105 protein-coding genes (1 of these 105 only partly in view) are annotated in these 114,115 nt (G+C 59.1%); 70 read left to right on the top strand and 35 right to left on the bottom strand.

The genetic code is table 11. The features are described 5' to 3' along the window. Positions 1-329 precede the first annotated feature (329 nt). Both clpA and clpS read right to left on the bottom strand, forming a co-directional pair. Positions 330-2,600 carry an ATP-dependent Clp protease ATP-binding subunit ClpA gene (gene clpA, locus CUN63_RS01665; RefSeq protein ID WP_129436903.1) on the bottom strand — a complete coding sequence of 757 codons (2,271 nt, stop codon included), beginning with the start codon at positions 2,598-2,600 and terminating at the stop codon, positions 330-332. 30 nt (positions 2,601-2,630) lie between these two features. Further along, positions 2,631-2,993, bottom strand: coding sequence for an ATP-dependent Clp protease adapter ClpS (gene clpS, locus CUN63_RS01670; protein WP_046032480.1), 363 nt, complete (start codon positions 2,991-2,993; stop codon positions 2,631-2,633). A gap of 225 nt (positions 2,994-3,218) precedes the next feature. Between clpS and CUN63_RS01675 the strand changes: the two genes are divergently transcribed. Then, positions 3,219-3,497, top strand: a complete 279-nt coding sequence (locus CUN63_RS01675; RefSeq protein ID WP_129436904.1) for a cold shock domain-containing protein — start codon at positions 3,219-3,221, stop codon at positions 3,495-3,497. Between the two features lie 61 nt (positions 3,498-3,558). Here CUN63_RS01675 and icd read toward each other — a convergent pair whose 3' ends face one another. Then, a complete protein-coding gene (gene icd, locus CUN63_RS01680) occupies positions 3,559-4,815 on the bottom strand; it encodes an NADP-dependent isocitrate dehydrogenase (RefSeq protein ID WP_010458895.1) in 1,257 nt (418 codons plus the stop codon). Between the two features lie 496 nt (positions 4,816-5,311). Between icd and CUN63_RS01690 the strand changes: the two genes are divergently transcribed. The 26 genes from CUN63_RS01690 to CUN63_RS01810 all read left to right on the top strand — a co-directional run bounded on the left by CUN63_RS01690 (position 5,312) and on the right by CUN63_RS01810 (position 35,295). Continuing rightward, positions 5,312-7,537: an NADP-dependent isocitrate dehydrogenase gene (locus CUN63_RS01690; RefSeq protein WP_129436906.1), complete on the top strand. Its 2,226-nt coding sequence runs from the start codon at positions 5,312-5,314 to the stop codon at positions 7,535-7,537. Positions 7,538-7,752: 215 nt separating this feature from the next. Further along, positions 7,753-8,199, top strand: coding sequence for an NUDIX hydrolase (locus CUN63_RS01695; protein ID WP_129436907.1), 447 nt, complete (start codon positions 7,753-7,755; stop codon positions 8,197-8,199). Positions 8,200-8,258: 59 nt separating this feature from the next. Then, complete coding sequence (mnmA, locus tag CUN63_RS01700; protein WP_046047458.1) at positions 8,259-9,404, top strand: tRNA 2-thiouridine(34) synthase MnmA; 1,146 nt, start codon at positions 8,259-8,261, stop codon at positions 9,402-9,404. Next, complete coding sequence (gene hflD / locus CUN63_RS01705) at positions 9,401-10,024, top strand: high frequency lysogenization protein HflD (RefSeq protein WP_033057057.1); 624 nt, start codon at positions 9,401-9,403, stop codon at positions 10,022-10,024. Before mnmA ends, hflD begins: the two co-directional genes overlap by 4 nt. A 126-nt stretch (positions 10,025-10,150) precedes the next feature. Next, positions 10,151-11,521 carry an adenylosuccinate lyase gene (purB, locus tag CUN63_RS01710; RefSeq protein ID WP_129436908.1) on the top strand — a complete coding sequence of 457 codons (1,371 nt, stop codon included), beginning with the start codon at positions 10,151-10,153 and terminating at the stop codon, positions 11,519-11,521. An 86-nt stretch (positions 11,522-11,607) separates the two neighbouring features. Beyond that, positions 11,608-12,777, top strand: a complete 1,170-nt coding sequence (locus CUN63_RS01715; RefSeq protein ID WP_129436909.1) for a cupin domain-containing protein — start codon at positions 11,608-11,610, stop codon at positions 12,775-12,777. Next, entirely contained in the window at positions 12,770-13,195 is a 426-nt protein-coding gene (locus CUN63_RS01720; protein WP_017339601.1) for a GNAT family N-acetyltransferase, read from the top strand. The genes CUN63_RS01715 and CUN63_RS01720 overlap by 8 nt, the downstream gene beginning before the upstream one ends. A gap of 243 nt (positions 13,196-13,438) precedes the next feature. After that, entirely contained in the window at positions 13,439-14,200 is a 762-nt protein-coding gene (locus tag CUN63_RS01725; protein WP_129436910.1) for a secretin N-terminal domain-containing protein, read from the top strand. 498 nt (positions 14,201-14,698) lie between these two features. Continuing rightward, entirely contained in the window at positions 14,699-16,024 is a 1,326-nt protein-coding gene (aceA, locus tag CUN63_RS01730) for an isocitrate lyase (RefSeq protein ID WP_065872064.1), read from the top strand. Positions 16,025-16,662: 638 nt separating this feature from the next. Further along, positions 16,663-17,076, top strand: a complete 414-nt coding sequence (locus tag CUN63_RS01735; RefSeq protein ID WP_003223812.1) for an NADH-quinone oxidoreductase subunit A — start codon at positions 16,663-16,665, stop codon at positions 17,074-17,076. A gap of 10 nt (positions 17,077-17,086) precedes the next feature. Further along, positions 17,087-17,761 carry an NADH-quinone oxidoreductase subunit B family protein gene (locus tag CUN63_RS01740; protein ID WP_008146035.1) on the top strand — a complete coding sequence of 225 codons (675 nt, stop codon included), beginning with the start codon at positions 17,087-17,089 and terminating at the stop codon, positions 17,759-17,761. Positions 17,762-17,833: 72 nt separating this feature from the next. Beyond that, the gene (nuoC, locus tag CUN63_RS01745) at positions 17,834-19,618 is read left to right on the top strand and encodes an NADH-quinone oxidoreductase subunit C/D (protein ID WP_008146037.1); all 1,785 of its coding nucleotides are present in this window, start codon (positions 17,834-17,836) and stop codon (positions 19,616-19,618) included. A gap of 2 nt (positions 19,619-19,620) precedes the next feature. Next, positions 19,621-20,118 carry an NADH-quinone oxidoreductase subunit NuoE gene (nuoE, locus tag CUN63_RS01750; RefSeq protein WP_008146039.1) on the top strand — a complete coding sequence of 166 codons (498 nt, stop codon included), beginning with the start codon at positions 19,621-19,623 and terminating at the stop codon, positions 20,116-20,118. Beyond that, positions 20,115-21,470 carry an NADH-quinone oxidoreductase subunit NuoF gene (gene nuoF, locus CUN63_RS01755; protein WP_008146041.1) on the top strand — a complete coding sequence of 452 codons (1,356 nt, stop codon included), beginning with the start codon at positions 20,115-20,117 and terminating at the stop codon, positions 21,468-21,470. Before nuoE ends, nuoF begins: the two co-directional genes overlap by 4 nt. A 137-nt stretch (positions 21,471-21,607) precedes the next feature. Continuing rightward, positions 21,608-24,322, top strand: a complete 2,715-nt coding sequence (nuoG, locus tag CUN63_RS01760) for an NADH-quinone oxidoreductase subunit NuoG (protein WP_129436911.1) — start codon at positions 21,608-21,610, stop codon at positions 24,320-24,322. Then, the gene (nuoH, locus tag CUN63_RS01765; protein ID WP_008146046.1) at positions 24,319-25,326 is read left to right on the top strand and encodes an NADH-quinone oxidoreductase subunit NuoH; all 1,008 of its coding nucleotides are present in this window, start codon (positions 24,319-24,321) and stop codon (positions 25,324-25,326) included. Before nuoG ends, nuoH begins: the two co-directional genes overlap by 4 nt. 12 nt (positions 25,327-25,338) lie before the next feature. Continuing rightward, positions 25,339-25,884, top strand: a complete 546-nt coding sequence (nuoI, locus tag CUN63_RS01770) for an NADH-quinone oxidoreductase subunit NuoI (RefSeq protein ID WP_019648466.1) — start codon at positions 25,339-25,341, stop codon at positions 25,882-25,884. A 9-nt stretch (positions 25,885-25,893) separates the two neighbouring features. Further along, the gene (gene nuoJ / locus CUN63_RS01775) at positions 25,894-26,397 is read left to right on the top strand and encodes an NADH-quinone oxidoreductase subunit J (protein WP_129436912.1); all 504 of its coding nucleotides are present in this window, start codon (positions 25,894-25,896) and stop codon (positions 26,395-26,397) included. Positions 26,398-26,399: 2 nt separating this feature from the next. Continuing rightward, positions 26,400-26,708, top strand: a complete 309-nt coding sequence (gene nuoK / locus CUN63_RS01780) for an NADH-quinone oxidoreductase subunit NuoK (RefSeq protein ID WP_007946416.1) — start codon at positions 26,400-26,402, stop codon at positions 26,706-26,708. Further along, positions 26,705-28,558, top strand: coding sequence for an NADH-quinone oxidoreductase subunit L (gene nuoL, locus CUN63_RS01785; protein WP_129436913.1), 1,854 nt, complete (start codon positions 26,705-26,707; stop codon positions 28,556-28,558). Before nuoK ends, nuoL begins: the two co-directional genes overlap by 4 nt. A 39-nt stretch (positions 28,559-28,597) precedes the next feature. Beyond that, entirely contained in the window at positions 28,598-30,130 is a 1,533-nt protein-coding gene (gene nuoM / locus CUN63_RS01790; protein ID WP_129436914.1) for an NADH-quinone oxidoreductase subunit M, read from the top strand. Positions 30,131-30,137: 7 nt separating this feature from the next. After that, positions 30,138-31,601 carry an NADH-quinone oxidoreductase subunit NuoN gene (gene nuoN / locus CUN63_RS01795; RefSeq protein ID WP_033057078.1) on the top strand — a complete coding sequence of 488 codons (1,464 nt, stop codon included), beginning with the start codon at positions 30,138-30,140 and terminating at the stop codon, positions 31,599-31,601. 461 nt (positions 31,602-32,062) lie between these two features. Then, positions 32,063-32,191, top strand: a complete 129-nt coding sequence (locus CUN63_RS32015; RefSeq protein ID WP_256657653.1) for a hypothetical protein — start codon at positions 32,063-32,065, stop codon at positions 32,189-32,191. Between the two features lie 46 nt (positions 32,192-32,237). Next, positions 32,238-33,473, top strand: a complete 1,236-nt coding sequence (locus tag CUN63_RS01800; RefSeq protein WP_129436915.1) for a YcaO-like family protein — start codon at positions 32,238-32,240, stop codon at positions 33,471-33,473. Then, a complete protein-coding gene (locus CUN63_RS01805) occupies positions 33,470-34,429 on the top strand; it encodes a trans-aconitate 2-methyltransferase (RefSeq protein WP_129436916.1) in 960 nt (319 codons plus the stop codon). The genes CUN63_RS01800 and CUN63_RS01805 overlap by 4 nt, the downstream gene beginning before the upstream one ends. Continuing rightward, on the top strand, positions 34,429-35,295 hold the full coding sequence (locus tag CUN63_RS01810) for an alpha/beta fold hydrolase (RefSeq protein WP_129436917.1): 867 nt from the start codon (positions 34,429-34,431) through the stop codon (positions 35,293-35,295). Before CUN63_RS01805 ends, CUN63_RS01810 begins: the two co-directional genes overlap by 1 nt. Positions 35,296-35,347: 52 nt before the next feature. Here the strand turns inward: CUN63_RS01810 and CUN63_RS01815 are convergent, their stop codons facing one another. Genes CUN63_RS01815 through CUN63_RS01840 form a run of 6 tightly spaced genes read right to left on the bottom strand, consistent with a single transcriptional unit; the run spans position 35,348 to position 41,284 of the window. Beyond that, positions 35,348-37,090 (bottom strand): ABC transporter substrate-binding protein, encoded by a 1,743-nt coding sequence (locus CUN63_RS01815; RefSeq protein ID WP_129436918.1) that lies wholly within the window; start codon positions 37,088-37,090, stop codon positions 35,348-35,350. Between the two features lie 47 nt (positions 37,091-37,137). Then, complete coding sequence (locus CUN63_RS01820; protein WP_008146061.1) at positions 37,138-37,410, bottom strand: DUF2160 domain-containing protein; 273 nt, start codon at positions 37,408-37,410, stop codon at positions 37,138-37,140. A gap of 10 nt (positions 37,411-37,420) precedes the next feature. Beyond that, on the bottom strand, positions 37,421-38,221 hold the full coding sequence (locus CUN63_RS01825; RefSeq protein WP_129436919.1) for a carbohydrate ABC transporter permease: 801 nt from the start codon (positions 38,219-38,221) through the stop codon (positions 37,421-37,423). Positions 38,222-38,229: 8 nt separating this feature from the next. Beyond that, positions 38,230-39,096, bottom strand: coding sequence for a carbohydrate ABC transporter permease (locus CUN63_RS01830; protein WP_129436920.1), 867 nt, complete (start codon positions 39,094-39,096; stop codon positions 38,230-38,232). A gap of 2 nt (positions 39,097-39,098) precedes the next feature. Continuing rightward, entirely contained in the window at positions 39,099-40,190 is a 1,092-nt protein-coding gene (locus CUN63_RS01835) for an ABC transporter ATP-binding protein (RefSeq protein ID WP_129436921.1), read from the bottom strand. Continuing rightward, the gene (locus tag CUN63_RS01840; RefSeq protein WP_129436922.1) at positions 40,190-41,284 is read right to left on the bottom strand and encodes an ABC transporter ATP-binding protein; all 1,095 of its coding nucleotides are present in this window, start codon (positions 41,282-41,284) and stop codon (positions 40,190-40,192) included. The genes CUN63_RS01835 and CUN63_RS01840 overlap by 1 nt, the downstream gene beginning before the upstream one ends. 389 nt (positions 41,285-41,673) lie before the next feature. On the opposite strand from CUN63_RS01840, the gene CUN63_RS01845 reads away from it, so the two are divergent. Then, positions 41,674-43,506 carry a sigma-54-dependent Fis family transcriptional regulator gene (locus tag CUN63_RS01845; protein WP_129436923.1) on the top strand — a complete coding sequence of 611 codons (1,833 nt, stop codon included), beginning with the start codon at positions 41,674-41,676 and terminating at the stop codon, positions 43,504-43,506. Between the two features lie 211 nt (positions 43,507-43,717). Here CUN63_RS01845 and cysS read toward each other — a convergent pair whose 3' ends face one another. Both cysS and CUN63_RS01855 read right to left on the bottom strand, forming a co-directional pair. Next, positions 43,718-45,100 (bottom strand): cysteine--tRNA ligase, encoded by a 1,383-nt coding sequence (cysS, locus tag CUN63_RS01850; RefSeq protein WP_129436924.1) that lies wholly within the window; start codon positions 45,098-45,100, stop codon positions 43,718-43,720. A 15-nt stretch (positions 45,101-45,115) separates the two neighbouring features. Continuing rightward, the gene (locus CUN63_RS01855; RefSeq protein WP_129436925.1) at positions 45,116-46,813 is read right to left on the bottom strand and encodes a glutamine--tRNA ligase/YqeY domain fusion protein; all 1,698 of its coding nucleotides are present in this window, start codon (positions 46,811-46,813) and stop codon (positions 45,116-45,118) included. 260 nt (positions 46,814-47,073) lie between these two features. On the opposite strand from CUN63_RS01855, the gene CUN63_RS01860 reads away from it, so the two are divergent. Together CUN63_RS01860 and lpxH are read left to right on the top strand one after the other, a co-directional pair. Next, on the top strand, positions 47,074-47,577 hold the full coding sequence (locus CUN63_RS01860; RefSeq protein ID WP_033057103.1) for a peptidylprolyl isomerase: 504 nt from the start codon (positions 47,074-47,076) through the stop codon (positions 47,575-47,577). Further along, entirely contained in the window at positions 47,574-48,302 is a 729-nt protein-coding gene (gene lpxH / locus CUN63_RS01865; RefSeq protein ID WP_129436926.1) for a UDP-2,3-diacylglucosamine diphosphatase, read from the top strand. Before CUN63_RS01860 ends, lpxH begins: the two co-directional genes overlap by 4 nt. 127 nt (positions 48,303-48,429) lie before the next feature. Here the strand turns inward: lpxH and CUN63_RS01870 are convergent, their stop codons facing one another. The 7 genes from CUN63_RS01870 to CUN63_RS01900 form a co-directional block, all read right to left on the bottom strand. Beyond that, positions 48,430-49,959, bottom strand: a complete 1,530-nt coding sequence (locus CUN63_RS01870) for a DHA2 family efflux MFS transporter permease subunit (RefSeq protein WP_129436927.1) — start codon at positions 49,957-49,959, stop codon at positions 48,430-48,432. Positions 49,960-50,123: 164 nt separating this feature from the next. Continuing rightward, entirely contained in the window at positions 50,124-51,326 is a 1,203-nt protein-coding gene (locus CUN63_RS01875; RefSeq protein ID WP_129436928.1) for an efflux RND transporter periplasmic adaptor subunit, read from the bottom strand. A gap of 15 nt (positions 51,327-51,341) precedes the next feature. Then, entirely contained in the window at positions 51,342-52,811 is a 1,470-nt protein-coding gene (locus CUN63_RS01880) for an efflux transporter outer membrane subunit (protein WP_129436929.1), read from the bottom strand. Beyond that, the gene (locus tag CUN63_RS01885) at positions 52,808-53,281 is read right to left on the bottom strand and encodes a MarR family winged helix-turn-helix transcriptional regulator (RefSeq protein WP_046047482.1); all 474 of its coding nucleotides are present in this window, start codon (positions 53,279-53,281) and stop codon (positions 52,808-52,810) included. The genes CUN63_RS01880 and CUN63_RS01885 overlap by 4 nt, the downstream gene beginning before the upstream one ends. A 244-nt stretch (positions 53,282-53,525) precedes the next feature. Further along, the gene (locus CUN63_RS01890; protein WP_129436930.1) at positions 53,526-57,200 is read right to left on the bottom strand and encodes a translocation/assembly module TamB domain-containing protein; all 3,675 of its coding nucleotides are present in this window, start codon (positions 57,198-57,200) and stop codon (positions 53,526-53,528) included. Beyond that, positions 57,197-58,924: an autotransporter assembly complex family protein gene (locus CUN63_RS01895; protein ID WP_129436931.1), complete on the bottom strand. Its 1,728-nt coding sequence runs from the start codon at positions 58,922-58,924 to the stop codon at positions 57,197-57,199. The genes CUN63_RS01890 and CUN63_RS01895 overlap by 4 nt, the downstream gene beginning before the upstream one ends. A 65-nt stretch (positions 58,925-58,989) precedes the next feature. Continuing rightward, a complete protein-coding gene (locus tag CUN63_RS01900; RefSeq protein ID WP_046047485.1) occupies positions 58,990-59,640 on the bottom strand; it encodes an N-acetyltransferase in 651 nt (216 codons plus the stop codon). A gap of 324 nt (positions 59,641-59,964) precedes the next feature. Between CUN63_RS01900 and xthA the strand changes: the two genes are divergently transcribed. After that, entirely contained in the window at positions 59,965-60,777 is an 813-nt protein-coding gene (xthA, locus tag CUN63_RS01905; protein ID WP_129436932.1) for an exodeoxyribonuclease III, read from the top strand. A gap of 152 nt (positions 60,778-60,929) precedes the next feature. Then, positions 60,930-62,270, top strand: a complete 1,341-nt coding sequence (locus CUN63_RS01910; protein WP_129436933.1) for a substrate-binding domain-containing protein — start codon at positions 60,930-60,932, stop codon at positions 62,268-62,270. 171 nt (positions 62,271-62,441) lie between these two features. Here the strand turns inward: CUN63_RS01910 and CUN63_RS01920 are convergent, their stop codons facing one another. Beyond that, a complete protein-coding gene (locus CUN63_RS01920; RefSeq protein ID WP_129436934.1) occupies positions 62,442-62,960 on the bottom strand; it encodes an ankyrin repeat domain-containing protein in 519 nt (172 codons plus the stop codon). Positions 62,961-63,071: 111 nt separating this feature from the next. Then, the gene (locus tag CUN63_RS01925) at positions 63,072-64,910 is read right to left on the bottom strand and encodes a long-chain-acyl-CoA synthetase (RefSeq protein WP_129436935.1); all 1,839 of its coding nucleotides are present in this window, start codon (positions 64,908-64,910) and stop codon (positions 63,072-63,074) included. Between the two features lie 344 nt (positions 64,911-65,254). Between CUN63_RS01925 and CUN63_RS01930 the strand changes: the two genes are divergently transcribed. Further along, positions 65,255-65,533, top strand: coding sequence for a DUF3509 domain-containing protein (locus tag CUN63_RS01930; RefSeq protein ID WP_008146103.1), 279 nt, complete (start codon positions 65,255-65,257; stop codon positions 65,531-65,533). 189 nt (positions 65,534-65,722) lie between these two features. Here CUN63_RS01930 and mtnC read toward each other — a convergent pair whose 3' ends face one another. The 5 genes from mtnC to aroC are packed head-to-tail and all read right to left on the bottom strand — an operon-like array spanning position 65,723 to position 69,900. Next, complete coding sequence (gene mtnC, locus CUN63_RS01935) at positions 65,723-66,406, bottom strand: acireductone synthase (RefSeq protein WP_129436936.1); 684 nt, start codon at positions 66,404-66,406, stop codon at positions 65,723-65,725. 4 nt (positions 66,407-66,410) lie between these two features. Next, entirely contained in the window at positions 66,411-66,956 is a 546-nt protein-coding gene (locus CUN63_RS01940; RefSeq protein ID WP_129436937.1) for an acireductone dioxygenase, read from the bottom strand. Positions 66,957-66,990: 34 nt separating this feature from the next. Continuing rightward, complete coding sequence (locus CUN63_RS01945) at positions 66,991-67,632, bottom strand: methylthioribulose 1-phosphate dehydratase (RefSeq protein ID WP_129436938.1); 642 nt, start codon at positions 67,630-67,632, stop codon at positions 66,991-66,993. Further along, a complete protein-coding gene (locus CUN63_RS01950; protein ID WP_129436939.1) occupies positions 67,629-68,774 on the bottom strand; it encodes an MFS transporter in 1,146 nt (381 codons plus the stop codon). The genes CUN63_RS01945 and CUN63_RS01950 overlap by 4 nt, the downstream gene beginning before the upstream one ends. Before the next feature lie 34 nt (positions 68,775-68,808). Then, positions 68,809-69,900, bottom strand: coding sequence for a chorismate synthase (aroC, locus tag CUN63_RS01955; RefSeq protein ID WP_129436940.1), 1,092 nt, complete (start codon positions 69,898-69,900; stop codon positions 68,809-68,811). An 83-nt stretch (positions 69,901-69,983) separates the two neighbouring features. Between aroC and CUN63_RS01960 the strand changes: the two genes are divergently transcribed. Then, the gene (locus tag CUN63_RS01960; protein WP_129436941.1) at positions 69,984-70,982 is read left to right on the top strand and encodes an alpha/beta hydrolase; all 999 of its coding nucleotides are present in this window, start codon (positions 69,984-69,986) and stop codon (positions 70,980-70,982) included. A 367-nt stretch (positions 70,983-71,349) separates the two neighbouring features. Further along, positions 71,350-72,141, top strand: coding sequence for a hypothetical protein (locus CUN63_RS01965; protein WP_129436942.1), 792 nt, complete (start codon positions 71,350-71,352; stop codon positions 72,139-72,141). A gap of 104 nt (positions 72,142-72,245) precedes the next feature. On the opposite strand, the gene prmB is transcribed toward CUN63_RS01965, so the two are convergent. Further along, the gene (gene prmB, locus CUN63_RS01970) at positions 72,246-73,154 is read right to left on the bottom strand and encodes a 50S ribosomal protein L3 N(5)-glutamine methyltransferase (protein WP_129436943.1); all 909 of its coding nucleotides are present in this window, start codon (positions 73,152-73,154) and stop codon (positions 72,246-72,248) included. A gap of 238 nt (positions 73,155-73,392) precedes the next feature. Here prmB and CUN63_RS01975 point away from each other — a divergent pair, with 238 nt between their 5' ends. From CUN63_RS01975 to CUN63_RS02015, 8 genes are all read left to right on the top strand, one after another. Further along, positions 73,393-73,983 carry a cysteine hydrolase family protein gene (locus CUN63_RS01975; protein ID WP_129436944.1) on the top strand — a complete coding sequence of 197 codons (591 nt, stop codon included), beginning with the start codon at positions 73,393-73,395 and terminating at the stop codon, positions 73,981-73,983. A 131-nt stretch (positions 73,984-74,114) separates the two neighbouring features. Further along, on the top strand, positions 74,115-74,435 hold the full coding sequence (locus CUN63_RS01980; protein WP_129436945.1) for a hypothetical protein: 321 nt from the start codon (positions 74,115-74,117) through the stop codon (positions 74,433-74,435). A 75-nt stretch (positions 74,436-74,510) separates the two neighbouring features. Next, complete coding sequence (locus CUN63_RS01985; protein WP_129436946.1) at positions 74,511-75,068, top strand: Smr/MutS family protein; 558 nt, start codon at positions 74,511-74,513, stop codon at positions 75,066-75,068. 69 nt (positions 75,069-75,137) lie between these two features. Beyond that, positions 75,138-75,872 carry a helix-turn-helix transcriptional regulator gene (locus tag CUN63_RS01990; RefSeq protein ID WP_129436947.1) on the top strand — a complete coding sequence of 245 codons (735 nt, stop codon included), beginning with the start codon at positions 75,138-75,140 and terminating at the stop codon, positions 75,870-75,872. A gap of 1,075 nt (positions 75,873-76,947) precedes the next feature. Then, positions 76,948-77,622, top strand: a complete 675-nt coding sequence (locus CUN63_RS02000; protein ID WP_129436948.1) for a polysaccharide lyase family 7 protein — start codon at positions 76,948-76,950, stop codon at positions 77,620-77,622. 79 nt (positions 77,623-77,701) lie between these two features. After that, on the top strand, positions 77,702-77,959 hold the full coding sequence (locus CUN63_RS02005; protein ID WP_371927112.1) for a hypothetical protein: 258 nt from the start codon (positions 77,702-77,704) through the stop codon (positions 77,957-77,959). Positions 77,960-77,981: 22 nt separating this feature from the next. Then, the gene (folE, locus tag CUN63_RS02010) at positions 77,982-78,527 is read left to right on the top strand and encodes a GTP cyclohydrolase I FolE (RefSeq protein ID WP_010456659.1); all 546 of its coding nucleotides are present in this window, start codon (positions 77,982-77,984) and stop codon (positions 78,525-78,527) included. Between the two features lie 101 nt (positions 78,528-78,628). Further along, complete coding sequence (locus tag CUN63_RS02015) at positions 78,629-79,000, top strand: glutathione S-transferase N-terminal domain-containing protein (protein WP_129436949.1); 372 nt, start codon at positions 78,629-78,631, stop codon at positions 78,998-79,000. A gap of 267 nt (positions 79,001-79,267) precedes the next feature. Here CUN63_RS02015 and CUN63_RS02020 read toward each other — a convergent pair whose 3' ends face one another. Next, positions 79,268-80,434: a PLP-dependent aminotransferase family protein gene (locus tag CUN63_RS02020; protein ID WP_129436950.1), complete on the bottom strand. Its 1,167-nt coding sequence runs from the start codon at positions 80,432-80,434 to the stop codon at positions 79,268-79,270. A gap of 81 nt (positions 80,435-80,515) precedes the next feature. Between CUN63_RS02020 and CUN63_RS02025 the strand changes: the two genes are divergently transcribed. The 3 genes from CUN63_RS02025 (at position 80,516) to CUN63_RS02040 (ending at position 83,320) form a co-directional block, all read left to right on the top strand. Continuing rightward, positions 80,516-80,962, top strand: a complete 447-nt coding sequence (locus CUN63_RS02025; RefSeq protein ID WP_129436951.1) for a MarR family winged helix-turn-helix transcriptional regulator — start codon at positions 80,516-80,518, stop codon at positions 80,960-80,962. A gap of 316 nt (positions 80,963-81,278) precedes the next feature. Then, positions 81,279-82,628: an NCS2 family permease gene (locus CUN63_RS02035; RefSeq protein WP_129436953.1), complete on the top strand. Its 1,350-nt coding sequence runs from the start codon at positions 81,279-81,281 to the stop codon at positions 82,626-82,628. 65 nt (positions 82,629-82,693) lie between these two features. Further along, entirely contained in the window at positions 82,694-83,320 is a 627-nt protein-coding gene (locus CUN63_RS02040) for a LysE family translocator (protein WP_129436954.1), read from the top strand. A gap of 179 nt (positions 83,321-83,499) precedes the next feature. Here CUN63_RS02040 and uraH read toward each other — a convergent pair whose 3' ends face one another. Beyond that, positions 83,500-83,853 (bottom strand): hydroxyisourate hydrolase, encoded by a 354-nt coding sequence (gene uraH, locus CUN63_RS02045; protein WP_010456673.1) that lies wholly within the window; start codon positions 83,851-83,853, stop codon positions 83,500-83,502. 433 nt (positions 83,854-84,286) lie between these two features. On the opposite strand from uraH, the gene puuE reads away from it, so the two are divergent. From puuE to CUN63_RS02085, 8 genes are all read left to right on the top strand, one after another. After that, complete coding sequence (puuE, locus tag CUN63_RS02050) at positions 84,287-85,213, top strand: allantoinase PuuE (RefSeq protein WP_129436955.1); 927 nt, start codon at positions 84,287-84,289, stop codon at positions 85,211-85,213. Continuing rightward, entirely contained in the window at positions 85,210-85,725 is a 516-nt protein-coding gene (gene uraD / locus CUN63_RS02055) for a 2-oxo-4-hydroxy-4-carboxy-5-ureidoimidazoline decarboxylase (protein WP_129436956.1), read from the top strand. The genes puuE and uraD overlap by 4 nt, the downstream gene beginning before the upstream one ends. Before the next feature lie 101 nt (positions 85,726-85,826). Continuing rightward, complete coding sequence (gene alc / locus CUN63_RS02060) at positions 85,827-86,822, top strand: allantoicase (protein WP_046027113.1); 996 nt, start codon at positions 85,827-85,829, stop codon at positions 86,820-86,822. Between the two features lie 121 nt (positions 86,823-86,943). Next, positions 86,944-87,447, top strand: a complete 504-nt coding sequence (locus CUN63_RS02065; protein WP_010456681.1) for an ureidoglycolate lyase — start codon at positions 86,944-86,946, stop codon at positions 87,445-87,447. 50 nt (positions 87,448-87,497) lie between these two features. Further along, complete coding sequence (locus CUN63_RS02070; RefSeq protein ID WP_129436957.1) at positions 87,498-88,799, top strand: urate hydroxylase PuuD; 1,302 nt, start codon at positions 87,498-87,500, stop codon at positions 88,797-88,799. A gap of 113 nt (positions 88,800-88,912) precedes the next feature. After that, complete coding sequence (locus CUN63_RS02075) at positions 88,913-90,271, top strand: nucleobase:cation symporter-2 family protein (RefSeq protein WP_129436958.1); 1,359 nt, start codon at positions 88,913-88,915, stop codon at positions 90,269-90,271. Positions 90,272-90,428: 157 nt separating this feature from the next. Next, the gene (locus CUN63_RS02080) at positions 90,429-91,214 is read left to right on the top strand and encodes an outer membrane protein OmpK (protein WP_129436959.1); all 786 of its coding nucleotides are present in this window, start codon (positions 90,429-90,431) and stop codon (positions 91,212-91,214) included. A 375-nt stretch (positions 91,215-91,589) separates the two neighbouring features. Further along, positions 91,590-92,375, top strand: a complete 786-nt coding sequence (locus CUN63_RS02085; protein WP_129436960.1) for an outer membrane protein OmpK — start codon at positions 91,590-91,592, stop codon at positions 92,373-92,375. A 133-nt stretch (positions 92,376-92,508) separates the two neighbouring features. Here CUN63_RS02085 and CUN63_RS02090 read toward each other — a convergent pair whose 3' ends face one another. Further along, positions 92,509-93,681 (bottom strand): patatin-like phospholipase family protein, encoded by a 1,173-nt coding sequence (locus CUN63_RS02090; RefSeq protein WP_129436961.1) that lies wholly within the window; start codon positions 93,679-93,681, stop codon positions 92,509-92,511. A 34-nt stretch (positions 93,682-93,715) separates the two neighbouring features. After that, positions 93,716-94,648, bottom strand: a complete 933-nt coding sequence (locus tag CUN63_RS02095; RefSeq protein WP_129436962.1) for a lipid A biosynthesis lauroyl acyltransferase — start codon at positions 94,646-94,648, stop codon at positions 93,716-93,718. A 118-nt stretch (positions 94,649-94,766) separates the two neighbouring features. On the opposite strand from CUN63_RS02095, the gene minC reads away from it, so the two are divergent. The 8 genes from minC (at position 94,767) to CUN63_RS02130 (ending at position 102,531) form a co-directional block, all read left to right on the top strand. Beyond that, complete coding sequence (gene minC / locus CUN63_RS02100) at positions 94,767-95,504, top strand: septum site-determining protein MinC (protein ID WP_123366484.1); 738 nt, start codon at positions 94,767-94,769, stop codon at positions 95,502-95,504. 201 nt (positions 95,505-95,705) lie between these two features. Next, on the top strand, positions 95,706-96,518 hold the full coding sequence (minD, locus tag CUN63_RS02105) for a septum site-determining protein MinD (RefSeq protein ID WP_129436963.1): 813 nt from the start codon (positions 95,706-95,708) through the stop codon (positions 96,516-96,518). After that, positions 96,518-96,772 (top strand): cell division topological specificity factor MinE, encoded by a 255-nt coding sequence (gene minE, locus CUN63_RS02110; protein ID WP_007898843.1) that lies wholly within the window; start codon positions 96,518-96,520, stop codon positions 96,770-96,772. Before minD ends, minE begins: the two co-directional genes overlap by 1 nt. Before the next feature lie 179 nt (positions 96,773-96,951). Further along, on the top strand, positions 96,952-97,587 hold the full coding sequence (locus CUN63_RS02115; protein WP_046047515.1) for an RluA family pseudouridine synthase: 636 nt from the start codon (positions 96,952-96,954) through the stop codon (positions 97,585-97,587). A 149-nt stretch (positions 97,588-97,736) separates the two neighbouring features. Then, positions 97,737-98,579 (top strand): hypothetical protein, encoded by an 843-nt coding sequence (locus tag CUN63_RS02120; protein WP_129436964.1) that lies wholly within the window; start codon positions 97,737-97,739, stop codon positions 98,577-98,579. Between the two features lie 106 nt (positions 98,580-98,685). Then, positions 98,686-99,975: a M18 family aminopeptidase gene (locus CUN63_RS02125; protein ID WP_046047516.1), complete on the top strand. Its 1,290-nt coding sequence runs from the start codon at positions 98,686-98,688 to the stop codon at positions 99,973-99,975. A 148-nt stretch (positions 99,976-100,123) separates the two neighbouring features. Beyond that, entirely contained in the window at positions 100,124-100,300 is a 177-nt protein-coding gene (locus CUN63_RS31630) for a hypothetical protein (RefSeq protein WP_165353224.1), read from the top strand. Between the two features lie 77 nt (positions 100,301-100,377). Continuing rightward, entirely contained in the window at positions 100,378-102,531 is a 2,154-nt protein-coding gene (locus CUN63_RS02130; protein ID WP_129436965.1) for a mechanosensitive ion channel family protein, read from the top strand. A 258-nt stretch (positions 102,532-102,789) separates the two neighbouring features. Here CUN63_RS02130 and CUN63_RS02135 read toward each other — a convergent pair whose 3' ends face one another. Beyond that, positions 102,790-104,463 (bottom strand): DEAD/DEAH box helicase, encoded by a 1,674-nt coding sequence (locus tag CUN63_RS02135; protein ID WP_129436966.1) that lies wholly within the window; start codon positions 104,461-104,463, stop codon positions 102,790-102,792. 110 nt (positions 104,464-104,573) lie between these two features. On the opposite strand from CUN63_RS02135, the gene CUN63_RS32020 reads away from it, so the two are divergent. Together CUN63_RS32020 and CUN63_RS02145 are read left to right on the top strand one after the other, a co-directional pair. Next, positions 104,574-104,807, top strand: coding sequence for a hypothetical protein (locus tag CUN63_RS32020; protein ID WP_256657654.1), 234 nt, complete (start codon positions 104,574-104,576; stop codon positions 104,805-104,807). Between the two features lie 78 nt (positions 104,808-104,885). After that, positions 104,886-105,677, top strand: coding sequence for a crotonase/enoyl-CoA hydratase family protein (locus tag CUN63_RS02145; RefSeq protein WP_129436967.1), 792 nt, complete (start codon positions 104,886-104,888; stop codon positions 105,675-105,677). A 110-nt stretch (positions 105,678-105,787) separates the two neighbouring features. Here the strand turns inward: CUN63_RS02145 and CUN63_RS02150 are convergent, their stop codons facing one another. After that, positions 105,788-106,543 carry a spermidine synthase gene (locus CUN63_RS02150; protein WP_046053999.1) on the bottom strand — a complete coding sequence of 252 codons (756 nt, stop codon included), beginning with the start codon at positions 106,541-106,543 and terminating at the stop codon, positions 105,788-105,790. A 149-nt stretch (positions 106,544-106,692) separates the two neighbouring features. Between CUN63_RS02150 and CUN63_RS02155 the strand changes: the two genes are divergently transcribed. Then, positions 106,693-108,039 carry a class II 3-deoxy-7-phosphoheptulonate synthase gene (locus tag CUN63_RS02155; protein WP_129436968.1) on the top strand — a complete coding sequence of 449 codons (1,347 nt, stop codon included), beginning with the start codon at positions 106,693-106,695 and terminating at the stop codon, positions 108,037-108,039. A gap of 123 nt (positions 108,040-108,162) precedes the next feature. On the opposite strand, the gene CUN63_RS02160 is transcribed toward CUN63_RS02155, so the two are convergent. Together CUN63_RS02160 and CUN63_RS02165 are read right to left on the bottom strand one after the other, a co-directional pair. Beyond that, positions 108,163-109,392, bottom strand: coding sequence for a winged helix-turn-helix domain-containing protein (locus CUN63_RS02160; protein WP_129436969.1), 1,230 nt, complete (start codon positions 109,390-109,392; stop codon positions 108,163-108,165). A gap of 64 nt (positions 109,393-109,456) precedes the next feature. Beyond that, positions 109,457-109,672 (bottom strand): DUF1127 domain-containing protein, encoded by a 216-nt coding sequence (locus CUN63_RS02165; RefSeq protein WP_129436970.1) that lies wholly within the window; start codon positions 109,670-109,672, stop codon positions 109,457-109,459. A gap of 95 nt (positions 109,673-109,767) precedes the next feature. On the opposite strand from CUN63_RS02165, the gene CUN63_RS02170 reads away from it, so the two are divergent. Continuing rightward, positions 109,768-110,622: a LysR substrate-binding domain-containing protein gene (locus CUN63_RS02170; protein WP_129436971.1), complete on the top strand. Its 855-nt coding sequence runs from the start codon at positions 109,768-109,770 to the stop codon at positions 110,620-110,622. On the opposite strand, the gene CUN63_RS02175 is transcribed toward CUN63_RS02170, so the two are convergent. After that, positions 110,612-111,361, bottom strand: coding sequence for a sulfite exporter TauE/SafE family protein (locus tag CUN63_RS02175; RefSeq protein WP_129436972.1), 750 nt, complete (start codon positions 111,359-111,361; stop codon positions 110,612-110,614). The two genes, CUN63_RS02170 and CUN63_RS02175, sit on opposite strands and share 11 nt — an antisense overlap. A 112-nt stretch (positions 111,362-111,473) precedes the next feature. On the opposite strand from CUN63_RS02175, the gene CUN63_RS02180 reads away from it, so the two are divergent. The 4 genes from CUN63_RS02180 to CUN63_RS02195 form a co-directional block, all read left to right on the top strand. Continuing rightward, positions 111,474-112,430, top strand: coding sequence for a LysR family transcriptional regulator (locus CUN63_RS02180; RefSeq protein ID WP_129436973.1), 957 nt, complete (start codon positions 111,474-111,476; stop codon positions 112,428-112,430). A gap of 69 nt (positions 112,431-112,499) precedes the next feature. Beyond that, a complete protein-coding gene (locus CUN63_RS02185; protein WP_129436974.1) occupies positions 112,500-112,961 on the top strand; it encodes a MarR family winged helix-turn-helix transcriptional regulator in 462 nt (153 codons plus the stop codon). A 277-nt stretch (positions 112,962-113,238) separates the two neighbouring features. Beyond that, the gene (locus CUN63_RS02190) at positions 113,239-113,658 is read left to right on the top strand and encodes an organic hydroperoxide resistance protein (RefSeq protein WP_129436975.1); all 420 of its coding nucleotides are present in this window, start codon (positions 113,239-113,241) and stop codon (positions 113,656-113,658) included. A 34-nt stretch (positions 113,659-113,692) separates the two neighbouring features. After that, positions 113,693-114,115, top strand: partial view of an alpha/beta hydrolase gene (locus CUN63_RS02195; RefSeq protein WP_129436976.1) — the start only. It continues 591 nt past the right edge of the window; 423 of the gene's 1,014 nt are visible here — the first part of the coding sequence; it begins with the start codon at positions 113,693-113,695; the stop codon falls past the right edge of the window.

The raw sequence follows: 114,115 nt of genomic DNA on the forward strand, positions 1-114,115 counted from the left end.
CCTGCTTATGCCTGTCGGATCTACGTCGCAGCGTCCCGTGCAAGTATTGGGCTTTAGGGAAACACGCCCCTTTACCCCGCTGCGCCGCCTCTATCCGCTTGCTGTTCGTCAAGCCAGCATTTTGCCTCGGGCTTCCTTCAGATTCGCGGTCACCCGCGACACCCTTGCCTCTGGCTAACACTTCCCCTTGCCGGGTGTGTAGAGGACTTTCACCTCCAAGTCACCAGCGAGGCCACCACAGCCAAGCTGGTTGCGCTTGCGCGCAACGCGCCATGCCTGGCGCACGCATAAAAAAAGGCGCCCGAAGGCGCCTTTTCGCTTTACAGCCGTCAGGCCATTTCAGCTGTGGTCTCGAAGTCGAAGGTCAGCTCGCCGTCCTTGAGATCGATGTGAACCACACCGCCATGGTCGGCCAGTTCGCCAAAGAGTATCTCTTCCGCCAGCGGACGCTTGATCTTGTCCTGAATCAAACGCGCCATTGGTCGAGCGCCCATTGCCGTGTCGTAGCCACCCGCTGCAAGCCAGCTGCGCGCCGCGTCCGTCACTTCCAGCTGCACGCGCTTGTCTTCCAGCTGCGCCTGAAGCTCGGTAAGGAACTTGTCCACCACGCTTTTGATGACCTCATGGCTGAGGCGACCAAACTGGATAATGGTGTCCAGACGGTTGCGGAACTCTGGCGTGAAGCTCTTCTTGATCACTTCCATCGCATCGGACGAGTGGTCCTGATGGGTGAAACCGATCGAAGCGCGAGCGGCCGTTTCGGCACCGGCGTTGGTCGTCATGATGACGATCACGTTTCGGAAATCCGCTTTGCGCCCGTTGTTATCGGTGAGCGTACCGTGGTCCATGACCTGCAGCAGCAGGTTAAAGACTTCCGGATGTGCCTTCTCGATTTCATCGAGCAACAGCACGCAGTGAGGTTGCTTGGTGATGGCTTCGGTCAACAGACCGCCCTGATCAAACCCGACATAGCCCGGAGGCGCACCGATCAGACGCGATACGGTGTGGCGCTCCATGTACTCGGACATGTCGAAGCGAACCAGTTCGATACCCAACGCTTTGGCCAGCTGACGCGCCGCTTCGGTTTTACCGACACCGGTAGGCCCTGCGAACAGGAACGAACCGACGGGTTTGTCAGGCGACTTGAGGCCGGCACGGGACAGTTTGATCGCGGTCGAAAGCGAGTCGATCGCGGCATCCTGGCCAAACACTGTCAGTTTCAGGTCACGCTCAAGGTTACGCAGCAGCTCTCTGTCGGAGCTGTTGACGTGCTTAGGTGGAATCCGCGCGATTTTCGCGACGATGTCCTCGACCTGAGGCACCTCGATGCGTTTCACGCGCTTCTCGATCGGCTGCAGACGCTGGTAGGCGCCCGCCTCGTCAATGACGTCGATGGCCTTGTCCGGCATGTGCCGGTCATTGATGTAGCGCGAGGCCAGCTCAGCCGCTGCACGCAGGGCTTCATCGCTGTACTCAATGCCGTGGTGCGTTTCAAAACGCCCTTTCAGGCCGCGCAGGATACTGATGGTGTCTTCTACCGAAGGCTCCGACACGTCGACCTTCTGGAAGCGCCGGGCCAAAGCACGGTCCTTCTCGAAGATCCCGCGGAATTCCTGGAACGTGGTCGAGCCGATGCAACGGATATCACCCGACGACAGCAGCGGCTTGAGCAGATTCGAGGCATCCATGACCCCACCGGACGCAGCACCCGCACCAATGATGGTGTGGATTTCGTCGATGAACAGGATCGCCTGCGGACGTTTTTTCAGCTCATTGAGCAACGCCTTGAAGCGCTTCTCGAAATCGCCGCGGTATTTGGTCCCGGCCAGCAAGGCCCCCAGATCGAGGGAATACACCACGCTGTTGGCCAGCAAGTCCGGCACCTGGTTGTCGACAATGCGTTTGGCCAGTCCTTCGGCAATCGCGGTTTTACCCACGCCTGCCTCGCCCACCAGCAACGGATTGTTTTTGCGACGACGCGCCAGGATCTGCGCAACGCGCTCGACTTCCAGCTCACGGCCTACCAATGGATCGATACGACCCTGGCGCGCGAGTTCGTTGAGGTTGCTGGCATAAGCATCCAGAGGATTGCCTGAAGAAGAAGACTCACCGCCCTCGTCGTCCTGCATATCTTGTTCACCTTCAGAGTGATCGCCATGCCCCGGCACTTTGGAAATGCCGTGTGCGATGTAGTTGACGACATCGATGCGCGCAACGCTCTGCTGTTTCAGCAGGAACACGGCCTGACTCTCTTGCTCACTGAAGATCGCGACCAGTACGTTGGCGCCAGTCACTTCGCGTTTGCCCGAGCTCTGTACGTGAAAGACAGCACGCTGCAGAACACGCTGGAAGCCCAGGGTTGGCTGGGTCTCACGATCCTCGTCATGAACGGGGATCAATGGCGTGGTGGAGTCGATGAACTCCTGCAGATCGTGCTTGAGTTTGTCGAGGTTTGCGCCGCAGGCACGCAAAACGGTGGCGGCAGCCTCATTGTCCAATAGGGCCAGCAGGAGGTGTTCGACGGTCATGAATTCATGACGCTTCGATCGGGCCTCCTTGAAGGCAAGATTGAGGGTGACTTCGAGCTCGCGGTTTAACATAGCTTCACCTCATACCCAAGTGGTCGGCGATTAACCGTCCTTCTCGATTTCACAGAGTAGCGGATGCTGGCTTTCCCTGGCGTACTGGTTGACCTGCATGGCCTTAGTCTCGGCGATGTCGCGGGTAAACACTCCACATACTGCCCGTCCTTCTGTGTGGACGGCCAGCATGACCTTGGTCGCCAGCTCGCGATTCAGGTTAAAAAACACCTCGAGCACTTCGACGACGAAATCCATCGGTGTGTAGTCATCATTGAACAAAACCACCTTGTACATCGGCGGCGCCTGTAAAGCAGGCTTTGCCTCCTGAACAGCAATGCCTGCGGAATCGTCGTCGTGTGAATCAGGGCGATCCTGATTGAATGTTAGTCGAATCTGGCTGATTGCATGCATGGAAAGAAAGGTTCGTCAGTTGTGCGAATACAGTGGTGGGGGCGGCTATGGACGATTTCAACTCCGACTGCCCGGTCAGCTTGACTATCGGGAAAACGGTGTTACAACCAATAGAGCCCACAGTGGGTAAAAAAGGTCCGCGGAGTCAATCTTATTTCCAGGAAATGACTGCGGATGAACTGGATGATACTCCAGTGATGGAGTCTGTTGCAGAGGGATATGGGTATGTCAGTCGGTAAGGTGAAATGGTTCAACAATGCCAAGGGATTCGGTTTCATTAACACCGACGCCAGAGAAGGCCGTGACGAAGACGGTCATCTTATTGATTTCTTTGCACACTATTCGGCCATTGAAATGGTCGGATACAAGACTCTCAAGGCCGGGCAACTCGTAAGCTTCGAGATCGTCCAGGGACCCAAAGGGCTGCACGCAGTCAAGATTGGGGCTGCCACGACCGAGAACGAACAGGCCGCTGCCACCCAACAGGAAACAGTGTCGAACTGACGCAACCCGTCATCCAGTCATAAAAAAACCGCCCGAAGGCGGTTTTTTAATGCCTATTCGCTTACATATGCGAAATCAGCGCGTCACCGAACGCAGACGAAGACAGCAGTTTCGCGCCCTCCATCAGACGGTGGAAGTCATAGGTCACTGTCTTGGCCGAAATCGCGCCATTGGTGCCCTTGATGATCAGATCAGCCGCTTCAGTCCAGCCCATGTGACGCAGCATCATCTCTGCGGACAGGATCAGCGAACCTGGGTTGACCTGGTCCTTGCCAGCGTACTTCGGCGCAGTACCGTGGGTCGCTTCGAACATCGCAATGGTGTCAGACAGGTTGGCACCCGGTGCGATACCGATACCGCCGACTTCCGCCGCCAGGGCGTCGGAGAGGTAGTCGCCGTTCAGGTTCAGGGTCGCGATCACATCGTATTCGGCCGGGCGCAGCAGGATCTGCTGGAGCATGGCGTCGGCGATGGCGTCTTTGACGATAACGTTCTTGCCGGTTTTCGGGTTTTTGAACTGCATCCACGGACCGCCATCGAGCAGGGTCGCGCCGAACTCTTCAGCCGCCACTTCGTAGGCCCATTCCTTGAAGGCACCTTCGGTGAACTTCATGATGTTGCCTTTGTGCACGATGGTCAGCGAGTCGCGGTCATTGTCGACCACATACTGCAGAGCTTTTCGCGCCAGACGCTTGGTGCCTTGCAGCGAAACCGGCTTGATGCCGATACCGCAGTTTTCGTCGAAACGGATCTTGGTGACGCCCATTTCATCTTTAAGGAACTTGATGACTTTGGTCGCTTCCGGCGAACCGGCTTTCCACTCGATACCGGCGTAGATGTCTTCCGAGTTCTCACGGAAGATCGTCATGTCGACGTCGCCTGGCTTCTTGACCGGGCTAGGCACGCCTTCGAACCAGCGCACAGGGCGCAGGCAGACATAAAGGTCGAGTTGCTGACGCAGGGCCACGTTCAGGGAACGGATGCCGCCACCGACCGGGGTGGTCAGAGGGCCCTTGATGGAAACCACGTAATCCTTGACCGCGTCCAGGGTTTCCTGGGGTAGCCAGGTGTCCTGATCGTAAACCTGAGTCGCTTTCTCCCCGGCGTAGACTTCCATCCAGGAAATTTTGCGCTCGCCGCCGTAAGCCTTCTTAACAGCAGCATCGACAACCTTGATCATGACCGGGCTGATATCAACGCCAATACCATCACCTTCGATGAAGGGGATGATCGGGTTGTTAGGAACATTGAGAGAATGGTCCGCGTTGACGGTGATTTTGTCGCCGACTGCTGGAACCTGAATCTTCTTGTATCCCATGCTGAACTCCATCGTTTGGATTGAACATCTGGCTTCGTTCGAGCGTACCCCAGTTAAATCAGCACGCAAACCCTATGTTCCAACCATCTGCCGCAAAGCTGCACAGTTCGCGGCGTACAAGCCTGAAAGCAAAGGGAAAAGCGCCAAACTCAAGCACGGTGCAAGACTCTACGCCCCACTCGCCCCTGCGACCTTTAGACCAATGGACGACAATCGTTGCATATGAACCATCGGCAGATTGCCAGCTACCTATGTATAATGCCGCCCGCTGACCACAGAGTCACGACGGCCGACCTTTCTACTACGAGGCTTTGGGCCCGAAAAAGCCGGACTGTTACCGCAGCCCACCCGCTTGACGCTCGACTGATGCACCCAACATCACCGCGAAGAAATCTCGACATTCGGCTCATGGATGACTTTGAACGAACGCGCTTACCCGGCGCCCCTCGAGTTTTTCTGCGCACGCTTTAGCAAAGAAGAGAGAGTTAATCCGAATATGCCCACCCGCTCGAAGATCATCTATACCTTCACCGACGAAGCTCCCGCCCTCGCCACCTATTCTCTGTTGCCTATCGTAGAGGCCTTCACCGCCTCCGCTGATATCGCCGTGGAAACCCGCGATATCTCTCTTGCAGGGCGCATTCTGGCCAGCTTCCCCGAGCAACTGGGTGACAACGCCGTAGCCGACCACCTCGCCGAACTGGGCGACCTGGCCGTTACGCCTGAAGCCAACATCATCAAGCTGCCGAACATCAGCGCCTCGGTTCCGCAACTGCAAGCCGCGATCAAGGAACTGCAAGCCCAGGGCTTCGCACTACCTGACTACCCGGAAACCGTGACCAGCGACGCCGACAAGCTCGCCAAGTCGCGTTACGACAAGATCAAGGGCAGCGCCGTGAACCCGGTTCTGCGCGAAGGCAACTCCGATCGTCGTGCACCGCTGTCGGTCAAGAACTACGCGCGCAAGCACCCGCACAAAATGGGCGCCTGGGCTACGGACTCCAAGTCCCACGTCGCGCACATGAGCACCGGCGATTTCTACGGCAGTGAAAAAGCTGCCCTGATCGACGCCGCTGATGCCGTCAAAATCGAACTGATCGCTCAAGACGGCACCACCACCGTCCTGAAAGAAAAAACCACCGTGCAAGCCGGTGAGATCCTCGATTGCGCGGTCATGAGCAAAAACGCTCTGCGCAGCTTCATCGCTGCCGAGATCGAAGACGCCAAGCAAAAAGGCGTGCTGCTGTCGGTTCACTTGAAAGCCACCATGATGAAGGTCTCCGACCCGATCATGTTCGGCCAGATCGTTGCCGAGTTCTATAAAGACGCACTGGCCAAGCACGCTGACGTGCTGGCGCAGATCGGCTTCAACCTGAACAACGGCATCGGCGACCTGTACGCTCGCATCAAGGCTTTGCCGGCCGAGCAACAAGCGCAGATCGAAGCGGACATTCAGGCGGTCTACGCCGCTCGTCCATCGTTGGCCATGGTCAACTCCGACAAAGGCATCACCAACCTGCACGTGCCGAGCGACGTTATCGTCGACGCCTCGATGCCGGCGATGATCCGTGACTCCGGCAAAATGTGGGGCACTGACGGTCAGTTGCACGACACCAAGGCTGTGATCCCGGATCGCTGCTACGCGACCATCTACCAGGCGGTAATCGAAGACTGCAAGCTGCACGGCGCTTTCGATCCAACCACCATGGGCAGCGTGCCAAACGTTGGCCTGATGGCGAAAAAAGCCGAAGAGTACGGCTCGCACGACAAGACTTTCCAGATCAAGTCCAACGGCGTAGTTCGGGTTTCCGATGGCGCTGGCCGCACCCTGCTGGAACAGTCGGTTGAAGCCGGCGACATCTTCCGCATGTGCCAGACCAAAGACGCGCCGATCCAGGACTGGGTCAAACTGGCCGTCAACCGTGCTCGCGCAAGCGCAACTCCAGCAATCTTCTGGCTGGACCCAATGCGCGCCCACGACGGTGTAGTGATCGAGAAAGTTCAGGCTTACCTGAAGGATCACGACACCTCCGGCCTGGACATCCGCATCATGTCGCCAGTCGACGCGATGGCGTTCACCCTGGGTCGCACTCGCGAAGGCAAGGACACCATCTCGGTGACCGGCAACGTACTGCGCGACTACCTGACTGACCTGTTCCCGATCATGGAACTGGGCACCAGCGCCAAGATGCTGTCGATCGTTCCGCTGATGAACGGCGGCGGTCTGTTCGAAACCGGCGCCGGCGGTTCGGCACCGAAGCACGTTCAGCAGCTGCTGGAAGAGAACTTCCTGCGCTGGGATTCCCTGGGCGAGTTCCTGGCCCTGGCCGCTTCCCTTGAGCACCTGGGTGTGACCTACAACAACCCTAAAGCGCTGGTGCTGGCCAAGACTCTGGATCAGGCCACCGGCCAGTTCCTGGACAACAACAAGTCGCCATCGCGCAAAGTCGGCAACATCGACAACCGCGGCAGCCACTTCTACCTGGCGCTGTACTGGGCTCAAGCCCTGGCTGCCCAGACCGAAGACACTGCACTGCAAGCGCAGTTCGGCGAACTGGCCAAGACCCTGACCGAGAACGAAGCAACCATCGTTGCCGAGCTCAACGCCGTTCAGGGCAAGCCAGTGGACATCGGCGGTTACTACCACGCCAATGCCGAGCTGATCAGCAAGGCCATGCGCCCAAGCAACACCTTCAACGCCGCGATCGCTGCGCTGGTTTAAGGTTGTAAGGATGCAAAGAAGCCCCGGCCCTGTGCCGGGGTTTCTGTTTGTGGCGTTCACACACCTCCAATGTGAACACTGGACCAATGTGGGAGCGGGCTTGCTCGCGAATGCGGTTTATCATTTAACATCTCAATTGACTGACCCACCGCATTCGCGAGCAAGCCCGCTCCCACATTGACCGCGCTCCACTATTCAAATTTTGAGGAAGCTTTATGGATTGGCTACCCCACATCACCGTCGCCACCATCGTCGAAGACAACGGCCGCTTCCTGATGGTCGAAGAAACCAAGCACGGACGAACGGTACTCAATCAGCCCGCCGGTCACCTCGACCCGGACGAAACCCTGATCGAGGCCGCCGTACGCGAAACCCTCGAAGAAACCGGCTGGGACGTCGAGCCGACCGGCGTGGTGGGCATTTACCTCTACACCGCCCCGAGCAACGGCGTGACTTATCAGCGGGTCTGCTTCACCGCAAAACCGCTCAAACATCACCCCGACTATCAACTGGACGACGGCATCGTCGGCGCAAAATGGCTGACGCGTGACGAACTGCTGGCACAGCGCGCAAACTGGCGCAGTGAGCTGATCATCCGCTGTATTGATGATTATCTGGACGGTCAACACTTCGCTCTCGAACTGATCCGCCCTTCTCTTTAGCCTTGCGGGCTTGGGCCTGTTAGAATCGCGTCCTTTTTCAAGACACTCATTGAATCCCTATGCGTGATCCAGCCCCTTCTGACACACAAAAGAAGCGCGTCATTGTCGGCATGTCCGGCGGCGTGGACTCTTCCGTTTCCGCTCTCCTGCTGATCGAGCAGGGTTATGAGGTGGAAGGCCTGTTCATGAAGAACTGGGAAGAAGACGATGGAACGGAATACTGCACCGCCATGGATGACTTGGCGGACGCTCAGGCCGTGTGCGACAAGATTGGTATCAAACTGCATACCGCCAACTTCGCCGCCGAATACTGGGACAACGTGTTCGAGCACTTCCTGGCCGAATACAAGGCCGGTCGCACGCCGAACCCGGACATCCTCTGCAACCGCGAGATCAAGTTCAAGGCGTTCCTCGATTACGCCATGATGCTCGGCGCCGACCTGATCGCCACCGGTCACTACGTGCGTCGCCGCGACATCGATGGTCGCACCGAGCTGCTCAAGGGCCTGGACCCGAACAAGGACCAGAGCTACTTCCTGCACGCCGTTGGCGGCGAACAGATCGCCAAGACCCTGTTCCCGGTCGGCGAGCTGGAAAAACCTGAAGTCCGCGCGATTGCCGAGAAACACGAACTCGCCACCGCGAAGAAAAAGGATTCCACCGGGATCTGCTTTATCGGCGAACGCCGCTTCAGCGACTTCCTCAAGCAATACCTGCCGGCCCAGCCAGGCGAGATCAAGACCACCGAAGGTGAAGTCATCGGCCGTCACCACGGCTTGATGTATCACACCATCGGCCAGCGTCAGGGCCTGGGCATCGGCGGCCTGAAAGACGCCAGTGACGAGCCGTGGTACGTGCTGATCAAAGACCTGGAGCACAACGAATTGATCGTTGGCCAGGGCAATGACCATCCGTACCTGTTCTCCCGCGCCCTGCTCGCTTCAGACATCTATTGGGTCAACCCGATCGACCTGAGCGAACCACGCCGATTGACCGCCAAAGTCCGCTATCGCCAAAGCGACCAGCCGTGCACGCTAGAAAAAACCGCCACCGGCTACCGCGCGACCTTCGATGACCCGCAACGCGCGGTCACCCCAGGCCAGTCCGTGGTGTTCTACGACGGTGAAATCTGCCTCGGCGGCGGCGTGATCGAAGTCGCGGAGCCGTGGACCAGCAAAGGCACTGCTCAAGGCGAGCAGCAATGAGCCCGACTCAGGAGCAACTGACGGCACTGGGCGGCGTGTTCCTCGCCGCCGTGCTGGTCGACAAGATCGCCAAAACCGGCCAGACCGCCGAAGCCGGCCTGACGTGCATGCTCGGCAGCCTGCTGATTCGCGACCCCAAAGACACCCTGGAAGTCTACGGCGGCGACGACATCAATCTGCGTGAAGGTTACCGCGCGCTGATCGGCGCCCTGGAGCGCGACCCAAGCACCCTTCAGCGCGAACCGCTGCGCTATGCGCTGGCGATGCTCGGTCTGGAGCGTCAACTGGCCAAGCGCAACGACATGCTGGACGTAATCGGCAAGCGTCTGCCGCAGATTCAGTCTCAGGTCGAGCACTTCGGTCCGGCGCACGAAAACGTGATTGCCGCGTGCGGCGCGCTGTACCAGGACACCCTGAGCACCCTGCGCCAGCGAATTCAGGTCCACGGCGACATGCGCAACCTGCAGCAACCGAGCAACGCTTCGAAAATCCGCGCCCTGTTGCTGGCCGGAATTCGTTCGGCACGCCTGTGGCGGCAGTTGGGCGGTCATCGCTGGCAGCTGGTGATCAGCCGTCGCAAGTTACTGAAAGAGCTTTACCCGCTGATGCGCAGCAGCTGAACCGCGTCCGCAAGACCATTTGTAATTTGTAACGCGTAAGACGCTGGTCAGTTGGCAACGGACCGGCGGATTTTTTCATGTATGATACGCGCCCCATTTCGTTGCCCGACTGTCCGAGAACACCCCATGCAGCTTTCTTCGCTCACTGCGGTTTCCCCTGTTGACGGCCGCTACGCCGGCAAAACCCAGGCCCTGCGCCCAATTTTCAGCGAATACGGTCTGATCCGTGCTCGCGTTCTGGTTGAAGTGCGCTGGCTCCAGCGCCTGGCCGCTCACCCTGGCATCAGCGAAGTGCCGGCGTTCTCCGCCGAAGCCAACGCGGTGCTGAACACCCTGGCGGAAAACTTCGCTCTGGAGCACGCCGAGCGTGTCAAAGAGATCGAGCGCACCACTAACCACGACGTCAAAGCCATCGAATACCTGCTCAAAGAGCAAGCGGCCAAGCTGCCGGAACTGGCCGCTGTCAGCGAATTCATCCACTTTGCCTGCACTAGCGAGGACATCAACAACCTGTCCCACGCCCTGATGCTGCGCGAAGGCCGTGATGACGTGATGCTGCCGCTGATGCGCCAGACCGCCGAAGCCATCCGCGAACTGGCCATCCGTTTCGCTGACGTGCCGATGCTGTCGCGCACCCACGGTCAACCGGCCTCGCCGACCACCCTGGGCAAAGAGCTGGCAAACGCGGTTTACCGTCTGGAGCGTCAAATCGCTCAAGTCGCTGCCGTTCCGCTGCTGGGCAAGATCAACGGCGCTGTCGGCAACTACAACGCACACATCTCCGCCTACCCGGAAATCGACTGGGAAGAAAACGCCCGCGCCTTCATCGAAGACGAGCTGGGCCTGGGCTTCAACCCGTACACCACGCAGATCGAACCGCACGACTACATCGCCGAGCTGTTCGACGCGATCGCGCGCTTCAACACCATCCTGATCGACTTCGACCGCGACATCTGGGGCTACATCTCCCTGGGTTATTTCAAGCAGCGCACCATCGCTGGCGAAATCGGTTCGTCGACGATGCCGCACAAGGTCAACCCGATCGACTTCGAGAACTCCGAAGGCAACCTGGGCATCGCCAACGCACTGTTCCAGCACCTGGCGAGCAAGCTGCCGATCTCCCGCTGGCAGCGTGACCTGACCGACTCCACCGTCCTGCGCAACCTCGGTGTCGGCTTCGCCCACAGCGTGATCGCGTACGAAGCCAGTCTGAAAGGCATCAGCAAACTCGAGCTCAACGCTCAGAAGATTGCTGCCGACCTGGACGCATGCTGGGAAGTATTGGCCGAGCCAATCCAGACCGTGATGCGTCGCTACAACATCGAAAACCCGTACGAAAAACTGAAAGAGTTGACCCGTGGCAAGGGCATCAGCCCTGAAGCACTGCAAACTTTCATCGACGGCCTGGACATGCCAGCCGCCGCCAAGGCCGAGCTGAAACTGCTCACCCCGGCGAACTACATCGGTAACGCTGTAGAGCAAGCCAAACGCATCTGATCGACCGCTTCACCCTTTTGAGACGCCCGGCAGCGCCGGGCGTTTTTATTCCCGTCTGAAAAGTGCTTTTTTTCAATAGGTTACACATGAATCCTGACATTCCTCTTCAACTTCTGGGCGGCATCACGGCGCGCGAATTCCTGCGCGACTACTGGCAGAAAAAACCCCTGCTCATCCGTCAGGCGATTCCTGAATTCGAAAGCCCGATCGACGCCGACGAACTGGCCGGCCTGGCGCTGGAAGAGGAAGTCGAATCGCGCCTGGTGATCGAGCACGGCGAGCGCCCTTGGGAATTGCGCCGCGGCCCGTTCGCTGAAGACGAGTTCAGCAAACTGCCGGAACGCGACTGGACCCTGCTGGTACAAGCGGTCGACCAATTCGTGCCGGAAGTCAGCGAACTGCTGGAAAACTTCCGCTTTTTGCCAAGCTGGCGCGTCGACGACGTGATGATCAGCTTCGCCGCCCCGGGTGGCAGCGTGGGTCCGCACTTCGATAACTACGACGTGTTCCTGCTGCAAGGTCAGGGCAAGCGCAACTGGAAAATCGGCCAGATGTGCGACTCCGAAAGCAAGCTGCTGCCACACGCCGACCTGCGCATCCTCGCCGACTTCGAAGCCACCGATGAGTGGGTTCTGGAACCGGGCGACATGCTTTACCTGCCGCCGCGTCTGGCACATTGCGGCGTTGCGGTGGATGACTGCATGACCTACTCGGTCGGCTTCCGCGCCCCGAGCGCCTCTGAAGTGCTGACTCACTTCACCGACTTCCTCAGCCAGTTCCTGACCGATGAAGAGCGTTACACCGATGCCGACGCGCTGCCGGCGGTTGATCCGCACCAGATTCAGCACGACGCCCTTGATCGCCTGAAAGCATTGCTGGCCGAGCACATGAGCGATGAGCGCCTGCTGCTGACCTGGTTCGGCCAGTACATGACCGAGCCGCGCTACCCGGAGCTGGTCGTCGGCCCGGAAGAAGTCGAAGAAGAAGACTTCCTCGCCAGCCTTGAACAAGGCGCCGTGCTGATCCGCAACCCGAGCGCACGCATGGCCTGGTCCGAAGTCGATGACGACCTGCTGCTGTTCGCCAGTGGCCAGAGCCGTTACCTGCCGGGCAAACTGCGCGAGCTGCTGAAACTGATCTGCGCCGCCGACGCCCTGCACACCGACAACCTCGGTGACTGGCTGAACGACGAAGACGGCCGCGGCCTGCTGTGCGAGCTGGTCAAGCAAGGCAGCCTGGGGTTCGCTGATGAATAAAATCCACGTTCGTGTCGCAGACTGGCAAAAGGACAACGCCGAGATCCGGCGCATTCGTGAGACGGTGTTCATCGCCGAGCAATCCGTTCCGCCTGAGCTGGAATGGGATGCTGATGACGCAACGGCGGTGCATTTTCTGGCCTTCGAAGGCGACTTTCCGATTGGCACCGCCCGCCTGCTGCCCGATGGCCACGTCGGCCGGGTGTCGGTGCTGAAAGACTGGCGCGGATTGAAAGTCGGCGATGCGCTGATGCAAGCGGTGATCGGTGAAGCCGAGAAGCGCGGGCTCAAGCAGCAGATGCTGAGCGCACAGGTACAGGCGACAGCGTTCTATGAGCGCCTGGGCTTCAGCCTGGTCAGTGAGGAATTCCTGGAAGCAGGCATTCCGCATGTGGACATGGTAAGGCACTCAGCCTGACACCGAGGTGCCCTCATCGCGAGCAAGCTCGCTCCCACAGGGTTTTAGGTGTTGCCACAGAATGCAGCAACACCATTGATCCACTGTGGGAGCGAGCTTGCTCGCGATGAGGCCCGCAAGAACACACAAAACGCCCCGTCTTCAACCGATGCCGGGGCGTTTTGCTGTCTACGATTCAACTTGCCCCACGCAGGGCCGACAAACTGGCAATATCAACACTTCAAGATGTCGGAGATAACGGATATGTCCCTACGCACCCTGCTCACCACGTTGCTGCTGAGCTGCAGTTTTTCGGCCATGGCAGCCACCGAGATCGTGCCACTGAACTACCGTACCAGTGCCGACATGCTGCCGATGGCCCAGGATTTCATCGGCAAGGAGGGCCAGGTCAGCGCCTACGGCAACCAACTGATCGTCAATGCCGATCAGCGCAAGATCGACGAACTTAAAGCCTTGATCATGCAACTCGATGTGGCCGCCAAACGTCTGCTGATCACTGTCGACACCAACGAAAACAACTTCCAGGGCGATCAGGGTTACTCGGTAAACGGTGCGAAACCGAGCCAGACTCGCATCATCAACCGCAGCACCGACAGCCGTGACGGCGGGATTCAGCAGATCCAGGCCAGCGAAGGCGCGCCGGCACTGATCCAGGTCGGCCAAAGCGTCCCGCTCACCAGCACTCAGACCGATTCCTACGGCGACCTGCGCAGCAAGACCGAATACCGCAACGTCACCCAGGGTTTCTACGTCACCGCCAGCGTCACCGGCGACATCGTTCACTTGGCGATCAGTACCAATCGTGACCGCATGAGCCAGGAACGTCCCGATGTAGTGAATGTGCAAAGTACCGACACAACTGTCACGGGACGCTTGGGTGAATGGATCACCCTGGCCGGCATGAACCGCCAGACTCAGGCCGACAAACAGGGCCAGACCCGCAGCTACTCGACTCAGGGCCGCGATGACATGACCCTACGGGTGAAAATCGATACTTTGGACTAAACCACCGAAAACTGACTGATTAGTCGTATTAGACCAAAGATGTAGTGCCATAAAAAAAGCACTACAAAACGTTTGACGATACAAAAAAGCAAAGGCATGATGGCCTCGCTCCCGCTAATCAGGGGCCCTGGCAAGGGCCTTCGAGGCGCCGTTCGCACCTACCCCGCGAGCCGCTTCGTGTCTGTACCGCCCACAAGGTGTGTTTGACGAGGTTGCCGACTGGAACGAAGTTGTCCCGAGGGACGGAAGCGTAATTAGGTAACCCGGCTCCACACTGAAGTTCGTACCAAGGCCCACGACGCCCGAATGCGCTCGCCAGTTCGCCCTTACCTGCTCACTTCCCCTCGAGCCCATCGTTCATCCCGTCGCCATCCCCGCCGAATCCGACTTGACCACCTAAGCTTCTGGTCAGCGAGCAGCCTTTTACGCACGTCTTAATGCGTACTTGGCAGGAGCAGGAATTTTCCACCCCAGACCTATGCGACGAGGTTTATCTCCATGGCACTGACACGCGAACAGCAAATTGCAGCCCTCGAAAAAGATTGGGCTGAAAACCCACGCTGGAAAGGCGTGACACGCGCTTACTCCGCTGCTGACGTCGTCCGCCTGCGTGGCTCGGTTCAACCTGAGCACACCTTTGCAAAACTGGGCGCCGAGAAGCTCTGGAACCTGGTGACCCAGGGTGCCAAGCCGTCCTTCCGTCCTGATAAAGATTTCGTCAACTGCATGGGCGCCCTGACCGGCGGCCAGGCTGTACAACAAGTTAAAGCCGGTATCCAGGCGATCTACCTGTCGGGCTGGCAAGTCGCTGCGGACAACAACTCCGCCGAATCGATGTACCCGGACCAGTCGCTGTACCCGGTGGATTCGGTTCCAACCGTGGTCAAGCGCATCAACAACTCGTTCCGTCGTGCTGACCAGATCCAGTGGAAAGCCGGTAAAGGCCCGGGCGACGAAGGCTACATCGACTACTTCGCTCCAATCGTGGCGGACGCTGAAGCCGGTTTCGGCGGCGTACTGAACGCTTACGAGCTGATGAAGAGCATGATCGAAGCAGGCGCCGCCGGTGTTCACTTCGAAGACCAACTGGCTTCCGTGAAAAAATGTGGCCACATGGGCGGCAAGGTACTGGTTCCTACCCAGGAAGCTGTACAGAAGCTGACCGCTGCCCGTCTGGCGGCTGACGTTGCCGGTACTCCGACCATCATCCTGGCTCGTACCGACGCTAACGCGGCTGACCTGCTGACTTCCGATTGCGACCCGTACGACCAGCCGTTCGTGACTGGCGAACGTACCCAGGAAGGCTTCTACAAAGTGCGCGCCGGCCTGGACCAGGCGATCGCTCGCGGCCTGGCTTACGCTCCGTACGCCGACCTGATCTGGTGCGAAACCGCCAAGCCGGATCTGGACGAGGCTCGTCGCTTCGCTGAAGCGATCAAAAAGGAATACCCGGACCAACTGCTGTCGTACAACTGCTCGCCTTCCTTCAACTGGAAGAAAAACCTGGACGACGCGACCATCGCCAAGTTCCAGCGCGAACTGTCTGCCATGGGTTACAAGCACCAGTTCATCACCCTGGCCGGCATTCACAACATGTGGCACAGCATGTTCAACCTGGCGCACGACTACGCCCGTAACGACATGACCGCCTACGTGAAGCTGCAAGAGCAAGAGTTCGCTGACGCTGCCAAGGGTTACACCTTCGTGGCTCACCAGCAGGAAGTGGGCACCGGCTACTTCGACGACATGACCACTGTGATTCAAGGTGGCTCGTCTTCGGTAACCGCGCTGACCGGTTCGACTGAAGAAGAACAGTTCCACTGATCCGATTCGCCTGAGCAAACGGCCGTTGCGGACCGGATAGAAAGCTAACCGCAACGTCGCACATCTGACGCCCCGACTGGTTCGGGGCGTTTTTTTTGCCTGCGACTCAACAACCACCACCGAATCCTGTGGGAGCGAGCTTGCTCGCGATAGCGGAATGTCAGTCAGTACAACTTCGACTGGACGGCCGCCATCGCGAGCAAGCTCGCTCCCACATGGATCAGATAACCGCGAGAAAATCATTGATCCAGAGCAGTTTTTCGATCAGGAAAAGAAGGTAAAACTACCCCGTGCGCTACTTGCAATAACGCGCATATATGACAACTTTCTGGCCACCCACCCGTTAAACAGTTTAAAAACCACCCCAAACAATATTGATTATCATTTAGACGCAACTATGTTCGTTACATTCCCTACAAAACATAATTGATGAAATGCCAGCTAATGCCCGAACCGCATGGGCTACAGGGTTTTGGAGGTGCGCTATGTCCTTATTCCTATAAATAATTTCGCTATCTGAATTTTACTTGCACGGTGATGTGCCATAAAATCAGCGGGATTGATTGCTGCGACATATCGTCACTGCTTTGTTTCTTTTCAAGCTCAGAGACCTTTGCTCTCTGTTAAGGATTACCAGCATGCCCGAAGCGACAGGACTCATGGCCCACAACTGGGGCTTTGCCATTTTCCTTCTGGGCGTCGTCGGCCTTTGTGCCTTCATGCTCGGCGTCTCCAGCCTCCTCGGGTCAAAAGCCTGGGGCCGCAGCAAAAACGAACCGTTCGAGTCCGGCATGCTACCTACAGGTGGCGCCCGCTTACGGCTCTCAGCCAAATTCTATCTGGTCGCGATGCTCTTCGTGATCTTCGATATCGAAGCCCTTTTTCTCTTTGCCTGGTCTGTGTCCGTCCGCGAAAGCGGCTGGACCGGATTCGTCGAAGCTCTCGTTTTCATAGCAATTCTGTTGGCAGGCCTTGTCTACCTATTCCGAGTGGGCGCCCTTGACTGGGCTCCGGAAGCTCGTCGTAAGCGGCAAGCGAAGCTGAAACAATGAGGCTTTGGCAATGCAATACAATCTCACCAGGATCGACCCCGATGCTCCTAACGAGCAGTATCCGATTGGCGAACGGGAAACCGTTTCCGATCCGTTAGAAGATCAAGTCCACAAAAACATTTTCATGGGCAAGCTCGAAGACGTGCTTAACGGCACGATCAACTGGGGGCGCAAGAACTCCCTGTGGCCGTATAACTTCGGTCTTTCGTGCTGCTACGTGGAAATGACCACCGCCTTCACGGCGCCTCACGACATCGCGCGCTTTGGCGCCGAGGTTATCCGGGCATCGCCGCGTCAGGCGGATTTCATGGTTATCGCCGGTACCTGCTTCATCAAGATGGCGCCGATCATTCAGCGTCTCTACGAGCAAATGCTCGAACCTAAATGGGTTATCTCCATGGGTTCGTGCGCCAACTCCGGTGGCATGTACGACATCTACTCAGTCGTTCAAGGGGTGGACAAGTTCCTGCCCGTGGACGTCTACGTGCCTGGCTGCCCGCCCCGTCCTGAAGCTTTTCTGCAAGGCTTGATGCTGTTGCAGGAGTCCATTGGACAGGAGCGTCGTCCGCTTTCCTGGGTCGTTGGCGATCAAGGCGTATACCGCGCCGAGATGCCTTCGCAAAAGGAACAGCGCCGCGAACAGCGAATCGCAGTCACCAACCTGCGCAGCCCCGACGAAGTCTGATCCAGACCTGCTTCTTTTATAGAACGAGACACTGGCTTCATTCTTTACGTTGACCGAAAGCGATAAATAACCATGACTACAGGCAGTGCTCTGTACATCCCGCCTTATAAGGCAGACGACCAGGATGTGGTCGTCGAACTGAACAACCGTTTTGGCCCCGAGGCGTTCACCGCCCAGCCTACCCGCACCGGCATGCCGGTGCTTTGGGTTGCCCGCGCCAAACTCGTCGAAGTCCTGACCTTCCTGCGTAACCTGCCCAAGCCGTACGTCATGCTCTATGACCTGCACGGCGTGGACGAGCGTCTGCGCACCAAGCGTCAAGGGCTGCCAAGCGGCGCCGACTTCACTGTGTTCTATCACTTGATGTCGATCGAACGTAATAGTGACGTAATGATCAAGGTCGCCTTGTCCGAGAGCGACCTCAGCGTGCCGACCGTGACCGGCATCTGGCCGAACGCCAACTGGTACGAGCGTGAAGTGTGGGACATGTACGGCATCAACTTTGCCGGTCACCCGCACCTGACCCGCATCATGATGCCGCCGACCTGGGAAGGTCACCCGCTGCGCAAGGACTTCCCGGCCCGTGCCACCGAGTTCGACCCGTTCAGCCTGACCCTGGCCAAGCAACAGCTTGAAGAAGAAGCTGCGCGCTTCAAGCCTGAAGACTGGGGCATGAAGCGTTCCGGTGCGAACGAGGACTACATGTTCCTCAACCTCGGTCCTAACCACCCTTCCGCGCACGGTGCGTTCCGCATCATTCTGCAGCTGGACGGTGAAGAGATCGTCGATTGCGTGCCGGACGTCGGTTACCACCACCGTGGTGCCGAGAAGATGGCCGAGCGTCAGTCCTGGCACAGTTTCATTCCGTACACTGACCGTATCGACTACCTCGGCGGCGTGATGAACAACCTGCCGTATGTGCTCTCGGTCGAGAAGCTGGCCGGCATCAAGGTGCCTGAGAAGGTCGACGTCATCCGCATCATGATGGCCGAGTTCTTCCGGATCACCAGCCACCTGCTGTTCCTGGGGACTTACATCCAGGACGTCGGCGCCATGACCCCGGTGTTCTTCACGTTCACCGACCGTCAGAAGGCGTACACGGTGATCGAAGCCATTACCGGCTTCCGTCTGCACCCGGCCTGGTACCGCATCGGTGGCGTCGCTCACGACCTGCCGCGCGGCTGGGAAAAACTGGTGAAAGACTTCATCGAGTGGATGCCAAAGCGTCTGGACGAATACCAGAAAGCAGCACTGGACAACAGCATCCTGCGTGGCCGGACCATCGGCGTCGCCGCCTACAACACCAAAGAAGCCCTGGAATGGGGCGTCACCGGTTCCGGCCTGCGTTCGACCGGTTGCGATTTCGACCTGCGTAAAGCTCGCCCGTACTCCGGTTACGAGAACTTCGAATTCGAAGTGCCGCTGGCCGCCAATGGCGATGCCTACGACCGTTGCATCGTGCGTGTCGAAGAAATGCGCCAAAGCCTGAAGATCATCGAGCAGTGCATGCGCAACATGCCGGAAGGCCCGTACAAGGCGGATCACCCGCTGACCACGCCGCCACCGAAAGAGCGCACCCTGCAGCACATCGAGACCCTGATCACGCACTTCCTGCAAGTTTCGTGGGGTCCGGTCATGCCGGCCAACGAATCCTTCCAGATGATCGAAGCGACCAAGGGCATCAACAGTTATTACCTGACGAGCGATGGCGGCACCATGAGCTACCGCACCCGGATTCGCACCCCAAGCTTCCCGCACCTGCAGCAGATCCCTTCGGTGATCAAAGGCAGCATGGTCGCGGACTTGATCGCGTACCTGGGTAGTATCGATTTCGTTATGGCCGACGTGGACCGCTAAGCATGAACAGCACGCTTATCCAGACAGACCGTTTCGCCCTGAGCGAAACCGAGCGCTCGGCCATCGAGCACGAGCTGCATCACTACGAAGACCCGCGCGCGGCGTCGATCGAAGCCCTGAAGATCGTCCAGAAGGAACGTGGCTGGGTGCCTGACGGCGCGCTCTACGCCATCGGCGAAATTCTTGGCATCCCGGCCAGCGACGTGGAAGGCGTGGCGACGTTCTATAGCCAGATCTTCCGTCAGCCGGTCGGCCGTCACATCATTCGCGTCTGCGACAGCATGGTCTGCTACATCGGCGGCCATGAATCCGTTGTCAGCGAAATCCAGAGCAATCTGGGCATCGGGCTGGGTCAGACCACCGCCGACGGTCGTTTCACCCTGCTGCCGGTCTGCTGCCTCGGCAACTGCGACAAGGCGCCGGCGTTGATGATCGACGACGACACTTTCGGTGATGTGCAGCCTGCCGGCGTTGCCAAATTGCTCGAGGGCTACGTATGACCCTGACTTCCTTCGGTCCAGCCAACCGCATCAAGCGTTCGGCCGAGACTCACCCGCTCACCTGGCGTCTGCGTGACGACGGCGAAGCTGTCTGGCTCGACGAGTACCAGGCCAAGAACGGTTACGCGGCTGCGCGCAAGGCTTTCGCCGACATGGCTCAGGACGACATCGTCCAGACCGTGAAAGACTCCGGTCTTAAAGGTCGCGGCGGTGCAGGCTTCCCCACGGGTGTTAAGTGGGGCCTGATGCCCAAAGACGAATCCATCAACATCCGCTATCTGCTGTGCAACGCGGACGAGATGGAACCGAACACCTGGAAAGACCGCATGTTGATGGAGCAACTGCCCCATCTGCTGATCGAAGGCATGCTGATCAGTGCTCGCGCGCTGAAAACCTACCGTGGCTACATCTTCTTGCGTGGCGAATACACCACCGCCGCCAAGCACCTGAACCGTGCAGTGGAAGAAGCCAAGGCAGCGGGCCTTTTGGGTAAAAACATTCTGGGCAGCGGCTTCGATTTCGAGCTGTTCGTCCACACCGGCGCCGGGCGTTACATCTGCGGTGAAGAAACCGCACTGATCAACTCCCTCGAAGGCCGCCGCGCCAACCCGCGCTCCAAGCCGCCCTTCCCTGCGGCCGTTGGCGTGTGGGGCAAGCCGACCTGCGTGAACAACGTTGAAACCCTGTGCAACGTGCCGGCGATCATTGCCGACGGCGTGGACTGGTACAAATCGTTGGCCCGCGAAGGCAGTGAAGACATGGGCACCAAGCTCATGGGCTTCTCCGGCAAGGTCAAGAACCCGGGCCTGTGGGAATTGCCGTTCGGCGTCACCGGTCGCGAGTTGTTCGAAGACTACGCCGGCGGCATGCGCGACGGTTACAAGCTCAAGTGCTGGCAGCCAGGTGGCGCCGGTACCGGTTTCCTGTTGCCGGAACACCTGGACGCACAAATGTACGCCGGCGGCATCGCCAAAGTGGGCACCCGTATGGGTACCGGCCTGGCCATGGCGGTGGACGACAGCGTCAACATGGTTTCCCTGCTGCGCAATATGGAAGAGTTCTTCTCCCGCGAATCCTGCGGCTTCTGCACCCCGTGCCGTGACGGTTTGCCATGGAGCGTCAAGCTGCTGCGCGCCATCGAGAACGGTGAAGGGCAAGCCGGCGATATCGAGACCCTGCTGGGTCTGGTCGGTTTCCTCGGCCCAGGCAAGACCTTCTGTGCTCACGCACCGGGCGCCGTGGAGCCGTTGGGCAGTGCAATCAAATACTTCCGCCATGAGTTCGAAGCCGGCATCGCGCCTACCAGCGCCGTCGTCCCGCCTCTGGCAAGGCCGATCGTAGTCGGCGCGTAAACGCTTAAAAAAGCGAAGGGTCCGTGCCCTTCGCTTTGTCGTGTGATGACGCCGCAAGCGGCTGTGTTGATTCACGCGAATAACAAGATTCCATTAGCCACGCCCGCTGACACCGGGCCAACGAAGAACTTTGAACCATGGCCACTATCCACGTAGACGGCAAAGAGCTCGAAGTCGATGGGGCAGACAACCTGTTACAGGCATGTCTGTCGCTAGGCCTCGATATCCCTTATTTCTGCTGGCACCCAGCCCTAGGCAGCATTGGCGCTTGCCGCCAGTGCGCGGTCAAGCAGTACACCGACGAAAACGACAAGCGTGGTCGGATCGTCATGTCCTGCATGACCCCCGCCACCGACGGCAGCTGGATCTCCATCGACGACGAAGAAGCGAAAGTGTTTCGCGCCAGCGTCGTTGAATGGCTGATGACCAACCACCCTCACGACTGCCCGGTCTGTGAAGAAGGCGGTCACTGCCACCTGCAAGACATGACGGTGATGACCGGCCACAACGAGCGCCGTTATCGCTTCACCAAGCGTACCCACCAGAACCAGGATCTCGGCCCGTTCATCGGTCACGAAATGAACCGCTGCATCGCCTGCTACCGCTGCGTGCGCTTCTATAAGGACTACGCCGGCGGCACCGACCTCGGCGTATTCGGCGCCCACGACAACGTGTACTTCGGTCGCGTTGAAGACGGCACCCTGGAAAGCGAGTTCTCCGGCAACCTCACCGAGGTCTGCCCGACCGGTGTGTTCACCGACAAGACTCACTCCGAGCGCTACAACCGCAAGTGGGACATGCAGTTCTCGCCGAGCATCTGCCATGGCTGCTCCAGCGGTTGCAACATCTCCCCGGGTGAACGCTACGGTGAACTGCGTCGCATCGAAAACCGTTTCAACGGTTCGGTGAACCAGTACTTCCTGTGCGACCGTGGCCGTTTCGGCTATGGCTACGTCAACCGCAAGGATCGCCCGCGTCAGGCATTGCTGGCCAACGGCGCCAAGCTGACCCTCGACGAAGCGCTGGATAAAGCCGCCGACCTGCTGCGCGGTCGCAACATCGTCGGTATCGGTTCGCCACGTGCCAGCCTCGAAAGCAACTACGCGTTGCGCGAACTGGTCGGCGCCGAGCACTTCTACTCCGGTATCGAAGCCGCTGAGCTGGAACGCATTCGTCTGGTCATGCAGGTGCTCAAAGACAGCCCGCTGCCGATCCCGAACATGCGCGACATCGAAGACCACGACGCGATCTTCGTCCTCGGCGAAGACCTGACCCAGACCGCTGCGCGTATGGCCCTGTCCCTGCGTCAATCGGTCAAAGGCAAAGCCGAAGACATGGCCGACGCCATGCGCGTTCAGCCTTGGCTCGACGCCGCCGTGAAGAACATCGGTCAGAACGCTCTGAACCCGCTGTTCATCGCCAGCCTGGCTGAAACCAAGCTCGACGACATCGCTGAAGAATGCGTTCACGCCGCGCCAGACGACCTGGCCCGCATCGGTTTCGCCGTGGCTCACGCCCTCGACGCCAGCGCGCCTGCCGTTGAAGGTCTGGACGCTGAAGCCCTCGAGCTGGCCAAGCGCATTGCCGACGCCCTGCTCGCCGCCAAGCGTCCGCTGATCATTGCCGGTACCTCGTTGGGTTCCAAGGCGCTGATCGAAGCCGCGGCAAACATCGCCAAGGCCCTGAAGCTGCGCGAGAAGAACGGCTCCATTAGCCTGATCGTGCCAGAGGCCAACAGCCTCGGCCTGGCCATGCTCGGTGGCGACTCGGTCGATGCCGCGCTGCAAGCGGTGATCGACGGCAAAGCCGACGCTATCGTCGTGCTGGAAAACGATCTGTACACCCGTACTGACAAAGCCAAGGTCGATGCTGCCCTGAACGCCGCGAAAGTGGTGATCGTGGCGGACCATCAGAAGACCGCCACCAGCGATCGCGCGCACCTGGTTCTGCCAGCCGCCAGCTTCGCTGAAGGCGACGGTACGCTGGTCAGCCAGGAAGGTCGCGCCCAGCGCTTCTTCCAGGTCTTCGACCCGACTTACCTCGACGCAAGCATCATGGTTCACGAAGGCTGGCGCTGGCTGCATGCCCTGCGTGCCACCCTGTTGAACCAGCCGATCGACTGGACCCAACTGGACCACGTCACCGCTGCCTGCGCCGCCAGCACTCCGCAACTGGCCGGCATTGTCAGCGCCGCACCGTCCGCCGCGTTCCGCATCAAAGGCCTGAAACTGGCTCGCGAACCGCTGCGTTACTCCGGTCGTACCGCCATGCGCGCCGACATCAGCGTGCACGAACCGCGTACTTCCCAGGACAACGACACCGCGTTCTCGTTCTCCATGGAAGGTTACTCGGGCTCGGTCGAACCGCGTCAGCAAGTGCCATTCGCCTGGTCTCCGGGCTGGAACTCGCCGCAAGCCTGGAACAAGTTCCAGGACGAAGTCGGTGGTCACATCCGCGCTGGCGACCCGGGCACCCGCCTGATCGAAAGCGCCGGTGACTCGCTGAACTGGTTCGCCAGTGTTCCTCGCGCGTTCAACCCGGCTCCGGGCACCTGGCAGGTTGTGCCGTTCTTCCACCTGTTCGGCAGCGAAGAGAACTCTTCCAAAGCCGCACCGGTTCAGGAACGCATTCCGGCCGCTTACGTGTCGCTGGCCAAATCCGAAGCCGACCGTCTGGGTGTCAATGACGGCGCCCTGCTGAGCTTGAGCGTTGCGGGCCAGACCCTGCGTCTGCCGCTGCGCATCAACGAAGAGCTGGGTGCCGGTCTGGTCGCATTGCCGGCAGGTATCGCCGGCATTCCGCCAGCGATCTTTGGCAAATCCGTTGACGGTCTGCAGGAGGCAGCTCAATGACCTGGTTCACGCCTGAAGTGATTGACGTGATCATCGCGGTCCTCAAGGCCATCGTGATTCTGCTTGCCGTGGTGGTTTGCGGCGCGCTGCTGAGCTGGGTCGAGCGTCGTCTGCTCGCCCTCTGGCAGGACCGTTACGGTCCGAACCGCGTCGGCCCGTTCGGCGCGTTCCAGATTGCGGCCGACATGATCAAGATGTTCTTCAAGGAAGACTGGACCCCGCCGTTCGCCGACAAGGTGATCTTCACCTTGGCACCAGTTGTGGCCATGAGCGCCTTGCTGATTGCCTTCGCGATCATCCCGATCACCCCGACCTGGGGTGTGGCGGACATCAACATCGGCATCCTGTTCTTCTTCGCCATGGCCGGTCTGTCGGTCTACGCGGTGCTGTTCGCCGGCTGGTCGAGTAACAACAAGTTCGCCCTGTTGGGCAGCTTGCGGGCCTCGGCGCAAACCGTGTCGTACGAAGTGTTCATGGGCCTGTCGCTGATGGGCATCGTGATCCAGGTTGGCTCGTTCAACATGCGCGACATCGTTGAATACCAGGCGCAGAACCTGTGGTTCGTCATTCCGCAGATCTTCGGTTTCCTGACCTTCTTCATCGCCGGCGTCGCCGTGACTCACCGTCACCCGTTCGACCAGCCGGAAGCGGAGCAGGAACTGGCCGACGGTTACCACATTGAATACGCCGGCATGAAATGGGGCATGTTCTTCGTCGGTGAGTACATCGGCATCGTGTTGATTTCGGCGCTGCTGGTGACGTTGTTCTTCGGGGGCTGGCACGGTCCGTTCGGCATTCTGCCGCAGATCCCGTTCATCTGGTTCGCACTGAAAACCGCGTTCTTCATCATGTTCTTCATCCTGCTGCGCGCCTCGATTCCGCGCCCACGGTATGACCAAGTGATGGATTTCAGCTGGAAGTTCTGCCTGCCGCTGACCCTCGTCAACATGCTGGTGACCGCTGCGATCGTGTTGCTCAACACGCCCGCCGTCGCGGCTCAGTGAGGATAGAGAATCATGAAGTACATATTTGACATCGTGCATGGCTTCTTCACCCAGCTTCGCAGCCTGGTGATGATCTTTGGCCACGCCTTCCGCAAGCGCGACACGCTGCAATACCCGGAAGAAGCCGTGTACCTGCCGCCGCGCTTCCGTGGCCGTATCGTGCTGACCCGCGACCCTGATGGCGAAGAGCGTTGTGTAGCCTGCAACTTGTGCGCCGTGGCGTGCCCGGTCGGTTGCATCTCGCTGCAGAAAGCTGAAACCGATGACGGTCGCTGGTACCCGGAGTTTTTCCGTATCAACTTCTCGCGCTGCATTTTCTGCGGCCTCTGCGAGGAAGCCTGCCCGACCACCGCGATCCAGCTGACACCGGATTTCGAGATGGCCGAGTTCAAACGTCAGGACCTGGTGTACGAGAAAGAAGATCTGTTGATCTCCGGCCCCGGCAAAAACCCTGATTACAACTTCTATCGTGTTGCAGGTATGGCGATTGCCGGTAAGCCGAAAGGCGCCGCGCAGAATGAAGCCGAACCGATCAACGTGAAGAGCTTGCTGCCTTAAGGAAGAAAGATGGAATTCGCTTTCTATTTCGCATCGGGTATCGCTGTTGTGTCCACGCTTCGCGTGATCACCAACACCAACCCTGTGCACGCCCTGCTCTACCTGATCATTTCGCTGATTGCCGTGGCGATGACGTTTTTCGCCCTCGGCGCGCCGTTCGCCGGCGTGCTGGAAGTGATCGCCTACGCTGGCGCCATCATGGTGCTGTTCGTGTTCGTGGTGATGATGCTGAACCTGGGCCCCGCCTCGGTTCAGCAAGAGCGCGTCTGGCTCAAGCCCGGCATCTGGCTCGGCCCGGTCGCACTCGGCACCCTGCTGCTGGTTGAACTGCTGTACGTGCTGTTCAGCCACTCCAGCGGTCAGGCCATCGGCCACACCTCCGTAGACGCCAAGGCCGTGGGCATCAGCCTGTTCGGTCCTTATCTGCTGGTGGTCGAACTCGCCTCGATGTTGCTGCTCGCCGCAGCCGTCACGGCGTTCCACTTGGGCCGCAACGAAGCCAAGGAGCAATGACGATGCCTGCTATCCCTATGGAGCATGGTCTGGCGGTCGCCGGCATCTTGTTCTGCCTCGGTCTGGTCGGCCTGATGGTCCGCCGCAACATTCTCTTCGTGCTGATGAGCCTGGAGGTCATGATGAATGCCTCCGCACTGGCCTTCATCGTTGCCGGTAGCCGCTGGGCGCAGCCGGATGGACAGATAATGTTCATCCTGGTGATCAGCCTGGCAGCCGCCGAGGCCAGTATTGGCCTGGCGATTCTGTTGCAGCTGTATCGCCGCTTCCACACTCTCGATATCGACGCTGCCAGCGAGATGCGCGGATGAATCTTCTCTATCTGACTTTCGTATTCCCTCTCATAGGTTTCCTGCTGCTGGCGTTTTCACGCGGTCGCTTCTCGGAAAACCTGTCGGCGCTGATTGGCGTCGGTTCCATCGGCTTGTCTGCCATCGTCACGGCTTATGTGATCTGGCAGTTCAACGTTGCGCCACCTGAAGGCGGTCACTACACCCAGGTGTTGTGGCAGTGGATGGCGGTGGAAGGCTTTACGCCTAACTTCGCGCTGTACCTGGATGGTCTGTCCCTGACCATGCTCGGTGTGGTGGTCGGCGTTGGCTTCCTGATCCACCTGTTCGCGTCCTGGTACATGCGCGGTGAAGCCGGTTACTCGCGCTTCTTCGCCTACACCAACCTGTTTATTGCCAGCATGTTGTTCCTGGTGCTGGGCGATAACCTGTTGTTCCTGTACTTCGGTTGGGAAGGCGTGGGCCTGTGCTCGTACCTGTTGATCGGTTTCTACTACAGCAACCGCAACAACGGTAACGCGGCACTGAAAGCCTTCATCGTCACCCGTATCGGCGACGTGTTCATGGCCATCGGCCTGTTCATCCTGTTCGCGCAATTGGGCACGCTGAACATCCAGGAACTGCTGGTTCTGGCGCCACAGAAATTCCAGGCTGGCGACTTCTGGATGGTCATGGCGACCCTGATGCTGCTGGGCGGCGCTGTCGGTAAATCCGCGCAACTGCCGCTGCAAACCTGGCTGGCGGACGCGATGGCCGGTCCTACTCCGGTTTCGGCACTGATCCACGCCGCAACCATGGTAACCGCCGGTGTCTACCTGATCGCCCGTACTCACGGTCTGTTTGCGCTGGCGCCGGATATCCTGCACCTGGTTGGCATTGTCGGCGGTGTGACCCTGGTACTCGCCGGTTTTGCCGCACTGGTTCAGACCGACATCAAACGTATCCTCGCCTACTCGACCATGAGCCAGATCGGCTACATGTTCCTGGCACTGGGCGTTGGCGCGTGGGATGGCGCGATCTTCCACCTGATGACCCACGCCTTCTTCAAGGCGCTGCTGTTCCTTGCGTCCGGTGCGGTGATCGTTGCCTGCCATCACGAGCAGAACATCTTCAAGATGGGCGGCCTGTGGAAAAAACTGCCACTGGCCTACGCCAGCTTCATCGTCGGCGGCGCGGCTCTGTCGGCCCTGCCACTGGTGACCGCAGGTTTCTACTCCAAAGACGAAATCCTTTGGGAAGCGTTCGCCAGCGGCAACCACGGTCTGCTTTACGCAGGTCTGGTCGGTGCGTTCATGACGTCGCTGTACACCTTCCGCCTGATCTTCATCGCGTTCCACGGTGAAGTGAAGACCGAAGCGCACGCCGGTCACGGCATCGCTCACTGGCTGCCACTGTCGGTGCTGATCGTGTTGTCCACCGCCATTGGCGCGATGATCGTTCCACCGCTGCACGGCGTGCTGCCGGAAAGCGTCGGCCATGCCGGCGGCGAAGCCAAGCACAGTCTGGAAATCGCATCGGGCGCCATCGCCCTGTCCGGTATCCTGCTGGCCGCGCTGCTGTTCCTCGGCAAGCGTCGTTTCGTCACTGCAATCGCCAACAGCGGCATCGGCCGCTTCCTTTCGGCCTGGTGGTTCGCTGCCTGGGGCTTCGACTGGATCTACGACAAACTGTTCGTCAAGCCATACCTTGCGATCAGCCACGCACTGCGCAGAGACCCGCTCGACCAGACCATCGGTCTGATCCCGCGTATGGCCAAAGGCGGCCACACCGCCCTGAGCCGTACCGAAACCGGTCAACTGCGTTGGTACGCGGCATCGATGGCAGCCGGCTCCGTGCTGGTCATCGGCGCCATCGTGCTGGTAGCGGTCTGATATGAACCTTGCGAACTTGCGAAAGGAATTGAGCCCGTCATGATTCTGCCTTGGCTAATCCTGATCCCCTTCATCGGCGGCCTGCTGTGCTGGATGGGTGAGCGCTTCGGCGCTACCCTCCCCCGCTGGATTGCGCTGTTGACCATGACCCTGGAACTCGCGCTCGGCCTCTGGCTGTGGGCCCACGGTAATTATTCATTTGCTCCGGCACCTGGCGCCGATCCGACCTGGGTGCTTGAGTTCAAGCACATCTGGATCGAGCGCTTCGGCATCAGCGTGCACCTGGCCCTCGACGGCCTGTCGCTGTTGATGATCCTGCTGACCGGTTTGCTGGGTATCCTCTCGGTACTCTGCTCGTGGAAAGAGATCCAGCGTCACGTTGGCTTCTTCCACTTGAACCTGATGTGGATCCTGGGCGGTGTCGTCGGCGTGTTCCTCGCCCTCGACCTGTTCATGTTCTTCTTCTTCTGGGAAATGATGCTGGTGCCGATGTACTTCCTCATCGCGCTCTGGGGTCACAGCTCTTCGGACGGCAAGAAAACCCGGATCTACGCGGCGACCAAGTTCTTCATCTTCACTCAGGCTTCCGGCCTGATCATGTTGGTGGCGATCCTGGGTCTGGTCCTGGTCAACTTCAACGACACCGGCGTGATTACCTTCAACTACGCCGACCTGTTGAAAACCAAGATGTCGCTGACCACCGAGTACATCCTGATGCTCGGCTTCTTCATCGCCTTCGCGGTGAAACTGCCGGTGGTGCCGTTCCACTCCTGGTTGCCTGACGCTCACGCCCAGGCACCGACCGCGGGTTCGGTCGACCTGGCCGGTATCTTGCTGAAAACGGCTGCTTACGGTCTGCTGCGTTTCGCCCTGCCGCTGTTCCCGAATGCCTCGGCCGAGTTCGCGCCGTTCGCCATGACCCTGGGTCTGATCGGGATCTTCTACGGTGCGTTCCTGGCCTTCGCCCAAACCGACATCAAGCGTCTGATCGCCTACTCCTCCGTTTCCCACATGGGTTTCGTGTTGATCGGCATCTACTCTGGCAGCCAACTGGCGCTGCAGGGCGCGGTGATGCAGATGCTGGCGCACGGCCTTTCGGCGGCGGCACTCTTTATCCTCAGTGGTCAACTGTACGAGCGCACTCACACCCGCGACATGCGTGAGATGGGTGGCCTGTGGTCGAAGATTGCTTACCTGCCGGCCGTCAGCCTGTTCTTCGCAGCTGCGTCCCTGGGCTTGCCGGCTACCGGTAACTTTGTGGGTGAGTTCCTGATCCTGATAGGCACGTTCCCGAGCGCTCCATTGATCACTATCCTCGCGACGTCCGGTCTGGTGTTCGGTTCGGTCTACTCGCTGATCATGATCCACCGTGCCTACTTCGGCCCGTCCAAATCGGACGCGGTGCTGCATGGCATGGATGGTCGCGAACTGATCATGGTGGTCGGTCTGGCAGCGTTGCTGATTTTCATCGGCGTGTACCCGCAACCGTTCCTCGATACCTCTGCCGCGACGATGCATGGCGTGCAGCAATGGCTCGGCACCGCCTTCACTCAACTCGCTTCGGCCCGGTAAGAGCGCTATGGAATTCACGACTCAACACTTTATCGCGCTTGCGCCGTTGTTGATCACCAGCGCCACGATCATCGTGGTGATGCTGGCAATCGCCTGGCGCCGCAACCACTCGCAGACCTTCCTGATTTCCGTGGCGGGTCTGAACCTGGCGTTGCTGTCGATCCTGCCAGCCCTGAAAGTCGCGCCTCTGGCCGTGACTCCACTGCTGCAAATCGACACCTTCGCTTGCTTGTACATGGCGCTGATCCTGGTCGCCACCCTCGCTTGTGTGACCCTCGCCCACGCCTACCTCGGCGATGGCGGCTCGGGTTACCCGGGCAACCGTGAAGAACTTTACCTGCTGATCCTGATGGCCGCCGCCGGTGGCCTGGTACTGGTCAGCGCGCAGCACCTGGCCGGGTTGTTCATCGGTCTGGAACTGCTCTCGGTACCGGTCTACGGTCTGGTGGCTTATGCCTTCTTCAACAAGCGTTCGCTGGAAGCCGGTATCAAGTACATGGTGCTGTCGGCCGCCGGTTCCGCGTTCCTGTTGTTCGGCATGGCCCTGCTTTATGCCGACTCCGGCAGCCTGAGCTTCGTCGGCATCGGCCAGGCCCTCGCGGCCACCGGCCTGCCAAGCTCGCTGGCGCAACTGGGCCTGGGCATGATGCTGATCGGTCTGGCGTTCAAGCTGTCGCTGGTACCGTTCCACCTCTGGACCCCGGACGTTTACGAAGGTGCTCCGGCACCGGTGGCCGCGTTCCTGGCCACCGCTTCGAAAGTCGCTGTGTTCGCAGTGATGGTGCGTCTGTTCCAGATCTCGCCCGCGGCGAGCAGCGGTGTACTGAGCGACGTGCTGACCATCATTGCCATCGCGTCGATCCTGTTCGGTAACCTGCTGGCACTGACCCAGAGCAACCTCAAGCGTCTGCTGGGCTACTCGTCCATCGCTCACTTCGGTTACCTGCTGATCGCCCTGGTGGCGAGCAAGGGTCTGGCCGTGGAAGCCATCGGCGTGTACCTGGTCACCTACGTGATCACCAGCCTCGGCGCGTTCGGCGTAATCACCCTGATGTCCTCGCCGTACAACGGCCGTGACGCGGATGCCCTGTACGAATACCGCGGCCTGTTCTGGCGCCGTCCGTACCTGACCGCCGTACTGACCGTGATGATGCTGTCCCTGGCCGGTATCCCGCTGACCGCAGGCTTCATCGGCAAGTTCTACATCATCGCTACCGGCGTCGAGTCGCACCAATGGTGGCTTGTCGGTTCCCTGGTACTAGGCAGCGCCATCGGCGTCTTCTACTACCTGCGTGTGATGGTCACCCTGTACCTGATCGAACCGAACCTGCGTCGCCATGATGCGCAACTGCACTGGGAACAACGTGCAGGTGGCGTGATGCTGCTGGCCATCGCTGCACTGGCGTTCTTCCTCGGTCTGTATCCGCAGCCGTTGCTGGTCCTGGTTCAGCAGGCGGGGTTGGCAGGTTGATCGCTTAAGCGACACTCGGTAGAAAACAGAAACGGCACCTTCGGGTGCCGTTTTTGCGTTTGTGGGTTCGAGCGCAGATTCGGCGGTAAAAAGTCGCTGACTCAACACGCCGTTTTGTTAGAAACGTCTTTGTGCGTTATAGGCAAAGTCGTTGCGCACAGCACCCAATGGATCACAAATCTCAGTCATCACGATTTAACCCCTCCATGCAGCTGAAATTTCCGACAAATGCGTACGCCAAAATCGTTGGGCGAGTATGTTTTGAAATACAGCCCTATTCAGCGCCCACCCATTAATCACGAAAAAATCGTCAACCCGACAAATGATGTGTACGTATTTCATCCCCCCTTGAAAAATGGCACTGAAACTTTCTGTCATTTTTGACCAAACCAACACCTGACTTATACATTTGCTCCGTGCTCGATACGGCACATCCAATTTCTAATAAAAGGAGTTTAATCATGGGTTACATGAGTAGCTGGAACGCCAATAACGTTGTCGATCTTGAACAACAGGAAGCTCCAACGGCAGAGCAAATCGAAGAACTGCAACTGACTGAGGCCGAGCAGGCCGAACTGGAAGCTGTATAAAAAAACGGGGGGGCCACGGCCCCCCCGTTTCTCGAGGGAACGGACAATGGACAGGTTCACAATTGCTGAACGAGAACTCAACCTGGAGCAGGCCGAGCAGAGGATTCATGCCGAACTGGATGGCCTGGGACTCAGCATCGGCACCCGCACACTTGGCCGGCAAATCGTCGCGGTCCATGTTTCTGTCAGCACCACCGATCCACACCGTACCGCCAGAGGATCGGGTAAAGGTTACCTGCAACACGCCCGTGTCGGTGCGCTTTATGAAACCCTGGAGCATTATTTAAGTGACCGGTTCAATACTTCCGATATTCACTATGTAGCCCCGCGGTATTTTTCCAATACGCCACTATTTGCCGACGATACTGTCCTTGCACATATCGTCGAACAACCCAATGCCTTAACAGGCTGCCGAACGTATACGAGCGCTCTAAATCACACTTCATTTTTTTATCCGATCGCTCTGAGCACTCCCGGATATTCACGGCAGACGCTGGAACAAGACACAACGAACTATGGCGCACTGCAGCGTTATGCCAGCAATAGTGGAACGGCTATTGGCGCAAGTTATAACGAGGCGGTCTTGCATGCGGCCAATGAATGCATAGAGCGTGATGCACTTTCGTTGTTTCTACTGAAACACTTTTACTACGAAGTCCACCCTCCCTTGCGCCGCATCGCGCGTATGTCCCCTCAAGACGCTCTGGGTCGGCTATGGCTGGACGCCGAAACGGAGATCGGCGCCGAGATTATCCTTGTCGACATCAGCACTGAATTTCTTGCGCGAACCTTTCTGGCCTTTTCAACCGCACCTTGCGCCCAGCCACGAGTCTTCGGCACCGGTTGCTCGATCAGTGCCCGGCATGGTGCCTGGCGAGCGCTAACCGAACTGGTGCAGTTGCATCACTCGGCCTCGGAGCCCGAACTGAGAGACTATCTGAGTAACGCACAACGCCATCTGACTAAATTCCCTCGCCTTTTGCGCTGCCTGCGATTCGATCTGTATCCACTGTTGAACCTGTGCGAACAGCAAACGGTGATGTTGCCCGCGGCCCCCGATGAGCCGCCATTGGCCGAGCAGATCGGTCTTCTGGCCGAGGACCTGCACCGGCATGGGCGCACGCTGGGCATTGCACAGCTTCATCAGACCGAACTCGGAACCACGCTAGTCAATGTCGTCATTCCGGGGCTGGAGCGTTTTTTCGTTGTTTCCAGCGGCAATGTGGTGATCCCGCAGGCGCGGGGGCGGCGACTGGAAAACAGGCATGGAGTGCCGGCATGAACCCTCGATTCGATACGAGCGACCCCCTTCGAGAACAACGGCTGGCTGATACCTTCGCCCATTCCTTTGCATCCCCGGCCGAACTCAATCGCTACATCGAGCCTTTGGGGCCAGGACTTCACCATCTCTTCGTTTTGCGTATTAATGACCGCGACTGGGTAGGCCGAAAAGTCCTGCAACATACTGAGGCTGACGGCTGGCACATCAACAGCCTGCTTAGGCCCTGGATGTTGCTCGGCCCGCTGGCTCAACTGCATTGGGGTAATGAAGGTGCAGTGATCTCTTTTCGAGGGGTGACCCCGCAAGAAAAGGAAACGGCTTTCCACATCGCGCAGACTCAGCCAGACAGCGAAGTCTATTTCCCGTTTCCTGCCACTGACGGCACAGGGCAGGAGTTTGTATGCCCGCTCGAATACTGGCAGTGCACTGAGTCGCTCGTCACCCAGCTGGATGCCGACGAAAGTCACTTTCGCCAGCATTGTGCAGCCTTACTCAAAACGATATCGAGCGCCGGCACAGTGATTCATGACCCCGCGTGTTCGACTGGCGAGTTCATCGCCCACCTGGCCCGCGAGCTCCCGGAATGCCGGTGCATGGGCTCTGATCGGTCGGTTTCGATGATCGAACACGCAAAAATTCGTCATGGCACCTCATCCGTCGAGTTTTACCTGGCCGATGCCCGCAACGTCGCCTCAACCGGCGTTAAATGTGATGTTCTGATACTGCGTTTCCTCAATGCCGAAGTGATGACTCGCACCGACGCGCAGCAAACATTGCTCGATATGGCGTCGTGTGTGAACCCGGGTGGCACCCTTATCATTTTCGGCCATACGCCAGTATTGATCGCTGTTCCCTACATGGCCCAGGCATTGAAACTGGAGCTGGTTTCCAGCGTAGCGGCCCGCCCTGGGCACAAGGAATTGTTTCAGTTCTATCGGCTGAGGGTTCCCCTCTGATGGCTGCCTTCCTGAACAAAGGCTACTACCCAACCGGTGACGGCCACCATCTCTACTGGGAGCGGCACGGTACACCGGGCAGCGAACCCATATTTTTCCTGCATGGCGGGCCGGGTGGTCGCAGCACTCCCCAGCACCTTGCGTTCTTTGATCTGCGATGTTTCGACATCATTGTGTTCGACCAGCGTGGCTGCGGTCGCTCCCGTCCTCTCGGAGAGCTCCAGCACAACAATACCGGGCTATCCGTTGAAGACATCGATGCCCTGCGTCGACATTTTGGTTTTGAAAAAGTCAGCTTGCTGGGCGTTTCATGGGGAAGCTGGCTGGCCATTCAATACCAGCAGCGCTATCCCGACGTCATTCTTAAAACCACATTGGTCTCGGTGTTCATACCGTTTGCCGCGAATGTAAGCGCCTACGATAAAACCTTGAGCGAGGGTTTATCTGAAATAACCAATGGCTCCCACGGCGCCAGTGCGCGGGTTATCTACCAGATACTGAGCAAGGGTTGCGAGGTGCAACAACGTCAGGCAGCCATCCACTGGTTGCAGGCCATTTTGCAATTGAACGGGCAATCGATGCGCCTGTGCGCACTCGAAGACTTTGTCAATGAAGAAGCCGTGCGCGCCATCCGGCTGGAGTTGCATTACCACATCAATCACTACTTCTTCACACGGGCGGACGAAAGTCTCTCGGTCGACGCCAATACCGTGGTGATACAAGGCATCAGAGACACCTTCGGCATGTCCAGCGTACGTTGGCTTCGCCAGCGCCAGAACATCCGTTGTCGTCTGCTCCACGCCGGACACAACGCCTTCGAACTCCCGATACTGAAAACCGTGCAGCAGTCACTGAAACGTGAGTGACCGTTAACAAAAACGGCACCCGAAAGTGCCGTTCAACACTGCAGAGAGCCTGTTACTTACGCGCCGCCTCCCACGATTTCAGCAGTTCGGCATAGCTTACGGTTTCACCTTTAGGCTTCTCGTTCGCCAGTTTCGGCTTCGGTGCACCCGGTTGGTCCAACCAGTACTGCGCGTCGCGCTCGGGGTTCATTTTCGGTGCGCAGGTGGCTTGCGCTTTCGAGCGTTCCAGACGGGTCATGATCGCATCCTGATCCTTGGCCAAACCATCCAGCGCTTGTTGCGGGGTTTTCTCGCCGCTGGCGGCTTCGGCGATGTGGCTCCACCACAGTTGCGCCAAACGCGGATAGTCCGGCACGTTGGTCCCGGTCGGGGTCCACTGCACACGGGCCGGGCTGCGATAGAACTCGACCAGACCACCGAGTTTCGGTGCCAGGTCGGTCATGGCTTGCGAGTTGATGTCCGACTCGCGGATCGGCGTCAGGCCGACGATGGTTTTCTTCAGGGATACGGTTTTCGAGGTCACGAACTGCGCGTACAGCCAGGCCGCCAGTTTTTGCTTCTCAGGCGTGGACTTCATGAAAGTCCAGGAACCCACGTCCTGATACCCGAGTTTCATGCCCTCCTCCCAGTACGGCCCGCGCGGCGACGGTGCCATGCGCCATTTCGGCGTGCCGTCGGCATTCATCACCGGCAAGCCCGGTTTGGTCATGTCGGCGGTAAACGCGGTGTACCAGAAGATCTGCTGCGCGATGTTGCCCTGGGACGGCACCGGACCGGATTCGGAGAAGGTCATGCCCGCCGCTTCCGGTGGCGCATATTTCTTCAGCCAGTCGACGTATTTGGTGGTTGCATAGACCGCCGCCGGGCCGTTGGTGTCGCCGCCGCGGGTCACGCTGGAACCGACCGGATGGCAGTCCTCGACGCGGATGCCCCACTCGTCCACCGGCAAGCCGTTGGGAATGCCCTTGTCGCCAGCGCCAGCCATGGAGAACCAGGCATCGGTAAAGCGCCAGCCCAGGGACGGGTCTTTCTTGCCGTAGTCCATGTGCCCATAGATACGCTTGCCATCGATTTCCTTGACGTCTTCGCTGAAGAATTTGGCGATGTCTTCATAGGCCGACCAGTTCACCGGGACGCCCAATTCGTAGCCGTACTTTTCCTTGAACTTGGCCTTCAACTCTGGCCGTTCGAACCAGTCGGCGCGGAACCAGTAGAGGTTGGCGAACTGCTGGTCAGGCAGCTGATAGATCTTGCCGTCCGGCGCGGTGGTGAACGAGATACCGATGAAGTCTTTGATGTCCAGGGTCGGCGAGGTGTAGGCCTTGCCTTCGTTGGCCATCAGGTCGGTGATCGATTCGGTTTTGCCGTAGCGAAAGTGCGTGCCGATCAGGTCCGAGTCGTTGACCCAGCCGTCATAGATGTTCTTGTCCGATTGCATCTGGGTCTGCAGCTTTTCCACCACGTCGCCTTCTTGCAGCAAGTCGTGGGTCAGCTTGATCCCGGTGATCTCGGTAAAGGCTTTGGCCAGCGTTTTGGATTCATATTCGTGGGTCGCGATGGTTTCCGAAACCACCTTGATGCTCATCCCGCGAAACGGTTCGGACGCCTTGATGAACCACTTCAACTCCGCGAGCTGCTGCTCTGGGGTGAGGGTGGACGGTGTGAATTCGCTGCCAATCCATTTCTTCGCGGCGTCTTCATAGGCATCGGCCCAGGCCGCAGCGCTCAACCCGCTGAGTGCCAGCATGGCTGCCAATGAAACGCTATGTCGCAGCTTATTGTTTTTGTCGAACATAGAGACCTCCTTTTAGGGTTTCGGAGCAACTTTGCCGAGCGATTCGACTAGCCCCAACGCATCACAGCCAACAGCCACACCAGGGACAACGCGAACGCAACCCAGATGCTCCAGTCGGTGACGCCGATTACCAGCAAATGCAGGTAGGCGCTGCCGAGAAGACCTATAAACAACCGATCGCCACGGGTGGTGGCAATCGGCAACAAACCACGCCGAAGAATGCTCGGCGAACGCAGTTCCCAGGTCGTCATGCCCACCAGGATCAAGGCAATGACGCTGAAGAACGCCGCCGTAGGGCCGGTCCAACTCATCCATTCCATCATCAGCTCCTCAGACCCGGCCCAGGGCAAAGCCCTTGGCCACGTGGTTGCGAACAAACCAGATCACCAGCATGCCCGGCAGGATGGTCAACACCCCCGCCGCCGCCAGCACGCCCCAGTCGATACCGGACGCCGAGACCGTGCGCGTCATCACCGCCGCAATCGGTTTGGCGTTGACCGACGTCAGCGTTCGCGCCAGCAGCAGTTCGACCCAGGAAAACATGAAGCAGAAAAACGCCGTCACACCGATCCCGGAGCCAATCAGCGGAACGAAAATCTTCACGAAGAACTTGGGAAAACTGTAGCCGTCGATGTAGGCGGTTTCGTCGATCTCCTTCGGCACGCCGGACATGAAGCCCTCAAGAATCCACACCGCCAACGGCACGTTAAACAGGCAATGAGCCAACGCGACGGCGATGTGCGTATCGAACAAACCGATCGAGGAATACAGCTGGAAGAACGGCAGCAAAAACACCGCCGGTGGTGCCATGCGGTTGGTCAGGAGCCAGAAAAACAGGTGCTTGTCACCGAGGAACCGATAGCGCGAGAACGCATACGCCGCCGGCAATGCCACGCTCAGCGAAATCACCGTGTTCAGGCTCACGTAGTACAGCGAGTTGAGGTAACCGGTGTACCAGGCCGGATCGGTGAAGATCACCTTGTAGTTGGCGAAGGTAAAATCCTGCGGAAACAACGTCAGGCCGCTGAGGATTTCGGTGTTGCTCTTGAAGGACATGTTCAGCAGCCAGTAGATCGGCACCAGCAGGAACAGGATGTAGATCACCAGCGGAATAAGCTTTCTCTTGCTCATGGCAGACCTCAGCGGTTGGCGTCAGAGTGAGTCATGGCCGTATAGAACAGCCAGGACACCAACAAGATGATCAGGAAGTACACCAGTGAGAAAGCCGCTGCCGGGCCGAGGTCGAACTGCCCGATCGCCATTTGCGTCAGGGTCTGGCTCAAGAACGTCGTGGCATTCCCCGGACCGCCACCGGTCAGCACAAACGGCTCGGTGTAGATCATGAAACTGTCCATGAACCGCAACATCACCGCGATCAACAGCACGCTCTTGAGCTTGGGCAACTGGATGTGTCGGAAAACCGCCCAGGCCGATGCCCGATCAATCCGCGCCGCCTGGTAGTACACGTCCGGAATCGCCCGCAGCCCCGAGAAACACAACAGCGCCACCAACGACGTCCAGTGCCAGACGTCCATCACCAGCACCGTGACCCAAGCGTCCATGGTGTTGGCCGCGTAGTTGTAGTTCAGGCCCATGGCCTTGAGGCTGGCGCCGAGCAATCCAATGTCCGCCCGACCGAAGATCTGCCAGATGGTGCCGACCACGTTCCACGGAATCAGCAACGGAATCGCCAGAATGATCAGCACCAGCGACGACCAACGACCCTTGGTCGGCATGGTCAGGGCGATGGCGATGCCCAGCGGGATTTCGATCAGCAGCACACAGCCGGAGTAGATGAACTGGCGCAGTAAAGAGTCATGCAGGCGCGGATCGAGCAGCACTTGCTTGTACCAGTCGGCGCCGACGAAGTAGCGGCTGGACTGGTCGAAGATGTCCTGCACCGAGTAGTTGACCACCGTCATCATCGGGATCACCGCACTGAACGCCACCAGCAAAAACACCGGCAACACCAGCCACCAGGCCTTGTTGTTCTGCACCTTGTTCATGGCTACGTCTCCAGGAGATATTCGTCGGCATACACCATCAACCATTGAGCCGGGAAGCTGATGTAGGCGGTTCCCTCAGGCACTGGCTTGTCTTCGGCCAGGCGCACTTTCAAAGGGGCGCCGTCGAGGTTCAGGGTCATGATCTTGTAGGTGCCAAGGTCTTCGACGTGTACGACCGGTGCCTGCATCGCCTCATCAAACGGCTCGTCCCACACGTGCACGAACTCTGGACGGATGCCGACCTTCAGGGTTTTCCACTCGGACTCGGCGATGCGTTTCTGTTGAGCATCGGAAAGTGGCAAATGAGTCGAGGCGAAACCGACACCGCCTGGCTGCGGCTGAACCTCGATCAGATTCATCCCCGGACTACCGATGAAATAGCCGACAAAGGTGTGGCTCGGCCGCTCGAACAGTTCTCTCGGCGTACCGAATTGCACAATCTGCCCGCCGTACATCACCGCGATCTTGTCGGCGAAGGTCGAGGCTTCAAGCTGATCGTGGGTGACGTAGACCATGGTAATGTTGAACTGCTCGTGGATCTGCTTGAGCTTGCGCCTCAGCTTCCACTTCAGGTGCGGGTCGATCACGGTCAGCGGCTCATCGAACAGGATCGCCGACACGTCATCGCGCACCAGCCCACGGCCCATGGAGACTTTCTGTTTTTCATCGGCGGTAAGGTTGCGCGCCTTCTTGCTCAGCAGCGTCTGGAGGTCGAGAACTTCGGCGATTTCCTGCACCTTGCTGTGAATTTTTGCTTCTGCCATGCCCTGATTACGCAATGGGAAGGCCAAGTTGTCGAACACCGTCATGGTGTCGTAGACCACCGGAAACTGGAAAACCTGAGCGATGTTGCGCTTCTCGGGGGTCAGGTCGTTGACCACTTTGCTGTCGAACAGCACCTGGCCCTGAGACGGACTGAGCAGCCCCGAAATGATGTTGAGCAAGGTCGACTTGCCGCAGCCCGAAGGCCCGAGCAGCGCATAAGCACCGCCCTGCTCCCAGACGTGGTCCATCTCACGAATCGCATAATCCTCGGGGCCAGTCGGCGTGCGGGTGTAACTGTGGGCGAGGTGCTGCAAACGAATTTCGGCCATCAGGCAACCCTCGCGATACGTCGACCGGGCGCCTGGACCAGCCGCCCCTGCGTATCGAATACAAACAGTTTATGGGTCGGGATATAGATGCGAATCGGCGCATCGACGTCGTATTCGTGAACGCCGGGCAAGTGCAGCACCAACAGGAAATGCTCGTTGCGCACGTGCAGGAAGGTTTCCGAACCGCTGATCTCGGCCACCTCGACGGTCACCGCCAACTCCAGGTCATCGTCGTTGCTCGGCACCAGCGAAATATGGCTGGGCCGTACGCCAAAGCGGAACTCGCCCTCGCCCACCGGCCGCAAATCGACGTTGAGCGGGAAGTGCACGAAATTGGCGAAGCTGACTTCGTTGCCGGCGATACGTCCCGGCATCAGATTGATCGGCGGCTCGGAGAACAGCTCTGCCGCCAGCACGGTTTGCGGCTGGTGATACACCTCGGAAGACTTGCCACTCTGGATCACCCGGCCTTCGTGAAGAATGGTGGTGGTGCCGCCCAGCGCCAACGCTTCGTTGGGTTCGGTGGTGGCATAGATGGCGATGGTGTGGTGGGCCTTGAACAGCTCGCGCATTTCCTGGCGCAGTTCTTCGCGCAGTTTGTAGTCGAGGTTCACCAGCGGTTCGTCGAACAGGATCAGCTCGGCATCCTTGACCAGCGCCCGGGCCATGGCCGTGCGCTGTTGCTGACCACCGGAGAGTTCGAGGGGGTGGCGCTGGAGAAATTTCTCGATGCGCAACATCTTGGCGGTTTCAAGCACTTTGCTCTGGATCAGCTCATTGGAAACACCGCCCTGGCGCAAGGGCGAGGCGATGTTCTCGAACACCGTCATGGTCGGGTAGTTGATGAATTGCTGATAGACCATCGACACATTGCGCAAACGCACCGGGCGTTGGGTAACGTCGACGCCGTTCATCAGGATGCGGCCTCTGTCGGGCTTGTCCAGACCGGCCATCAGGCGCATGAGACTGGTTTTGCCGGACAGCGTGCGCCCGAGCAAAACGTTGAAGGATCCGGCTTCGAAACTAAGGCACGCATCATCGATCCAGGTCTGGCCCTCGACGGTACGGCTGACGTGCTCCAGGGTTAATGACATGGCTCGGCCTTTTTATTATTGGAGTCAAGCGACCAGAGCTACAGAGCGACATTCGTGCCAGAAATTGCAAGCCGTTGATCCGGCTTGAGAATCCTTGAAGTGGAAGAAAAACCGAGTTCGTTGCTGAACAGAAATGAACAACCGCGACTGAACAATTGAACAACCCGGCGGTTGACAATGAACAATAGTGAACAACACTCTACACACCGTTCACGGTCCCCGTAGGAGCTGCCGAAGGCTGCGATCTTTTGATCTTGGCGCCCGTGACATTTGTGAAGATCGAGATCAAAAGATCGCAGCCTTCGGCAGCTCCTACAGGGGGCCGAGGCGAAACCAGCGTGATGCAAAACCCATAAAAACAATAAAAGCTTGCTCAGAGATCGACTGCCATGGCCGCACCCGCCTTGCCGCTCTCCCACGACGCCATCATCCAGGACTCCTGGTCCCGCTGCCGCGCGTTCGGTCTCAATCATCAGAGCGCCCCGGCGTTCGATCAGTTGCCGGCCGAGGGCATTGCGCAATTGCTGGAGAGCCAGCACTCACTGGTGCAAACCACTCACCAGGAAGTCCTGCCGTACTACGAGAACATCCTCAGCAACTCCAACTGCCTGATCATGCTCGCCGACAATCAGGGCCAGGTGCTGACGTCCTGGGGCACCCAGCGTTTTATCGAGCCGAACCTGACCCGCGGTTTCAGCGCCGGTGCCAGCTGGATGGAACGCTGCAGCGGCACCAATGCGATCGGCACCGCCCTCGCCTGCGAGCAGGCGGTGCACATCGAGCACGACGAACATTTCCTCAAGGCCAACCGTTTCATGACCGGTTCCGCCGCACCGATTTTCGATGCCGAACGCAAAGTCATCGCGGTGCTGGATGTGTCCAGCGACAGCTACCTGCCGCCGTCCCACACCCTCGGCATGGTCAAGATGATGAGTCAGACCGTGGAAAACCGGCTGATCCTCAACCTGTTCCATGGCCAGCATTTCCAACTGACCTTCAACACCGGGCTGAACAACCTCGACAGTCAATGGGCCGGGCTGCTGATCTTTGACGAAACCGGTCAGGTGCTGTCCGCCAACCGCCGGGCCGACAATCTGCTGGGCATCAGCTTGTCGCGGGTCAGTGTCGAAAGCCTGTTCAAAGTCTCGCTGCTGGAGTTGTTGAACCAGCCGGACGGCCTGCCCTTCGCGTTGCAAACCTCGGGACGCAACCGCTTCCAGTGCCTGTTGAAGCGGCCGAAACAGACAGTGATTCAGGCGCGGCTGTTTGCGGAACCCACGGTGGCGACACCGGCAGCGATCAGCCTCAACACTCTGCATTTCGGTGACAGCCGCGTGGAAAAAGCCGTGCGCCAGGCCGAGCGGTTACTGGAAAAAGACATTCCGTTGTTGATCCACGGCGAAACCGGGGTCGGCAAGGAAGTCTTCGTCAAAGCCCTGCATCAGGCCAGTTCCCGGAGCAAAAAACCCTTCATCGCCGTCAACTGTGCAGCCATCCCCGCCGAACTGGTGGAGTCCGAGCTGTTTGGCTACGAAAAAGGCGCGTTCACCGGTGCCAACCAGAAAGGCAGCATCGGGCTGATCCGCAAGGCCGACAAAGGCACCCTATTCCTTGATGAAATCGGCGATATGCCGTTGCCGACTCAGGCTCGACTGCTGCGAGTGTTACAGGAGCGTTGCGTGCAACCGGTGGGCAGCAGCGAGTTGTTCCAGGTGGATATACGGATTATTTCGGCAACTAACCGCTCGTTGCGCGAACAGGTGCAACTCGGGCGGTTTCGTGAAGATCTCTATTACCGGATTGGTGGTTTGACCCTGGAACTGCCGCCGTTAAGAGAACGTAGTGATAAAGAGGCCTTGTTCAAACGCCTGTGGGAACAGCACCGCGAACCGAGCCAATGGGCCGGTTTGAGCAGAGAGGTATTGGAGTTGTTCGGGCGCCACCCGTGGCCGGGGAATTTGCGCCAGGTCAGCAGCGTGATGCAGGTGGCGCTGGCCATGGCCGAGGAACAACCGGTGCGGCCGGAGCATTTACCGGATGATTTTTTTGTGGATATGGAGATGGAGCCGGTGGATTTACCGGAGCCGTTGGCAGTGGATTTGAATGATGCCGAGGATTTGAATCGGCAGTTGCAGGCGGCTGGGGGGAATATCTCCCATTTGGCCCGTCGGCTCGGGGTTAGTCGCAATACCCTCTACAAGCGATTGCGCCAGTCTGAGTGACGCGTAGGCCGCACTGCCGGTGTTCGGTTTGAGACCTTCGCGAGCAAGCCCCACAGGGGAATTGAGTCGTACACACAACTCAAACATGGCGAAGATCCAATGTGGGAGCGGGCTTGCTCGCGAAAGCGCCTGCCCAGACACCGCTGCACTCGCGAACAAACCAAAAACAAAACCCGCACAAGGCGGGTTTTGTCTGTAACAGAAGCAGCAATCAGTCAGCCAGTCGCCAGGTCGTCCCGCCCTTCCCGTCTTCCAGCACCACACCCATGGCGGTGAGCTGGTCGCGGATACGGTCGGACTCGGCCCAGTCTTTACCAGCACGAGCCGCCAGACGCGCAGCAATCAGCGCATCAACCTCAGCCGCATCAACCCGCCCTTCGGCACCGGCCTGCAGGAAATCATCAGCCTCAAGCTGCAACACACCCAACACACTGGCCAATTCTTTCAAACGAGCCGCCAGACCTGCCGCCGCATCAAGATCACTCTCACGCAGACGGTTGATCTCACGAACCATCTCAAACAGCACGGCACACGCTTCCGGCGTGCCGAAGTCGTCGTTCATCACCTGGGTGAAGCGCTCGACAAAGGCTTCGCCGCCAGCCGGCGCCACGCTCGGCAGGCCTTTCAATGCGTGGTAGAACCGCTCGAGTGCGCCCTTGGCGTCCTTGAGGTTGTCTTCCGAATAGTTGATCGCGCTGCGGTAATGACTCGACACCAGCAGGTAACGCACGACTTCCGGGTGGTACTTTTCCAGCACGTCGCGAATGGTGAAGAAGTTGTTCAAGGACTTGGACATCTTCTCGCCATTGATGCGAATCATGCCGCAATGCATCCACGCGTTGGCGTAGGTCTTGCCGGTGGCCGCTTCGCTCTGGGCGATTTCGTTTTCGTGGTGCGGGAACTCCAGGTCGCTGCCGCCGCCATGAATGTCGAAGGTCTCGCCCAGGCAGCAGGTCGACATCACCGAGCACTCGATGTGCCAGCCCGGACGCCCGGCGCCCCACGGCGATTCCCAGCTCGGCTCGCCCGGCTTGGTGGCTTTCCACAGCACGAAATCCAGCGGGTCCTGTTTCGACTCGTCGACTTCGATCCGCGCACCGATGCGCAGGTCTTCGATTTTCTTGCGCGACAGCTTGCCGTAGCCCATGAACTTGGCGACGCGGTAATACACATCGCCATTGCCCGGTGCATAGGCGTAACCCTTGTCGATCAGGGTCTGGATCATGCTCAGCATGCCCGGAATATGATCGGTGGCACGCGGTTCCATGTCCGGCTTGAGGATGTTGAGGCGCGCCTCGTCCTCATGCATCGCGGTAATCATGCGCTCGGTCAGGGCGTCGAACGGCTCGCCGTTTTCCTTGGCCCGATTGATGATCTTGTCTTCGATGTCGGTGATGTTGCGCACGTAGGTCAGGTTGTAACCGCTGAACCGCAACCAGCGGGTCACCAGGTCAAACGCGACCATGCTGCGGCCGTGGCCAATGTGGCAGTAGTCGTACACAGTCATCCCGCAGACGTACATGCGCACATTGTTGCCATCCAGCGGCTTGAAGACTTCTTTGCTCTTGGTGAGCGTGTTGTAGATCGTAAGCACTTTAGTTTCCTTGAATCACTGGCCCCACGAATCACGCAAGGTCACGGTACGGTTGAACACCGGATGACCGGGTTTCGAGTCCTTGATATCCGCGCAGAAGTAACCTTCGCGCTCGAACTGGAAACGGTCTTCCGGCTGTGCATTGCCCAGCGAGGGTTCAGCACGACAACCGGTGAGGACTTGCAGCGAGTCAGGGTTGATGTTGTCCAGGAAACTGGCGCTGTCTTCGGCCTTCTCAGGGTTGGCCGAACGGAACAGGCGATCGTACAGACGCACTTCACACTCGACGCTGGCCGCAGCCGGCACCCAGTGAACCACGCCTTTGACCTTGCGGCCTTCAGGGTTCTTGCCCAGGGTTTCCGGGTCGTAGGAGCAACGCAGTTCGACGATGTTGCCATCGGCGTCCTTGATCGCTTCGTCGGCGCGAATCACGTAGCTGCCGCGCAGACGCACTTCGCCGTTCGGCTCAAGGCGTTTGTAGCCTTTTGGCGGCTCTTCCATGAAGTCTTCACGGTCGATGTAGAGCTCACGGGCGAACGGCAGAACACGCACGCCCATGTCTTCTTTCGGGTGGCACGCCAGTTCAAGGTTCTCGACCTGGCCTTCCGGGTAGTTAGTGATCACGACTTTCAGCGGGCGCAGCACGCACATGGCACGCGGGGCGCTGTGGTCGAGGTCGTCACGGATGCTGAATTCCAGCATGCCGAAGTCGACAACGCCGTCGGAACGGTTGGTGCCGACCATTTCGCAGAAGTTGCGGATCGATTTCGGCGTGTAACCACGGCGGCGGAATCCGGACAGCGTGGACATGCGCGGATCGTCCCAGCCAAGAACGTGCTTTTCATCGACCAGTTGCTTGAGCTTGCGCTTGCTGGTGATCGTGTAGTTCAGGTTCAGACGGCTGAATTCGTACTGACGCGGTTGCGCTGGCACGGGCAGGTTCTCGAGGAACCACTCGTACAGCGGACGATGGCTTTCGAACTCCAGGGTGCAGATCGAGTGGGTGATGCCTTCGATGGCATCCGACTGACCGTGGGTGAAGTCGTAGTTCGGGTAGATGCACCACTTGTCACCGGTCTGGTGGTGGTGTGCGTGACGAATGCGATACATGATCGGGTCGCGCAGGTTCATGTTCGGCGAGGCCATGTCGATCTTGGCCCGCAACACGCGTGCGCCGTCCTTGAATTCACCGGCCTTCATGCGGGCGAACCAGTCGAGGTTTTCTTCCACGGAACGATCGCGGAACGGGCTGTTCTTGCCCGGCTCGGTCAGGCTGCCACGGTATTCCTTGGCCTGTTCAGGGCTCAAGTCATCGACGTAGGCCTTACCGGCCTTGATCAGTTCAACGGCCCAGTCGTGCAACTGGTCGAAATACTGCGAGGCGTAGCGCACTTCACCGGACCATTCGAAGCCCAGCCATTTGACGTCGCTTTCGATCGCGTCGATGTATTCCTGGTCTTCCTTGGCCGGGTTGGTGTCGTCGAAACGCAGGTGCGTGACGCCGCCAAATTCCTGGGCCAGGCCGAAGTTCACGCAAATCGACTTGGCGTGACCAATGTGCAGGTAGCCGTTGGGCTCAGGCGGGAAACGGGTGACGATCTGCGTGTGCTTACCCGAGTCCAGGTCCGCCTGGATGATCGGGCGCAGGAAATTGACCGGCACGGCAGGGCCGGTCTTGGAATTCGAGGTAGGGTCGACAGTGGGCTTGCTCATAGGATCCTTGAACGTACAAGTGCGCGGCCAGTTGGCCAAATCAAAGCGGCGGTTAAAACAAAGGGGCTTATCATAGCCGATGCCGTCAAGTCGCTGACAGCGCAGGGCAAAAAACGGCTGCATTTAATCGGATGCAAATGAAAAACAGCCTCGAAATTCGCGCCCGGCACGCTAAACTGCGCATCTTGGCCAAAATTGGCCGGACCGGTTGAGGGCTTCAACGCCCCGAAACCCACGAATTATTAGAAAGAGTACCGATCATGACCCAAGTCAAACTGACAACAAACCATGGCGACATCGTCCTGGAACTGAACGCTGAGAAAGCCCCGATCACCGTGGCCAACTTCATCGAGTACGTCAAAGCCGGTCACTACGAAAACACTGTTTTCCACCGCGTCATCGGTAACTTCATGATCCAGGGCGGCGGTTTCGAGCCAGGCATGAAAGAAAAGAAAGACAAGCGCCCAAGCATCCAGAACGAAGCCGACAACGGCCTGCCGAACGAGAAGTACACCGTTGCCATGGCCCGCACCATGGAGCCGCATTCGGCTTCCGCCCAGTTCTTCATCAACGTGGCTGACAACAGCTTCCTGAACCACAGCGCCAAGACCACTCAGGGCTGGGGCTACGCGGTATTCGCCAAAGTCGTTGCAGGCACCGACGTGGTCGACAAGATCAAAGGTGTTTCCACCACCATGAAGTCCGGCCATCAGGACGTACCAGCAGAAGACGTGATCATCGAGAAAGCCGAGATCATTGAGTGATACTGCTGATTTCAGACTTGCATCTGGAAGAGGAGCGCCCGGACATCAGCCGGGCGTTTCTGGATTTGCTCGCCGGACGCGCCCGCTCGGCGAGTGCGTTGTACATCCTGGGCGACTTTTTCGAGGCGTGGATTGGCGACGATGCCATGACGCCGTTCCAGCGTTCCATCTGCCAGGCCCTGCGCGATCTTAGCGACAGCGGCACGGCCATTTTTCTGATGCACGGCAATCGCGACTTCATGCTCGGCCAGGCCTTCTGCAAACAGGCAGGCTGTACGTTGTTGAAAGACCCGAGTGTCGTGCAGTTTTACGGTGAGCCGGTGCTGTTGATGCACGGCGACAGCCTCTGCACCCGCGACGAGGCTTATATGAAGCTGCGTCGTTACCTGCGTAACCCCATCACCCTGTTCATCCTGCGGCACTTGCCTCTGCGGACTCGCCATAAACTGGCGCGCAAGCTGCGCAATGAAAGCCGCGCGCAAACACGGATGAAGGCGAACGACATTGTGGATGTCACGCCGGAAGAAGTGCCGCGGATCATGCAGGCCTATGGCGTGAAGACCTTGATCCATGGGCATACCCATCGCCCCGCCATTCACAAGTTGCAGATTGGCGAGCAGGCGGCCAAGCGGATTGTATTGGGGGATTGGGATCGTCAGGGCTGGGCGTTGCAGGTGGATGAGCAAGGGTTTGCGTTGGCGCCGTTTGATTTCGTTACGCCATAAAAACCAAAGATCAAAAGATCGCAGCCTCGCTTCGCTCGACAGCTCCTACAGGTGTATTGCCTAACGCGGTCAATGTAGGAGCTGTCGAGTAAAACGAGGCTGCGATCTTTTAACAGGCACCGTTGAATCAATGCCCTGCCGAAGCAGGCCCCGGCTTCGCCGCAAACGGCGGTTTCGCCAGCCACACCAGCACAATCAAGCCCATGAATGCCCACCCCAGCAACGTGAAGTAATCCACGGTGGAGAGCATGTACGCCTGACTGGTCAGCACATGATCCAGTTGCGCATACGCCGGATTGCTCGCCCCGCCCAGGCTGTTAAGCGCCTCGCGGGTAGCCGGCTCATAGGTGCTGATGCTTTCGCTCATATAGGCGTGGTGCTGATCGGCCCGACGAATCCAGATCCAGGTCGTCAGCGACGCCGCAAAACTGCCACCCAACGTCCGCAGGAACGTCGCCAGGCCTGCGCCGTCGGCGATCTGGCTTGGTGGCAGGTCCGACATCAGAATGCTCAAGGTCGGCATGAAGAACAGTGCCACACCGATCCCCATGAACAGCTGCACCAGAGCGATGTGCTGGAAGTCCACTTCATTGGTAAACCCGGCACGCATGAAGCAGCTCAGGCCAATCGCCAGGAACGCCAGACCGGCCAGCAATCGCAGGTCGAATTTGTGTGCGTATTTGCCGACAAACGGCGACATCAACACCGGCAGAATCCCGATCGGCGCCACCGCCAGCCCCGCCCACGTCGCCGTGTAACCCATCTGGGTTTGCAGCCATTGCGGCAGGATCAGGTTGATCCCGAAGAACCCAGCGTAACCCAACACCAACACAATGGTGCCGATGCGGAAGTTGCGGTAAGCGAACAGCCGCAGGTTGACCACCGGGTGTTTGTCGGTCATTTCCCAGATCACGAACACCGCCAGCGCAATCACCGAAATGGCCGCGCCGATGAGGATGAAGTTCGACTCGAACCAATCCAGGTCGTTACCCTTGTCGAGGATCACCTGCAACGCGCCGACGCCAATGATCAGGGTGATCAAACCGACGTAATCCATCGGCTGGTAACTGGTTTCCACCGGCCGCGCCTTGAGTTGCTGGCGCACCACCATCACCGCGAAAACACCGATCGGCACGTTGATAAAGAAGATCCACGGCCAGCTATAGCTGTCGGTAATCCAGCCGCCGAGGATGGGACCTGCAATCGGCGCCACCACCGTGACCATCGCCAGCAACGCCAGGGCCATGCCACGCCTGGCGGGTGGATAGACGGCAATCAGCAGCGTTTGAGTCATCGGGTACAGGGGACCCGCCACCAGACCTTGAAGCACCCGAAAGCCGATCAGCTCCGGCATCGAGGTCGAGATACCGCACAGAAACGAAGCCAGCACGAACAGAATCGTCGCCCAGAGAAACAGCTTCACCTCGCCGAAGCGCCGGCTGAGCCAACCGGTCAGCGGCAGCGCGATGGCGTTGCTCACGGCGAACGAGGTAATCACCCAAGTGCCCTGCTCCGAACTCACGCCCAGGTTGCCGGAAATCGTCGGCAGCGCCACGTTGGCGATGGTAGTGTCGAGCACTTGCATGAAGGTCGCCAGCGATAGGCCGATAGTGCTGAGCAACAGGCTGGGCGGCGTAAAAGAGGCGTTATTGCTCATCGCGAATCCTTTGGAACCTGATTGGCGCAGCGCCTGTTACTGACGCAGCTGACCTTGTGGGAGCGAGCTTGCTCGCGATAGCGGTGGATCAATCAACAAAGATGTTGAATGTAAATCCGCCATCGCCAGCAAGCTCGCTCCCACAGGGTCGGTGTGATGGCGAATCAGCGCTGGACGGTTTTGCTGACCGCGGCGCTGTTGTCGTGGATCAATTGAGTGATCATCGCGTCGGCCTCGGCCAACTGACGGTCATAGACGTTGGTGCTGAACGAGGCCTTTTGCGGCGGTTGTTGCGCCAGCACCGGGCCGCTCTGGTCACGCAGGTTCACATCGACCTGAGTCGAAAGGCCGACCCGCAACGGGTGCTTGGCCAGTTCTTCGGCGTTGATGTGAATCCGCACCGGCACCCGCTGGACGATTTTGATCCAGTTACCGGTGGCGTTCTGCGCCGGCAACAGGGCAAACGCGCTGCCGGTACCGGCGCCGAGGCTGTCGATGGTGCCGCTGAACTTCACGTCGCTGCCGTAGAGGTCGGCTTCGATGTCCACTGGCTGCCCGATGCGCATGTCACGCAGTTGGGTTTCCTTGAAGTTGGCGTCGATCCACAGCTGATCCAGCGGAATGACCGCCATCAACGCGGTGCCCGGCTGGACGCGTTGGCCCAGTTGCACGGAACGTTTGGCGACATAACCGGTGACCGGCGCGATCAAGGTGCTGCGGGAGTTGTTCAAGTACGCCTGACGCAATTGCGCGGCAGCGGACATCACGTCCGGGTGCGACGAAACCACGGTGTCATCGACCAACGCACTGGTGGTTTTCAGTTGCTGTTTGGCGTTGGCCAAGGCGTTTTGCGCCGAGGTCAGGTCGTCGCGAGCATGGGACAGCTCTTCCTGGGAAATCGCGCCGCCAGCGGCGAGGTTCTTCCGGCGATTGAAGTTGTCCTGAGCCTTCTGCACTTCAGCCTGTTGGGCGTTGACCTGGGCTTTCATGCCGTCGACATTGCTGTACAAGCCGCGAACCTGACGCACGGTGCGGGCCAGATTGGCCTGGGCACTTTGCAAACCGACTTCGGCGTCGTTCGGGTCGAAGTTGATCAGCACCTGGCCTTCATGAACCAGGTCGCCATCGTCGGCACCGATGCTGACCACAGTGCCGGTGACCAACGGCGTGATTTCCACCACGTTGCCGCTCACGTAGGCGTCGTCGGTGCTTTCGTTCCAGCGCCCGTAGAATTCGTGATAACCCCAGACGCCGACACCGGCGAGGATCACCACGATAGCCAGGACAATCAGCATGACTTTGCGTTTGCGCGGATTGCTCGTGTCTTGCGTGTTGTCAGGGGATTGGGCTGTATCGGCAGTGGCCATGACAAGTACCTTGAATTAGTTGTGCTGCGTGGCTGGGGTTGCGTTGGCTGCGGCCAGGGTCTCGCCCTGGAAGCCGCCTCCCAGCGCCTGCATCAGTTGGATCGACAGGTCGATCTGCTCGGCATTCAGGTTGGCCATCTGACGCTGGGCCTGGAGCAATTGCTGCTCGATGCTGAGCACGTCCAGGTAATTGCCGATGCCGGAACCGTAACGCTCCACCACCGTGTTGTAAGAATCCTGAGCAATGTCGGTGGCGCGCTGCTGAGCGCCGAGCTGCCGACCGATATCGCGCAACTGGTTGATGGTGTCGCTGACATCACCCAGGGCTTTCACCAGGCTCTTGTTGTACTGCGCCACGGCGAGGTCGTAATCGGCGTCGCGGGAATCGAGGTCGGCACGCAAGCGTCCGCCGTCGAAAATCGGCACCGAGATCGTCGGCGCGATGTTGAAGAAACGACTGGCCGAACCGAACATCGCATCGCCCAGCAACGACTCGGCACCGGCCGCGGCGCTCAGGTTGAGGTTGGGGTAGAAGCGGGTTTTGCCGGCGTCGATGTTCTTGCTCGCCGCCTCGACCCGCCAACGCGCGGCCACCAGGTCTGGACGACGACCGAGCAACTCGGCCGGCAGCACCGATGGCAACGCGACGGCGCTGGCCTGGAGGATTTTCGGCCGGGCGATTTCGTTGCCGCGATCCGGGCCTTTACCGAGCAAGACGGCCAAGGCGATTTTCGCGCTTTGCAGGCGTTTCTCGGCGTCGATCAGGCTGGCTTCGGAGGTGGCTTCCAGACTTTCGGTTTGCTGGAACTGGTACTGACTGTCGATCCCCGAGCTCAGGCGACGCTGGCTCAGATCGAGCATTTGTTTGGTGCGTTTGAGGTCTTCACTGGCCAGGTCGTAGACGATATGCGCCTGCCCCAGATCGCTGTAGGCGCGAGCCACGTCGGCGGACAACGTCAGCTGAGCGGCCTGTTGATCGACTTCGGCAGCACGGGCCTGGCCCAGTGCGGCTTCCCAGGCATCACGCTGACCACCCCAGAGATCGAAGTTGTAATTGAAAACGGCGCCGATGTTACGCACGGTGGAATAAGTGCCGCCCTGCCCGCTCGGGTCCTGATCCCGGGCCAGACGCGAACGACTGACGCCGGCGCTGGCATCGAGGGTTGGCATGCGGGCGGCGTCGGCGGCATAGGCGGCGGCGCTGGCCTGGTGAGCACGGGCGTCGGCGATTTGCATGTCGGGGCTGTCGTGAAGGGCTTCGCGGATCAAGCCGTCGAGCTGTGGGTCGCCGAGGCTTTTCCACCAGTCGCTTTTCGGCCAGGCCGCGGGCGACAGGGTTACGCCGCTGAGGGATTGCCCGGCCTTGAGGGTTTTCGCATCCAGGCTTTTGCCTTCAGTGGTCAGGCCACTGTAGCTGGCGCAACCGGCCAGGGTCATGGCCGCCAGCACCAGGCTCAGTCCCGTCCGCAGGGTTTTACTGCTCATTTGTCACCTACCCGCAGCAACGTGATCGAGTCACCGGCTGCCACCAAAATTTTCTTCAGGATCTGTTCGAGGGTTTGCAACTCCTCTGGGGTGATCGCGCCAGCCAGTTCATTCATGGCGTCGGCGCCGATCTCCGGCAGGCGGTCAGTCAACTGCTGGCCTTGTTCGGTCAGCACCAGCTGAACCTGACGGCGGTCCGCCTCGGAGCGTTGGCGGGCGAGGAAGCCTTTCTGTTCCAGACGATCGAGCATGCGGGTCATCGAACCGCTATCCAGCGACAGGTGACGGCACAGCTCGGCCGGGGTATCGACGCCGAATTGGGCCATGATGATCAGCACTTTGAACTGCGCGGCGGTGATGCCGTGGGGTTCCATGTGCGTGTCGATGATCCGGTCCTTGAGCAGCGCAGCGCGCCCGAGCAGGAGGCCGAGATGGCAAGTGTGGAATGCGTCTGGGGTGAAATGTTTCATCTGACCACCAATTAGCTGCCTAGGCAGAGAATGTATGACGAGATGTTACTGCCTAGGCAGCGAATGTCAACGCAATAGTTAGGTTGCTTGCTATTTAGTTGATAAATGGCGCGGGAAAGTTGCTTCGGATCAATGATCGCAGCGCGCCCTTCGCGAGCAAGCCCGCTCCCACAGGTTTGGTGTGATCTGTGTGGGAGCGGGCTTGCTCGCGAAGGCAGCGACCCGGTTTTGGAGGGGGCGGGGCTTAGAAATCCCGCTTGTAGAAGATGTCCAATGAACTGGCCACGCCCCCGGCGGCTTCGAGGTAGACCTTCTTGCTCAGCTTGTAACGCAAGGCGATGGTGTTGGCCGGCTCGAACACGCCAACGCCATAACGCAGGCTGAGCTTCTCGGAGATATTGCCGCTGGCCACCACGCTGGTGGCGTTGCCGCTGCCTTGGGTGTCGAGCTGGAAGTCCTGAATCCCCAGGTTCTTGGCCAACCCGCTGGTCACTCCCGAACTGCCCATCAACCCCAACCCCAGCGCGGCTTGGGCGAGCATGTTGTTGTCCTCACCGCTGGTGCTCAGCGGACGCCCCAGCACCAGATAGGACAACGCCTGCTCCTGGCTCATGGCCGGCTCGGAGAAGATCTGTGTGGTCGGCTGCTCGGCGCTGCCGCTCAGGCGAATGCCGGCGATCACGTCGTCGGTCTGGCGAATCGCTTCGATGTCCAAATACGGCTGGTCAATTGGGCCGGCAAACAACAAGCGCGCCCGGCGCACGGTCAATCGCTGACCGTAGGCGCGATAACGCCCATCGTTGAGCCAGAGCTCGCCGCGGGTGTCCAGGTTGTCGCCGATGTGCACATGACCTTGCAGGTTGGCGGTCAAGCCAAACCCGGCAAAACTGAGTTTGTCCTGCCCGACCATCACATCGATGTCCATCGCCATGACCATCGGGGGTTTGCCCTCTTCGGTCTGCTGGCCGACGATCACCGTGTCATCGGACACCTTGACCGTCGACGGCGGCAACTCGCGCACGGTGATCTCGCCTTTCGGCACCAGCACCTTGCCGGTAATCGCCAGTTTGTCGTCCTTCACCGAAATCTTCAGGTCCGGCGCCACTTCCAGTTTTGCGTAGGGCTCGACGGTGACGGGCAATTGCGTGCCTTTGAGCGCCAGATCCACCACCAGCGCATGACCCCAGGCAATGTTGCCATTCAGGCTACCCTGCCCGGTCTTGCCACTTTTCCAGCCGCCGTTCAATTGCACGGTTTCGCCAGCGATCACGGCTTGAAGTTGCAGCGCTTCGAGTTCCATCGGCAGTTCCGGCCCGGAAATCTCGCCGTCACTGAGCAACAGATTGCCGTTGACCTGCGGCGCCAGCAGCGTACCTGCGAGCGTGCCACTGCCATTCAAGCGTCCGGTCAGTTTCTCGACCATCGGCACAAACGGCCGCGCTACCGACAGGTCCAGTCCATTCAAACGGAATGAGCCGGTCAGTGGCTTGTCCTTCGGTAACGGATTGATCTGCGCCTGGAGCATAAGCTCACCGAGCTTGCCGCCGACGAAGTTGAGGTCAGTGTCGATGCGCTTGGGCGTGAGTTTGCTGTTGAGTTTCAGGGTCTGGTACGGGAAGTCCAGCCACTGGTCCTTCTCCTTGATGCGCAACGTGCCGCCGCTGGCATCGACGCTGATCTGCCCGTTCGGGCCGCTGGCCGGCAGGTCCAGTTGCAGGTCGGCGTTGAGTCGTCCCTTCCAGGCGAAATCCTTGGGCAACCACTGCGCCAGGCTGTCGATCGGGAACTGTTTGAGGTGATAACGCAGCTTTGGCTCAGGCATCAGGCGCTGATCCTCACCGCACAGACTGGCCGGGCCGGACGTCCAGCAATGAGCGCCAAAATTGATCTTGCCGTCCGCCAGCCGTTCAAGCTTTGCCGGGCCTTGCAGCTTCCAGTCTTGACCGCCGGCCTGGATATCGCCACTGGCCAGGTGCCCACGCCAATTGCCTTGGTCCAGATTGCCGTCGAGGCCGAGCGCGAGTTTCAGCTTCGGCCCTTGCAGGTCGAGGGTGAGTTTCTGGTTTTTGATATCGCCCTGGCCGCTGGCGGTCAGTGTGCCCAGCGACGTCTCACCGGCCTGAATGCCGCTGCCCTTGAGGTCGATTCTGGCCCGTTGCGCGCTGTCGAGGGTCGCGTCCAGATTCAGGCTTTGCAGGCGATTATCTTCGAAGGCCAGTTGCGTGCCTTGCAGTCCGAGCTTGCCTTGCGGCGCCTTGAGCGTCCCGGCGACATCGATGCGACCATTGAGCTGACCGCGCAGTTGCGGCCACAGCTGGGCCAGGCGCGGCAGCTTGATATCGATCTGACCGGCGAGCTTCTGTTGCAGGCTGCCCTTGCCGTTGATGCTGTTGTCGCCGAGGCGAATTTGCAACGCGCTGAGATTCCATTGCTCGCCACCGCCATCGGCTTTGGCCTGGATCACTGCCGGTTGGCCGCGCAGTTTGCCCTTCAAATCCAGGTCGGCGGTCAGGCTGAGTTTTTCATTCTTCATCTCGCCTTTGCTGCGCAACGGTCCGGCCAGGATGCCTGGTAATTCCGCGACCCAGTACGCCGGGTTGATCGCCGACAGGTCCAGCGCCGTGTCCCAGGCAATGCCGTCGGCGAATTGCAGGTTCAGGTGCCCTTCGGCCTTGCCCTGCCCGGCTTCGAGTTGAATTTGTTGCAGGTAGATTTTCGTCAGGTCGCCGCTGAACGGGCTGGTCAGGCTGAACGCCCCGGCCGGGCCGTCGAGTGCGGCGTTGAAGTGCCCCATGTACTTGCCGTCGGTGTAGGAGACTTCACCGTTGAAGCTGCGCAACGCTACTTCTGGCTCGTCGATCGACGGATAGAGGCGATGCCACGGGAAATCCAGCCAATCGATTTTTGCGTCGGCACTCAAGCCTTTGCTCCAGTCGAGGTTGCCAGTGAGTTTTAGGCTTTGTTTATCGTTGGCCGTGAGGTCCAACCCGGTGATCTGAGCGCCATTGGCGTCGACCTTGCCTTGCAGCAACAACGCGACCGGGCCAAATTCTGCGGGCAACGTGGCTTTGCCGAGCAACTGGTAACCGTTTTTCAGGTCGCCGTCGCCGGTGAGTTCCAGTTGGTTGAGTTGCAGAGTGTCCGGCAGATCGGCGCCGGGCTTGAAGCCGTCAGCGGTGATCCGCACCTTGGCCGGCAGGTTTTCCACCAGCGGTTGCAGTTCGCCGGTCAATTGCCCGTTGAGGTAACCGCTGCTGTCGGCTTTCAGGTTCAGGGTTTTCAGCAGATCGCCGTCGACCTTCAAGGCCAGCGTCCAAGGCCCGATGCCGGGGGCTGGCAGGGTCAGTTTGCCTTCCGCCTTGAGCGGCCAGTTACCGCTGGGTTGCAGCAGGCCTGAAAGATTCAGGCTCAGGTCATCCCTTTGCAAATGAACGGAATCGATCTGCAAACCTTTGGCCGTCCAGTGCGCCGCCAGTTGCAAGCCCTTGAGTTCTTCGCTGCCGTTGAACATCAGGCTGCCGACCTGGACGTCGCCCAACTCAATGGCCAAGGGCAGTTTCAAATCCGGGAGGCTGATCGGCCCGCTGCTTTCTTCTTCCGTGCCCGGCGGGAATTGCAGGCTGACCTGATCGGCTTTCAATTGCTCGATGCACAGGGTCATGCGCGTCAGGCACAACGGCGACCAGGCGAAAATCACCTTGTTCAGCTCGACGCGGCTGGTGTCCTGCTGCCACAGCACATGGTCGGCACTCCACTGTCCACCCAGACGACCCTGGAAATTCTCGACGGTCAAACCCCGCACAAAGCCGAGCGCCCAACGACTGCCCGTCGCCGTGCCAAGCACCGTGGCCACGGTCAGGACGACCAGCATCAGCAGCGCCAGAATCGCCAGCAGCGTTATTTTCAAACCACGATTCACAGCTCAGGCCCCATGGAAAAGTGCAGTCGAATGCCGCCGTCGTCGTCCATCGCATGGGCCAGGTCGAGGCGTATCGGCCCTACCGGAGAAACCCAGCGCACACCGATGCCGACGCCGGTCTTGAGGTCCGGCAGTTCGAGGGTATTGAAGGAGTTGCCTTGGTCGATGAAGGTCGCGACCCGCCATTTTTCGGCGATGGAGTACTGATATTCAACGCTGCCGGCAACCATGTAGCGGCCACCGATGCGGTCACCTTCGGAGTTTTCCGGGGACAGGCTCTGATAGTCGTAACCGCGCACGCTCTGATCGCCACCGGCGAAGAAGCGCAACGACGGCGGTACCGATTTGTAGCCGTTGGTGGCGCTGCCGCCGACCTGCACCCGCCCGAGGAAGCGGTGTTTGTCGAAGACCGTGGTCAAGCCTTTCACCAGCGCGGTGCCGTAGACCAGATTGGTGTCCGAGCCCATGCCTTCCTTGGCCACTTTGGTCGCGAACTCCAGACGATAGCCGTTGTGCGGGTCGATACGGTTGTCGCTTTTCAGATAGGAGTAGTTGACGCCAGGCATCAGCAACGTGCTGAGCCCTGAGTCGTCGCCGAGCCTGTATTCCTCGCGCTGCCACTTGAGCGACACCACCCGCTGCCAACCACTGGGCAGCTTGCTGTGCCACTCGGGGCCGAGGGTCAGCAGTTTGCTGAGGGAGTCCTTGTCGGCGATTTCTTCGTTCTGATAACCACCGGCGAACCGCAGCTTGTCGGTCAGCGGCGGGTCCAGGGGAATGTCATAGAACACACCGACGTTCTGCCGAGGCGCCGAAACTTCGGTCTCCCAGCCATAGCTGTGTCCCTGAGGGTTGACCCAGTGCCGGGTCCAGTTGGCCTTGACCCGTGGGCCGACGTCGGTGGAATAACCCAGCCCCAGACCCATGGTCCGTGGTTTGCGCGTTTCGAGTTTGACGTCTACCGGGATCACGTCGTTCTTGGACGCCGTCGGCGCCGCATCCACCCGCACGCTTTCGAAATAGCCGCTCGATTGCATGGCTTGATTGAGCTCGGCGATCAATTCGGAGTCATAAGGGGCGCCCGCCTTGAATGGCACCATGCGCCGCAGCAGGTCTTCGTCGAACGGCGAATCCCCCTCAAAACTGACCTTGCCCAGTGAATAGCGTGGGCCACTGTTATAGATCAGTTCGATGTCGGCAACGCCGGCTCGCGGGTCGACCGACAATTTCTGGCTGCTGAAGTAACCGCTGAAAAAACCGTAGCGCGAGGCCTGATTCTGAATCAGGCGCTTGGCGTCTTCGTAATGGCCATGGTTGAGCACTGCGCCGGTTTTCAGCGCATTGCTTTTGGGTACACGAAAGGATTTGAGGGAGGCGGCCGGGCCGTCGACGCGAATAGTGACGTTGCGCAAATGCACCGGCTCGCCGGGATCGATGTTCAGCACCAGGCGAGGCGTCTTGCCGCCCTTCACATCCGAGTCGATCTGCGGCTGATAATAACCCAAGGCCTGGGCGGCCTTGCGCGCCTGTTCTTCAGCGCCACGACTGAAGCGCAGCAAGGCTTCTTCGTCTCGATCGCCGAGGCTGCCGATATAGCCCTCTATATTGGCCTTCAGTTCATCGTTGGACGGTTTGATCCGAACATCCAATTCACTTTGCGCCAGCGCCGCGCAGCTGGTAATCAGCATCAGCACGCCGCTGGTAATTCTTCCTGGAAACTTCATAGGCGCGGATGCTATCACGAGCTTGGGAGCGTGATAGAGCCTGGCGTGCGATGAAAGGTCTACCTTTATGCCGTTGCTGTTTGTAACACCTGCGGATTGGCGTGGAAAAACACGTGTTCGCGAATTGGTCCTACGGCGACCTCACCGATTTCCTCATAGCCCTGACGCTTATAGAACTCCAGATAACGAGGATTCCCAGTATCGAGGATCACACCCTCGGAGTGTTCATCCACCGCGCACCAGTTGTGCACCGCTTGCAGCAATTGTTCACCAAAGTGCTTGCCCTGAAATTGCGGATGCACTCCCAGCAACGGCAGCAGGTGCACCGAGTCGGACGGCACGCAAGCCATCACGGCATCGTGATACTCGAGATAGCGTCGGGTGCAGCGAAAGCCGGTGCTGAGCACCATGCGCAGACGCCAGGCCCAACTTTCAGTGATGCCCAGGCGACGTTGCGGCGGCGCGATCAACGCGATGCCGATCAACCGGTCGTTGACCAGCAGGCCGATGGCCGGCAAGTCCTGAAGAAAGTGTTGTTTGACCAGTTCGCGCACGGTGGCACGGACCCGCTGTTCATAACCGGGACGCTCCGCTTCGAACAGGTAGCCGAACGTCGGCTCATGCCGGTAAGCCTGGTACAACAGCGAACGTGCTTCGCGGGAATAGCCGCTGTCGAGCATGTGAATATCGGCGATGACGGTCGAGGTTTCGGGCATAACGGTAGATCTCCCCTGGCACAGGTCAGATGACTGCGCTCTTCTGGTTACGAGCCTATAGCGCTGGCACAGTTCCTTTCTGATCCGAATCAGTGTTGGTTGTGATGCCGCCATCGTCGGATCGCCGCCCGGAACAAGCTCGCTCCCACAAAGGTATAGACCAGACTCGTCCCCTGTGGGAGCGAGCTTGCTCCGGGCGGCGTTCCGACGATGAGGCCCGCATTGGCGATGGAAGACCTACCGCCAAACACGAATGCCCTCACCCCACACTGGCCCCATTCCTACATGTCAGCTAGCATCGCCCTTTTGCCAGGACTGCCGACCATGAAGATCGTCTCCTTCAACATCAACGGGCTGCGCGCTCGCCCCCATCAGCTGGCGGCGCTGATCGAAAAGCATCAGCCAGATGTGATCGGACTGCAGGAAACCAAGGTTCACGACGACCAATTCCCGCTGGCCGAGGTTCAGGCGCTGGGCTATCACGTGTATTTCCACGGTCAAAAAGGTCATTACGGCGTGGCCCTGCTCTCGCGTCAGGAGCCTCTCGCGCTGCACAAAGGTTTCGCCACCGATGAAGAAGACGCTCAGCGCCGCTTCATCTGGGGCACGTTCGCCGATGCCAATGGCGTGCCGGTGACCATCATGAACGGCTATTTCCCACAGGGCGAAAGCCGCGATCACCCGACCAAGTTCCCGGCCAAAGACCGCTTTTATAACGATCTGCAGCAATTACTGGAAAGCCAGTTCAGCAACGATCAGCCGCTGGTGGTGATGGGCGACGTGAACATTTCCCCGGAAGACTGCGACATCGGTATCGGCCCGGACAACATGAAGCGCTGGCTGAAAACCGGTAAATGCAGCTTCCTGCCGGAAGAACGCGAGTGGATGGCCCGTTTGAAGAACTGGGGCCTGGTGGACAGTTTCCGTCACTTGAACCCAGAGGTGGCCGACCGTTTCAGCTGGTTCGACTACCGTAGCCGCGGTTTTGAGGATGAGCCCAAGCGTGGGCTGCGGATTGACTTGATCATGGCCTCCCACGGGTTATTGCCACGCGTGAAAGATGCGGGAGTGGATTACGAACTGCGCGGGATGGAAAAACCATCGGATCACGCGCCGATCTGGCTTGAGCTGAGCTAGAAGCAAAAGATCGCAGCGTTCCGCAGCTCCTACAGGGTGTACGCCGCCCCATTGTAGGAGCTGCGGAACGCTGCGATCTTTTGATCTGTCATCTTTCGGACATCTTACTGACTTATTCTCCCGGCACTTCCTTTGGCTTATAAGGTGCCGGCATGACGCTGCGCGTGTTGTTCCTGTTGATGCTGTGCGCCTGCCTGCCGCTGACGGCTTCGGCTGGCGCGTTGCCGACGCCCGAGGCTGGCCCGGTGCTGCGCATCCAGGGTTCCAACACCATTGGCGCGGCATTGGGCCCGGCGCTGGTCGAGGGGTTGATGCGCGAACAGGGCCTGCTGAAGGTTCACAACGAGGCCCCGGACAACGCCAACGAACTGCGCGTTGTTGGCGAAACCGCTCAGGGCCGTCGGGTCGTGGTGGATGTCGCAGCCCACGGTTCCAGCACCGGTTTCACCGCCCTGAAAACCGCCACCGCCGACCTCGCCGCCTCCTCGCGCCCGATCAAGGACAACGAACGGGTGGACCTCAAACCCTTGGGCGACTTTAAAAGCGCCGGCGCCGAGCAAGTCATCGCCATCGATGGCCTGGCGATCATTCTTCATCCGCAAAATCCGTTGAGCGAACTGAACACCGAACAACTGGCGCGAATCTTCAGCGGCGAGGCAAAAACCTGGGAAGAACTCGGCGGCACCGGTGGGACGATTCATCTCTATGCGCGGGATGACCAATCGGGCACCTACGACACGTTCAAGGAATTGGTCCTCAGCCGCCGTGGGAAAACGCTGAGCAGCGCTGCGAAACGGTTCGAATCCAGCGAGCAATTGTCCGACGCCGTCAGCCTCGACCCGCAAGGTATCGGCTTCATCGGCCTGCCTTACGTGCGTCAGGCCAAAGCCGTGGCGATTGCCGATGGCCAATCCCAAGCCATGTTGCCGCTAAACAGCCTGATTGCTACGGAAGATTATCCGTTGTCGCGCCGGCTGTTCTTTTACCTGCCGCCCAATGGGAAAAATCCCTGGGCCGACGCATTGGTGGCGTTCACCCAAAGCAGCAAGGGTCAGGCGATTGTCGCGACCAATGGTTTTATCGCCCAAACCGTCCAGGCCATGACGGTCACACCGAATGCATTAATGCCGGAGGGTTATCAGGCGCTCAGCCGTCACGCCCAACGACTGACGGTGAATTTTCGTTTCGAAGAAGGCAGTGCGACGCTGGACAACAAGGCACGGCAGGACCTGTCGCGGGTGCTCGACTATATAAATCAGCACGAGAAAACCAATCGGCAGGTGACGCTGGTGGGGTTTGGCGACGCCAAGAGTGATCCGGCGCGGGCCGATCTGCTGTCGAAACTGCGCGCCATGGCGGTGCGGCGGGAACTGGTGAAAAGCGGCGTGGTGTTACGCGAGATTCGTGGTTTTGGCGCCGAGATGCCAGTGGCGGCCAATAGCGCGGATGAGGGGCGAATCAAGAATCGGCGGGTTGAGGTGTGGGTGCATTGATGGTGTGTGTGTGTGTGTAGCAGCTGTCGAGCCTGCGAGGCTGCGTTCGGCTGCGAAGCAGTCGTAAAATCAGACGATGCGGTGTTTCAGGGAGACCGCACATATAGGTTTTACGACTGCTGCGCAGCCGAACGCAGCCTCGCAAGCTCGACAGCTGCTACAGGGTGCAAATCAGCCAAGCAGCTTCTGCAACTGCGCCGTGGTGTCCACCGCGCCCATCGTCTTGGCGGCATCCAGCGCAGAGACGCCATTGGCGTCCTTGGCTTTCGGGTCGGCGCCTTTGCTGATCAGGTAGTCGACGATTTCGACGCGATTGAACATCGCCGCCATCATCAGCGCTGTACGGCCATCGAAGGACGAACCTTCCACTTGCGCGCCGCCTTCAACCAGTGCCTTGACCACCGCCAGGTCACCCTTGAACGCCGCGCCGGCAATCGGGCTCTGGCCGTTGTCGTTGCGGATTTCCGGGTCGGCCTTGTGTTCGAGCAGGACTTTTACGGTATCCACATGGCCGTGGTAAGCGGCCAGCATCAGCAAGGTGTCGCCCTTGTGGTTACGCAGGTTCGGCGGCAGGCCCTTGGTCAACAGCGCAGCCATCATGGCCGCATCGCCCTCGCGCGCCTTGTTGAATACCTGTTCGGCAAATTCAGCGGCTTCTTCGGGGGTCATCTGGCGGCTTTGGTCTGACATTGGGCACTCCACGTTCTGTTATTCGCAAAGCCGACAGTTTCCCGAGCAGCCCCGAGGCTGTCACTTCTTTTTTCTCATGAAAGGCCATAGGCACATTCAATAGCGCTGCATTCAATAACGAAAAGCGCCGCCGTGAATATCCGCCAGCAACTGCGGAGTGACCTGCACGTATGTCTGGGTCCCCGGCAGCCAGGCGTAGATCGGATCATCGCCAGTTTTGCCGGGGTCGAAGGCTTCGTCCTTGAGGCGGGTCTTCTGGTATTTGAAGGTGCCGGTGGTCTCCATTTTCACCTTCACCCGCAGGAACAACGGCACCGCATAGGCGGGCATTTGCTCACGGGCGAAAGCCAGCAGTTCACTGAAATCCAGGGTCGCCAGGGACTCGGCTGGCGTAATCGCCGCCATCCCCGCACGCCCGTTGGTGTTGCGGATTTCCACGCCGTAGGCCACGGCTTCGGAAATATTCGGGTGTTGCAAAAGGATGTTTTCGACTTCGGTGGTCGAGACGTTTTCGCCCTTCCAGCGGTAGGTATCACCCAACCGGTCAACAAACTGCGCGTGACCAAAACCGATGTTGCGCAGCAGGTCACCAGTATTGAAATAACGGTCGCCCTTCTCGAACACGTCGTGCAGCACAACCTTTTCGGTCTTCTGCGGATCGGTGTAGCCGTCCAGGGGCGCCTTGTCGTTGATCTTCGCCAGCAACAGCCCCTGCTCGCCTTTGGCAACCTTGCGCATGAAGCCCTTGGCATCCCGAATCGGCTCACCGCTGTCGTGGTCGTACGCCGCCAACTCCCATGACATCAGGGAAAAACCGACGGTGTTATCAAAGTTGAGGATGTTGGTGAAACCGATGTTGCCGTCGCTGGCGGCGTAGAGCTCGCAGATGTGATTCACCGCAAAACGTGTCTTGAACTCGCCCCACGCGCCGGGGCGCAGGCCATTGCCGATCATCTTCGTCACGCGGTGCTTGCTGTCGTCGGCGCTGGGCGGTTGATCCACGAGGTAGCGGCACAGTTCGCCGACGTAACCGAGGGTGGTCGCGCGGTACTTGCGCACATCGTTCCAGAATTGACTGGCGCTGAACTTGCGGCGAATGGCAAAACCCGAGGCGCCACTGATCGCCGAGCCCCAGCACACGCACAGCCCGGTGGCGTGATAGAGCGGCAAGGTGCAATAGACGACATCCTCCGGGCGCATATCCAGGGCGATCAGCCCGAAGCTTGCGGAGCTGCGCATCCAGCGGCCGTGCTTGAACACCCCGGCCTTGGGCAAGCCGGTGGTGCCCGAGGTGTAGATATAGAAACAAGGGTCGTCGAAAAATACCTGCTGACTGCTGGCAGGGTTGTCGCTGGAGCTGTCGGCACTGGCCGTCATCAGGTTGATGAAGCCGTCGGGCGCAATGCCGGGATGGCTGAAGGTGTCTCGATCAGCGACGAACCAGGTGCGCGCCGCGTCGATCGACACCCGTTCGCGAACCGCCGAAAACGCCGGGACCAGCTCTTCTCCGACAATGATCGCCGCGGGTGCCACCAGGTTCAGGCTGTGAGCCAGGGTATCGCGGGTTTGCGAGGTATTGAGCAAGGCACTGATCGCGCCGACCTTGGCCACCGCCAGAATCGTCACCAGCAGTTCCGGGCGATTCTCGATAAAGACCGCCACCACATCGCCCTTGCGGATGCCTTGGGCAATCAGATGATGGGCAATGCGATTGGCCCATTGGTTGACCTGAGCATACGTCAGCGCCACCTCGCCCTGCAGCAATGCCGGGCCATCGGGATTGCGCAACGTCGCTTGTTCGAAGCTCCAGCCCAGGCCACACGATTGGGTCGGGTCCTTGACGTTGGCGGCTTTCATGCCCTTCACCACGCGAGGAATGGCTTTGGCAATGGAAGGCAGCTTGCGGAGCATCATGCCCCAGGTAATCGTGTCGTGCGGCGTGCGGCTCATGGTTGCTCCCGGTCGATCTTTTTATTGTTCGGGCGGCGTTGATTGAGGCCGAAAATACGTCAGCGGTTCCTGAGCTGTACACGCGGTTTTTGAAATGATTTGTATCCACGGCTGCGGCAATTGAAAACGTGAGCCTGCGCCGGGCAAATGGTTCCATCGAATCGATGTCGACCACGCAAAATGCAGGATGCACGATGGCCATTCATGCAGATTGCACGAAAGTGCAAAAGCACTTAAAAACTAACTAATTGATATATAAGGATTTTTTAAAAATAAGGTGCTGGCACAATCACTGCAACTACCTCTGCATGCTTGCCATTCAAGAGCTAACGGAGCTGATAGACATGAACCTGATCCAAGAAAAATTTTCGTCCCTGTTCTCCAACTTCGAAGTGACCACCCAGCCACGTCCGGACGGCGGCATTCTGCTGACCTTGAGCAGCACCGACGGCAAAGTCTTCAAACGCTCGATTTCCTACCAGCAATTGCATGCGGGTGATCAGCTTTCCTGGGTGATCAGTGCCATTCGCCGTGACATCGCCGAACAGGCCAGCGAACTGCCGCAGATTTCCATGCTGCAAAGCCAGCAGCGGTTTGCCCTGCCGACGTATCACTCGGTTTAAACCGTTCCGATGCTGTAAACAAACAGGCCGTGAGAGCTTTCGCTTCACGGCCTGAGTTGTTTCTGGAATCCCGCAATCCCCTGTGGGAGCGGGCTTGCTCGCGAAAGCGGCATTTCAGGCAACATCAATGTTGAATGTTAAACCGCTTTCGCGAGCAAGCTCGCTCCCACAGGTTATGTGTTATATGCCTTAAAACGTGGAAGGATCGATCCGCTCAAACCTGTCGACGGTCACATGCCCCGCCAGCTCTCCGCCTTCACGTGCCAGCCCGCACGTAGCCATTCCCGCCGTACGCGCCGCGTCCAGTTCCTCGACGATGTCGGACAGAAACAGGATCTGCGAAGCGTCCAGGCCAATGGCCTGGGTAATGCGCTCGTAGGACTGCGCTTCACGCTTGGGCCCCGAGGTGGTGTCGAAATAGCCGCTGAACAGTGGTGACAGATCCCCCGCTTCCGAGCAGCCAAAGATCAGCTTTTGGGCCTGGATCGAACCGGACGAATAAACAAACAGTTTGAAGCCGTCCTGATGCCAGCGTTTGAGCGCTTCAACGGCGTCCGGGTAAACGTGGCCTTTCAACTCTCCGGCCTGATAACCCTGTTCCCAGACCATGCCTTGCAACGCTTTCAGCGGCGTGGCTTTGCGGTGTTCGGCTATCCAGCTCAAGAGGATCTCGATGACCCGCTCGACGTCGGCGCCTGGTTCATTGTTGTCCCGGCGCACGGCGGTCAGTTGCTCGGCAACATCCGCACGCTCGGCGTGCTGGCGAACGAAATCCGGCAGGTGTTTGGCGGCGTAGGGAAACAGCACGTCGAACACAAAACTCACCGCGCTCGTAGTGCCTTCGATGTCGGTGAGAATTGCTTTGATCGGCATCGCCTCAGTCCTCAAGACGCGGGAAGCGGCTGGCGATGTCATCGCCGGTGAAGCTGGCTACCCAGCCTTCAGGGTTGTTGAACAGTCGGATCGCAATAAAGTGCGGATGTTCGCCCATATCGAACCAGTGCGGCGTGCCGGCCGGTACTGAGATCAGGTCGTTTTTCTCACAAAGCACCGCGTAGACGTAATCGTCGATGTGCAGGGTGAACAAGCCACGGCCGGCGACGAAAAATCGTACTTCGTCTTCGCCATGGCGATGTTCATCGAGAAACTTGGCGCGCAATTCGGCTTTTTGCGGGTGATCGCTGTTCAGGCTGATGACGTCGACGGTGATGTAACCGCGTTCGGTCATCAGCTTGTCGATTTGCTCCTGATACGCGGCGATCACTTCTTCCTGACCGGCGCCGGGCTGGATTTTCGCCGCGGCTTGCCAGCGGTCGAAACGCACGCCCTGCTCGGCCAGGGTCGAGGCGATGTCTTCGAAATGCGTCAGCACCTTGTTAGGCAAATCAGGGCTTGAGACGTGGTAAACGGACAGGCTGCTCATCAGGGCAACTCCTTAACGGTTCATGCTTGGCGGTTCATGCTTGACGGTTCAGCTTTTTATGGTTCAAGAGTGAGCGCATCTTCAACTCGCACTCGAACAAAAATTCAAAGGCCTCAATCTGCCGCAGTGCATCGCTCATGCGCGCGCCCCAGGTGTAGAGACCGTGGCCGCGGATCAGGTAGCCGACGCAATCGGGATGGGCCAGGAGCCAAGGCTGCACCTTGGCGGCGAGGCGCGCAATGTCCTGGTCGTTGTCGAAAATCGGCACACGTACCCGGGATTCGTGGGTCGACACACCGCTGAAGGCCTTTTGCAGTTCGTAGTCTTCGAACTCGATGAAGTCTTGCGGCGTCAGGCGCGACAGCACCGTGGCGTTCACCGAGTGCGTGTGCAGCACCGCGCCGATCTCCGGGCGCCAGTTGTAGAGCTGGGTGTGCAGCAAGGTTTCGGCGGACGGCTTTTTGCCCGGTTCCAGGCTATTGCCCGACAGGTCGGTGGCCAGCACATCGTCGAGGCAGAGTTGGCCTTTGTGCTTGCCGGACACCGTCAGCAGCGCTTCAGTCGGCGACAGGCGCGTCGAGTAATTGCTGCTGGTGGCAGGCGACCAGCCGCGGCCATACAGAAAACGCCCGGCATCGATGATTTCCTGGACGAGTTGCTCACGGGTGAGGCTCATGGCCTGTCCTCTTGCATACGTGTGGCAATGATAACGGCAGCCGCCAGGGCTGCGAGACTGGCAATACTAAAGGTCAATGTGGCGCCGAGGGCATTCCAGCTATAGCCGGAATACAACGCGCCCAGTGCGCCGCCGGTGCCGGCCAGTGCGGCGTACAACGCCTGACCCTGCCCTTGCTGGCGCGCGCCGAAGCTACGTTGCACGAACTGGATGGCAGCCGCGTGAAAGCTGCCGAATGTCGCCGCGTGCAGTACCTGGGCAAACAACAGCACCCAAAGGAACTCAGCGAACGAGCCGAGCAACAACCAACGCAACGCCGCCAGCAGAAAACTCGCCAGCAACACCCGACGCACGGAGAAACGCGCGAGGATTTTGCTCATGGCCAGAAACATCAAGACTTCGGCGACCACACCGACGGCCCAGAGCACGCCGATCAGCCCACGGCTGTACCCGAGTCGCTCCAGGTGCAAGGTCAAAAAGGTGTAATAAGGACCGTGGCTCATCTGCATCAGCGCCACGCAAGCGTAAAACGCCAGCACCCCGGGATTGCGCAATTGCTTGAGAAACCCATCTCCCGCAATTCGATTGCCCTGAGCCGGTTGGGCGTTCGGCACCCACAAACTGCTGACCACGATCCCGGCCATTATCAGCACCAGCGCCACCGGATAGATATCCAGGCTCAACCATTCGAACAACCGGCCAAGCGCGACCACAGTGATGATGAAACCGATGGAACCCCACAGGCGGATCTGACTGTAACGGTTAGTCTGGCCCTGCAAGTGCGCCAACGTGATGACTTCGAACTGCGGCAACACCGCGTGCCAGAAGAACGCGTGTAACGCCATGACCATCGCCAGCCAGGCGTAGGTCTTGCTGACAAAGATCAGCGAAAACGTCAGCAGCGTGCAGACCGCACCGAAGCGCACGATGGCCAGGCGTCGGCCGGTGTAATCACCGAGCCAGCCCCAGATGTTCGGCGCCACGCAGCGCATCAGCATCGGGATCGCCACCAGCTCGCCGATGCGCGCGCTGGAAAAGCCCAGGTGATCGAAGTACAGCGCCAGAAACGGCGCTGTCGAACCGAGCAAGGCGAAATAGAACAGATAGAAACTGGAGAGCCGCCAGTACGGGAGCGCCGCCACCGTCGTCAGACCGCAGCGGCTGTGAGGTCAGTCATTAAAGCTGACCCAGCACCGGCGTGCTCACGCGCACGTCGGCGTTCTGCCCGCGATGACGCAACAGGTGATCCATCAGCACGATGGCCATCATCGCTTCGGCGATCGGTGTGGCGCGGATGCCGACGCACGGATCGTGGCGACCCTTGGTGACAACTTCCACCGGGTTGCCATGGATGTCGATGGAACGGCCCGGCGTGGTGATGCTCGAGGTTGGCTTGAGCGCCAGGTGCGCGACGATCGGCTGACCCGACGAAATGCCACCCAAAATGCCGCCCGCGTTGTTGCTGAGAAAACCTTGCGGGGTCATTTCATCGCGGTGTTCGGTGCCGCGCTGGGCAACGCTGGCGAAACCGGCGCCGATTTCCACGCCTTTGACCGCGTTGATGCTCATCAGCGCATGGGCCAGTTCGGCGTCAAGGCGGTCGAAGATCGGCTCGCCAAGGCCCGGCATTACGCCTTCAGCGACTACGGTGATCTTCGCGCCAACCGAATCCTGGTCGCGACGCAACTGGTCCATGTAGGCTTCCAGCTCCGGGACCTTGTCCGGATCAGGGCTGAAGAAAGCGTTCTCTTCCACCGAATCCCAGGTCTTGAACGGGATTTCGATCGGGCCGAGCTGGCTCATGTAGCCGCGAATGACGATGCCCTGAGTGGCCAGGTATTTTTTCGCAATCGCACCGGCGGCCACGCGCATGGCCGTTTCGCGGGCCGAACTGCGACCGCCGCCACGGTAATCGCGCTCGCCGTATTTGTGGTGATAGGTGTAGTCGGCGTGGGCCGGGCGGAACAGGTCCTTGATCGCCGAGTAATCCTTGGACTTCTGGTCGGTGTTGCGGATCAACAGGCCGATGGGGCAACCGGTGGTGCGCCCTTCGAACACGCCGGAGAGGATTTCGACTTCGTCGGCTTCCTGGCGCTGGGTGGTGTGGCGGCTGGTGCCGGGTTTGCGGCGATCCAGGTCACGCTGCAGATCCTCCAGAGAGATCTCCAGGCCCGGCGGGCAGCCGTCGACAATGGCGACCAACGCCGGACCATGGCTTTCGCCCGCGGTGGTGACAGTGAACAGCTTGCCGTAGGTATTGCCGGACATGCAGGACGCTCCGTGAATTCGAACCAAATACGTAATGCGCGCCAGTATACGCAGCCTACCCAACTAGTTCATCCTCGAACCTTATGGGTGCCTGCGAGTCCAACCGGCATCTTGTTCATGATGGCGTGATGATGCTGCGAGTTATAGCCTTGAGCCTTACCCTGTTTACCGGCTTTGTTCAGGCCACTGTCCTGCAACGCCCGATTACTTTGGACACCGGCACTGGTGAGCTTTTCGGCTCGTTATTGCTGCCCAAGTCCGACACGCCGGTACCGGTTGTCCTGATCATTTCCGGCTCCGGTCCTACAGATCGTGACGGAAACAACCCCGACGGCGGACGCAACGACAGCCTCAAGCGTCTCGCTTGGGTACTGGCCAAACACAACATCGCCAGCGTGCGTTATGACAAACGCGGCGTGGCGGCGAGTCTTGCGGCGACCCCGGATGAACGCAATCTTTCGGTTGAAGCCTACGTAGCGGACGCCGAGGCCTGGGGCCGCAAGCTCAAAACCGACCCGCGCTTTGGCCAACTGATCCTGCTGGGCCACAGCGAAGGCGCCTTGATCGCCAGCCTCGCGGCGCCAAGCCTGGATGCCGCCGCGGTCATCTCAATGTCCGGCAGCGCCCGGCCGATCGATCAGGTACTGCGCCAACAATTGAGCAATCGCCTGCCGCCGCCGCTGATGCTGCGCAGCAATGAACTGCTCGATAGCCTCAAGGCCGGCCACACCGACGACAACGTGCCGCCGCAGTTGCAGGTGATTTTCCGCCCGAGCGTGCAGCCGTATCTGATTTCATTGTTCCGCCAGGACCCGGCGGCGGCGTTCGCCAAATTGAAGATGCCGGCGCTGATCATCCAGGGCAGCAACGACATCCAGGTCGGTGTCGGTGACGCCAAGCTGTTGAAGGCCGCCAAACCGGACGCCGAGATGGCGCTGATCGAAGGCATGAACCACGTGATGCGCATCGTGCCCAACGATGTAAAACGGCAATTGGCCTCTTACAAAGATCCGCAATTGCCACTGGCGGCCGAACTCGGCACGCGAATCCTCGGGTTTATTGACGGACTTCGCACCAGCTAAGCGGTGCTAGGGGGCGTTCTCAACTGGTTTTCACGCCGCGTTGTCGCCTTAAAGCGGGCCAGGCAAGGCGCAGGCCGCTGGTAATGGTTGTTCCCTTTCCAAGGCCTGCGACGCAGGCTGGCCCGCTTTAAGGCACAACCCGAAGGGCCGGGCCTGCTGTTGTGCAGGGCTGCGTTGCTCAAAGCTTATTTGGAATGACCAAACCACGCTTCTCGCGCCTTGCCCTGCACAACAGCAGACCCGGCGCGGCGTGAAAACCAGTTGAGAACGCCCCCTGGCCCTCCAGTCTTGAAAAAAACGGCCGATAAGCCTTTGTCGCCAGCGCTATGACTGGCGGCAAGCAGAGCTTGGACAGGATCTCGCCGTTATGACTGATACCCAGACTTCACCCGACACCACTGCTGAAAAAGACGCACCACCAGTGGTCGAGCTGCCGTGGGCGGACGTCCACGCCGAGCACCACAAGATGCTCCGTCTGTCGCCATTGCAAACCGACCGCAACACCGGTGGACGGCCGCTGCGCTTTGTTGAATTCGGTTACGCCGAGCGCAACAACAAGGAACACAGTCTGATGCGCATGAGCATTTCGCTGCCCGGCCAGCGTGTGCGCAAGGAACAGAATCATCTGGACGTGTGGGTCGATCACGCCACCAGGCGCGTGCATTTCGGGCCTGACAGCGGTTTGCAGATCGAACCGATGAACCGTGGTATCGGTCGCTTCATGGCCGCTCATGGCATTATCTGGGCGAAAAAAAGATGGCCCGGCTACACCGTCGACGGCACAGACCTGAACAACAAGGATGCGCTGAACGAAGACACTCGCCTGCGCCGCGATCACTTTTTGCGGATGCACGGTTTCGATGTGATCTACGCCGACGCCCAGCATTTGAAGGGCAGCGTCAAAGAAGTGCAGGTCGGCGACCTGTTGGGTGACTGGAGCACGGAAAAATTGCAGGTCGTGGAAATTCTTGAGGCGGCGCAGATGCTCCAGCAAGCAGAGCAAAATCTGGCCGAGCAGGAAGTCAAACTCAAGAAACACGAAGAAAAAGTCAGCAAGTACAAGCGCGAAGACGCCGGGCTGCGCTTTACCATTACCTGTCTGGTGGCGTTTGCGGTGTTTCAGGCGGGGTTGCTGATCTGGATTGCCACGCACCGGTAATCGGTGTCGAACCCAAAAAGATCGCAGCCTGCGGCAGCTCCTACACAGGTGTACACATAACCCTGTAGGAGCTGCCGCAGGCTGCGATCTTTTGCTTGTAAGGGTCAGACGCGGGAAGCAAACAGCGCCTGATGATCACGGCACTGTTCCGCCGTCAGCATGAACACGCCATGCCCACCGCGCTCGAAATCAAGCCAGGCGAAGTCGACTTCCGGGTACAGCGCGTCGACGTGAACCTGGCTGTTGCCCACTTCGACAATCAGCAAGCCCTTCTCGGTCAGGTGATCCGCCGCTTCGGCGAGCATTCGACGCACCAGGTTCAAACCATCATCACCGCAGGCCAGGCCCAACTCCGGTTCGTGCTGGTATTCGTCCGGCATGTCGGCGAAATCTTCCGCATCGACGTAAGGCGGGTTCGACACGATCAGGTCGAAACGCTGACCCGGCAAACCATCAAATCCGTCGCCCTGAACCGTGTATACCCGCTCATCGACGCCATGACGCTCGATGTTCTGGTTGGCCACTTCCAGCGCTTCGAACGACAGATCGGCCAGTACCACTTCGGCGTTCTGGAACTCGTAGGCACAGGCGATACCGATACAGCCGGAACCGGTGCACAGGTCGAGAATTCGCGCAGGCTCGGCGCCCAGCCACGGCTCGAAACGTTTTTCGATCAGCTCGCCAATCGGCGAACGCGGGATCAATACGCGCTCATCGACAATGAACGACATGCCGCAAAACCACGCTTCACCCAACAGGTAGGCGGTAGGAATGCGTTCTTCGATACGGCGCTTGAGCATGCGTTGCAGCTTGACCAGCTCGTCTTCTTCCAGATTGCAGTCGAGATAGCTGTCGGCGATTTCCCACGGCAAGTGCAAGGCACCCAACACCAACTGACGCGCTTCGTCCCAGGCGTTGTCGGTCCCATGGCCGAAAAACAGATCCTCCCCATGGAAGCGGCTGACGGCCCAACGGATATGGTCACGCAGGGTACGAAGTCGGGAAGTGATCACGGGGCAAACTCCAAAAAAAACGACTGGCGATTCTAACAGCCAAAACGCGTCTCGACGACGCGGGAAAACTACCGGGGCAAATGTAGGACTATTCTATTTTTTCGACTGGCTATTGAACAAAACGAGCCTATTGACAAGGCTGCGAGCCAGCAATGACGGTACCTACGATGGTAGCGATTCACAGAAGCGCTCAGCCAGAGGACAATGTCGCAAAAGCCCCACTCAAAGGAGCCCCAGAATGTCCGTTCCAAAAACGATGTTTCAACTCAGCGGCCGCGGTTATGCAGCTGCCGTTCTGAGCCATGCGACCCTTGTCATCATCGATGCCCAGAAAGAATACCTCAGCGGCCCGTTGGCCTTGAGCGGCATGGATGCAGCCGTCGCGAACATCAAGCAACTGGTGGCCGCTGCCCGTGCAGCCGGCCGGCCGATCGTCCATGTCCGCCACCTCGGCACCGTCGGTGGGCTGTTCGATCCACAAGGTGAGCGCGGTGAGTTCATCCCGGGCCTGGAACCACAGGGCGACGAAACCATCATCGGTAAATTGCTGCCAAGTGCGTTCCACGGCACCGAACTGCTGGAACGCCTGCAGAATCTCGGGTCGCTGGACCTGATCGTGTGCGGTTTCATGAGCCACTCCAGCGTCAGCACCACGGTGCGTGCCGCGAAGAACCTGGGCTTTCGTTGCACGCTGGTGGAAGACGCCTGCGCGACTCGCGACCTGCCTTACAAGGGTGGCGTATTGAGCGCAGACCACGTACAGCAGACCGAAATGGCGATCATGGCGGACAACTTCGCCACCCTCGCCCTGACCCAGGCTCTGATTTGATCAACGCTCGATGAGCGGTCCATGCCGCCGCTCATCCGCAAAAGCCTATCATTTGCTGTAATTGTCTTAGCCTCAGGAACATCCCGGTCAACTCCCGGTCGAAGGGCCGATACCCATTGAGGAAGGTCGGAATGAAGTTATCCGATGGTTTTGACGCTCGCCGCTTGCGGCCCAAAGGCCAACGCAACTGGCGTTTTCGAATCGGCGCGGCATTTGCTGCCTTGCTGTCGATGTGCGGTGTGTTGCTGGTGATGGCCGGTGCCGCCAGCCTGCTTGGCCACGCACCCGCCCTGGGCGAGTTGAATACCAACCGGGTCGGTTCCGCAGTGATTCTGGCGATTGGCCTGTTCGTGCTGTACCTCGGCGTGTGGCTGTGGCGTCGCTGCCGTCGCCGCTCGCGGCAGTCGCAAGAGCTGAACATCTCCCCGCATTTGATGAAAAAGCATGACTGAGCCGAGCGTTGCGCGTTTTCTCGCGCCCCATTCGTCTCGAGTTGGGTAAACTGGCCGCCCTTCGCGGAGGCTGACATGCAAGACGACGATTTTTCCCTGTTCAAAAGCGCGATCCAAGGCGTCAAGCCGATCAAACACGATCGCGCCGAAACCGGCAAACCCAAAGCTGACCGCGCACAAATCGCCAAGTTGCGACAAGCCGCCACCGTACGCACCGATGCCACCACCGTTGACGGGCTGTCCGATCAGTTCGTTATTGATGTTGGCCCGGAAGACGAGCTGATGTGGGCGCGTGACGGCGTTCAGGAAAGCCAGATGCGCAAGCTCAAGATCGGACAGATCCCGTTCGAAGGCAGCCTCGACCTTCATGGCATGAACGTGGAAAAGGCCCGGGAAACCCTCTGGGCGTTTCTGGCCGAAGCGACCAAATTCGAAATCCGCTGCGTGCGCGTCACCCACGGCAAGGCCGTGCGTCTGGACGGCAAGCGGCCGATGATCAAAAGCCACGTCAACACCTGGCTGCGCCAACAGTCACAAGTGCTCGGCTTCACTTCGTGCCAAGCGAAACACGGCGGCGCCGGAGCGGTTTATGTGATGCTCAAACGGACCATGATGGAAGGTCGCGACGAATAAAGCCGTCACCTAGCAAATTATCGGGATAACGATTTGCAATGATATGGGAGCTCCCGTAATACTCCGCAAATGGAATTTAAAGAACGACTCAAAGCAGCCCGCCAACACGCCAAGCTCAATCAGACCGAGCTTGCCGAGCGCGCAGGCCTGACGCAAACCTCTATCTCCGACCTTGAGCGCGGGAAATCGAAGGCAACAGCCTTTGCTGCCCAGATCGCTTCAGCGTGTGGCGTTTCACCGATGTGGCTGGCTGAAGGTGCCGGTGACATGCTTAAAGGGGTGTCCGATGCTGTTCCGTTGAATCGCATCCCTCCAAGCGTTTCAATGTCAGACATCCAGCCTTGGGACGACAGCACGCCCCTGGATGACGATGAGGTTTATGTCCCCTTCCTGCGTGAAGTTGAACTGGCAGCCGGCTCAGGCCGTTTCGTGATCTCAGAAAGCGACAGCGCCAGGCTGCGCTTCTTCAAGAAAGACCTGCGTCACAACAACGTGCAATTCAGCAACGCCAGGTGCGTGGTGGTGAGCGGAAACAGCATGCTCCCGGTACTGCGCGACGGCGCTACCGTTGGCATGAACGTCGGAAAGAACTCGTTGGGCGACATCGTCGACGGCGACATGTACGCGATCAACCACAACGGCCAGCTCCGCGTGAAACAGGTCTACCGACTGCCCAGTGGGATCCGCCTACGCAGTTTCAACCGTGACGAGCACCCGGACGAGGACTACACCTTCGCCGAGATCCAGGAGCAGCAGCTTGCGATCCTGGGTCATGTCTTTTGGTGGGCGATGTATTCGCGGTGAACTGAGTTGCGGTGATTCGACGCCCATCCAAGAGAAGCCCGCCAAGCGCGTAATGCTGTTCACTTAAGAAAAGTTTGGGATGGGATGGGGTACATATCCATTTCTGCGGTAGCGGCTGCTGGCGGTTTCGCTTTTACAGCGAGTCACTTGGAAATACGGAATGCCGCCCAACCCCAAGTAACCAAGGGCTCTTGCCCCGCCATTCGGTGCCTCGCTCAGGCTCGGCATGCCCTCACTCCGGCATTGCTCCGGGGGCCCACCGCCATCGGCCATCCATGGCCGGGGGCGGCTACCTCGGCATCCATGCCGAGGTGCCCCCTGCGCAACGCCTGCGTTCGGCCTCTGGAAAAGGGGCGGCAGATCTGAAGCCAAAGCAAAGCAACAGCAACGGCAACAGCAACAGCAACAGCAACAGCAACAGCAACAGCAACAGCAACAGCAAGATCAAAAGATCGCAGCCTCGCTTCGCTCGACAGCTCCTACAGGGAAATGCGTTCACTTGAAGTCAGGCCGGCCGGTAGGCCGCCTCGCTTTGGCGTTTGCGGTGCACGCCCCCTCGAGAGGCCGAGTGGAGGTTCTGCGCAGTGGGCAACCCGGCATGGATGCCGGATTAGCCGCCCCCGGCCATGGATGGACGATGGCGGCGGGCCCACGGAGCAGGACCGGAGCGCGGGCATGCCGAGCCTAAGCGAGGCACCGAACGAAAGGGGCAAGAGCCCTTGGTTACTTGGGGTTGGGCGGCATTCCGTATTTCCAAGTGACCCGCCGTAAGGGCGGAACCCTAGGCCGCCGTGACCGCAGAAACGGATATGTACCCCAACCTTAAGTGAACAGCATTGCGCCAAGCGCGGGCTTTTTTTGTACCTGAAATATAGGCACGGAATAAAATATGGGAATGCCCATTGACACAAAATATGGGAACACCCATATTTGCATTCAAGCCAACGGGAAATCGATCGGAAGCTGCCAGGCATCACTTCTGCCCATTCACTGAGTGGGCAGTGGGATGTAGGCCTGCATCAAACGCAAGGCTCACCAGAGCAAAAAGCGACATCAATGGACTGAGGCAAAAACCATGACTGTAGACATCAGCAACTTCACCATCGCTACCCCGCTTCCAATCTCCGACACCAACCCGATTGCGCTTGAGCTCATCGGCTGGCGTGCACTGATCGAATGCCCCGACGTCATCTCAATGCTTGACGATGGTTCGCTGCAGATGACGGCGCCGACACTTGGAGCCTCGAGCAAGAGCACGCTACGAACCCGCTGCGAGTGGAAGGAGCCAGGTTACTGGCTGTTCTCCAGCGCAGCGGACCACTGGAGCCGACAAGAAATGCGGCTGACGAAGGTCAATTCGCTACAGAAAGTCGTGATCGGCCAGATCCATGTGAAGGATTCAGAGCGACCTCCGGTAAAGGTGTTCTGGAACAAAGGAAAAATCACCATGGGGTTCCGAACCAGTTACCTACAGGACGATCCGGTCAACTCGACGATTTTGGAGAACGTGCCGCTCGGTGCACTTTTCAAAATCAACATTCACGCCAACTCGAGCGGCGCCGTCTCTGTATCGGCTAGTTGTAACGGCGTCAAATCCACTTCCGAGATCATGCGCCTCGACAACACGTGGGACACGAAAACTCTCGCCTTTCACGGCGGCGTGTACAACCAGATCGATTACTCCGACACCACCGACCCGCTAGACGGTTCTGTCTGCATCATCAGCGATCTGTCGATCACTCATGCCTGATACGACCTGCTCGGCCTGATGAGCAATACAGGCTTCAGGGAAGCATCACTGCTGCACCTTGGCGACAGGGTGTAGCGGGATGCGCAAACCCGAAGTGACCGATTTGGGGCTTCGCGCCCGCCGGCAATACAACTGCCGGCACACATACGCTACCATGTGCCCCATGTCGGGGATGAACCCTGCGTTTATTGCCACTCAGCTCGGTCATAGCGTTCAGATATTGCTATCGACCTACACCCGATGGATCAACGCCAGCACCGACTGGGGTGAGCTCGGAAAGATTGAAAAGAGCTTGATTGGTACACAATTGGTACAGACAGAAACAGTACCCCTCTGAAACCCGTATGGAATCAGCCTCTGTGACACTGGAACAGAACTACACCGCGATTCTCGGCCAATTGGGCGAGGACGTCTCCCGCGAGGGCCTGCTCGACACCCCAAAACGTGCCGCCAAAGCCATGCAGTACCTCTGCCGCGGTTATGAACAGACACTGGAAGAGGTCACCAACGGTGCCTTGTTCAGCTCTGACAACAGCGAAATGGTGCTGGTGAAGGACATCGAGCTCTACTCGTTGTGCGAACACCACCTGCTGCCGTTTATCGGCAAGGCTCACGTCGCCTACATCCCGAGCGGCAAGGTATTGGGCCTGTCGAAAGTCGCGCGGATCGTCGATATGTACGCCCGCCGCCTGCAGATCCAGGAAAATCTCAGCCGCCAGATCGCCGATGCGGTCCAGCAAGTCACTGGCGCCCTGGGCGTTGCAGTGGTGATCGAGGCCAAGCACATGTGCATGATGATGCGCGGTGTAGAGAAACAGAATTCGTCGATGATCACTTCGGTGATGCTGGGTGAGTTCCGCGAAAACGCGGCCACCCGCAGCGAGTTTCTCAGCCTGATCAAGTAATTCGCGGCAGAAGAAAACCGGCATTCATCGCCGGTTTTTTTTCGTCTGTGAAAAATCAGGTAAGCTGCGCGCCTTCTGTTTGCCCCTGTGAGGCTTATACCGTGTTCGTTAAAGCGCTTCGTGTCGGCCTTGGCCAACTGATCATCTTCATCGACTTCATTACCCGCCCAGGCAAAAAGCAGCGCCCTGCCGCCGCTCAGGCTCAGGTCGAGACGGCCGCCAAGGACCTGACCCTGTATCAGTTCCACGCCTGCCCGTTCTGCGTGAAAACCCGCCGCACCCTGCGCCGCCTGAACGTGCCGGTGGCCTTGCGCGACGCGAAGAACAACGAACAGGATCGCCAGGCCCTGCTGGAACAGGGCGGCAAGATCAAGGTTCCGTGCCTGCGCATCGAAGAGAATGGCCAGACGACCTGGATGTATGAGTCCAAGGTGATCATCGATTATCTGGACAAGCGTTTCGCTGCTGCCTGATGGTTTTGTGCTGGGGCTGATGGCCTCATCGCGAGCAAGTCGGATCGCCGCACCGTCGCTCCCACAGTGGTTTGTGGGGTGACGGAGATCTGTGATCAACACTGATCCCCTGTGGGAGCGAGCTTGCTCGCGATGGCGGCGCAACATTCAACATCAATGCTGACTGACCTGCCGCTATCGCGAGCAAGCTCGCTCCCACAGAGGTTGCGGTGTTCCCACCCTTAACTGACCGGCATTACCCAATGGCCGGTTTATTTGTTTCTACCTTCAGGCTGCTTTTGCTGCCTGGGCCTGACGCACCACCGCTGCCAGCCGCTTGAGCCCTTCGTCCAGCCGTGCCGGGTCGATGTGGCTGAAGTTCAGGCGCAAATGCCCCTGATTGCTGTCCGGTTCAGGGAAGAACGGCTCGCCCGGCATGAACGCCACATCCGCTGCCAGTGCAGCCTTGAGCAACGTACGCGTATCCAGCGGCTGCTTGAGTGTCAGCCAGAAAAACAGCCCGCCCTGCGGCACGTTCCAGTCCGCCAAATCAGCAAAATGCGTTTCCAGGGCTGACTGGAACGCGTCCCGACGAACCCGGTAGAAATCCCGCAGCTCGCTCAAGTGATGCTGAAATTTCTCTGTGCCAATCCACTGCAGCGCTTGCCACTGGCCGACGCGATTGGTGTGCAGATCGGCCGATTGCTTGAGTTTCAGCAAGTGCGGGAAGAGATCCGGGCTGGCGATCAGATAGCCGACTCGCAATCCGGGCAAGAGTGTTTTCGATACGGTGCCGGTGTAGATCCAACTGGTCTTTTTCAAGCGGCTGACAATCGGTGTGGCGCTGCCACCATCAAACGTCAGCTCACGGTAAGGCTCGTCTTCGATCAAGGTCACGCCGAACTCATCCAGCAAGGCTGCCACAGCATCACGCTTGGCGTCGCTGTAGCGCACGGCCGAAGGATTCTGAAAAGTCGGGATCAGGTAGATGAAGGCGGGTTTGTGTTTCTCCAGTCGAGTTCGAAGTTGCGCCAGGTTCGGGCCATCAGCCTCCAGCGGGACAGTGATGCAGTCGGCGCCGAACAGCTGAAAAATCTGCAACGCCGCCAGATAAGTCGGCGCTTCGAGCAAAATCTCAGTGCCTTTGTCGATGTACAGCTTGGCCGCCAGATCGAGGGTTTGCTGGGAGCCGCTGACCACCAACACCTGACTCGCCTCGCAGGGTACGCCCAGCGCCCGCGCCTCTGCTGCCAGCGCTTCACGCAGCGCCGGCTCACCTTCGCTCATGCCGTACTGGCCCATGGACAGCGGCATGTCGGCCCACTCGACTTTCGGCAGCATGGCTTCGGCCGGCAAGCCACCGGCGAACGACATCACTTCCGGGCGCTGGGCGGAGGCGAGGATTTCACGGATCAAAGAACTTTTAAGGCGCGAGACACGTTCGGAAAATGCCATGGGGTCACCGGTAGCAAGGCCTGAGGAGAATGAGTCAAACTGGTTGACCGAAATTACGACAGACCGAACGGATACGTCAATATGCTTGACCTTAAAAATCCCGCTACTCAGCAACAGGCGATGGAAGCGTTTTTCTTCGGTTACCAGGCGTTCACCGCGAAAGCCGACGAAATGCTCGAGCGTCGTGGCTTGAGCCGGGTGCATCAACGCATTGTGTTTTTCATCGCCCGCTACCCGAACTTGAGCGTCAAGGAACTGCTGGCATTGCTCGGGGTGACGAAGCAGGCGCTGAACATTCCGCTACGTCAATTGGTGGAAATGCATCTAGTGAACAGTGTCGCGTCCGAGACCGATAAGCGTAAGCGGTTGCTGGAGCTGACCGACGATGGCGCGCGTTTCGAGCAGTCGTTGCGCCGTGAACAGGTGAAATTGCTGGAGCGGGTGTTTGCCGAGGCGGGAGAGACGGCGGTGAATGGGTGGATGGCGGTGAACATGGCGTTGGGGCAAACCCAAGCGCTCGCGGACTGAGCAGACTGTCTGCAGGATTTGCATCAACTGATCTGACGCCATCGCGAGCAAGCTCGCTCCCACAGGGGAATGCGGTCAACTGTGGGAGCGAGCTTGCTCGCGATGACGTCTTAACAGGCGATATATCCCTATTGCCAAACTTTTCGTCTACAAAATCAAAAACATTATTTGCTTTATTTGTATACAAAAGCATAATCAACTTCGTGCGAGTTCCTGACCAAGCGGTCAACAAATTCGCAAGTACCTCAAAGGGTCGCTGCCACCCTCATGGGTCCGGCCCTGGAAATAACAATAAAACTCTTGAGGAGTACTCGCTGTGGAAAGCCGCAAATCCGAAGCCCCGACGCTGGAACTCTCGCCGCCGTTACGCAATGGCTGGCTGGAGCGCATCTTCAAACTCAGCTTGCATGGCACCACGGTGAAGACCGAGTTGATTGCCGGTCTGACAACCTTCATCACCATGGCCTACATCATCTTCGTCAACCCCAACATCATGGCCGACGCCGGGATCGATCACGGTGCCGCGTTCGTCGCCACCTGCATCGCCGCCGCGCTGGGTTGCCTGTTGATGGGCCTGTACGCCAACTGGCCAGTCGGCCTGGCGCCGGGCATGGGCCTCAACGCCTTCTTCACTTACACCGTGGTCGGCACCATGGGTTACAACTGGGAAACCGCCCTTGGCGCGGTGTTTGTTTCCGGTGTGTTGTTCATGTTTCTAACTTTTTCCCGGATCCGCGAATGGCTGCTCAATAGCATTCCGGTGAGTTTGCGCTTTGCCATGGGTGCCGGTGTGGGTCTGTTTCTGGGGCTGATCGGCTTGAAAACCGCGGGCATCGTGGTCGACAGCCCGGCCACCCTGATCAAGCTCGGCTCCCTGCGCGAACCTGGCCCACTGCTGGCCGCCATCTGCTTCCTGATGATCGCTGTACTCAGCTACCACAAAGTGTTCGGCGCGATTCTCATCAGCATCATCACCGTCACCCTGGCGGGTTGGGGCCTGGGCCTCGTTCACTATGAAGGCATCATGTCCGCCCCGCCGAGCCTGGCGCCGACCTGGATGGCCATGAACATTGCCGGCGTGTTCAACGTCAGCATGATCAGCGTGGTGCTGGCCTTCCTCTTCGTGCACATGTTCGACACCGCCGGCACCTTGATGGGCGTCGCCCAGCGCGCCGGTCTGGTGAACGCTGACGGCCGGATCGAAAACCTTTCCCGTGCCATGAAAGCCGACAGTGCTTCCAGTGTTTTCGGCGCAATGGTCGGCGTTCCTCCGGTCACCAGCTACGTGGAAAGTGCCGCGGGTGTAGCCGCTGGTGGTCGGACTGGTCTTACCGCCGTGACCGTAGGTGTGCTATTTATTGCCGCAATGTTCTTCGCACCGCTGGCTGGCATGATCCCCGCTTACGCAACCGCCGGTGCGCTGATTTATGTGGCGATGCTGATGATGGGCGGTATGGCGCACATCGAATGGGACGAAGCGACCGACAGCATTCCGGCGATCGTCACCGCGATCATGATGCCCCTGACCTTCTCGGTCGCTGATGGCATTGCTCTGGGCTTTATCACGTATGTGGTGCTGAAGGCTTTCACCGGTAAGCACAAGGAAATTTCCGTCAGTCTGTGGGTGCTTTGCGCGATCTTCATCGCCAAGTTCATTTTCTTGTAAGCCGTACACGCTTCAAAACAGCCTCACCCCGTCGGGTGAGGCTTTTGTGCAAATGGAGGAAAGTGATGAGTCTGGAAACATGGCTGCTGTTCAGCGGCGCTGCGCTGGTGGTAATCCTGATCCCGGGGCCACTGTCTTTGCTGATGATCAGCAACAGTCTGAATTACGGTTTGCGTCGTTCTTACCCGGCGTTTCTGGGGGGCGTGATTGCGTCGATCTGCTTGCTCAGTGCGTCGGCGCTGGGTTTGGGCGCCTTGCTGCTGGCATCGGAACAGTTGTTCAGCGCCCTGAAGATCGTCGGGGCGCTGTACCTGTTCTACTTGGCCTGGCAGAGCTGGCAGCAATCGCGTCAGCCCTCCCACGGCGCTGAAGTGCCCCAGGCTGCGCCAGTGCCACGCTTTCGCGCACTGTTCGGGCGCGCGTTCATGCTGGGCGCCAGCAACCCCAAAGACATTCTATTCTTCGCCGCTTTCCTCCCGCAGTTCCTCAGTGCCGAGCAGCCGTTCCTGCCGCAGTTGCTGGTGATGATTGCGACCTGGACTGTGCTGGATTTGCTGTGCAAGCTGGCTTATGGGCTGGGTGCCAATGGTGCTGCACGGTATCTGCGTAGCGGTAAGGGGCAGAGCTGGTTTAACCGGGTGAGTGCGGGGTTGTTCAGTGGTGCCGGCGCGGCCTCATTGTTGAGCCGCTAAGGGCAAAAGATCGCAGCCTCGTTGCACTCGACAGCTCCTACAGGGGAGGAATGCGTTTCCATGTAGGAGCTGCCGAAGGCTGCGATCTTTTGACTTTTCTACAGGCAAAAAAAAGCCCGCAGTGTGAGCGGGCGAAAGACCAAAGAAGCTATATGCGCAGGATTTTTGGGGGGAAAGTCCTAGCTTCCTCTGTAGGTCGAATAGCTGTACGGCGAAATCAGTAACGGCACATGGTAGTGATCCTGTTCCGCAGAGATGCCGAAACGCAGCACCACCACATCCAGGAACGCAGGTTCTGGCAGCTGAACGCCACGGGCGCGGTAGTAATCACCCGCATGAAATTGAACCTGATAGACCCCGGAACGGTAGTCATCGCCTTGCAGCAGCGGTGCATCGACCCGGCCGTCGCTGTTGGTGATCGCGCTGGCGACCAATTCCAGCTGCGAGCCTTCAACGCGGTACAACTCGACCTTGATCGAGCTGCCCGGGCAACCATGTGCAGCGTCTAAAACGTGAGTAGTCAAACGTCCCATTGATTCTGCGCGCCTGCCTGCGTGGAGCAGTCAGACCTCGCGCCTCCCGAAGTCAGTTGAAAAGGAGACCGCACCGATTCGGAGCACGAAACGCTGCGGCGAGCGACTGATTAAGACACTTTTCAAAAAAATTGTACACAATAAAAACAACATATTTACCACTAGACCCGTCATTCATGGATTCACGCCAAATCTGCCGCCGAGCCATAGGGCAAAAGAACCTTCCATCTTTTTACTGACCAATCAGGCAGGTTTCTTGCAATAACATGTGAAGATGACAGTCAGTGAAAAATGCAAAAAAACAGGCTTACAAAGTGGATATAAAGTTGTATACAATCAGCCCATCGCTGTGACGCCAGCCTGTCATCAAACCGCCAGGCCGCCACACAACCCTGACCTTGAACAAGTCGAACGAATAAGAAGGAAGACTGCAGTGAGCGCTGACTACCCACGCGACCTGATCGGTTACGGCAGTAACCCTCCTCACCCACACTGGCCGGGCAATGCCCGCATCGCCTTGTCCTTCGTGCTCAATTACGAAGAAGGCGGCGAGCGCAATATCCTGCACGGCGATAAAGAATCCGAAGCCTTCCTTTCGGAAATGGTCTCGGCGCAGCCGCTGCAAGGCGCGCGCAACATGAGCATGGAATCCCTTTACGAGTATGGCAGCCGCGCCGGCGTCTGGCGGATTCTGAAACTGTTCAAGGAATTCGACATTCCGCTGACCATCTTCGCCGTGGCCATGGCCGCCCAGCGCCACCCGGACGTGATCCGCACGATGGTCGATGCAGGCCACGAGATCTGCAGCCACGGCTATCGCTGGATCGACTATCAGTACATGGACGAAGCGCAGGAACGCGAGCACATGCTCGAAGCGATCCGCGTCCTCACCGAAATCACCGGCGAGCGCCCACTAGGCTGGTACACCGGCCGCACCGGTCCGAACACTCGTCGACTGGTGATGGAAGAAGGCGGTTTCCTCTACGACTGCGACACCTACGACGACGACCTGCCCTACTGGGAACCGAACAACCCGACCGGCAAGCCGCACCTGGTGATTCCGTACACGCTGGACACCAACGACATGCGCTTCACCCAGGTCCAGGGTTTCAACAAGGGCGACGATTTCTTTGAATACCTCAAAGACGCGTTCGACGTGCTTTACGCTGAAGGCGCCGAAGCACCGAAGATGTTGTCGATCGGCCTGCACTGCCGTCTGATTGGCCGTCCGGCGCGTCTGGCCTCGCTCAAACGCTTTATCGAGTACGCTAAAAGTCATGAACAGGTGTGGTTCAGCCGTCGCGTCGACATCGCTCGCCACTGGCACGAAAACCACCCGTACCAAGGGGCCGCAAAATGAGCCACTTCCAAACCCTGAAGCCGTCGACCCTGAGCCGCGACGCGTTTGTCGCCGCTTTCGCCGACATCTACGAACATTCGCCATGGGTGGCCGAAAAGGCCTTCGACCTGGGCCAGGACGCATCGATCGACGAGATCGAAACCCTACACCAACGCATGAGCGACATCCTGTTAAGCGCCGATCACGAAAGCCAACTGGCCCTGATCAACGCTCACCCGGACCTGGCCGGAAAAGCCGCCGTCCAGGGCCAACTGACCGAAGCCAGCACCAATGAACAGGCTGGCGCCGGTATTCACCAATGCTCGAGCGATGAGTTCCAGCGCTTCACCGAGCTGAACGACGCCTACAAAGCCAAGTTCAAGTTTCCCTTCATCATGGCGGTAAAAGGCAGCAACCGGCATCAGATCCTCGCGGCGTTCGAAACGCGCATTCACAACCCGGAAGACACCGAGTTCAAATGCGCGCTGGCGGAGATCAACAAGATCGCCCTGTTCCGATTACTGACCCTTTAGCGAGCAGCCCTTGTGAAAAGCCCCGAGTGTTCTTAAACGCAAAAAGCACCCAGGGCTCCTGCGAGCATCCCAAGCCAACTTATTAAAGGCAGACAAGAAGAATGAAAGCTTACGCCGTACCTTTCGAGAAGTTCGTCAACCTGGCCGACGCCCGCCTGGGCACCAAAATCATCTCGGTCACCGATGACTGGTTCGCTGATGCCAACCGCCTGTTCCAGCCGACCCCGGCTGTGTGGAAAGAAGGCGTGTTCGATGACAACGGCAAGTGGATGGACGGCTGGGAATCGCGCCGCAAGCGCTTCGAAGGCTATGACAGCGCGGTGATCCGCCTGGGCGTACCGGGTTCGATCAAAGGCGTGGACATCGACACCTCATTCTTCACCGGCAACTTCCCGCCGTCGGCCTCCCTGGAAGCCTGTTTCCTGGCTGAAGGCGAACCGACTGAAAACACCCAGTGGGTTGAAGTGCTGTCGGCTGTCGAGCTGCAAGGCAACAGCCATCACTTCCATGAAATCAACAACGACCAGGCGTTCAGCCACCTGCGCTTCAACATCTACCCGGATGGCGGCGTAGCGCGTCTGCGTGTGTACGGCGTGCCGCACCGCGACTGGTCGGCCGTTGGTGACAACGAACAAATCGATCTGGCCGCCGCCCTGAACGGTGGCCGCGCCCTCGCCTGCTCCGACGAACACTTCGGTCGCATGAGCAACATCCTCAACCCGGGCCGTGGCATCAACATGGGCGACGGTTGGGAGACCGCACGTCGCCGTACACCGGGCAATGACTGGGTCATCGTCGCGCTGGGTCATGCCGGAGAGATCGAAAAAGTCATCGTCGACACCCTGCATTTCAAGGGCAATTACCCGGACACGTGCTCGATCCAGGGCGCGTTCGTGAAGGGCGGCACCGACAGCCAGATCGAAACCCAATCGCTGTTCTGGCGCGAATTGCTGCCGGCGCAGAAACTCGAAATGCACGCCGAACACACCTTCGCCGAGCAGATCAAGGCGCTGGGCCCGATCACCCACATCCGCCTGAACGTGTTCCCGGACGGTGGTGTGAGCCGCCTGCGGGTATTGGGCAAGGTCGCTAAATAAGCGCTGAACCCAATCGCGAGCAAGCTCGCTCCCACATTTGAAATGCATTCCCCTGTGGGAGCGGGCTTGCTCGCGAAGGCGTCAGAACAAACAACACAGAATTTTGGAAAAGAAGACCAGCATGCGCACATTGACGATTGAACCGCTGACCAAAGAAGCCTTCGCCCCTTTCGGTGACGTGATCGAAACCGACGGCAGCGATCACTTCATGATCAACAACGGTTCGACCATGCGCTTTCACAAACTGGCGACGGTGCAAACCGCCACGCCAGAGGACAACGCGATCATCAGCATCTTCCGCGCCGACGCGCAGGACATGCCGCTGACCGTCAGCATGCTGGAGCGTCACCCGCTGGGCAGCCAGGCTTTCATTCCGCTGCTCGGCAACCCTTTTCTGATCGTGGTCGCGCCACTTGGCGATGAACCTGTATCAGGCTTGGTCCGCGCCTTCGTCACCAACGGCAGGCAGGGCATTAATTACCATCGCGGCGTTTGGCACCATCCGGTGCTGACGATCGAAAAGCGGGATGACTTCCTGGTGGTTGATCGCAGTGGCACAGGCAATAACTGCGATGAGCATTTTTTCAAAGAGGATGAGCGTTTGATCCTTGCCCCCCACCAATAAGAGAAGGTCTGATCACTCGACAACAGAGTGACAGGCGAGAGGTAAAGACTGTGGAAGCACATCTGTTGGAATGGCTGAACCTGAGCGTGCGCTGGGTTCACATGATTACTGGCGTGGCCTGGATCGGTGCGTCGTTCTATTTCGTCTGGCTGGAAAACAACCTCAATCGGGTCAACCCGAAAAGTGGTCTGGCCGGCGATTTGTGGGCGATCCACGGCGGCGGTATCTATCACCTGGAAAAATACAAACTGGCTCCACCGACCATGCCGGACAACCTGCACTGGTTCAAATGGGAAGCCTACTTCACCTGGATGTCAGGGATCGCGCTGTTGTGCGTGGTGTTCTACTCCAACCCGACGCTGTACCTGCTGGCACCAGGCAGCAGCCTGACCGGCCCTGAAGGGGTCGCGCTGGGCATTGCCTCGTTGTTCGTCGGCTGGTTCGTCTACTCCTTCCTCTGCGACTCGGCCCTGGGCAAACGCCCTGCCCTGCTCGGCTTCATCCTGTTCGTGCTGATCATTGGCGCTGCTTACGGCTTCAGCAAAGTGTTCAGCGGTCGTGGTGCGTACCTGCACGTCGGCGCGATCATCGGCACCATCATGGTCGGCAACGTGTTCCGCATCATCATGCCGGCCCAACGCGCACTGGTTGCCGCAATTGCCGAGAACCGCACGCCGGATCCGGCGCTGCCGGCCAAAGGTCTGCTGCGTTCGCGTCACAACAACTACTTCACCTTGCCGGTGCTGTTCATCATGATCAGCAACCACTTCCCGAGCACCTACGGCAGCCAATACAACTGGCTGATCCTGGCCGGGATCGCGGTGCTCGCGGTGTTGGTGCGTCACTACTTCAACACCCGTCATGACAGCCACAAATTTGCCTGGACCCTGCCCGTTGCGGCCGTGGGCATGATCTGCCTGGCGTACGTGACTGGCCCGGCGCAGATGCCCAGCGCGCCTGAAGTAGCCAAGGCGCCTGGCACCATCGAGTACCAGCCGTTGCCGGAAACTGCCCTCGGTGGTGGTGCCAAACCTGAAGCGGCGAAACCTGCTGCACCTGCCGCTGCACCGGCTCAGGCGTCCAACGCCGGCCCCGGTTTCGACAAAGTGCACAGTGTGATCCAGGAGCGTTGCGCGGTTTGCCATTCGGCCAAACCGACCAGCCCGCTGTTCAGTGCTGCACCGGCTGGCGTGATGCTCGATACCCCCGAGCAGATCCGTCAGAACGCTGCACGCATCCAGGCTCAAGCCGTCACCAGCCAGATCATGCCACTGGGCAACATCACCCAGATGACCCAGCAGGAACGTGACCTGATCGGTGCGTGGATTGTTCAGGGAGCTCCAACCAATTAAGTAGCAAAAAGCATCGCGGGCAAGCCCGCTCCCACAAGGACACCATCAAGCCCGCTCCCACAGGTTTGCCTGATGCACAAAATCACAAGAATAAAAAAGATCCGAGGTGTTGCATGTCCGAGCTATCCGAAGCGCGCATCCCCGACGCACCCGCCATTCAGCGTTTACCCCTTTTGCAACTGATCCTGGTTGGTCTGCAACATGTTCTGCTGATGTACGGCGGAGCCATCGCGGTGCCGCTGATCATCGGACAGGCCGCTGGCCTGAGTCGTGAAGAAATTGCCTTCCTGATCAACGCCGACCTGCTGGTGGCCGGGATCGCTACCATCGTGCAATCGCTGGGCATCGGCCCCATGGGCATCCGTATGCCGGTGATGATGGGCGCCAGTTTCGCCGCTGTCGGCAGCATGGTCGCCATGGCCGGCATGCCGGGCATCGGTCTGCAAGGGATCTTCGGCGCGACCATCGCCGCCGGGTTCTTCGGCATGATCATCGCGCCGTTCATGTCCAAAGTCGTACGCTTCTTCCCGCCTCTGGTGACCGGCACGGTCATCACCTCGATCGGTTTGTCGCTGTTCCCCGTGGCCGTGAACTGGGCCGGCGGCGGTGCAGGTGCCGCTCAATTCGGCTCACCGATTTACCTGGCCATCGCCGCGCTGGTGCTGGCCACCATTCTGTTGGTGCACCGCTTCATGCGCGGTTTCTGGGTCAATATTTCGGTGCTGATCGGCATGTGCCTCGGCTACATCGTTTGCGGCGTGATTGGCATGGTCGACCTCAGCGGCATGGCCCAAGCGCCGTGGCTGCAGATCGTCACCCCGCTGCATTTCGGCATGCCGAAATTTGAACTCGCACCTATTCTGTCCATGTGCCTGGTGGTGGTGATCATCTTCGTCGAGTCCACCGGGATGTTCCTCGCGCTGGGCAAAATCACCGACCAGGAAGTCTGCCCACGCATGCTCCGTCGCGGTTTGTTGTGTGATGCCGGCGCCTCGTTCTTCGCCGGTTTCTTCAACACCTTCACCCACTCCTCTTTCGCGCAGAACATCGGCCTCGTGCAGATGACCGGCGTGCGTTGCCGCTCGGTGACCATCGTCGCCGGTGGTTTGCTGGTGGTGTTGAGTTTGTTGCCGAAAGCGGCGTTTCTGGTGGCCTCGATTCCACCCGCCGTACTGGGCGGCGCGGCGATTGCGATGTTCGGCATGGTCGCCGCCACCGGCATCAAGATTCTTCAGGAAGCCGACATCGGTGACCGTCGCAACCAGTTGCTGGTGGCGGTGAGCATCGGCATGGGGCTGATCCCGGTGGTCCGTCCGGAATTCTTCGCCCACCTTCCGATGTGGATGAGTCCGATCACCCACAGCGGAATCGCCATGGCCACGCTCAGCGCGCTGTCGCTGAACCTGCTGTTCAACATCCTCGGCGGCACCGAACGCGCGGCCATCAACGACTGCCACGCCCACCCGCACTAACACATCAGCGCCACAGAACCTGTGGGAGCGGGCTTGCTCGCGAAGGGGCCATCAGCCTCAACATCATTGTTGACTGACATACCGCTTTCGCGAGCAAGCCCGCTCCCACAGGGTGGATGCCTGCGCCACGAACAATAAAAACAAGAGGGAGCAACAGATGATTCGGACACAGACAAACATGCTGTTAGGCGGTGGTCTATTGGCCGCCAGTCAGGCCATGGCCGGCGATCTGCTGCTGTGGCAGACCAACAGCCTGAGCTATCTGTATGGCAAGGATTTCGCGGTCAACCCGTCGATCCAGCAGACGATAACCTTTGAGCACGCCGACCGCTGGAAGTACGGCGACAACTTCCTCTTCGTCGACAGCACTTACTACAACGGCGAGAAAGACCGGAACAAAGGCGTTCACGCCTATTACGGGGAGTTCAGTCCGCGCCTCTCCTTCGGCAAAATCCTCGACCGCCGTTTCCAATTCGGCCCGATCAAGGACGTGTTGCTGGCCATGACCTACGAGAATGGCGAAGACGACACCGAGGCCTATCTGATCGGCCCCGGTTTCGACCTCGCGGTACCGGGCTTCAATTTTTTCACCTTGAACTTCTACTATCGCCAGACCGAAGGCTCGCGTCCCGGCGACGATGTCTGGCAGATCACGCCGGCCTGGTCCTACACCCTGCCATTGGGCAACTCGAACCTGTTGATCGACGGCTACATCGACTGGGTCGTGGATAACGACCAGAACTCACATGGCACCTACCACGCCAACCTGCACTTGAACCCGCAGATCAAATATGACCTGGGGAAGACCTTGGGTTGGCGGGAGAAACAGGTGTACGTCGGCGTCGAATACAGCTACTGGAAAGACAAATACGGCATCGAAAACAACGCCAACCTCGACACTCATGAGAACACCACCAGCCTGCTGGTGAAGGTGCATTTCTAGATGATCTGCAACCGTGCTCCAAACCTGTCGTCGGTGCGCTGTTGCGGGGCACTTGAGACCTGGCCAAGGAGTCAGTATTCTCCGCGGCCGCCCGAATCTGGTCTAAAAAAAAGCCCGGATTTAATTCCTGACCAGAAAGCCAACTTACCCCGGCACTGGACGGTACCAAGGCACTCCAAAACCACTCTCAATCGGATGCTCTTGAGCAGCCGAGCGGGAGTTTTTTGGCTTTTCAAAAGCCTTGGCTCAGCTCTTGCTAACAGCACTGAAGCTGACCAATTGGATGATTTTTTACAGCGACAGAAAAAGGCGCCACACCAGAGCGCCGACCTTAGAAAAATAACGTGGAACCACCTACTTTTTGGGAGCAACCGAATGAAACGTACGTGCACTAGCCTGATGCTGGCGGGATCTCTGCTGGCCGGGGGCCAGGCCATGGCCGGCGACTTGCTGCAATGGCAGAACAACAGCCTGTCCTACCTGTATGGCAAGGACTTCCAGGTCAACCCGCACATTCAGCAGACCGTCACCTTCGAGCATGCCGATGCATGGAAATATGGGGACAACTTCTTCTTCGTCGACAAGATTTTCTACAACGGTGACAAAGACTTCAACGTTGGTCCGAACACCTATTACGGTGAGTTCCAACCGCGCATTTCGCTGGGCAAGGTCCTCGACCAGAAAATCGAATTCGGCCCGATCAAAGATGTCCTGCTGGCCATGACCTACGAGTTCGGTGAAGGCGATACCGAGTCCTACCTGATCGGTCCCGGTTTCGACCTGGCGATCCCGGGCTTTGATTACTTCCAGCTGAACTTCTACCAGCGTCACACGGAAGGCAGCCGTCCAGGCGACAACGTGTGGCAGATCACCCCGGTCTGGTCCTACACCATTCCTGTCGGTGACTCGAACATCCTGATCGATGGCTACATGGACTGGGTGGTCGACAACGACTCCAACTCCAAAGGCGACTACCACGCCAACCTGCACTTCAACCCGCAGGTCAAATACGACCTGGGCAAGGCGCTAAACCTTGGCGAAAAGCAGTTGTACGTCGGCGTCGAGTATGACTACTGGAAAAACAAGTACGGTATTGAAGACAGTCAGGGCTTCAAAACCGATCAGAGCGTAACCAGCTTCCTGGTCAAGGTTCACTTCTAATCCGGCGGCGTCTGTAAGGACGCCATCGCGAGCAAGCTCGCTCCCACAGTTGATCATAGGTGATCACAAATAATGTGTTCACAGGAGATTGAATGTGGGTGCAAGCTTGCTCGCGATGGTCGCGCCGCCGATCTCAAGCCGAAACCACAGGCTCCGCCAACCCGAGAAACCGGCACAACTCCCCGCGCTTGGCCAACGCATCCCGCCGCCCCAAATCAATCAATTCGCTGCAATACCCCGCCTCGAACAGCAGATAACTCAGCACCCCCGCCCCGCTCGTCCTGGTCGCCCCCGGTCCGCGCAGAAACAGACGCAGCGCCGCCGGTAATTCCTGCCGATGCCGCGCCGCAATCTCATCGATCGGCTGACTCGGCGAAATCACCAGCACATCTACCGGCGCCACACCCAGCGCGCGCGTCGGCGTGCCATCGGGCAGCAGATGACTGAACTGATTGAGCCGCTGCAACAACTCGATGTCACTTTCCAGGCTGTCAATGAACGTGCTGTTGAGCAGGTGCCCACCGATCTGCGCCAGGCTCGGTTGCTGACCGGTGTAGGCGCGTTGCAGCGGTTGTTCCGGGTCGACGCCGCGGGGGTTGCCGCTGACGCCCACTACCAGCACTCGGCTGGCGCCCAGGTGCAGCGCCGGGCTGATCGGTGCCGACTGACGCACCGCGCCGTCGCCGAAATACTCTTCACCGATTTTCACTGGTGCAAACAGCAGCGGAATCGCTGAACTGGCCAGCAAGTGATCGACGGTCAATTGCGTGGGGACGCCGATTCGCCGATGGCGCAACCAGGCATTGATGGTGCCGCTGCCCTGATAAAAGGTCACCGCCTGACCGGACTCGTAGCCGAACGCGGTCACCGCAACCGCCTGCAACTGCTTCTGTGCAATGGCCTCGGCAATCCCGCTCATCTGCAATTTGTCGTCGAGCAATCCGCGCAGCGGCGAACTGTTGAGCAACGCCACCGGCACCTGAGCGCCAATCCCGAGCAAACTGTGGCTGACAAAACGACTGGCCTGGTGGATCACACCCGGCCAGTCGCTACGCAGCACCAGATGACTGCGAAAGCCCTGCCAGAAGGCTGTCAGACGTTGAATCGCACCCCGAAAATCCATCGCCCCACTGGCGAGGCTGACCGCGTTGATTGCGCCGGCCGAGGTGCCGACGATCACCGGAAACGGATTGCTCGCGCCGACCGGTAACAGCTCGGCAATCGCCGCCAGAACACCCACCTGATAAGCCGCCCGAGCCCCGCCGCCGGAAAGAATCAACCCTGTAACCGGTTCAGCAGGACTCATCGCAACACTCCATGGTGCATATAAGGACGGTGGTTCAACCGCGTTTTGCGTACAGCTTCGGCTCGCCCGGCGGACGGCTCTTGAAGCGACGATGAGCCCAAAGGTATTGCTCCGGACATTCGCGCAAGACGCCTTCGATCCATTGGTTGATCCGCAGGCAGTCGGCCTCTTCGGTTTCGCCGGGGAAACCCTCGAGCGGTGCATGAATCACCAGTCGATAACCGCTGCCGTCCGCCAGACGTTCCTGAGTGAACGGTACCACCAGCGCCTTGCCCAACCGCGCAAACTTGCTGGTGGCGGTGACGGTCGCGGCCTGAATCCCGAACAGCGGCACGAAGATACTTTGCTTGGCGCCATAGTCCTGATCCGGTGCGTACCAGATTGCCCGGCCGGCCCGCAGCAGTTTCAGCATGCCGCGCACGTCGTCGCGCTCCACCGCCAGCGAATCGACGTTGTGCCGCTCGCGCCCCAGGCGCTGGACGTAGTCGAACAACGGATTTTTGTGTTCGCGGTACATGCCATCAATGGTGTGCTGCTGGCCGAGCAACGCCGCGCCGATTTCCAGCGTGGTGAAATGGACGGCCATCAGGATCACGCCTTTGCCGTCACGCTGGGCTTTTTTCAAATGCTCCAGCCCTTCGACATGGGCCAGCTTCGCCAGGCGCTCACGCGACCACCACCAGCTCATGGCCATTTCGAAAAACGCGATGCCCGTGGAGGCGAAGTTTTCCTTGAGCAGGCGCTTGCGCTCGGCAGCGGCTTTTTCAGGGAAACACAGTTCGAAATTGCGCTTGGCAATGCGCCGTCTGTCGCCCGCTACTCGATACATCAATGCACCCAGGGCGCGACCGATCGACAGCAACACCGGATATGGCAGCTGGACAATCAGCCACAACAGCCCCAAGCCACACCACAAAGGCCAGAAACGTGGAGAAAGAAATGCTGTTCGAAAACGCGGGCGATCCATTAAAGGTTCCGGAAAGACAATGGCCGCGCATTCTACATCGTTCGACCCGGCTTGCGGCTCGCGGGCGTTCTCGTTATAAGTCTCGGCACTTTTAGTGACAAGTCGTTGTATGCCGACCATGAGCCAAACCGAACCGCTAGACCAAGATCCCGTGTTCCAGCTGAAGGGCAGCATGCTCGCCATTACGGTGCTGGAACTGGCCCGTAACGACCTCGAGAACCTCGATCGTCAACTGGCCGCCAAGGTTGCCCAGGCGCCTAACTTCTTTAGTAACGCGCCATTGGTGCTGGCCCTGGACAAACTCCCGGCCGGCGAAGGTGCAGTCGATCTGCCCGGCCTGATGCGCGTCTGCCGCCAGCATGGCCTGCGCACCCTGGCGATCCGTGCCAGCCGCATCGAAGACATCGCCGCGGCCATCGCGGTCGACCTGCCGGTGCTGCCACCGTCCGGCGCCCGTGAGCGTCCGTTGGACCCGCTCGAAGGCCAAGTCAAGAAAAAACCGGAAAAACCGCCGGAGCCGACTATCAAGCCAACGAAGATCATCACCTCGCCCGTACGCGGTGGGCAGCAGATTTATGCCCAGGGCTGCGATCTGGTGGTGATCTCGTCGGTCAGCCCGGGGGCGGAACTTCTCGCCGACGGGAACATCCATGTATACGGCCCGATGCGTGGTCGAGTGTTGGCCGGCGTCAAAGGCGACACGAAAGCCAGGATTTTCTGTCAGCAAATGAGCGCTGAACTGGTCTCCATCGCAGGCCACTACAAGGTTTCGGAGGATCTGCGTCGCGACCCTTTGTGGGGTGCGGGCGTACAGGTCAGCCTGTCGGGCGATGTGTTGAACATCATTCGGCTTTAACGGATACTGCCGCATTTTCCAAACATCTCTAAAACGTAGCGAAAACGGCTCAAACGAAGTAGGAAAAAGGCCATAAGCAGTGTTTACCCGAGGTAAGCGCCGTTCTGGACCGAATTCCAGCCAAGGCTGTCCGACTGCAGTAGTTTTTCTAGAGATGTTTTTCAGGGGCTAAATGTCCTTTTTCCTTAGGGGTGAAACACCTTGGCCAAGATTCTCGTGGTTACATCCGGCAAGGGTGGTGTGGGTAAGACCACCACCAGTGCTGCTATCGGTACCGGCCTCGCACTGCGCGGTCACAAAACAGTTATCGTCGACTTCGACGTCGGTTTGCGTAACCTCGACCTGATCATGGGTTGCGAGCGCCGCGTGGTGTATGACTTCGTCAACGTGGTAAACGGCGAAGCCAACCTGCAACAAGCCCTGATCAAAGACAAACGCCTGGAAAACCTCTACGTACTGGCCGCCAGTCAGACCCGCGACAAAGACGCGCTGACCGTCGAAGGCGTGGAAAAAGTGTTGATGGCGCTGAAAGAAGACTTCGAATACGTGGTCTGCGACTCTCCGGCCGGCATCGAAAAAGGCGCCCACCTGGCCATGTACTTCGCAGACGAAGCGATTATCGTGACCAACCCGGAAGTGTCCTCGGTTCGTGACTCGGACCGCATGCTGGGCCTGCTGGCCAGCAAATCGCGCCGCGCTGAAAAGGGCGAAGACCCGATCAAGGAACACCTGCTGCTGACCCGCTACAACCCGCAACGAGTCAGTGACGGCGAGATGCTCGGCGTCGAAGACGTCAAAGAGATTCTGGCGGTCGCCCTGCTGGGTGTCATTCCGGAATCCCAAGCGGTACTCAAAGCTTCCAACTCGGGCGTGCCGGTGATTCTCGACGACCAGAGCGATGCCGGTCAGGCATACAGCGATGCGGTCGATCGTCTGCTGGGCAAAACCGTGGAGCATCGTTTTCTCGATGTAACGAAGAAGGGATTCTTCGAGCGCCTGTTTGGAGGTAGATAATGAATCTTTTTGACTTCTTTCGTGCCAGCAAAAAGGTCAGCACCGCGTCGGTAGCGAAAGAGCGTCTGCAGATCATCGTGGCGCACGAACGCGGCCAACGCAGTACACCGGACTACCTGCCAGCCTTGCAGAAGGAATTGGTCGAGGTCATCCGCAAGTACGTCAATATCGGGTCCGATGACGTGCACGTCGCTCTGGAAAACCAGGGCAGCTGCTCGATTCTGGAACTCAATATCACCCTGCCTGACCGCTAGTCGATCAGACAGGAGCCACGGCGGCTCAGAACCTTTGAGCCCCTGTAGGAGCTGCCGCAGGCTGCGATGTTTTGATCTTGTCTTAAAAGCAAAATCAAAAGATCGCAGCCTGCGGCAGCTCCTACCGGGGACAATGAAGGTTCTGAGCCGCCGTTGGCGTTTGTTACGAGGCTGTTTTAATGCCGCTGTCCAACATCAGCATCATCCATCAGGACGCCGCCGTACTGGTGGTGAACAAACCGACCCTGCTGCTCTCTGTCCCTGGCCGGGCCGATGACAACAAGGACTGCCTGATTACCCGCCTGCAGGAAAACGGCTACCCGGAAGCGCGAATCGTCCATCGTCTGGACTGGGAAACTTCCGGCATTATTCTGTTGGCCCGTGACCCGGACACTCATCGCGAGCTATCTCGGCAATTTCACGACCGCGAAACCGAAAAGGCCTACACCGCCCTGTGTTGGGGCCAGCCGGAACTGGACAGTGGCAGCATCGATCTACCCTTGCGCTACGACCCGCCGACCAAGCCACGCCATGTGGTGGACCATGAATTCGGCAAACATGCCCTGACCTTCTGGCGCGTACTGGAGCGTTGCGGCGATTGGTGTCGTGTCGAGTTGACGCCGATCACCGGCCGCTCCCATCAGTTGCGCGTGCACATGCTTTCCATCGGCCACCCACTGCTGGGTGACGGGCTGTATGCCCACGAGCAAGCACTGGCCGCCTGGCCACGACTATGTTTGCACGCGAGCATGCTGAGCTTCACTCACCCGCAAAGCGGCGAACGCTTGCGCTTCGAGTGTCCTGCTCCTTTTTAAGCAACCGCCGAACCAAAAAACGCCCTTCCATTGAAGGGCGTTTTTTTATTTCTTGTTACAAATCGACGTGAAAATGGCGTAAAAATATTGTCATAAATTTGTAATGAAACGTAAAATGCCATCACTTTGATAGCAGGCAGGAAGCCCTCGTGCTCAGCAACAAGACATTCCAAGACGACTACCCATTCACCTTCTGCCTTTTCAACACCACGCTACACCTTAGCGAGCAGCCTTCAGCCGAAGCACAACAGGCACTTGAACACCTCATACACAAACGACGCGCCCGCAAGCTCACCCGTGCGAGTGCGCCGCTGGCCTCCGGCGATACGCCGTTGTTTGCCAAGGTCCAGCCGCTGGATACCTTGAAGGCAAAAGTGCGCGTGACCTTTGGCAAACCGCAGCGCAATGGCCGATTCGACTGGCCGCTGGAAGAGTTGATCAATACGCTCGAAGCACAACGCCGCGGCGTGCAAATGCCGCCGCTGCAAGGGTTCGGTTACACCAAGGACCGACTGGGGCTGACCCAGGAATATTTCATTATCACGCGCCTGCTCGACGAGCATATCGACGGTGTGCAATGGCTTAAACGCAACCCGGACAGCGTCGAAACATTCATTCTCGATGCCTTCGAATTGCTGAGCTCCTTGTCGCGCAAGAACATCACGCACATGGATTTCTGGGCCGGCAACATCATGATCCCGCAAACGCCGCGGACCCAACTCAAAGCCATCGACTTTGAAAACTGCTTTGCCGGCCAGACAAACCATCAAAGCGAAACCCTCGGTTTTCAACTGGGCTTCTTCTATCGCCGGGACATCTACAAGCTCATCACCGAAGCCGCCTATGACCGCCTTGTGGACGACTATATTCGGCAGATCCCCGGCATCTCGATGGAAAAATTCAACGAGGTGTACCTCGCGAGCAAACATGAATATGTCGGCCGCAAGCAACGTCGCGAAGTGTTCCTCAATGGCAAGCTGATCACCGGTTGACTCATCCTCTTCGCCAATCGGCAGCCGGCGTACGTCGAACGGCATTGTCTCTGCAATGCCGTGAGCCAATACGTTAAACTTGCGCCATTGCTGTCTGGAGCTACTTATGCGCGAAGAGTTGAACCAAGGCCTGATCGATTTCCTCAAGGCCTCCCCTACCCCATTCCATGCCACCGCCAGCCTTGTTCAGCGCCTGGAAGCGGCGGGTTATCAACGCCTTGACGAGCGCGAGCCATGGACCACCGAAGCCAACGGTCGTTACTACGTCACCCGTAACGACTCGTCGATCGTTGCGTTCAAGATGGGCCGTCATTCGCCCCTGCACGGCGGCATTCGCCTGGTTGGCGCGCACACCGACAGCCCATGCCTGCGGGTCAAACCCCAGCCGGAACTGCAACGTCAGGGCTTCTGGCAACTGGGCGTCGAAGTCTATGGCGGCGCACTGCTGGCGCCATGGTTCGACCGCGACCTGTCCCTGGCCGGCCGCGTGACCTTCCGCCGTGACGGCAAGGTCGAGAGCCAGCTGGTCGACTTCAAGGCGCCGATCGCCATCATCCCGAACCTGGCCATTCACCTGAACCGTGAAGCCAACATGGGCTGGGCGATCAACGCCCAGACCGAACTGCCGCCGATCCTTGCGCAATTTGCCGGTGACGAGCGCGTTGACTTCCGTGCCGTGCTCACCGACCAACTCGCCCGCGAACACGGCTTGAACGCCGACGTGGTGCTCGACTACGAGCTGAGCTTCTACGATACCCAAAGCGCTGCGGTCATCGGCCTGCATGGCGACTTCATTGCCGGGGCGCGCCTGGACAACCTGCTGTCGTGCTATGCCGGCCTGCAAGCCTTGCTGACCACCGAAACCGACGAAACCTGCGTGCTGGTCTGCAACGATCACGAAGAAGTCGGTTCCTGCTCGGCCTGCGGCGCCGACGGCCCGATGCTGGAGCAGACACTGCGTCGCCTGCTGCCAGAAGGTGATGAGTTCGTGCGCACCATTCAGAAATCCCTGCTGGTCTCGGCTGACAACGCCCACGGCGTGCACCCCAACTACGCCGACAAGCACGACGCCAACCACGGCCCGAAACTCAACGCCGGCCCGGTGATCAAGGTCAACAGCAACCAGCGCTACGCCACCAACAGCGAAACCGCCGGGTTCTTCCGCCACCTGTGCATGGCCGAAGAAGTACCGGTTCAGAGCTTCGTGGTGCGCAGCGACATGGGTTGCGGCTCGACCATCGGCCCGATCACCGCCAGCCACCTGGGCGTGCGCACCGTGGACATAGGCCTGCCAACCTTCGCCATGCACTCGATCCGTGAACTGTGCGGCAGCCATGATCTGGCGCACCTGGTCAAAGTGCTGAGCGCGTTTTACGCCTGCCGCGAGCTGCCTTAATCCGTGTAGGAGCTGGTAGGAGCTGTCGAGAGAAACGAGGCTGCGATCTTTTGATCTTGTTTTTAAATAGCAAAGTCAAAAGATCGCAGCCTCGTTTCACTCGACAGCTCCTACACTTTCAATACCCCTTTCGACAAGGCAGTCGCTCATGATCTCGTTGTCTTCGTTTCACGCCATGCTGATCCCGATTCTTGCCGGGATGATCATGCTGGCAATCGGCTTCAATTTTCGCGACAAAAACGTCGGCGTGTTCGCGATGTGGATCGGTATGTTGATGATCCTCGCCACCGTGATTTTCAAGATCCTCGCCAAACTCAACGAATAAATCCTGACCCTGGCTCGCATTGATTTTGACGGGCTCGTACACTCGGTCGATCCGCTCATCCCGAGGTTGACCGCCTAGTGTTCGCTCGTCTTTTTGCCCTGCCGTGTTTGTTCCTTGTCTGCCTCATGACGCTGCTGCCTATGGCGCCCGCCCAGGCGGTCGGCTTGCCCAGCCTGCTCAACAGCTCGGCAAAACAGCCAGAGGCGCAAGAGCCCTTGGGGCAATCCCTGGACGAAGTCATCAAGTCGCTGGAGAACGATCAGCAACGCTCCAAATTGCTGGCGGATTTGAAGAAGCTGCGCGATGTCACCAAAAAGGCCCAGCCAGTCTCCGAAGTAGGCGTCCTGGGACTGATCGGTGGCACCCTGGCCAGTTTCGAAAAACAGTTTTCAGGCGCGGACAGCCCTCTCACTCGCTGGTCCGAAGAATTCAAACTGGCTGAGGATGAACTGACAGCGCTGGTGCTGCCGACCAATGAATGGCTGCCGATCATCTTTGCCTTCGCCATGATCCTGATGGTCTGGAGTTTGCTCGCCGCCGCGTTGATCTGGCTCGGCCACCGAGTACGCATGCGCTTTGGCCTGACCGAAGAACTGCCGCAGCACCCCAAGGCCCTGGACATGTTGCGCTTCGCCCTGCGCAAACTCGGGCCGTGGCTGATTGCCTTGGTCATGACGGTCTACATGAGCTACGCCCTGCCCTCGTCACTGGGCAAAAGCCTGGCCATGGTGCTGGCTTATGCGCTGGTGGTTGGCACCTGTTTTTCGGCGATCTGTGTGATCGCCTTTTCGGTGCTTGACGGCCCACACCGCCACCGCGCCCTGTACATCCTGCGGCATCAAGCCTTTCGGCCGCTGTGGCTGATCGGCAGTTTCGCCGCCTTCGGTGAAGCCCTGAGCGATCCGCGACTAGTCGAAAGCCTTGGCAGTCATCTGGCGCACACCGCCGCGACAGTCGCCAATGTACTGGCAGCGTTGTCCACTGGGCTGTTCATCCTGCGGTTCCGTCGCCCCATCGCCCACTTGATTCGCAACCAACCGCTGTCCCGGCGCCTGACTCGCCGCGCCCTCAGCGACACGATCGAAATTCTCGGGGCCTTCTGGTACATGCCGGCGCTGGTGCTGGTGGGGATTTCCCTGTTCGCCACGTTCGTCTCGGCCGGCGATACCAGCACCGCACTGCGTCAGTCGCTGATCTGCACCGTGCTGCTGGTGTTGTGCATGGTCATCAACGGCTTGGTGCGCCGCCATTCACTCAAACCACAGCGCAGCGTGAAGCGTCATGCACTGTATTCGGAGCGCCTGAAAAGCTTCTTCTACACACTCGCTCATTTGGTGGTGTGGCTGGCGTTCATCGAACTCGGCCTGCGGGTCTGGGGCATGTCGCTGATCCGCTTCACCGAAGGCGAAGGCCATGAAGTCAGCGTCAAACTGTTCAGTCTCGGTGGCACGCTGATTTTTGCCTGGCTGATCTGGATTCTCAGCGACACTGCCGTGCACCACGCCCTCACCCGCTCGCGCAAAGGCCTGGCAAATGCCCGCGCGCAGACAATGATGCCGCTGATCCGCAACGTGTTGTTCGTGGCGATTTTCATCATTGCGCTGATCGTCGCCCTGGCGAACATGGGCATGAACGTCACACCATTGCTGGCCGGTGCCGGCGTGATCGGTCTGGCCATCGGTTTCGGTGCACAGTCGCTGGTGGCGGACCTGATCACCGGGCTGTTCATCATTATCGAAGACTCGTTGGCCATCGACGACTACGTCGACGTCGGCGGCCACCTGGGCACCGTCGAAGGATTAACGATTCGCACCGTGCGCCTGCGGGACATCGACGGCATCGTCCACACCATTCCGTTCAGCGAAATCAAAAGCATCAAGAACTACTCCCGGGAATTCGGCTACGCGATTTTCCGGGTGGCGATACCTTCCAACATGGACATCGATAACGCGATCAAACTGATGCGCGACGTCGGTCAGAAGATGCGCACTGATCCGCTGCAACGGCGCAATATCTGGTCGCCACTGGAGATTCAGGGTGTCGAGAGTTTCGAGTCAGGCAACGCGATTCTTCGCGCCCGGTTCAAGACCGCGCCGATCAAGCAGTGGGAAGTGTCCCGCGCGTTCAACCTGTCACTCAAACGACACCTGGACGAAGCCGGGCTCGATCTGGCGACGCCACGCATGAGCGTTCAAGTGATCACGGCGGGTGGCGGACCGGTAGTGGAATAACCCTTCTGGCTCACACTGATAGATCGTCGATACTCGATCCCTGTAGCAGCTGCCGAGCCTGCGAGGCTGCGTTCGGCTGCGAAGCAGTCGTAAAACCTGCAAGCACGGTGTGCCTGAAACACCGCGGTGTCTGATTTCACGACTGCTCCGCAGCCGAACGCAGCCTCGCAGGCTCGACAGCTGCTACAAACGGCAGGCAAAAAAATCCCCGAACCAGTCGGGGATTTTTTATGTTCGATCAATCAGCCCGAGAGCGGATCAATCTTCGCGGTAGCGACGCAGCTTCAACTGCTTACCGGCAACGCGAGTGTCCTTCAGCTTGGTCAGCAGACGCTCCAGACCATCTTCCGGCAGCTCAACGAGGCTGAAGCTGTCACGCACCTGGATGCGACCGATTGCTTCGCGAGCCAGACCACCCTCATTGAGGATAGCGCCCAGCAGGTTCTTGGCAGCGATACCGTCACGCGCACCCAGCGCGGTACGGCAACGGGCACGACCTTCGGCCAATGGAACCGGAGCACGACGCTCACGATCACCACGGTCCGGACGATCACCGGTACGCTCTGGACGATCGCCACGCGGTGCATTGTTCGGCACCAGTGGACGTTCTTTCTCGATTGCAGCCAGGGTCAACGCTTGAGCATTGGTAGCCTTGCGCAGCAGAGCAGCGGCCAGTGCACGCGGGGTGCAACCGATGTCGGCAGTCAGGCGATCCAGCAGATCACCGTGGGTCGATTCGGCATCAGCCACCAGCGGCGACAGGCTGTTGGTCAGTTTCTTGATGCGGGCATCGAGAACAGCCTGAGCGTCCGGCAGGCGAACTTCGGCAACTTTCTGACCGGTTACACGCTCGATCACTTGCAGCATGCGGCGCTCACGCGGAGTCACCAGCAGCAGTGCACGACCTTCGCGACCGGCACGGCCGGTACGGCCGATACGGTGAACGTAGGATTCCGGGTCGTACGGCATATCAACGTTGAACACGTGAGTGATACGCGGAACGTCCAGACCACGAGCAGCAACGTCGGTCGCCACAACGATGTCCAGACGGCCATCCTTGAGGGATTCGATCACGCGCTCACGCTGGTTCTGAGCAATGTCACCGTTCAGCGCAGCGGCTTTGTAGCCTTTGGCTTCCAGGGCACTGGCCAGGTCCAGGGTCGCTTGCTTGGTGCGCACGAACATGATCAGGGCATCGAAGTCTTCAACTTCCAGCAGGCTCAATACAGCCGAGGTCTTCTGGTCAGCGTGAACCAACAGGTGAGCCTGTTCGATCGCGGTAACGGTCTGAGTCTTGGTCTGGATCTTCACGTGTTGCGGATCGCGCAGATGGCGTTCGGCAATGGCACGGATCGACTGCGGCAAGGTGGCCGAGAACAATACGGTCTGACGGGTTGGAGGCAAGGCCTTGAAGATAACTTCGAGGTCGTCCATGAAACCCAGTTTGAGCATTTCGTCCGCTTCGTCGAGAACCAGGTGGTTCACGGTCGACAGAACTTTTTCGTCGCGACGCAGGTGGTCGCACAGACGGCCCGGAGTGGCGACAACGATCTGTGCGCCATTACGGATTGCTTTCAGTTGTGGACCCATAGGGGCGCCGCCGTAAACGGCCACAACGGTAACGCCCGGCATTTGCTTGGCGTAGGTTTCGAAAGCGGTTGCTACTTGCAGCGCCAACTCACGGGTTGGCGCCAGGATCAGGGCTTGCGGCTCGCGCTTAGCAGGATCGATGCGATGCAGGATCGGCAGGGCGAACGCAGCGGTTTTACCCGTACCGGTTTGCGCCTGACCAATCATGTCGTGGCCGGCCATGATGATCGGGATCGATTGATGCTGAATAGCCGAAGGCTCTTCGTAGCCAGTCGCAATGACGGCTGCAAGGATATTCGGATTAAGATTAAAAGCGGCGAAGCCGCCGGTTTCCTGGGTCATGGGTCTGCCTCTAAGTGCATCCGCAAAGACCCATGCTCCAAAGCTGCGCATGCCGTGTAAGACTCAAGAGTCGCCCTGGCTGCTTTGTCGGCGGGGATTTGCGAAAACGAATGAATGAAAAAGATTCGTCAAGGGAGAGTCCGCTGTGCGGATGTGCAGCCGAAGCTGACTTCGGGGAATTGCGCTACCTAAACGCGGCCCTGTTAAAGGCCGGCGCGCACTATACCGGAATTCGCTCAAAAAAGGAGCTTTATTTGTCGGAAAACTGCCGTGTACAGCGTTCTGTCACACGCTTTGCGGATAATCGGGCAACGGTCTATTTTTCCAAGGCCCAGCCCTGCTGACGATCGCGCTAAAACGGTTCACCCTTGTGACGCAGACCTGCCGTCTGACACCCCCTTCCCCGCCCGAGGAAATGCACCATGAATCAGCCCTGCTCCAGTCGTGTGAGCCGTGAACGGCACGGTCATGTCCTGATGATCGGCCTGGATCGGGTGGCCAAACGCAACGCTTTCGATCTCGACCTGCTCAACGAACTGAGCCTGGCCTATGGCGAGTTCGAGGCCGACAGCGAGGCGCGGGTGGCGGTGGTGTTTGGCCATGGAGAGCATTTCACCGCAGGGCTGGATCTGGTCAGTGCCAGCGCGTCCCTCGCCGAAGGCTGGCAGGCACCGCCCGGCGGCTGTGATCCGTGGGGCGTTTTCGCCGGGCCCAGAGTCAGCAAACCGGTGATTGTCGCCGCGCAAGGCTACTGCCTGACCATCGGTATCGAATTGATGCTGGCCGCCGATATCAACCTGTGCGCCAGCAACACCCGCTTCGCCCAGAAAGAAGTGCAACGCGGGATCTTCCCGTTCGGCGGCGCCACGTTGCGCCTGCATCAGGTCGCTGGCTGGGGCAACGCCATGCGCTGGCTGCTGACCGGCGATGAGTTCGATGCCCATGACGCGTTGCACCTGGGGTTGGTGCAGGAAGTCATGGCCAGTGAGGATCTGCTGCCACGGGCGATTGAGTTGGCTGAGCGGATTGCCCGGCAGGCGCCGCTTGGGGTTCAGGCGACGCTGATGTCTGCAAGGCAGGCGCGTTATGAAGGGGAAACAGCGGCGGCGCAGGCGTTGCCGCCGATGGTGAAGAAGTTGCTGGCCAGTGAGGACGCCAAGGAAGGCGTTCGGTCGATGATCGAAAAGCGACCCGGCGTCTTCAAAGGGGTTTGAGATTTGTATTGGCAGATAGAACGCCATCGCGAGCAAGCTCGCTCCCACAGGGGAATGCATTCCAATGTGGGAGCGAGCTTGCTCGCGATGGGGTCATTGCAGACGACAACTTAGGTCGCGGGGCGAATCGCCTTGATCAACGACTGCAACGAATACCCCAAGCGCGGCGCCAGCCCTTCAGCGCGGGCGATCAAGCCGTCCATGTCCAGTTCCTGATCCAGCTCCGAAGGCACGATCAGAATCACGTTGCCCTCCTTCACCGGCAGTTCCCAGTAATGCCGGTGATAGAGCCCGCGCAACAAGGCGGCGCCCAACGGTTTGCCGTCATCGGTAGCCCACTGATTGATCACCAGCCAGCCACCCGGGTTCAGGCGTTTTTGACAGTTTTCCAGGAAATTCCACGCCAGATGCCCGACACCCGGCCCGACATCGGTATAGAGGTCGACGAAAATCAGATCCGCCGGTTCAGCGGTATCGAGCAGTTCCAGCGCATCGCCCACCCGGATATACAGCCGCGGATCATCATCCAGCCCAAGGTATTCAATGGCCAGGCGCGGTACGTCGGGGCGCAGTTCGATGGCTTCGACGTCTTCCAGCGGCAGGAACTTGAGGCAGGCCTGGGTCAGGGTGCCGGCTCCGAGACCGAGGAACAGCGCGCTTTCCGGCTGCTCGTGGCACAACGCGCCAATCAGCATCGCCCGGGTGTAATCGTATTCGAGCCAGCTCGGGTCAGCCGTGAACACGCAGCTCTGTTCGATGGCATCACCGAACTCGAGAAAACGGTAATCGGCCACTTCCAGCACGCGAATCACGCCGAACTCATCCTGTACCTCGGCGAGCAGATGCTCGACGCGCTCCTCAGTCATTTCGTCTCCTGATCGTCGCCGTGCCCGGCAACGTACTAAAACCGCGGAGTGGCGCGGCAAAAGCGCGATTGTCCGCGAAGCGACGGGAACAGGTCACGCACTAATTGCTGATAACATGACAGTCCGAGCGTAAAACACTAGAGACCGTGATGAGCCAACCCTGGAGCCCTGACAGCTGGCGCGCCCTGCCGATCCAGCAACAACCCCACTACCCCGACGCAGCGCATTTGCTGCACGTCGAGCAAACGCTGGCCAGTTATCCGCCGCTGGTGTTTGCCGGTGAAGCCCGGGAGTTGCGCCGTCAGTTTGCCGAGGTGACCCAGGGCCGCGCGTTTCTGCTGCAGGGCGGCGACTGTGCTGAAAGCTTCGCCGAGTTCTCCGCCGCGAAAATCCGCGACACCTTTAAGGTGCTGCTGCAAATGGCGATCGTCATGACCTTCGCCGCCGGTTGCCCGGTGGTCAAGGTTGGGCGCATGGCCGGGCAATTCGCCAAACCGCGTTCGGCTAACGACGAAACCATCGACGGCGTGACCCTGCCGGCCTACCGCGGCGACATCGTCAACGGCATCGGTTTCGACGAAAAAAGCCGCGTGCCGGACCCGGAGCGCTTGCTCCAGTCCTACCACCAGTCCACCGCAACCCTGAACCTGTTGCGCGCCTTCGCCCAGGGCGGTTTTGCCGACCTGCATCAGGTGCACAAGTGGAACCTGGACTTCATCGCTAACTCGGCGCTGGCCGAGAAGTACAGCCACCTGGCCGATCGCATCGATGAAACCCTGGCGTTCATGCGCGCCTGCGGCATGGACAGCTCGCCGCAACTGCGCGAAACGAGTTTCTTCACCGCCCACGAAGCCCTGCTGCTGAACTACGAAGAAGCCTTCGTGCGTCGCGACAGTCTGACCAACGACTACTACGATTGCTCGGCGCACATGCTGTGGATCGGCGACCGCACCCGTCAACTCGACGGCGCTCACGTCGAGTTCCTGCGTGGCGTGAACAACCCGATCGGGGTCAAAGTCGGCCCAAGCATGAACCCCGAAGACCTGATTCGCCTGATCGACGTGCTCAACCCGGACAACGATCCGGGCCGTCTGAACCTGATTGCGCGGATGGGTGCGAACAAGGTCGGCGATCATTTGCCGGCGTTGATCCGCGCGGTGCAGCGCGAAGGCAAGCAAGTGCTGTGGAGTTGCGACCCGATGCACGGCAACACCATCAAGGCCAGCAGCGGCTACAAGACCCGCGACTTTGCGCAGATCCTTGGCGAAGTGAAGCAGTTCTTCCAGGTTCACGAAGCGGAAGGCACGTATGCCGGCGGCATCCACATCGAGATGACCGGGCAGAATGTCACGGAGTGCATAGGTGGTGCGCGGCCGATTACCGAAGACGGGTTGTCGGACCGGTATCACACCCATTGCGATCCGCGGATGAATGCCGATCAGTCGCTGGAGTTGGCGTTTCTTATTGCCGAGACGTTGAAGCAGGTTCGGCGCTGAGTCAGTAAGCCACTCATTGCCTGATAGACCGCCTTCGCGAGCAAGCCCGCTCCCACAGTTGACCGAGTTGTCCAAACGGACGCGGTCTAATGTGGGAGCGGGCTTGCTCGCGAAGGCGCCAGCTCAGTCACTATCAATCTGAGCCAATGCCACCCGCAACCGCGCCGCACTCGCCCGCGGGCAATTCAACTGAACCCGCTCAAGCCCCAGCCAATCCGCCATCCGCCGCAGATTAACCGCCAACGCCAGCATCCCCTTGTCATCCAGCCCCGGCTCTTCCTCATGTACAGCGTGCACCGCCAGCCTGCCCAACGCCCGCTCGGCGCGCAGATCCACCCGCGCGGCAATCCGTTCATTGTGCAAAAACGGCAACACGTAATAGCCGTAGACCCGCTTGTCCTGCGGCGTATAAATCTCCAGCCGATAGCGAAAATCGAACAGGCGCTCCGTGCGACTGCGCTCCCAGATCAACGAATCAAACGGTGACAGCAAGGCGCTGGCCTCGACCTTGCGCGGCACTTTGGGCTCAGGCAGACAGTAAGCGGGCTGCCGCCAGCCCTGGACTTCACAAGCAAGCAATTCACCCGCCTCCACCAGTTCCGCCAAGCGCGGACGGGCATCACCGGGACTCAGGCGAAAGTAATCCCGCAGGTCTTTTTCTGTTCCGACGCCCAACGCTGTCGCGGCATGCAGCAACAGGCCGCGCTGGGCCTCGGCCTCACTCAGCAGCGGCTGCGCAAGAATCGCCGAAGGAATCACCCGCTCCGGCAGATCATAAAGCCGCTCGAACCCGCGCCGCCCGGCCACGGTCACTTCACCGGCGGCGAACAACCATTCCAGCGCATGCTTTTCCGCACTCCAGTCCCACCAGGGTCCTGCCCGTTCCTGACGGGTCGACAGGCTTCCGGCACCCAGCGCGCCCTGCTCCTGAACCGAGGCCAGCACCCGGCGAATCGTGTCCTCCTGCTCACGCCCGAAACGTGCCAGTTGCTGGTAGATATCTTCGCCACGGGTCGCGCGCAGCATGCGCCAGCGCATCAACGGGTACATCGACAAGGGCAGCAACGAGGCTTCATGCCCCCAATATTCGAAAAGCGTGCGCCGCCGGCCCAAACTCCAGGCAGCCTGGTCGAGCAAGTCGGATGAGTAATTGCCGAGGCGGGAAAACAGGGGAAGGTAGTGCGAACGCACCAATGCATTGACCGAATCGATCTGCAGAATGCCCAGCCGCTCGATTAGCCGATTGAGCTGAACCGGTTTGATCGCCGCTGGCGGCTGGCGCCCGTTGAACCCTTGGGCGGCCAGCGCCAAACGCCGAGCCTGTTTGAGGGAAAAGGACAGTGTTGCGGGCATGAGCATCTCCTTGTCTGCTCGCAACCTACCTCACCGGGAGACGGTTTGTGTAGTTGTGTATGACTCATTTGTGCATCGGGTCATTCCAGAACGGTTTGACCGACTCGAACTCCACATCCGCACGACTCATGCCAATGTCCTTCAGCGCTTCGTCGCTCAGACTCGCCAGCAGCTCGCGCTCCCGGTGAAGTTCGTACCAGCGGCTGAATTTGTGCAGCAAATCGGATACCAGGTGGATCGAGTGTTTTTCTACGGCTGGATGTTCATGTTGACCTTTCATCTTGTTGCCCTCCGTTTGGATGGCTCAAGTGTCGCGCTGGGGCTAAGATCAATCCAACGAATGTTTCTGATGTAACACATCTCGGAGATTGATGAATGTCTGCCTACCCCAGTATCGATACCGAAGTGCTGCGCACCTTTGTCGCCATTGCCGACCAGGGCGGTTTTACCCGCGCCGGCGAGTTGGTCAACCGCACTCAGTCCGCCGTGAGCATGCAGATGAAGCGGCTGGAAGAGGATGTGTTGCAGCGTCAATTATTCCAGCGCGACGGACGGCAGGTGCGGTTGACGGCTGAGGGTCAGGTGTTGCTCGGCTATGCCCGGCGCATCCTCAAGCTGCACAGCGAGGTGTTCAATACGTTGCGCGAGCCGCACATGGTTGGCATGGTGCGCATTGGTACGCCGGACGATTACGTGATGCGGTTTTTGCCGGGGATTCTGCGGCGATTTGCCCAAACGTATCCGCTGATCCAGATCGAGGTGCACTGCGAATCATCAAAACAATTGCTGCTGCGCCAGGACCTGGACTTGACCATCGTCACCCGCGAACCGGGCAACGAAATCGGCCAGTTGCTGCGCAAGGAGCGTTTTGTCTGGGCCGAGGCGCAATGTTTCAGCGCCCATGAGCAAACGCCGCTGCCGCTGGCGATGTTCAACAGTGATTGCTTCTGCAGGCTGTGGGCCTGCAATGCGCTCGATGCCATGGGTCGCGATTATCGCGTGGCGTACAACAGCGACAGCCTGTCGGCAATCATGGCGGTGGTCAGTGCAGGCCTGGCGGTGACCGCGCAGCTGGAAAGCCTTGTCACCCCGGACATGCGCATTCTCGGTGAAGCCGAAGACCTGCCGATTCTGCCCGAGGCCAGCATCATGCTGGTGCGCAACCTGCACAACCCGTCGCCGATCACTGAGTGCCTGGCCGAACACATCGTCGAAGGCTTCAAACTTTAAGGGCGAGCATCACCGCGCAGAGCACCAGGAAACCACAGAACAACCCGCGCAGCAGTCGCTCCGGCAGCGCGTGGGCGATCCTCACGCCCCAGCTGATGCTCAGCAGACCACCCACTGCCAAGGGCAGGCCGATCATCCAGTCCACCTGATGATGCACCGCGTAAGTCACCAGCGTAACGCCCGTGCTCGGCAATGCCAGCGCCAGCGACAAACCCTGCGCAACCACCTGACTGGTGCCGAACAGACTGGTCAGCACCGGCGTTGCCACCACCGCCCCGCCCACGCCAAACAACCCGCCCATGGTGCCGGAGGCGGCGCCGAGTACGCCCAGCCATGGCCATGAATAATTCATCTGCGCAGACGCCGGCGCGTTGGCGGCGAACATTCGCACCAGGTTGTAGGCCGACAGGGCAATCAGGAACGCAACAAATCCGAGCCGCATGGTTTGCGCATCAATGCCCACCGCCCAGATCGAACCGATCCAGGCAAAACAGAACCCCATCGAAGCCAATGGCAGCGCGTGGCGCAATTCAATCCGGTTGCGCTGGTGATAACGCCACAGCGCCAGCATCACGTTGGGCACCACCATGACCAGCGCCGTGCCTTGGGCAATCTGCTGATCGAGGCCGAACAACACGCCCAGCAACGGGATCGCAATCAAACCACCGCCAATGCCGAATAACCCACCGAGGGTGCCCAGGGCGGCGCCAAACGCCAGGTACATCAAAAACTCAATCACAGGCTATTTTCCCTTCACGTCAGGCTGTTCATCCTACGCAGTCGACGCTGGCGGGGAAACGCATAGCAACGCACAATGGCTGTGCCAACTTCGCACAAGCGCTGACAACACCATGAACCCCAATCAATTGACCGAACAACTGGGTCTGTTCCTCGACGTGCTGGAAACCGGCAGTTTTTCCGCCGCGTCCCGCCGCCATCCTCTGACCCCTTCGGCGGTGGCGAGGCGCATCGACAGTCTGGAAAACGCCGTCGGCAGCCAGTTGTTCATTCGCAGCACCCACGCGGTGCGCGCTACCCCGGCGGGTTTGGCGTTTGCCGAGCGCGCACGGCGTATCGTGGCTGAACTGCGACTGGCTCGGGCTGAAGCGGTATCCTTGAGCAGCGCACCGGAAGGCTTGATTCGGATCGATGCACCGGCAGCATTCGGACGGCGACATCTGGCGCCGGTGATTGCCGATTTTCTGATGCTCTACCCCGGCCTCGATGTGCAACTGCACCTGATCGACAGTTTCGTCGACATGCAGGGTTTGAATCTGGGCAGGGTCGATCTGGTGCTGCGCGCCGGGCAAATGGCCGATACCCGGCTGGTGGCCACGCCGCTGGCGAGCATGGTGCGCATCGCCTGTGCCAGCCCCGAGTATTTGCAACGGCGTGGTGTGCCGACCGATCCGGCGCAACTGATTGAGCATGATGGCCTCGACTGGGGTGGCCTGGCTCCGCCGTTCGCCTGGCGTTTCGAGCGGGACGGGCAGATGCACTTGCACCGCCCGGCGCGCATCCGCATGAGTGCCAACAATGCCGAGGCTTTGGTCTGCGGCGCATTGGCCGGGCTGGGTATCGCGCACTTGCCAACCTGGTTGACCAGCGAATACCTGTTACGCGGTGAACTGCTTCCGCTGTTCTGCGAACACGGCCTGCCACCACCGGAAACGACCGGCATTTATGCCTTGCGCCTTGAGCAACAACCCAATCCCCGCAGTCGCTTGTTGCTGGAATACCTGAAAACCCGCTTCAGCCCGATCCCGCCGTGGGATCTGGCCCTGCAAAGTACCCTCGACCGGCACTAGGCTAGAATTGTCTGGTGCATTAAAGATTCGCCCGCTAGATTTATGACGATCACTGATCAAGGCTTCGAAATGACTACCGAGCGCAACACCCCGGATAACTGCGACGACCTGCTGCTGGATAATCAGGCCTGCTTCGCCCTGCATTCCACCTCGCTGCTGATGACCAAGGTCTACAAGCCGCTGTTGCAAGCACTGGGCCTGACCTATCCGCAATACCTGGCGATGATGGTGTTGTGGGAACAGGACGGTTTGACCGTAGGCGAAATCAGCACGCGCCTGCTGACCGACCCTGGCTCATTGACGCCGTTGCTCAAACGACTGGAAGTCGAAGGTTTACTCAGCCGCACCCGCAGCCGTGAAGACGAGCGAGTGGTGATAGTCGAACTCACCGAACAGGGTCGTGCATTGCGGGAGCGGGCGCGCGGTATTCCCCAGTGCATCCTCGGCGCCAGCGGGATGACGCTGGAGCGACTGCAGAAACTGCAAGCGGAACTGCAAGTACTGCGCAGCAATCTGCAAGACAGCCTGTAATCTTCAAACCACCACAAATCCCCTGTGGGAGTGAGCTTGCTCCCACAGGGAATGGGTGGTGTCCCTTCCGGCCTCGTTCCCCCGTCAGAAAAAATTCTTCGCTGAAAATCCTGCCGCAACAGCTCTAGCTCAACACATCTAATCAGCGCCGGCCCTCCAGCCAAAACTTTTTTCAAAATTTATATTGCGCACAAAATATCAGCGCGCTACATTTACCTCGTTACTTAGCGCGCAAACATTTAGCGCGAAACACCAAAACCCGAACGAGGCTTACATCATGCAAACTCTCTACACCGCAATCGCAACCTCCACCGGCGGCCGTGACGGTCGTGCGGTTTCCAGCGACAACATCCTCGACGTCAAACTCGCCACCCCCAAAGAACTCGGTGGTGCCGGCGGCGCAGCGACCAACCCTGAGCAACTGTTCGCAGCCGGTTACTCCGCCTGCTTCATCGGCGCGCTGAAATTCGTCGCCAGCCAGACCAAACGCACCATCCCGAACGACGCCTCGATCACCGCCCATGTCGGCATCGGCCAGATCCCTGGCGGTTTCGGCCTGGACATCGACCTGCACATCAGCCTGCCGGGTCTTGAGCAAGCCGATGCACAAAGCCTGGTAGACGCTGCACACCAGGTCTGCCCGTACTCCAACGCCACCCGTGGCAATGTCGATGTGCGCCTGCACGTTGCCGTCTAACCGCTGATTCCCAGGCCCGAACCAGGAAACGAACATGAGCACTTTCAGCAAAGTCTTGACCGGTACCCTTCTCGCCCTGTCCATCCACAGCGCGTTCGCAGGTGATGGTGTTGAACACAACACCCAGGCGTTCCTCGACGTTCTGAACGCCGGCACCGGCAAACCGATGGAACAACTCACCCCTAAAGATGCCCGCGCCGTGCTGGTCGGCGCGCAGGCAGGGGTGAAACTGACGCTGCCAAAAGCCGATGTCAGCGAGAAGACCATTCAAGTCGACGGCCAACCGCTCAACCTGACCATCGTCCGGCCGGCCGGGGTCAAAGGTCCGCTGCCAGTGTTCATGTTCTTTCACGGCGGTGGCTGGGTGCTGGGGGATTTCCCGACCCATGAACGTCTGGTTCGGGACTTGGTTACCGGTTCGGGGGCGGCGGCGGTGTTCGTCAATTACACCCCGTCA

Origin of the sequence: Pseudomonas sp. ACM7, assembly GCF_004136015.1 — a bacterium.
Lineage (GTDB): Bacteria > Pseudomonadota > Gammaproteobacteria > Pseudomonadales > Pseudomonadaceae > Aquipseudomonas > Aquipseudomonas frigoris.

What these genes read in the sequence shown, in the direction of transcription:
- CUN63_RS01805 (WP_129436916.1), top strand. Translation starts at nt 33,470, where the DNA reads ATGAACCCTCGATTCGATACGAGCGACCCCCTTCGAGAACAACGGCTG.
- CUN63_RS02155 (WP_129436968.1), top strand. Translation starts at nt 106,693, where the DNA reads ATGAGCCAACCCTGGAGCCCTGACAGCTGGCGCGCCCTGCCGATCCAG.
- CUN63_RS01965 (WP_129436942.1), top strand. Translation starts at nt 71,350, where the DNA reads ATGACTGATACCCAGACTTCACCCGACACCACTGCTGAAAAAGACGCA.
- nuoJ (WP_129436912.1), top strand. Translation starts at nt 25,894, where the DNA reads ATGGAATTCGCTTTCTATTTCGCATCGGGTATCGCTGTTGTGTCCACG.
- clpA (WP_129436903.1), bottom strand. Translation starts at nt 2,600, where the DNA reads ATGTTAAACCGCGAGCTCGAAGTCACCCTCAATCTTGCCTTCAAGGAG.
- uraD (WP_129436956.1), top strand. Translation starts at nt 85,210, where the DNA reads ATGAGCCACTTCCAAACCCTGAAGCCGTCGACCCTGAGCCGCGACGCG.
- CUN63_RS01920 (WP_129436934.1), bottom strand. Translation starts at nt 62,960, where the DNA reads ATGTCAGACCAAAGCCGCCAGATGACCCCCGAAGAAGCCGCTGAATTT.
- CUN63_RS01875 (WP_129436928.1), bottom strand. Translation starts at nt 51,326, where the DNA reads ATGGCCACTGCCGATACAGCCCAATCCCCTGACAACACGCAAGACACG.
- CUN63_RS01695 (WP_129436907.1), top strand. Translation starts at nt 7,753, where the DNA reads ATGGATTGGCTACCCCACATCACCGTCGCCACCATCGTCGAAGACAAC.
- CUN63_RS02180 (WP_129436973.1), top strand. Translation starts at nt 111,474, where the DNA reads ATGAACCCCAATCAATTGACCGAACAACTGGGTCTGTTCCTCGACGTG.
- xthA (WP_129436932.1), top strand. Translation starts at nt 59,965, where the DNA reads ATGAAGATCGTCTCCTTCAACATCAACGGGCTGCGCGCTCGCCCCCAT.
- CUN63_RS02090 (WP_129436961.1), bottom strand. Translation starts at nt 93,681, where the DNA reads ATGAGTCCTGCTGAACCGGTTACAGGGTTGATTCTTTCCGGCGGCGGG.
- CUN63_RS01690 (WP_129436906.1), top strand. Translation starts at nt 5,312, where the DNA reads ATGCCCACCCGCTCGAAGATCATCTATACCTTCACCGACGAAGCTCCC.
- CUN63_RS02190 (WP_129436975.1), top strand. Translation starts at nt 113,239, where the DNA reads ATGCAAACTCTCTACACCGCAATCGCAACCTCCACCGGCGGCCGTGAC.
- CUN63_RS02150 (WP_046053999.1), bottom strand. Translation starts at nt 106,543, where the DNA reads ATGACTGAGGAGCGCGTCGAGCATCTGCTCGCCGAGGTACAGGATGAG.
- CUN63_RS02075 (WP_129436958.1), top strand. Translation starts at nt 88,913, where the DNA reads ATGTCCGAGCTATCCGAAGCGCGCATCCCCGACGCACCCGCCATTCAG.
- CUN63_RS01800 (WP_129436915.1), top strand. Translation starts at nt 32,238, where the DNA reads ATGGACAGGTTCACAATTGCTGAACGAGAACTCAACCTGGAGCAGGCC.
- CUN63_RS02095 (WP_129436962.1), bottom strand. Translation starts at nt 94,648, where the DNA reads ATGGATCGCCCGCGTTTTCGAACAGCATTTCTTTCTCCACGTTTCTGG.
- nuoF (WP_008146041.1), top strand. Translation starts at nt 20,115, where the DNA reads ATGACCCTGACTTCCTTCGGTCCAGCCAACCGCATCAAGCGTTCGGCC.
- nuoE (WP_008146039.1), top strand. Translation starts at nt 19,621, where the DNA reads ATGAACAGCACGCTTATCCAGACAGACCGTTTCGCCCTGAGCGAAACC.
- icd (WP_010458895.1), bottom strand. Translation starts at nt 4,815, where the DNA reads ATGGGATACAAGAAGATTCAGGTTCCAGCAGTCGGCGACAAAATCACC.
- CUN63_RS02135 (WP_129436966.1), bottom strand. Translation starts at nt 104,463, where the DNA reads ATGACCCAGGAAACCGGCGGCTTCGCCGCTTTTAATCTTAATCCGAAT.
- CUN63_RS02080 (WP_129436959.1), top strand. Translation starts at nt 90,429, where the DNA reads ATGATTCGGACACAGACAAACATGCTGTTAGGCGGTGGTCTATTGGCC.
- CUN63_RS02005 (WP_371927112.1), top strand. Translation starts at nt 77,702, where the DNA reads ATGCGCAAACCCGAAGTGACCGATTTGGGGCTTCGCGCCCGCCGGCAA.
- CUN63_RS01985 (WP_129436946.1), top strand. Translation starts at nt 74,511, where the DNA reads ATGCAAGACGACGATTTTTCCCTGTTCAAAAGCGCGATCCAAGGCGTC.
- CUN63_RS01855 (WP_129436925.1), bottom strand. Translation starts at nt 46,813, where the DNA reads ATGAGCAAGCCCACTGTCGACCCTACCTCGAATTCCAAGACCGGCCCT.
- CUN63_RS01925 (WP_129436935.1), bottom strand. Translation starts at nt 64,910, where the DNA reads ATGAGCCGCACGCCGCACGACACGATTACCTGGGGCATGATGCTCCGC.
- CUN63_RS01990 (WP_129436947.1), top strand. Translation starts at nt 75,138, where the DNA reads ATGGAATTTAAAGAACGACTCAAAGCAGCCCGCCAACACGCCAAGCTC.
- CUN63_RS02165 (WP_129436970.1), bottom strand. Translation starts at nt 109,672, where the DNA reads ATGAAAGGTCAACATGAACATCCAGCCGTAGAAAAACACTCGATCCAC.
- clpS (WP_046032480.1), bottom strand. Translation starts at nt 2,993, where the DNA reads ATGCATGCAATCAGCCAGATTCGACTAACATTCAATCAGGATCGCCCT.
- CUN63_RS02000 (WP_129436948.1), top strand. Translation starts at nt 76,948, where the DNA reads ATGACTGTAGACATCAGCAACTTCACCATCGCTACCCCGCTTCCAATC.
- CUN63_RS01840 (WP_129436922.1), bottom strand. Translation starts at nt 41,284, where the DNA reads ATGTCATTAACCCTGGAGCACGTCAGCCGTACCGTCGAGGGCCAGACC.
- CUN63_RS01735 (WP_003223812.1), top strand. Translation starts at nt 16,663, where the DNA reads ATGCCCGAAGCGACAGGACTCATGGCCCACAACTGGGGCTTTGCCATT.
- CUN63_RS02145 (WP_129436967.1), top strand. Translation starts at nt 104,886, where the DNA reads ATGAATCAGCCCTGCTCCAGTCGTGTGAGCCGTGAACGGCACGGTCAT.
- aroC (WP_129436940.1), bottom strand. Translation starts at nt 69,900, where the DNA reads ATGTCCGGCAATACCTACGGCAAGCTGTTCACTGTCACCACCGCGGGC.
- nuoH (WP_008146046.1), top strand. Translation starts at nt 24,319, where the DNA reads ATGACCTGGTTCACGCCTGAAGTGATTGACGTGATCATCGCGGTCCTC.
- CUN63_RS01815 (WP_129436918.1), bottom strand. Translation starts at nt 37,090, where the DNA reads ATGTTCGACAAAAACAATAAGCTGCGACATAGCGTTTCATTGGCAGCC.
- mtnC (WP_129436936.1), bottom strand. Translation starts at nt 66,406, where the DNA reads ATGCCGATCAAAGCAATTCTCACCGACATCGAAGGCACTACGAGCGCG.
- CUN63_RS02160 (WP_129436969.1), bottom strand. Translation starts at nt 109,392, where the DNA reads ATGCCCGCAACACTGTCCTTTTCCCTCAAACAGGCTCGGCGTTTGGCG.
- aceA (WP_065872064.1), top strand. Translation starts at nt 14,699, where the DNA reads ATGGCACTGACACGCGAACAGCAAATTGCAGCCCTCGAAAAAGATTGG.
- purB (WP_129436908.1), top strand. Translation starts at nt 10,151, where the DNA reads ATGCAGCTTTCTTCGCTCACTGCGGTTTCCCCTGTTGACGGCCGCTAC.
- nuoL (WP_129436913.1), top strand. Translation starts at nt 26,705, where the DNA reads ATGAATCTTCTCTATCTGACTTTCGTATTCCCTCTCATAGGTTTCCTG.
- CUN63_RS01960 (WP_129436941.1), top strand. Translation starts at nt 69,984, where the DNA reads ATGGGTGCCTGCGAGTCCAACCGGCATCTTGTTCATGATGGCGTGATG.
- CUN63_RS02065 (WP_010456681.1), top strand. Translation starts at nt 86,944, where the DNA reads ATGCGCACATTGACGATTGAACCGCTGACCAAAGAAGCCTTCGCCCCT.
- CUN63_RS01900 (WP_046047485.1), bottom strand. Translation starts at nt 59,640, where the DNA reads ATGCCCGAAACCTCGACCGTCATCGCCGATATTCACATGCTCGACAGC.
- nuoK (WP_007946416.1), top strand. Translation starts at nt 26,400, where the DNA reads ATGCCTGCTATCCCTATGGAGCATGGTCTGGCGGTCGCCGGCATCTTG.
- CUN63_RS02185 (WP_129436974.1), top strand. Translation starts at nt 112,500, where the DNA reads ATGACTACCGAGCGCAACACCCCGGATAACTGCGACGACCTGCTGCTG.
- CUN63_RS01940 (WP_129436937.1), bottom strand. Translation starts at nt 66,956, where the DNA reads ATGAGCAGCCTGTCCGTTTACCACGTCTCAAGCCCTGATTTGCCTAAC.
- minE (WP_007898843.1), top strand. Translation starts at nt 96,518, where the DNA reads ATGAATCTTTTTGACTTCTTTCGTGCCAGCAAAAAGGTCAGCACCGCG.
- CUN63_RS01945 (WP_129436938.1), bottom strand. Translation starts at nt 67,632, where the DNA reads ATGAGCCTCACCCGTGAGCAACTCGTCCAGGAAATCATCGATGCCGGG.
- CUN63_RS01860 (WP_033057103.1), top strand. Translation starts at nt 47,074, where the DNA reads ATGACCCAAGTCAAACTGACAACAAACCATGGCGACATCGTCCTGGAA.
- minC (WP_123366484.1), top strand. Translation starts at nt 94,767, where the DNA reads ATGAGCCAAACCGAACCGCTAGACCAAGATCCCGTGTTCCAGCTGAAG.
- alc (WP_046027113.1), top strand. Translation starts at nt 85,827, where the DNA reads ATGAAAGCTTACGCCGTACCTTTCGAGAAGTTCGTCAACCTGGCCGAC.
- CUN63_RS01720 (WP_017339601.1), top strand. Translation starts at nt 12,770, where the DNA reads ATGAATAAAATCCACGTTCGTGTCGCAGACTGGCAAAAGGACAACGCC.
- CUN63_RS02125 (WP_046047516.1), top strand. Translation starts at nt 98,686, where the DNA reads ATGCGCGAAGAGTTGAACCAAGGCCTGATCGATTTCCTCAAGGCCTCC.
- nuoC (WP_008146037.1), top strand. Translation starts at nt 17,834, where the DNA reads ATGACTACAGGCAGTGCTCTGTACATCCCGCCTTATAAGGCAGACGAC.
- CUN63_RS01825 (WP_129436919.1), bottom strand. Translation starts at nt 38,221, where the DNA reads ATGAGCAAGAGAAAGCTTATTCCGCTGGTGATCTACATCCTGTTCCTG.
- CUN63_RS01930 (WP_008146103.1), top strand. Translation starts at nt 65,255, where the DNA reads ATGAACCTGATCCAAGAAAAATTTTCGTCCCTGTTCTCCAACTTCGAA.
- CUN63_RS01975 (WP_129436944.1), top strand. Translation starts at nt 73,393, where the DNA reads ATGTCCGTTCCAAAAACGATGTTTCAACTCAGCGGCCGCGGTTATGCA.
- CUN63_RS01845 (WP_129436923.1), top strand. Translation starts at nt 41,674, where the DNA reads ATGGCCGCACCCGCCTTGCCGCTCTCCCACGACGCCATCATCCAGGAC.
- uraH (WP_010456673.1), bottom strand. Translation starts at nt 83,853, where the DNA reads ATGGGACGTTTGACTACTCACGTTTTAGACGCTGCACATGGTTGCCCG.
- CUN63_RS01895 (WP_129436931.1), bottom strand. Translation starts at nt 58,924, where the DNA reads ATGAAGTTTCCAGGAAGAATTACCAGCGGCGTGCTGATGCTGATTACC.
- CUN63_RS02025 (WP_129436951.1), top strand. Translation starts at nt 80,516, where the DNA reads ATGCTTGACCTTAAAAATCCCGCTACTCAGCAACAGGCGATGGAAGCG.
- CUN63_RS02085 (WP_129436960.1), top strand. Translation starts at nt 91,590, where the DNA reads ATGAAACGTACGTGCACTAGCCTGATGCTGGCGGGATCTCTGCTGGCC.
- CUN63_RS02115 (WP_046047515.1), top strand. Translation starts at nt 96,952, where the DNA reads ATGCCGCTGTCCAACATCAGCATCATCCATCAGGACGCCGCCGTACTG.
- CUN63_RS32020 (WP_256657654.1), top strand. Translation starts at nt 104,574, where the DNA reads ATGAATGAAAAAGATTCGTCAAGGGAGAGTCCGCTGTGCGGATGTGCA.
- nuoN (WP_033057078.1), top strand. Translation starts at nt 30,138, where the DNA reads ATGGAATTCACGACTCAACACTTTATCGCGCTTGCGCCGTTGTTGATC.
- CUN63_RS01725 (WP_129436910.1), top strand. Translation starts at nt 13,439, where the DNA reads ATGTCCCTACGCACCCTGCTCACCACGTTGCTGCTGAGCTGCAGTTTT.
- CUN63_RS02170 (WP_129436971.1), top strand. Translation starts at nt 109,768, where the DNA reads ATGTCTGCCTACCCCAGTATCGATACCGAAGTGCTGCGCACCTTTGTC.
- CUN63_RS02040 (WP_129436954.1), top strand. Translation starts at nt 82,694, where the DNA reads ATGAGTCTGGAAACATGGCTGCTGTTCAGCGGCGCTGCGCTGGTGGTA.
- CUN63_RS01675 (WP_129436904.1), top strand. Translation starts at nt 3,219, where the DNA reads ATGTCAGTCGGTAAGGTGAAATGGTTCAACAATGCCAAGGGATTCGGT.
- CUN63_RS01870 (WP_129436927.1), bottom strand. Translation starts at nt 49,959, where the DNA reads ATGAGCAATAACGCCTCTTTTACGCCGCCCAGCCTGTTGCTCAGCACT.
- CUN63_RS01820 (WP_008146061.1), bottom strand. Translation starts at nt 37,410, where the DNA reads ATGGAATGGATGAGTTGGACCGGCCCTACGGCGGCGTTCTTCAGCGTC.
- mnmA (WP_046047458.1), top strand. Translation starts at nt 8,259, where the DNA reads ATGCGTGATCCAGCCCCTTCTGACACACAAAAGAAGCGCGTCATTGTC.
- CUN63_RS01910 (WP_129436933.1), top strand. Translation starts at nt 60,930, where the DNA reads ATGACGCTGCGCGTGTTGTTCCTGTTGATGCTGTGCGCCTGCCTGCCG.
- nuoI (WP_019648466.1), top strand. Translation starts at nt 25,339, where the DNA reads ATGAAGTACATATTTGACATCGTGCATGGCTTCTTCACCCAGCTTCGC.
- CUN63_RS01810 (WP_129436917.1), top strand. Translation starts at nt 34,429, where the DNA reads ATGGCTGCCTTCCTGAACAAAGGCTACTACCCAACCGGTGACGGCCAC.
- CUN63_RS01835 (WP_129436921.1), bottom strand. Translation starts at nt 40,190, where the DNA reads ATGGCCGAAATTCGTTTGCAGCACCTCGCCCACAGTTACACCCGCACG.
- hflD (WP_033057057.1), top strand. Translation starts at nt 9,401, where the DNA reads ATGAGCCCGACTCAGGAGCAACTGACGGCACTGGGCGGCGTGTTCCTC.
- CUN63_RS02020 (WP_129436950.1), bottom strand. Translation starts at nt 80,434, where the DNA reads ATGGCATTTTCCGAACGTGTCTCGCGCCTTAAAAGTTCTTTGATCCGT.
- nuoG (WP_129436911.1), top strand. Translation starts at nt 21,608, where the DNA reads ATGGCCACTATCCACGTAGACGGCAAAGAGCTCGAAGTCGATGGGGCA.
- CUN63_RS01880 (WP_129436929.1), bottom strand. Translation starts at nt 52,811, where the DNA reads ATGAGCAGTAAAACCCTGCGGACGGGACTGAGCCTGGTGCTGGCGGCC.
- CUN63_RS01715 (WP_129436909.1), top strand. Translation starts at nt 11,608, where the DNA reads ATGAATCCTGACATTCCTCTTCAACTTCTGGGCGGCATCACGGCGCGC.
- CUN63_RS31630 (WP_165353224.1), top strand. Translation starts at nt 100,124, where the DNA reads ATGATCTCGTTGTCTTCGTTTCACGCCATGCTGATCCCGATTCTTGCC.
- CUN63_RS01980 (WP_129436945.1), top strand. Translation starts at nt 74,115, where the DNA reads ATGAAGTTATCCGATGGTTTTGACGCTCGCCGCTTGCGGCCCAAAGGC.
- CUN63_RS01885 (WP_046047482.1), bottom strand. Translation starts at nt 53,281, where the DNA reads ATGAAACATTTCACCCCAGACGCATTCCACACTTGCCATCTCGGCCTC.
- CUN63_RS01740 (WP_008146035.1), top strand. Translation starts at nt 17,087, where the DNA reads ATGCAATACAATCTCACCAGGATCGACCCCGATGCTCCTAACGAGCAG.
- CUN63_RS32015 (WP_256657653.1), top strand. Translation starts at nt 32,063, where the DNA reads ATGGGTTACATGAGTAGCTGGAACGCCAATAACGTTGTCGATCTTGAA.
- CUN63_RS01830 (WP_129436920.1), bottom strand. Translation starts at nt 39,096, where the DNA reads ATGAACAAGGTGCAGAACAACAAGGCCTGGTGGCTGGTGTTGCCGGTG.
- nuoM (WP_129436914.1), top strand. Translation starts at nt 28,598, where the DNA reads ATGATTCTGCCTTGGCTAATCCTGATCCCCTTCATCGGCGGCCTGCTG.